Raw genomic sequence first — 115343 nt, 5'->3', positions numbered from 1 at the left:
GAGAGTCTTCTCGAGCTCGATCACCGTCGCTTCGAGGCCTGGGATCTCGGCGGCGAAGGCCGAGTCATCCGCAGCAAGCTCCCGGGCGGCGTCGAGATCGTCCTGCGCCGACTGGAGCTTCGCGTACGTCGCCATGACCGGGGCCAACTCGGCGAAGCGCTTACCTGCCTTGCGCGCGGCTGCCGGATCGTTGTGCAGTGCCGGATCGGAGAGTTGCTGCTCGAGGCCCGCGTGCTCGGCCAGGATGTCGTCGATCGCCGACGGCTGCGTCGTCCCTGCCATGGGTTGACTCCACATCTGTTTCGCGTATTGCGCACCTATCGATGTTTCGGGGCCTCCCGAATCACTGCAAGTGCGCGAAACGTGACTGGAAGGGGTACAAAAAAGCCGACGCCCGGCCTGCGAATCGCAGGACGGGCGTCGGCGGGACAGCTACTGGTCGGCAGCGGCCTTCGAGCCGGCACGCTTGCCGTAACGAGCCTCGAAGCGAGCCACGCGGCCGCCGGTGTCGAGGATCTTCTGCTTGCCGGTGTAGAACGGGTGGCACTGCGAGCAAACCTCGACGTTGATACGTCCGCTGGTCGCGGTGCTGTGAGTCTCGAACGTGTTGCCACAACCGCACACGACGGTGGTTGCAACGTACTCGGGATGGATTCCTGCCTTCATGGTGTCCCTTTCGATGGCCGCCGGGTCGCCCTCGCCGTTCGAGGCCGTGAACCGGAACCGGACATGATTGTCACGCGACCGCCCATTCTGCCAGAGGCGGACGCATCTTCATAAACGCGCCCCCGGGCCGAATGATTCCCCGCAGATGCGTGTCGTCCCCGCTGCGCGAGGCGCAGCGGGGACGAAGCAAACGACAGAGCGCCCGTAGATCAGTCGTCCAAGGCGCCGGGTGCAGTCTTCGAGACCTGCATCAGGAACTCGATGTTGCTCTTGCTCTTCCTGAGCCGGTCCACGAGCAGGTCGATCGCCTGATGCGTGTCCAGACCGGACAGCACGCGACGCAGCTTGTGCACGACAGCGAACTCGTCCGGGCTCATGAGGAGCTCGTCCTTACGGGTACTCGACAGGTTGACGTCGACAGCCGGGAACACCCGCCGTTCGGCGATCTTGCGGTCGAGCTTGAGCTCGGCGTTGCCGGTGCCCTTGAACTCCTCGAAGATCACCGTGTCGCCGGTGGAACCGGTCTCCACGAGCGCGGAGGCGATGATCGTCAGCGAGCCACCGTTCTCGATGTTGCGCGCCGCGCCGAGGAAACGCTTGGGCGGGTACAGCGCCGTCGAGTCGACGCCACCGGACAGGATGCGTCCGGACGCCGGCGACGAGTTGTTGTAGGCGCGGCCGAGTCGGGTGATCGAGTCGAGCAGCACGACGACGTCACGACCCGCTTCCACGAGACGCTTCGCACGCTCGATGGCCAACTCGGCGACCGACGTGTGATCGGCCGGCGGACGGTCGAACGTCGAGGCGATGACCTCGCCGTTCACCGAACGCGTCATGTCGGTGACCTCTTCGGGACGCTCGTCGACCAGGACGACCATGAGGTAGCACTCGGGGTTGTTCACCGTGATCGCGTTCGCGATGTCCTGCAGGACCGTGGTCTTACCGGCCTTCGGCGGCGACACGATGAGGGCACGCTGACCCTTGCCGATCGGCATGACCAGGTCGATGACGCGGGTGGTCAGGATGTTCGGCGTGGTTTCGAGACGCAGGCGCTGGTTCGGGTACAGCGGCGTGAGCTTGTTGAACTCAGGACGCTTGCGCGCGGCCTCGACGTCGCCGCCGTTGACGGTGTCGAGACGCACCAGCGGGTTGAACTTCTGGCGCTGGCTGCTCTGCTGCTCTCCTTCGCGCGGAACCCGGACTGCGCCGGTGATCGCGTCACCGCGGCGCAGGCCGTTCTTGCGAACGAGATTCATCGAGACGTAGACGTCGTTCGAGCCGGCCAGGTAGCCGGAAGTGCGCACGAACGCGTAGTTGTCGAGGACGTCGAGAATGCCGGCGACCGGCTGCAGGACGTCGTCCTCCCGGAGCTCGGGTTCGCGGCCCTCACGGACCTCGCCGCCCTCGCCACGGTCGCGTCCGCGACGGCGCTCGCGGAAACGACGGCCACGACGTCCGCGGCCATCCTCGTCATCAGCGTCCCGGCGCTCGCCACGGCCTTCGCCGCGGGGTCCGTTGCCGCCCTGCGAACGATCGCCGCCCTGGGCCCGATCTCCGCGCTCTCCGCGCTCGCCACGATCGCCGCCCTGGGAACGATCGCCACGTTCGCCACGATCTCCGCCCTGCGACCGATCACCACGCTCACGACGTCCGCCGCGCTCGCCACGTTCCTCGGCAGGCTGGTCCTTGCCCTGCTCACGCGACTCGTCCGGCTTCCCGGAACCCTCGCTCTGCTTGGCAGGCTTGGTCTCCGCGGGAGCCGTCTTGGTCTCGGCGGGAGCCGTCTTGATCTCTGCGGGAGCCGCCTCGGTCGAGGGGGCTGCTCCGGCATCGATCGCCTCGGGAGAACCGGCACGACGCGAGGAACCCCGACGCTGTCGGCTACGACGGCTGCCCTGCTCGGCCTCGCCTGTCTCACCTGCTGAGGAAGCCTCGGCGGCTGCCGGGGCCTCGGACTCGGGCCGGGCTGCGGCACGCTCCTTGCGCGGAGCGGGCGCCTCGGCCGGAGAAGACGCAGCGGCATTGGCCGCGCCGCCACCCTGGCGCTCCTTGATCGCGGCGATCAGGTCGCCCTTACGCATGCCGGAGGTGCCCTTGATTCCGAGTTCACCCGCGAGCGAACGAAGCTCGGCGAGCACCATGCCGGACAGTCCTGCGCTGCGTCGGGCGTCGGCGCGGTTGGTGGACGCAGCGACCGCGCCTCCGCGCGACTCGCCGTCCGAAGTCTGTGGAGAATTGCCCGCCCGGGTACCCGCGGCCTCTGCCGAGGAATCTTGAACAGGCGTGGCAATCAGGTCCGTATCGGTCACGGAGGTCCTTTCCTTCCCTCGCTCGCGTCGCGCAAAGCCGAGGGTTCGTCCCGCAATTCAGTTGACTGACTGAACTCGGATGTGCCGTATCCGCTGGATGGAATTCCGGCCTTGTCCCCCATCACATCACCCGAGAAGGCGGGTGCTGTCGATCGATCAGCGCCGAGGAAATCGCGTGAGGATCATGCCAGGTATACCCCGAAGAAATGGAGTGAGTGCCCTGGTAAAGCACCGGCGTCTGAAGCGCACGATGTACGGACACGCCCAGGATAGCGGCGAATGCCTCACTCGGCAAGAACCGAGCAGTAACTATCCTGGGCGAGTTCCGTCAGTTGACCTGAACGCCGTCCGCGACCTCGAGTTCGAGCACGCGCAGGCCGCTGTCCTCGGCCTCACGGCGCAGCGCATCCGGGAACGCCCGGTCGGACAGCGCGAGCACCGTCGGTCCGGCGCCCGACACCGTCGCGGCGATGCCCGCGTCGCGTAGCTTGCCGATCCATGTGGTGGTGAGCGGGAGGGCCGGGGCACGCTGCGCCTGGTGCAGCTTGTCCTCGGTTGCCGTCATCAGCAGGTCGGGCCGCTGTGTGAGCGCGACGACGGCGAGCGCGCCGCGGCTCACGTTGAACGCCGCGTCCCGGTGCGGAACCGTCTCGGGAAGCAGGCCACGAGTGAGCGCCGTCGAGGAACGCTCCGACGGCACGAGCGCTACGACGCGGACGTCGGGGTGCACCGGCAGTCGGACGGCGTTGTACCGGTGCTGCGCCGTGTCGTCCGCGCCGGGCTCGCTCCATGACACGACTGCGCCACCGAGCACGCTCGCGGCGGCATTGTCGGGATGTCCCTCGAACTCCGACGACAGCTGGACCAGCTGCGCATCGGTCAGTGCCAGCTCCGGCGCGGCCTTGAGAGCCAGCCCGTTGGCCGCGGCCAGACCACCCACGGCAGCGGACGCGGACGAACCGAGACCACGGGAATGAGGAATGGCGTTACGGCACACCACATCCAGTCCGTCGGCCCACAGGCCCGCAGCCTCGAGGCCCCGTTCGATAGCGCGGACCACCAGGTGCGAGGGACCCCACGGGACGTCGTCGGCGCCCTCCCCCTCGACCCGGATCGTCAGACCCGAATCGGTGGTGGTGACGGTGATCTCGTCGTACAGGCCGAGAGCCAGACCCAGCGTGTCGAAGCCCGGGCCGAGGTTGGCGCTCGACGCGGGGACGCGCGCGGTCACGGTGAGCCCGGCCGGAAGGGTCTGTGTCATCGTCTGGTCCACTGCCGTGTCCGGAGCCGCGGTCACTATGCCAGCTCGAGCGCCGCGGCCACGGCGACCGGGTCGACCGGGATCGGCTGGACGACGGGCATGCCGGCGAGGGCGGTGTCCGGGTCCTTGAGGCCGTTACCGGTCACGGTGCACACGACGGTCAGGCCCGAGTCCAGCCAGCCTTCCTTGCGGGCGGCGAGCAGGCCCGCGACGCTGGCGGCCGATGCGGGCTCGACGAAGACACCCTCGGTCTTGGCGATCAGACGGTAGGCCTCGAGGATCTCCTCGTCGGTGGCGGCGCGGAACGCACCGTTCGACTCTTCCTTGGCGGCGACGGCCCCGTCCCACGACGCGGGTGCGCCGATGCGGATCGCGGTCGCGATGGTCTCGGGATCCTTGACCGGGGCGCCGTGCACCAGCGGCGCGGCACCGGCGGCCTGGACGCCGAGCATGCGCGGGCGCACCGAGGTGATGCCGTCGGCGAAGTACTCGGAGTAGCCGCGCCAGTATGCGGTGATGTTGCCGGCATTGCCGACGGGCAGCGCGTGCACGTCGGGGGCCTTGCCCAGGGCGTCGCAGATCTCGAAGGCCGCGGTCTTCTGGCCCTCGATCCGGACCGGGTTGACCGAGTTGACCAGACCGATGGTCGGGAACTCGGCGGTGGTCTTCCGCGCCAACTCCAGGCAATCGTCGAAGTTGCCCTGCACCTGGATGATTCGCGCACCGTGCATGACGGCCTGGGCGAGCTTGCCCATCGCGATCTTGCCCTGCGGCACCAGCACCGCGCAGCCCATACCTGCCTTGGCGGCGTACGCCGCGGCGGAGGCGGAGGTGTTGCCGGTGGAGGCACACAGCACGGCCTGCTGACCGCGGGCGAGGGCGTCGGTGACGGCCATCGTCATGCCGCGGTCCTTGAAGGAACCGGTGGGGTTGAGACCCTCGACCTTGAGGTACACGTCGCAGCCGGTGAGCTCCGACAGGTGTGCGGCGGGCAGCAGCGGCGTGCCACCCTCCCGCAGCGTGACGGTCTTCCAGTTCGGTCCGATCGCGAGCCGGTCGCGGTAGGCCTCGATCAGTCCCGGCCACGGGGTGTGGACGGGGGACGTCTTGGTCACGGCCTTGGCGTTGGCGCCGGTCATTCGGAGGTACCTTCCAGTCGGAGCACGCTGGTCACAGCGGTTACAGATTCGAGTTCGGCAAGGGCGGCAACCGTTTCCGCCAGCGCCGCGTCGTTGGCGAGATGGGTGACGACTACCAGACGGGCGCCGTCGCCGGCGCCTTCCTGCCGAACGGTGGAGATGCTGACGCCGCGGTTGGCGAACTCGGCGGAGACCGCCGACAGCACGCCGGCACGATCGGCCACCTGCATGTTCACGTAGTAGCGGGTCGGGATGTCACCCATCGGCGCGATCGGCAGCTTCGCGTACTTGGACTCGCGCGGCCCACGGCCACCGTGGACCTTGTTGCGGGCCGCCATGACGAGGTCGCCCATGACGGCCGACGCGGTGGGGGCACCGCCCGCACCCTGTCCGTAGAACATCAGGCGGCCGGCGTTCGCCGACTCGACGACGACAGCGTTGTACGCACCGTTGACCCCGGCGAGCGGGTGCTCACGCGGGACCAGGGCCGGGTACACGCGGGCGGAGACACGCTCGCCGCCGTCCGCATCGACGATCCGCTCGCAGATCGACAGCAGCTTGATCGTGCAGTCCAGCGACTTGGCGGCGTCGAGGTCGTCGGACGTGATCTTCGAGATGCCCTCGCGGTATACATCGCCCGCGGTGACCCGCGTGTGGAACGCGATCGACGCGAGGATCGCGGCCTTCGAGGCAGCGTCGAAGCCCTCGACGTCGGCCGTCGGATCCGCCTCGGCGTAGCCCAGGCGGCCGGCCTCGGCGAGCGTCTCGCCGTAGTCGGCGCCGGTCTCGTCCATCGCCGAGAGGATGAAGTTGGTGGTGCCGTTGACGATGCCGAGGACACGGTCCACGCGATCACCGGCGAGCGACTGCGTCAACGGGCGGATCACCGGGATCGCACCGGCCACCGAAGCCTCGAAGTACAGGTCCACGCTCTGACGCTCTGCGGCCTCGGCGAGCTCGCCCGTGTACTCCGCGAGCAGCGCCTTGTTGGCGGTCACCACGGACTTGCCCGCGTTGAGCGCCGCGAGCACGAGCTTGCGCGGCAACTCGATGCCACCGATGACCTCGACGACGACATCGACGTCGTCTCGGGTCACCAGCGACTCGGCGTCCGTCGTGAGCAGTTCCGGCGGCAGGCCGCGGTCACCGTCGATGCGGCGGACCGCGACACCGCGCAGCTCCAGCCGCGCGCCGACTCGGGCCTCCAGGTCGGTCGAGTGCTCACGGATGATGCGAGCCACCTCGCTGCCCACGGTCCCGAGGCCGAGAACAGCCACCCCGATGGCGCGCTGCGCCGATTCGCTGGTCACTCCGAAACCTCCAAGCTGAGCAGATCTTCCACAGTTTCCCTACGCAAGATTAGGCGTGAGGCGCCGTCTCGCACTGCCACCACCGCAGGACGGGTGAGCAGGTTGTACCGGCTGGACATCGAATAGCAGTATGCGCCCGTCGCGGCGACGGCGAGCAAATCTCCTGGACCTAGATCATCCGGCATCCAGGCATCGCGGATGACGATGTCGCCACTCTCACAGTGCTTACCCACCACACGCGAGACGACCGGCGCGCCGGCGCTGTCCCGCGAGACGAGGCGGGCGTCGTATTCGGCCTGGTAGAGCGACGTACGAATGTTGTCACTCATGCCGCCGTCGACGCTGATGTACCGCCGCGTCGCGCCACCGTCGAGGGTGACGTCCTTGATCGTGCCCACCTCGTACAGCGTCACGGTCCCGGGGCCGGCGATGGCGCGGCCGGGCTCGACCATGAGGGTCGGCACCGGCAGATTCGCCGCTGCGGACTCGGTGGCCACGATGTGCGCCAGCTTGGCCGCGAGCTCGTCGACCGGCGGCGGATTGTCGCTGGACAGGTACGAGATCCCGAGACCGCCGCCGAGGTCGACGATCGACACCTGCGACGTCTTCTCGGCGCCGAAGCGGTCGACGATCTGCCGCATGAGCCCGATGACGCGGTGCGCGGCCAGCTCGAAGCCGTCGACCTCGAAGATCTGCGAACCGATGTGGCTGTGCAAACCCACGAGGCGGAGGTTGCCGGTCGCGAAGACACGCTCGACGGCCTCCATGGCCTTACCGCCGGACAGGGAGAAGCCGAACTTCTGGTCCTCGTGGGCGGTCGCGATGAACTCGTGCGTGTGGGCCTCGACACCGACGGTGATGCGGATCAGGACGTCCTGCACGACGCCGAGTCGCGCGGCGACCTCGTCGAGCCGGTCGATCTCGACCATCGAGTCGAGCACGATGTGGCCGACGCCGGCGGCGACTGCGGTGTCGAGTTCGGCGACAGACTTGTTGTTGCCGTGCATCGTGATGCGTTCGGCCGGGAAGTCCGCGTGCAGCGCGACGGCCAGTTCACCCCCCGACGCGACGTCCATCGACAGGCCCTCGTCGCGCACCCAGCGCGCGATCTCGGCGGACAGGAACGCCTTCGACGCGTAGTGCACCCGATCGGCACCGCCGAAGGCGCGCGCCATCTCGCGGCAGCGGGACCGGAAGTCGTCCTCGTCCACCACGAACAGCGGCGTGCCGTACTTCTCGGCCAGTTCGGTCACCGGGACACCGGCGATACGGACGACACCGTCGGCGCCGCGCTCCGCGCTGCGTGGCCACACCTTTTCGGGCAGCGTCGTCATCTCCGACGGCGCTGCGGGGCGCGGCGGCAGTCCGGGGGCGTGCTGGATCTCGGCGTGCCGGGGGCCGGCGGGGTGCGCGTTCACATCCGCTCCGGAGCGCTGACGCCGAGCAGCGCGAGGCCGTTGGCGAGGACCTGACGCGACGCGGCGCACAGTGCCAGACGCGCAGCGTGCAGCTCGCCAGCCTCCTCGTCGCCCTGAGGAAGGACGCGGCAGGCGTCGTAGAACCGGTGGTAGGTGCCGGCCAGCTCCTCGAGGTAGCGGGCGATGCGGTGCGGCTCGCGCAGGTCGGCCGCCTTCGCGACCACGCCCGGGTAGTCACCGATGGTCCGGATGAGATCGCCCTCGCGGTCGTGCGTGAGCAGGCCGAGGTTCGGGTTCTCCGCACTGAGCCCCAGGTCGGCGGCGTTGCGGGCGATCGAGCAGAGGCGCGCGTGGGCGTACTGCACGTAGTAGACGGGATTCTCGTTGGTGGTGCTGGCCCACAGCTCGAGATCGATGTCGATGCTCTGGTCCACCGACGAGCGCACCAGCGAGTAGCGGGCGGCGTCGACGCCGATCGACTCGACCAGATCGTCGAGCGTGATGACCGTGCCGGCACGCTTGCTCATCTTCACGGCGACGCCGCCGCGAACGAGGTTCACCATCTGGCCGATCATGACCTCGACGGTGTCGGGGTCGTCGCCGAACGCGGCCGCGGCGGCCTTGAGGCGGCCGATGTAGCCGTGGTGGTCGGCACCGAGCATGTAGATGCACAGGTCGAAGCCGCGGGCCCGCTTGTCCTGGAAGTAGGCGATGTCGCCGGCGATGTACGCGGCGTTGCCGTCCGACTTGATGACGACGCGATCCTTGTCGTCACCGAAGTCGGTGCTCTTGAGCCACCAGGCGCCGTCCTCGTGGTACAGGTTGCCGGAGCCCTTGAGGGTCTCGACGGCCTTCTCCACCGCACCGGACTCGAACAGCGAGTTCTCGTGGAAGTAGACGTCGAAATCGACGCCGAATTCGTGCAGCGTGCGCTTGATGTGCTCGAACATCAACTCGACGCCGATGGACCGGAAAGTCTCGTGCTGCTCGGTCTCGGGCAGGTCGAGAACGTCGGGGGCCTGCGTCTGGACCTCGGTGGCGATGTCGCCGATGTACGCACCGGCGTACCCGTCCTCGGGAGCGGGCTCACCCTTTGCCGCCGCGATCAGCGAGCGCGTGAAGCGGTCGATCTGGGCGCCGTGGTCGTTGAAGTAGTACTCACGGGTGACGTCGGCACCCTGCGTCGCCAGGATCCGGCCGAGTGCATCGCCGACGGCGGCCCAGCGAGTGCCACCGAGATGGATGGGTCCGGTGGGATTCGCGGAGACGAACTCCAGGTTGATGCGCTTGCCGGCGAGGGCGTCGCCGGCGCCGAACGTGCCGCCGGCTTCCAGAGCCTTCGCGACGATCGCGCCCTGCGCGTCGGCGGCGAGGCGAATGTTGAGGAAGCCGGGCCCGGCAACCTCGGCGGACTCGATTCCGGCGGACGCGGTCAGCGCCGCGGCGAGCCAGGTGGCGAGATCACGCGGATTCGTGCCGACCTTCTTGGCGAGCTGCATCGCCACATTCGTGGCATAGTCGCCGTGCTCGGGGTTGCGGGGACGCTCGACCGTCAGTGTCGCGGGCAGTACGGAAACGTCGAGTCCGTGCTCGGCGAGCACCTTCGCGGCGGTCCCTCGGAGCAGTTCGGCAAGGTCGGCTGGAGTCACAGGAGTTCATCTTATTGCCTGGATCAGCGCGCCGTTTACCCAGTATCACCCTCTCTCCAAGGATTCCCTCAGGGTCGGAACGTACAGTGGGGAAGCCTGAGGGGGACCGGGGAGGCTCCCGACCCTTCGGGGACGCCCTGTGTCCCATCACCGAAAGAGCACACATCGATGCCCAGCGGTTCGGAAAATCGCGGTCCCGGCAGTAACAAGACGGGGGCCAAGTCAGCCAAGGCGATCAAGGCAGCCAAGAAGAAGCAGGGCGGTGTGCCCGCTTCCACGCGCGGAGGCGGCGCGTCGCGTCAGATTCCCTGGCTGACCATCGGCGCAGTCGTCGTAGTCGTCGGGCTGATCGGCATTCTTGCCGTCAACATCGTCCCGAAGTACCAGGATCAGCAGGCGGTGGCGAAGTTCACCCCGTCGGAGTCGAATCAGGATCCGTCGACGGCGATCGACGGTGTCGTGAAGGTCGATTACCCGGCGGGCGTGCACGTCGAGTCGACCCAGCGGGTCGCGTACGACCAGACCCCGCCGTTCGGCGGTCCGCACGACTCCGTGTGGGCAACGTGCACCGGCACCGTGTACGCCGATCCGATCCGCACCGAGAACGCAGTGCACTCGCTCGAGCACGGCGCCGTCTGGATCGCGTACAACCCCGACAAGCTCGACGACGCCCAGCGCCAGCAGCTCGAGGAGCGCGCGAGCTCGCGCGACGGCTACATGCTGATGTCGCCGTACCCGGGCCTGGACTCGCCGATCTCGGTGCAGTCGTGGGGCCACCAGCTCAAGGTCGACAACGCCGACGACGAGCGCATCGACCAGTTCATCAAGGCGCTGCGCCTCAACCGCTACGCCTACCCCGAGGTCGGCGCCAGCTGCTCGACGATTCCCGGCTCCTTCGACCCGGCCAACCCGCCGGCGTTCGACGCGAGCGCCCCGGGCCCCGACGCGGTTCCGATGGACGGCGGTGGCATCACGCCGGACGCCAACGAGGTCGGCGGCGCGGCCGGCGTGCCGTCGGGTCTCCCGATGCCGACCGAGCTGCAGCAGGCTCCCGCGCCCGCTGCCGGCGGGAACGGCTGATCGACGCGATGACCGATATCGAGACGCCGTCCGAGATCACCACCGAACCGGGCAAGCGCAGTCAGCGGACTGCTCTCGCGGTCCTCGGACTGATCGGGGTCCTCGCGATCGGTTTCGCGCTGGGATTCTTCGCGCGCTTGCCGATCGACGAGAATGGCGCGCCGATTCCCGCCGCAGACTCGGTTGACGTCGGGTTCTCGCAGGACATGACCATTCACCACAATCAGGCGATCGACATGGCGACCATCGCGCTGACGAAGTCGACCGACCAGAAGGTCAAGAGTCTGGCCTTCGACATCCTGACCAGCCAGCAGAACCAGGTCGGTCAGATGCAGGGTTGGCTGGCGCTGTGGGATCGGGCGCCGCTGCCGACCGACGGCTACATGACGTGGATGACCGAAAGCGACGGGCACGGTGGACATTCGGGCCACGGCACCGCCGCGGCCGGCGCCCCCGAAGGCCACGACAGCAGCAAGATGCCCGGCATGGCCAGCCCCGAGGAGATGGCCGCGCTCGGCCAGGCCTCGGGCCCGGCGCTGGACGTGATGTTCCTGCAGTTGATGCTGCGGCACCATCAGGGCGGTCTCCCGATGATGGAGTACGCCGAGCAGTACGCGGACGTTCCGGCGGTCCGGAATCTCGCGAAGAAGATGGTCTCGACCCAGCAGGGTGAGGCGACGCTCATCACGAGCATGCTGACGGAGCGGAACGCGGCTCCGCTGCCGATGAACTAGAGATCGGCCACCGACCGTCACCGGGCGGCGCTCCCCCAGCGGGTGCGCCGCCCGGACTCGTTCCGCGCCGCCGCACCAGGGCCGGAGCCGCGAGAAAAACGGCGGTCTAGCAGCCGATGTGGACGATCGGCGACAATGCGCTACGCTAACATCGCCCACTGGCACACCGGATTTCCGGTGCGCCCCCGTAGCTCAGGGGATAGAGCGTTCGCCTCCGGAGCGAAAGGCCGCAGGTTCGAATCCTGCCGGGGGCACAGAGAAGGCCCCACTCTTTCGAGAGTGGGGCCTTCAGCCGTTTCCTGGGATTGTTCGCCGCGTCAGCGTGCGCCCGACCGCAGTTCCAGACCCCACGCGCCCACGCCGCACACGACGATCACTGCGACTGCAGCGAGCGCGGCAGGCACAGACACCGACGCCGACCGCTCGAAGACCGACGCGGGCGCATAATCCGCATAACGTCCGGTCATCGTCCAGGCCGTTGCGACCACGCCCGGAATCCCGACTGTGAACGGCAGTGACAGTCCGACCGTCGCTGCCGGCGCCGAGGCGGGAAGGCAGGACCCGACCGCGTATCCCGCGGCGACGGGAAGCAGAAACATGTAGGCGATCGCGGGGACGTCCGACGACGATTCTGGGTCCACCAGCAAGACCGCGGCAGTGATCGCGAGGAGCCCGAAGCCGACCGCCGGGACCGGCCATCGGAGGCCCACCACCAGCCCGACCATGATCAACGCGGCGGGAATTGCGAGGGCCCACCATTCGGTGCTCATCCACGGCGTTCCCCCGACCGCTGCGGCGAGAACGGCGGCACCGGCGAACACCACCTGCCCGTCGCGCCCCGGCAGCTGCCACGCGACCCAAGCGACGAGCGCCACCGTCACACCGACGTACGGATACCACCACTCGGGCCGCGCTTCCGACTCGATCAGGATCCAGTTGGCCGCGAAAGCCGCGACGGGCAGTGCGACGGCGACTGCGAGCCATCGGGTGTCGACCCGCCCCGTCCACGACGTTCCACGGTCGAGGAGAACGGCCAGGACGACCAGAACCGCCGCAACGACGACTAGCCACAGGCCCACCACACCCGACTGCTCCACGGGCGCCCGTGACGTCAGCGGGGTGTAGGCGGTCCAACCGAAGTCCGCGGCCCTGAAGCCACGCACTTCGGCATAGGCGGCCGACAGCAGGAAGGCGCTCACGGCGCCCGCCGCGAGCCCTGCCTGAGAGTTTCGGTCGCGAGCGGCAAGAGGTGAGATCGCCGCCAGGACCAGGCCTGCGCCAACGGCATTCGAGTACAGGAGAACCGCTGGGTCCTCGGGGTACAACCAGACATCCGGCAACATGAGCAGCAGCAGTCCCGCCAGGGCTGTGGCCGCCACCAGCGTCACCGACCGCCGTCGTGTCAGCGCCACGGTGACCAGAACGGCAATGACACCAGCACACGCGACGCCAGCCCCGTTCGCTACGAGAACCGCGGGCAGCGCGCTCTCGCCACCGATGAAGTCGTCGGGCACCGGCGACCACAGCACGCGACCGGCCAGCGCGCCGCACACCAACGCCGCGAGCGCGGGCACGATCCGAGCGAGACGACTCATTCCACTCCCTATCCGGTTTGCAACTCGGCGACCACGTCGGCCATCCGACGATCCTGATCGGGGTTCTCGGGTAGCGCCAGCGTGACACCCTGTGCGACGCCGTCCAGACGTCCGCGGATCGCGGCGGCCAGAGTGTCGTAGCGCGCGGTCGGGACGATCGCGGAGAGGACGTCGTCGGTCACGATGTCGCGCAACCGGTCCCAGTCCGCACGGCGTACCAGGTCGGCGAGTTGTGCCTGGAGGCCGGGAAACCCGTGACGCTCGAGCGCACCGCGGTAGGCGGGCGTCGAGTACAGGAACGCGAACAGTTTGCGGCGTCGTTCGCGTTCGTCGGCGACGTCCGCGTCGGTTGACCCGGTGATGACCTGCAACCCGGCGACGACGTCGAACCCGTCGAGTGAGCGCCCCACCGCCGCTGCGCCCTCGGCGACGGCGGGGAGGCATTCTTCGGCGAGGTACTGCGGATCGGAGTTGGTGGGGTGGGTCACGAGGCCGTCTGCGCACTCCCCCACGACCCGGCACATGCGCTGCCCGACGCCACCGAGATAGATCGGCGGGACCGCGGTGTCGTCGTCCGGGCCCGGGTTGAAGTACGGCTGCATCCGGGTGAAGCGGTACCGATCCCCCTCGTACGCAACGAGTTCCCCGGTCCGGAACGTCTCGAACGAGGCCCGCACGACGCCGACGTACTCGCGCATCGCCGCGGCGGGCGCGGTCCACGGCATCGCGTACCGCTCCTCGATGTTCTGCTTGATCTGGCTGCCGAGGCCCAGGTGGAATCGCCCGCCGGACATCTTCGACAGGTCCCAGGCGGTGTAGGCGGTCAGCAGTGGACTGCGCACGAAGGCGAGCGCGATGGAGGTGCGGACCACGATCCGTTCGGTCGCCTGCAGCGCCAGCAGTGCGAGGAGGAACGGGTCGTGCACCGTTTCCGAGACGTGCAAGCCGTCGTAGCCGGTCGCTTCGGCGCGCCGCGCGAAGACGGCCACATCCGACAGGTTCATCGCGGGATCGGTTCCGGTGTAGACCTTCATCCGTCCGTTGTACCCGGCGAATTGCCGGAATCCGGGGCGGCACGGTGCGGGCGCGCGGCGGAAAGTGTGATTGCGGTTACCATCCCTTCTCGTGGTCGACAGCATGGTGGGGGCGGAACATGCATCCGCAAAGAAGGCGTCACGAGAACCCGAACCTGCACGGCAGGGGTGGTGGGACGTTCGGCGCGCACGGCTGATTGCCATCCTCGCCGGCATCATCGGCGTGCTGTCGGCCGTGGCGATCCCGCTGCTGCCGGTCAACCAGGACCAGTCGACGCTCTCGTGGCCTCAGAACGGGTCGACGCGCAGCGTCGAGGCGCCCCTGGTCTCGTACGCGCCCTTCACCTTCGACGCGCGGATCCCGTGTGCGACGGCCGCCGGTCTCGACTCCGGCGGCGTGCTGGTCTCGACGATCCCCGCCGGCGCGCCGGGAACCGAACAGTACGGCCTCATCGCCAAGACTGTCGCCGGGTCGGAGTCCGCGCCCGCCCGCCTCGACGTGATCCTGCGCGACAGGTCGCTGATCTCGACTCCGCTCTCGGAACTGCGGGGCAAGGATTGCGCGATCGTGGTCTCGTCCACGTCGGTAAGGACGACGGCGTCGATCACCGGTCCCGGCGGGGAGTTGACGACGAAGACCGTCGACAGCGATGTCCGCCCGCAGATGGTCGGCGTGTTCAGCGATCTCGAGGGTGCCGCGCCGGCAGGCCTGGAAGTGACCGCTCCGCTCGACACTCGGTTCTCGACGACGCCGACGCTGGTCAAGATCTTCGCGATGGTCGTGACCGTGCTGGCCACGCTGCTGGCACTGGTCGCGCTGCACCGACTCGACCTCACGGACGGCCGTCGGGCACGCCGATTCCTGCCCGCCCGGTGGTGGCGCTTCGGGGTCGTGGACGTCGCCGTCATCGGAACGCTGGTGCTGTGGCACTTCATCGGGGCGACCACCGCCGACGACGGCTACCAGTACACGATGGCCCGCTCGGCGCAGTCGTCCGGCTACATGTCCAACTACTTCCGCTACTTCGGCGTGCCGGAGACCCCGTTCGGCACCCCGTACTACTACGTCTTCGGCTGGCTGGACGACATCTGGAACGCCAGCGTGTGGGTGCGCCTGCCTGCGCTGGTCGCCGGCATCGTGACGTGGCTGGTGCTCAGCCGGGAGGTGGTGCCCCGACTGGGTGCGGCGGCGCGGTCGAACAGGATCGTGTTGTGGACCGGCGCCCTGGCCTTCCTCGCGGTGTGGTTGCCGTACAACAACGGCCTGCGTCCGGAACCGATGGTCGCGGCCGGCGTGCTGCTCACCTGGTGCTCGGTGGAACGGGCGATCGCGACCCGGCGACTGCTGCCGGTGGCGGTTGCGATCCTCGTCGCCGCGGCGACACTCTCGGTCGGGCCGTCCGGCGTCATCTGTTTCGCTGCACTGCTCGCGGGGCTGCGCCCGCTGCTGCGGATCGTCATCGCTCGCGCCAAGACCGTCGGCTTTGCGGCACTGCTGCTGCCGATCCTGGCGTCCGGCACCGTCATCCTCGTCGCGATCTTCGCCGACCAGACACTCGCGGTCGTCCCGGCCATGCAGGACGCGCACGTCGCCGGCGGGCCGAGCGAGAAGTGGTTCAGCGAGAACCTGCGCTACCAGTGGCTGCTCAACGACACCGCCGACGGTTCCCTCTCGCGACGGTTCGGCATCTTCGTGATGTTCCTGGGACTCGCGGTCGGCATCCTCGCGATCCTCCGCAAGGGAGGACGCATCCCCGGCACCTCGGCCGGTCCGTCGCGCCGCATCATCGGAGTCACGCTCGGCGCCGTCGCCCTGATGATGTTCACGCCCACCAAGTGGACGCATCATCTCGGAATCTTCGCCGGACTGGCGGGTGCCCTCGCCGTGCTCACGGCCGTCGCCGTCGGCACGGCCGTGCTGCGCTCGCCCCGAAACCGCGCACTGTTCGCAGCGGGAGTCCTGTTCCTCCTGGCGATGACCTTCATCGGAACGAACAACTACTGGTACGTCTCGGCGTGGGGTGTGCCGTGGTTCGACAAGCCGCCGTCGCTCGCAGGCACCGGCGCCGCGACCGTCCTGTTCGGAGGGGCGATCCTGATGGTCGGGGTCGCGACGTGGTGTCACCTCCGCGAGTCCCCTGTCCCCGCACCGGGTTCCCGCACCAGGCGGTTGTGGGCGCTGCCGCCGCTGACGATCGCCGCCGCCGCGATGGTGTTGTTCGAGGTGCTCTCACTCGCGAAGGGCGCGGTGAGCCAGTACCCCGCGTACTCGGTCGGCAGATCGAACTTCGATGCGCTGCGTGGCCAGAACTGCGGGCTCGCGAACGACGTGCTGCTCGAGTCCGATCCGAACGCGTCGATGCTGCGACCGCTCTCGGGCGACGTGGCGACCACGCTCGCGGGCACCGAGTCCACCGGCTTCCGACCGGGCGGCGTCGCCTCGGATCTCAGCGCCGATGCGGAGACCGCGGCGTCGGGCACCGCGAACCTGGTCAACCCCGACACGACGACCACCACGACCGACACCGCGGCCGGAACGGGCGGCGGTGAGGGCTCGGTGGGCATCAACGGCAGCACCGTCGCGCTGCCGTACGGGCTCGACCCCGCCACCACGCCCGTGCTCGGTAGCTACCGCACCGGCGAGCAGACCGCCGCGACGCTGGTCAGCGGCTGGTACGGTCTGCCGGCCGTCGGCGACGACGGCACCCGCGGCGACATCGTCTCGATTGCCGTCGCCGGGCGGATCCGCTCGACGGACTCCGACGGCATTGTCACGTACGGCCAGGACCTGGAACTCGAGTACGGTGTCCGCCGGCCCGACGGTTCGGTGGACGTCCTGGGCCGGGCTCTGCCCTTCGACATCGGGCCCGAGCCGTCGTGGCGCAACGTGCGGGTCCCGCTGAATCAGTTGCCCGGGGAAGCCGACGCGGTCCGTCTCGTCGCCGCCGACGAGGACCGCGATCCCGATCAATGGCTCGCGGTCACTCCGCCGCGCGTTCCGCAGACGCGAACCCTCCAGGCGGTCGTCGGCTCCGACACCCCGGTGCTCGCGGACTGGGCCGTGGGACTCCAGTTCCCGTGCCAGCAGCCCTTCTCGCACCTGAACGGTGTCGCCGAGGTTCCCGGCTACCGAATCCTTCCCGACCGCCCCGGCGCGGTCTCGACGAACCGGTGGCAGGACCACTACGGCGGCGGCCCGCTGGGCTGGACCGATCAGCTGTTGTCGGCCGAGACGATCCCGTCGTATCTGAATCACGACTGGCGCCGCGACTGGGGCCAGATCGAACGGTTCACTCCGCGCGACGAGTCCGCGGTACCCGCCGAGGTCACGACGGTGTCGGAGCGGCGCTCGGGGCTGTGGAATCCGGGTCCGATGGCGCTGCGCTTCTGACAGTCATCGCCTTCGCTTCGACGCCTTGACTTCGGTCGCCGAGCGGGAATACTTAAGTACGTGCTTAAGTATTCCGCGCCGCTCGACGGGGTGTTCCACGCTCTGTCGGATCCGAGTCGACGCGGGATGGTCGAGCGGCTGAGCCGCAGCCCGGCGACGGTCAGCGAACTCGCGGCCCCGCTCGACATGTCGCTGCCCGCCGTCGTGCAGCATCTCCAGGTACTCGAGGCCAGTGGCCTGGTGCGGTCGGAGAAGATCGGCCGCACCCGGACCTGCCATCTCGCGCCGGATGCCCTGGACGGGGCCGGGCAGTGGATTGCCGGGCGACGCACGAGTACCGAGCGTCGCCTCGACCGGCTCGGCGAGTACCTCGCCGAGCCTGACGCTGCACCGAGAATCGAGGAGTCTCCGTGACCACCCGATCTGTCACCCATTCCACATTCGTCATCGAACGCGTCTACGACGCCCGCCCCGCCCGCGTGTTCCACGCGTTCGCCGATCCCGACGCGAAAGCGCGCTGGTTCACCCACCCCGACGAGTGGGTGTCGAACGCCGCCACGATGGATTTCCGAGTGGGTGGGCGAGAAACCGTCAGCGGCGGCGCGAAAGGCGGCCCCGTACACGCGTTTTCCGCGACGTACCAGGACATCGTCCCGAACGAACGGATCGTCTACACGTACGACATGCACATGGACGACGTCCGGACGTCGGTGTCACTGGCGACGATCGAGTTCTTCTCGTCCGGCAACGGCACCCGCCTGGTCATGACGGAGCAGGGCGTGTTCCTCGACGGCCACGACAACGCCCGGTCCCGCGAGGAGGGCACCAATCTGCTGCTCGACGCGCTCGGCGCCTCACTCGCGCGCGAGGCGCCGAGCGCATGACTCTACGGCCGGGGTTCGATGATCGCGGTGATCGCCTCGATCTCCGCGCTGGGGATAGCGAAGTGCTCGGTGATCGCGACGGTCAAGGTATCGCGGCCGGCGGTCATGTCGAGTAGGAATCGGGCGACAACATCGGCACCCCACTCGCGGAACTCGAGATCCCGGATGCCGCTGATCGGCCGGTACTGCCCACCGGTCTCGAGCATCGAGCGGATCTCGTCTCCGGAGTCGCCTGTGCGCTGGCCGTTCTCGTAGCGGTGACAGTGCCGGGCGAGGCGCACCTTGCTCGCGTCGTGTGTGACGAGCGAGTCGAGGTACTCGCGCGCCATCGCCACACGTGGGCTGTCGGTGGGCCCGCCGGTCTCCTCGGCGATGCCCGCGAGCAGTGGCACGGCGAGATCGCGTCGGCAGATCAGCAGGTCCGGCAGATAGGGGTGCGCCTCGTTGTACTGCAGCGGCGTCCCGTCGATGCGGGAGCAGTGCAGTCCGGCCGCGAGTGCGACGCCGACCGGGGCGGCCGAATCCCACTCCCACTGCCCGCCGGCATGCACGTACGCGTCGGCGTCGCCGCGCAGGACCGCCATGGCCTTCGCCCCCGCCGAGCCCATGGGTGCGACATCGGCGCCCACCCGGCGCGCAAGCGCACCGACGAACTCCGGAGGCCGGCTGTCGCTCACCAGAATTCGGGGACGGTCGCGGCCCGACGGCGTCGCCCGCGCAACTCCGCTGACGTAGACCTCACCGCGCGCGGGTTGCGCGACCGCGGCGGCGGTGATGCCCGCTCCGCGATCCCACAGTGCGACGTGTACTGCCCAGTCGGATCGTCCGGCCAGGCCGTACTCGCGGGAGCCGTCGAGCGGGTCGATGATCCACACGCGCGGGTTCTCCAGTCGCGCAGCGTCGTCCGCAGACTCCTCGGACAGCACGGCGTCGTCGGGACGTTCGGCCGCGAGTGCCTCCAGCAGGAGGGCGTTGGCGGCCTTGTCGCCGCGTCGGCCCAGTTCCTTGGCGGCCGCGGTGTCGAGCGGAGTCTCCCCCAGTTCGCGGGCGCGCAGGTCCAGTAGGAGATCTCCCGCGCGGGCGGCGAGTTCGGCGGCGAGTTCGGCGTCGGTGCTCACAGGTTCAGATACTCCATGATCGCGGCAGCCTGCGCGACCGGGTCCCCATCCTCGGGCCGCAGAACCATCTCGGCGTGCTCGGGCGCCTCGTACGGATCGTCGACGCCGGTGAATCCGGTGATTTCGCCTGCGCGTGCCTTCGCGTACATGCCCTTGGGGTCGCGCGCCTCGCACTCTTCGATCGGGGTGTCGACGAACACCTCGACGAACGGCAGGCCGGCCTCCTCGTGCAGCCGGCGCACCCGATCGCGATCCTCGCGGTACGGGCTGATGAGCGACGCGACCGCGACCATGCCGCCGTCGGCCAGCAACTGCGCGACGGCGCCGACGCGTCGGACGTTCTCGGCGCGGTCCTGCGCACTGAACCCGAGGTCGACGTTGAGGCCGTGCCGCAGGTTGTCGCCGTCGAGACGATACGCGGGCACCCCGGCGGCGACGAGTCGACGTTCGAGTTCCACTGCGACGGTGGACTTGCCGGATGCGGACAGTCCCGTCAGCCACACCGTCGTCCCGCGGGTGGCCCGCTCGTCGCGGGACACCGCCGCCGAGTGCCACACCACCTTCGATTCCTTGAGGGTGGGTCCGGTGATCATGCCGGCGGCGACGGTGTTGCCGGTCGTCTCGTCGACGAGGATGAAGCTGCCGGTCACCCGGTTGCGCCGGTACGGATCGAACAGCAGCGGCTGCTGGGTGCGGAGCTGGATGCGGCCGATCTCGTTGAGCGTCAGCGACTGTGCGGTCTCGTCGCGGTGCAGGGTGTTGACGTCGAGTCGGTAATCGAGTCGGACCACCTGCGCCTTGGTGGCACGGGTGGTGTGCAGCACGGTGTATCGAGCGTCGGGCCTCAGCGACGACTGCTCGGTGAGCCAGCAGACCATCGCGTCGAGTTCCTGGCCGACGAGCGGCCGGTTATTGGGCCGACACAGTGTGTCGCCGCGGCTCACGTCGAGGTCGTCGGCGAGTTGCACACACACCGCAGACGGCGCGAACGCCTCCTTGACGGGCTCGCCGCCGGGCCCCCAGATCGCGGCGATGGTCGACGTGAAGCCCGAGGGCAACGCGACCACCTCGTCGCCGGGCTTGAACACGCCGCTGGCCACGGTGCCCGCGTAGCCGCGGAAGTCGTGCAGTTCGGCGTCGGTCTGCCGCTGCGGCCGGATGACGTACTGCACCGGCAGCCGGGCGTCGATGAGGTTGCGGTCGGACGCGATGTGCACGTCCTCGAGGTGGTGCAGCAGTGACGAACCCTCGTACCACGGCATGTTCTCGGTGCGGGTGACGATGTTGTCGCCCTTGAGGGCCGACACCGGGATGAACGTGAGGTCGTGGACGTCGAGTTTGGTCGCGAACTGACCGAACTCGTCCTTGATCTCCTCGAACCGCTCCTGCGACCAGTCGACGAGATCCATCTTGTTGACGCACAGGACCAGGTGTGGGATCCCGAGGAGCGTCGACAGGAACGCGTGCCGACGCGTCTGCTCGAGCACGCCCTTGCGGGCGTCGACGAGGATCAGCGCGAGATCGGCGGTCGAGGCGCCGGTGACCATGTTGCGGGTGTACTGCTCGTGGCCGGGGGTATCGGCGATGATGAACTTGCGCTGCGGCGTCGCGAAGTAGCGGTGCGCGACGTCGATCGTGATGCCCTGTTCGCGCTCGGCGCGGAGCCCGTCGGTGAGCAGCGCCAGGTCGGTGTACTCGGTACCGCGCTCACGGCTGCTGCGTTCGACGGCCTCGAGTTGGTCCTCGAAGATCGACTTCGAGTCGTACAGGAGCCGTCCGATGAGCGTCGACTTGCCGTCATCCACGCTGCCCGCCGTCGCGACCCGGAGGAGTTGCTGGGTGTGGGCCATCAGAAGTACCCCTCCTTCTTACGATCTTCCATGCCGGCCTCGGAGATCCGGTCGTCCGCGCGGGTGGCGCCGCGCTCGGTGATGCGACTGGCGGCAACCTCGGTCACCACTTCTGCGGCGGTGGACGCCGACGACTCGACGCAGCCGGTGCACGTCGCGTCGCCGACGGTGCGGAACCTCACGAGTTCGTCACGCGTCTCCTCCCCTTGCAGCAGGGTCAGGAACCGCGTGTGCGCCAACAGCATTCCGTCGCGCTCGACGACCGGACGGCGGTGCGCGTAATAGATCGACGGCAGCTCGATCTCCTCCTCGAGGATGTACTGCCAGATGTCGAGCTCGGTCCAGTTCGACAGCGGGAACACCCGGATGTGCTCGCCGCGGCGATGCCGGCCGTTGTAGAGGCTCCACAGTTCGGGGCGCTGCGACTTGGGGTCCCACTGACCGAACTCGTCGCGGAAGCTGAAGACGCGCTCCTTGGCGCGGGCCTTCTCCTCGTCGCGGCGCGCTCCGCCGAACACGGCGTCGAACCGGTTCTCCCGGATGCCGCGCAGCAGCGAGTGCGTCTGCAGGCGGTTCCGGCTGGCGCGCGGCCCGGTCTCGTCGATGACTCGCCCGGCCGCGATGTCGTCCTCGACGCTCGCCACAACGAGCCTCAAGCCCAGGCGTCCCACAGTGCGGTCGCGGAACTCGATCACCTCGTCGAAGTTGTGGCCGGTGTCGACGTGCATCACCGGCAGAGGCAGCGGCGCAGGCCAGAACGCCTTCGCCGCGACGTGCAGCATCACCACCGAGTCCTTGCCGCCGGAAAACAGCAGGACGGGGCGCTCGAAGGTCGCGGCGACCTCACGGAAGATGTGAACCGCCTCGGCCTCGAGCGCCTGCAAGTGGGACAGCTCGTAGGTGGACGGGGATGCCAGTGGTGTCACGCACGACTCCTCGGGTCGGTACACATTTGTACCGGGTCGGTTCGAAATTCGACTCTGAGCCGAGAATAGAACCGGTTCCACCCGCGGTCAATGGCGGACCGGTCGCCGCCCGCCGACTTCCGCGGTCACCGCGTCTGCGGCCCCGACGAGCGCCGCTCCTCGCTTGGCGATCTCTGCGCCGTTGATCGACCCGCCCACGTCCAGGGTGAGCACCAACGACTGGTGGCCGTCGGCGTCGTAGACCGGCGCGGCGATCAGGCTCACCGGATAGTCGACGTCCGACTCGGTCTCACCACCGAGGTAGACGCGCTCGCCGAGGCTCGACACCATCTCCCCGATCAGTTCACGGAGTTCCGCGGGCAGATCGCGCCCGGCGACACCCGCCATCAGCGAGAAGAGCTTGCGGCCGACCGGAGTCAGTCGCTCGACGAGATACCCGACATGCCGGCAGTCGTCGACGACGCGCTGGAGAAGGTCACGGTCCAGGACGACCGGCAGCGCAGGTTCGCGGTGCAGCCACGCCTCGAGATCGTCGTCGCCACCCCAGATGACGTACATGAGCCCGACGGGCGGCGCGAACGGATACGCCTGACCCGCCCGCGCGGCCGTGCGGCCCAACGTCATTCCTGACGGAGTCACGGTCTCGAGGATCATGACCTGGTCGCCCACCACCGCGGACGCGGTGCACACGGCACCGAACTCGTCAGCGAGGTTCTCGAGTTGAACCCGCGCGATCGGCCCGACGGCGAAGCCTCTCTGCGCGGCACGCCCGGCGGCAATGAGCGCAGGACCGAGGCCGTACGTCTTCGACAGCGGATCGCGCGTGAGGTATCCCCCCGACACCAGTTCCGAGAGGATTCCCAGGCACGTGGGCTTGCTGATCGACAGGGCCCGAGCCAGTTCGGACAGCCCGAAGCGCTGCTCCTCGCGGGCGACGAGGAAGTCCAGAATCTGGACGACCCGTTCGGTCGGCGGCGAACGGCGTCCGCGGGACTCGCCGGACTCGGCAATGCCTGAAGTCATTGACCACTCCTTGAAACACGTTCTATCGTCTGACCCATCGCATGTTCTACCACCCAGGTACATATTTGTACCAACGGATCGAAGGAGCAAGGTGTGCTGACGGATCCACTCGCCGAGGCGATCGCCGAGGCCGAGAAGCTCGTCGAGAGCGCCCCCCACATCCGGTCGGAGCAGGACCTCCTCGAGGGCATGCAGTACCTCGCCGGCGGCATCCTCGCGACCGTGCACGCGGCCTGGGCCACCGAGAAGACCCATCCGGGCTTCATCCAGGGCACCGGCCCGTTCACCAAGATGGGGCTCGACAACCCCGACACCCTGTACTTCGGCGCGCGGATCAACGACGACGTCGAATACATCGTCACCGGTACTCGCGGCACCACCGCCGATCTGAGCTTCCAGGTACTCAGCGGCAACTACACCAACGCCAACGTGCCGGGCAGCGAGATCGCGTTCGACGACCGCGAACTGCACATCGAGGACGACGGCACGTTCGTCGCAACGTTCGGGCCGGGCCCCGCGGACGGGCGCCGCAACCACTTCACGCTCGCACCTGGTTCGTCGCAACTGGTGGTCCGCGAGGTCTACAGCGACTGGAGCCAGCAGCGCGGCACCATCCGGATCGAACGCGCCGACCGGATCGGCGTCCCCGTACCGCCGTTGACGAAGGAAGAGACCGAGAAGCGCTTCGCGCGCGCCGGCAAGGCGCTCGTGAGCCGCGTCAAGACATGGCTGCAGTTCCCGCAGTGGTTCTACGACAACCTGCCGGTGAACACGATGACCGCCCCGCGGCTCACGCCCGGAGGCCTGGCCACGCAGTACTCGTCGGTGGGCCACTACGAGCTCGCCGACGACGAGGCGATGATCATCACCGTCCCGAAGTCCGATGCGCCGTACCAGGGATTCCAGCTGGGCAGCCTCTGGTACATCTCGTTCGAGTACATCAGCCACCAGACGTCGCTGAACAACACTCAGGCACAGGTCGACCCGGACGGCATGATCCGGATGGTCCTCAGCGAGCGGAACCCGGGCGTCGCCAACTGGCTCGAGGCCCTCGGTCACCCGCGCGGCTACCTGCAGTTCCGGTGGCAGCGAACGTCTCGCGAGTTCACGGCCGAGGACGGCCCCACCGTCGAGGTGGTCAAGTTCGACCAAATCGCCGCGAAACTCCCGTTCCACGAGCACAACAAGATCACGCCGGAGGATTTCGCTGCCCGCATCGCGGCGCGCCAGTCCGCCGTCGCCGACCGAATGCTGGGGTAGGACATGACAAATCTTCTGCAGGACAAGGTGATCGTCATCTCGGGGGTAGGGCCCGCGCTGGGTCGCACCCTCGCGTTGCGGTGCGCGGAAGCCGGCGCCGACCTGGTACTGGCCGCTCGCACCCAGTCCCGACTCGACGAGGTCGCGAAAGAGGTCACAGACCTCGGCCGGCGGGCGGTCACCGTCTCGACCGACATCACCGACGATGCGTCGGCCGCGAAGCTCCTCGCCGTCACCACGGACGCCTACGGCAAGGTGGACGGTCTGATCAACAACGCCTTCACGGTGCCGTCGATGAAGCCGTTCGGGCGCACAGACTTCCAGCACATCCGGGACGCGATCGAGCTGACCGTCCTCGGCGCGCTGCGCCTGACCCAACTGTTCACGCCGGCCCTGGCCGAGAGCAAGGGTGCGGTCGTCAACGTCAATTCGATGGTGCTGCGGCACTCGCAGGAGCGGTACGGCAGCTACAAGCTGGCGAAGTCGGCCCTGCTTGCGATGTCGCAGTCCCTTGCGACCGAACTCGGGCCGCAGGGCATTCGCGTCAACTCCGTTGCCCCCGGCTACATCTGGGGCGACACGCTGAAGAAGTACTTCGAGCACCAGGCCGAGAAGTTCGGTATCACGGTCGACCAGATCTATGAGCACACCGCCGCGAACAGTGATCTCAAGAGACTTCCGACCACCGACGAGGTGGCAAACGCGGTGATCTTCCTGGCTTCGCCCATGGCGAGCGCGATCACCGGCCAGTGCCTCGACGTCAACTGCGGCGAGTTCCACCACTAGCGCTGGGCCCTGAAGGAGCACCATGACTGAACGCACGACCGTCGGGACGGTCGAGGATCTGCACGCGTCCGCAACCCGGATGACCGGCCTCGATGATTTCGGCACCGATGACTACACCGAGGCCCTCGGCGTCCTCCTCGATTCGTATGCGCGGGACGAGGACCTGACGCCGTTCGGCAGCAAGATCTCCCGGGTCTTCCTGCGCGGCGCGCTGGTGGCCCGACTCCTCAGCGAGGCCGCGTGGAAGCAGTTCCCTGAGCACGCCGACGTGCCGATCGAGCGCCCGATCTTCGTCACCGGCCTGCCCCGGACCGGCACCACCGCACTGCACCGTCTGCTCACGGTCGACCCGGGACACCAGGGGTTGGAGATGTGGCTGACGGAGATGCCGCAGCCGCGACCCCCGCGGGACACGTGGGAATCCAACCCGGTGTACCAGGCGATCGAGCAACAGTTCGGCCAGCACCACATCGACCACCCCGAGTTCATGGGCGTGCACTTCATGTCGGCCGGCGAGGTCGAGGAGTGCTGGCAGCTGCTGCGGCAGACGTTCAAGTCGGTGTCGTACGAGTGCCTGGCGAATCTGCCCACGTACTCGACATGGCTCGAGGGCCAGGACTGGACCAACGCGTACGCCCGGCACAAGAAGAATCTGCAACTCATCGGCCTGCCCGATCAGGACCGGCGCTGGGTCCTGAAGAACCCGAGTCACCTGTTCGCGCTCGACGAACTGATGGCCGCCTACCCCGACGCTCTGGTGATCCAGACGCATCGCCCGCCGCGCACCATCGTGCCGTCGGTGTGCAGTCTTGCCGAGCAGGCCACCGAGGGCTGGTCGAACAAGTTCCGTGGCGAGGTCATCGGCCGTAGCCAGCTGGACCTGTGGGCGCGGGGCCTCGAGGACTTCACCGCGGCACGTGCGAAGTACGACTCCGCCCAGTTCATCGACGTCGACTACGGGGACTTCGTGGGCGATCCGCTCGGCACGGTCGAGAAGATCTACTCACACTTCTCGATCCCGCTGACCGAGTCGGCGCACCGGGCGATGGAGGACATGCACGCGGAGAGTCGGTCGGGTAGTCGCAAGCCCGCCCACAAGTACACCCTCGAGGAGTATGGGCTCACCGCCGACGAGGTCGACGCACGTTTCGGCGACTACGCGGGCGGCTGAACCGAGAAAGAGTCTCACCTAGCGAGACCCTACTGTGACCGCCGCCACATTCAGGGTTAACTTTCTTTCATGGAGACTGCAACGGCGCAGGCTCCTGTCAGAGAGGCTCGATCCGAATGTTCCTGCACGCAAGACGATTCGACACCGACCGAGACCGACTCCCGGAGGGCGTGCACGGCTCGCCGGGAACGGCCACCTCCGTCGATCTCGCGGCCGCGGGCTACACCGAGCAGGAGTTCTTCCTGAGCGGCACGGCCACCGCGTACCGCGAGGACGGGGCGTGGGAGTCGGACGGCCGCTGGCCGGTGGCCGAGGCCGGGCAGGCGCCATATCGGACGCGTCTTCTGGTTCGAGCACCACAGGATCGCAGCAAGTTCAACGGCACCGTGGTGGTCGAGTGGCTCAACGTCAGCGGGAACGTCGACGTGGACGTCGACTTCGGCTACATGCACTCCGAACTGCTGCAGGGGTACGCCTGGGTGGGGGTCTCCGCGCAGGCAGCCGGTGTCAACAGCACGGGGGGCAGCCCGCTGGGCCCCAACGTCGTCGGGCTCAAGGCGTGGGATCCGCAGCGGTACGGTCCCCTGCACCACCCCGGCGACGCGTACTCGTACGACATCTTCTCGCAGGCGGGTGCCGCGCTCCGCGCACCGCGTGGCGCGGACCCGCTCGCGGGCCTCGTCGTGGAGCGCCTGCTCGCAGTGGGTCAGTCCCAGTCCGCGATGCGTATGCTGACATACGCCAACGCGATCCACCCGCTGGCCCGCGTGTTCGACGGACTGTTCATCCACAGCCGGGCCGGATTCGGTGCACCGATCGGCAGCGGCACGGGACTGCCGAAGCTCGACGGACCGGACGGGCCGAGGGTGGTCTCGCCGGCGCGCGTCCGCACCGACCTCGCCACTCCCACGTTCCAGGTGGTCACCGAGACCGAACTCTTCGAACTCGGTGGCGGCCCCGGCCCGGGATCGTTCGTCGCCGCTCGCCAGCCCGACACCGACCGGATCCGGACGTGGGAGATCGCCGGGACCGCACACTCCGACGCACACGCCCTACGCATCCTCTACCCGCAGTACACGGCCCAGTTCGGCAGCATCCGAGATCTGAGCGCCGCCATCCCCGTCGTCAACGACGGACCGCAGGCGCAGGTCGTGTCCGCGGCGCTCCGCTCGCTCAACACGTGGGTGACCGACGGCGCCGCTCCCCCGTCTGCCGAGCCCATCGAGACCACCGACACCGTCATCGTCCGCGACGAGTTCGGCAATGCCCGGGGCGGGGTGCGCACACCGCACGTCGACGTCCCCACCGCATCCCTGACGGGCGAGACGGTCCACGTTCCGAACAACGGAGCAACGGTGGCCCTCGACGCGGACACTCTGGCATCGCTGTATGCCCATCAGGACGCGTACGTGACACGCTTCGCCGCGGCCACCGACCGTGCCGTCACCGCGGGGTTCCTGCGGTTCGAGGACGGACGGGCGCTCGTGGCCGCCGCACGCGGCACCCGGCTCGGGGGCTGAAGCGCTAGCGGAGGTGGGCACCGAGCAGCGCATCGACCTGCTCGGGCGCCTCCTCCGGAATCCAGTGACTGACACCGGAGAGGGTCTCGAATGTGTAGGGGCCCGTGACGAATCGCTCGGTGAGCCCGGCGGCGACCGCACCCACGGCAATGTCGCGGTCGCTCCACACGTAGAGAGTGGGCACTTGCACCCGTGCGGAGGTGGACTTCGGCGTCGTGAACGCGATTGCGCGATACCAGTTCACGGCCCCACGAATCCGGCTCCGATCTTGCATTGCGGCGATGTCGCGGTCGGCCTGAGCCATCGTCATTCCGCTGGTGAGCAGCGCGCGACGGGCGAATCCGGTTGCCGTGAAGGCGCGCTCGGGCAGCACCGGCAGCTGGAAAACCAGCATGTACCACGACTTCCACAGCTGACTGCTCGTCAGCACCGCGCGGGCGAACGCCCCCGGATGCGGCACCGACAGCGCCGTCAGCGTCCGGACCAGGTCGGGCCTGCGGGCGGCGAGGGTCCAGGCGACGGCCGCTCCCCAGTCATGCCCCACGACGTGCACCGAACGCAGAGCGTGCTGATCGATCAGCGCGACGATGTCGGCCGCGAGTTCCGAGAGTCGATACGCACGCCGCGACCGTGGGCGGGCGCCCGGAGAGTAGCCGCGCTGATCGACGGCGAGTGTGCGCAATCCCCTCGCGTGCAGCAAAGGCGTGAGGCGATCCCACGACCGCGAGTCCTGCGGGAACCCGTGCAGCAGCACAACCGGATCGCCGTCGACGGGCCCCGAATCCCGGACGTCGAAGGTCAGCCCCGCCCGAGTGAACGCCGAAATCCGTTCCGCCATACCCGTCCCCCTCACCCCTGAATGTGTTCTCGCCACGCTATGTAGGGCCCCGCGCTGCGTCAACGGCCCGCGATTGGACTAACGTCCAACCCCTTCGCCGTAAAGTGCACAAACCGACCACGCTCCTGCTACTTTTACCGCCAGTGGCGTCGGGCCACATCCACAGCACACCCAGAGGACTAAAAATGGGCTCCTTCTCCACGATCAGCGCCGTCATCGACATCGTCAAGACGGTCCTCCCCCTCATCCAGCAGCTCGGCGCGATGAGCTGATTCGTCGCACCGAGGGCGGGCCGGATTCCCAGGGATCCGGCCCGTTTCGCATTTTCCCGGCCTGCCCGTGCGCACCGGCCTTCCGCCATCCGGGAAGCGACTCGCGTCACAATGCGCCCCTCCGGCATCGTCTGACCATGACTGTCGACGAAGACGAGCCACAGCCCCGACCGGCGAACAGCGCAGTGCCCGCGGCCACCTCCACCGGTGAGGGGAAGGCGCGCCTCGGCACCATCGCCGCGCTCGGCACCATGACGGCGCTGGGCCCCTTCACGATCGACATGTATCTGCCGGCGCTGCCCGACCTTGCGTCGGCCCTCGACTCGACACCGTCCGGCGCTCAGCTCACCATCACCGGGACGCTCATCGGACTTGCCCTGGGTCAGTTGATCGTGGGGCCGCTGTCCGACGTCCTGGGCCGCAAACGTCCGCTGGTCGCCGGCATCGCACTGCATGTCGTCAGTTCGCTCGCGGCGGTGTTCGCGACCAGCATCGTGATGCTCGGAGCGATCCGGGTGTTCCAGGGCATCGGCGCGGCCGCGGCCGCCGTCGTGACGATGGCGATGGTCCGGGACCTGTTCTCCGACAGCGATGTCGCGGTCGTCATGTCCCGATTGATGCTGGTGCTCGGCGTGGCCCCGGTGATCGCGCCCAGCATCGGTGGGGTTCTCCTGGTCGCGCTGGACTGGCGCGGAATCTTCGTGGTGCTGGCCGGGATCGGGGTCGCGACCGGACTCGTCGCGGCATTCGCCCTGCCGGAGACGCTGCCCCCGGAGCGGCGTCGGCCGGGTGGGCTCGGCCCGGTCGTGCGCACCTACGGCATGCTCGTGCGGGACCGCTCGTTCGTGGCGTTGACACTCGTGGCGAGCGTCGTCATGGCGGCACTCTTCGCCTACGTGTCGGGCGCACCGTTCGTCTATCAGGACCAGTTCGGCCTCGACCAGCAGCACTTCGCGCTCGTCTTCAGCGCCGGCGCCTTCACCATGATCGGCGCGTCGCAGTACAACGTGCGTCTACTGCGGCGATGGACCCCGCAGCAGATCGTCATCCGAGCCCTCGCGGCGGCGGTGGCGTTCGGCGTGGTGGTGATCGCGGTGGCGCAGTTCCAGATCGGCGGAATCGTGGGCTTCGTCGGTGCTCTGTGGATCATGCTCGGCGCGGTGTGTTTCGTGCTGCCGAACGCTCCGGCGCTGGCATTGGCACGGCACCGCGAGGCCGCGGGAAGCGCTGCGGCGCTTCTCGGTTCCACTCAGTACGCGGTCGGAGCGCTCACCGCACCGATCGTCGGGCTGCTCGGAAACACCAGTGTGGCCGTCGCCGCCAGCATGACCGCCTGCCTCGCGATCGCGCTGGGACTGATGCTCACCGTGGCGCGTGTGAAGTCCTGATCCCGTCACGCCGCATGCTGAGCAGCGCACTACAGCCGACCGCAGCCGATGCGAAGAGGGCGGCACCGATCCCGAAGCCGACACTGCCGAACCCGGTGGCACCGAGCACTGCTGTGCCGATGGCGGTTCCGATGTACATCGCGGAGTTGTTCCACGACACGGCGGCCGACCGGCGTTCGGCCAGCTCCGATGTCAGATAGACCTGCCCGGTACTGAAGAAGGCGGACCCGGCGGCGAACGCGATCATGAACCCCGCGATGCTCGCCCACCCGGTCGGGGCGAAGACTGCCAACACCAGCGACGCGGTGAGCAGCAGTCCCCAGCCGACGCAGAGGACCGGTTCGCGGCGGCCTGCCGCCCGCCACCGATCCACGACCGGGCCCGCCGTCAGCGATCCGATGAAGGATCCGACGCCGACGAGCGCACCGACCAGGCCGAGGGTCTCGGTGCTGTAGCCGAACCGGGTGGCGAACAGCGCACCCGCATACGCGTAGGTGCCGAGGCGAGCGGCCTGTGCGCAGAGGTTGCCGAGCATGATCAGACGGAACGTCCGGTTGCGCCAGAGTAGGAACGACGCGCCCAGCGCCGCCATACGGCGATCCGGGCGCACCACATGACGTTCCGGTTCCCGCAGGCGGACGGCGATCGCCACACCGGTCGCCGCCATCACGACGGAGATACCGGCGAACGCCCACCGCCAGTCGAAGCTCGCGGCGACGAGGGTGCCGAGCGGGACCCCGATGATCTGGCCGCCCGCATAGGCCGCGGCGCCGCGGGAGATCGCGCGGCCACGCTCGGCCGGAGCGGCGGTCTCCGCGAGGTACGCCCAGATCGCGGGGCCCATCAGTGCACCGCCGAGGCCGCCGATCATGCGGGCCGCCACGAGAAGTGGCAGGTTCGGAGCCAGCGCGCACAGCACCTCGCCCACCGTCATGACGGCCAGCCCGGTGAGGATCACTCGCCGGCGCGGCAGGTGTTCGGCGAGCGCACCGAGCAGCGGGCTCGCCGCGGCATACGTCAGTCCGTACGCGGTCACCACCAGCGCGGTGGCCGCGATGCCGGTTCCGAAGCCCTCCGCAATGGTGGGCAGCAGCGGCGAGATCAGGAACAACTCGCCGCCCATGAGGAAGAACACGGCCTGCAGCAGCGCATGCTGACGCCAGGGCGTGTGCACGGCCCCGTCGCGTCTCGACTCCGACCACTGGGAATTCGCGAGGCTGGGCACGGTCACAAACCTTAGCCCGCGTCACGAAGCTACTTCCGAATTGTCCATTCGGCCTCGGCCCCACGAGCACTGTCGCAATACTCGACACCGAGGCGGACTCTCCCATGCCTCTCCTGCCGTTCACAGGGATCGCTCCACTCCCGACTACCCACACATGAGATGAGCAGGCGCGAAATCGCCTGACCCCCCGAGGAAGAAGATGAATACAAGCATGTCGAAGCGAACCCCACTTCTGAAATGGCCAATCGCCGGCTGCGCCGCCGCCGTCCTTCTGTTCGGCGCCGTCGCGTGCGGTGGTCAGTCCGATGACAGTGGCGACAGCACACCCGAGTCCAGTACGTCCTCGAGCCAGGTCGCTCCCAGCACCGCGTCGTCGACAACAATGTCGCCGCGCGCGACGACGGTCCCCGCTGCGGCTACAGTCCCCGCCACCGCGGCCGTCCAGATCCCGACCACGACGCCGGCTCCACCGCCGCCGGTTCAGCAGGCCCCGGCGCCCGCTCCCGCCCCGGCCCCGGCTCCGGCTCCGGCTCCGGCTCCGAGCAATGTCAGCTTCAAGAACTGCAGCGAGGCCAAGGCTGCGGGTGCCGCTCCGATCTACAAGGGTGAGCCCGGCTACTCGACCAGTCTGGACCGCGACAAGGACGGCATCGCCTGCGACAAGTAGTCCGTCGACTCAGGTGTCCAGGAACCGGTCGAGGTGGGGGACGGCCTTCTGCGCGGTCTTCGCGTTCAGGCCGTCCCCGATCGCCTGCAACTTCCAGACACCGTCCTGGCGGTAGACCTTCGCCATGACCGCAGCGGTGAAGGGCATTCCACCCTGCAACGTGAACCGGGCCAGTTCGGTGCCCTGCGGCGCGTCGACCAAGCGGCAGAACGCGTTTGCGACCTGCTCGAACGTCTGCCCGCGAAACGAGGTGACGAGGAAGAGCATGCTGGTCACCCGGGGGGCGACGCGGGTGAGGTCGACGGTGATCACCTCGTCGTCGCCGTCGCCGTCTCCAGTGAGATTGTCCCCGGAGTGCACTACCGAGGCGTCATCGGACTTCAACTGGCCGAAGTAGACAACGTCGGCAACCTTGGTGCCGGCGAACATCACGGCCGAGGCGTCCAGGTCGATGTTGGCGGTACGCGACCCGAAGCGTCCTCGGCTACTGACCGGATCCCAACCCAGTCCCATCCGGATCTGGGTCAGCGCCACGCCACCGTCCTTACGGAGCGTGACCTTCTGCCCCTTGCTGAGATTCACCCGCTTCTTCTTGGTGAGGCTGATCTCGGGAGCCTGCGGCGGTGCGGGCGCCGGCGGTGCGGGCGGCACGGCGGGCGCGGCGGCGGCGCGGGTCGATTCCGGTGCGGGAGTAGGTGCATCGTCGACGGACACACCGTGATCGGTGACCAGCGCGGCGAACCCGCCGGCGTAACCCTGGCCGACAGCGCGCACCTTCCACGAGCCCTGGCGCCGGTACAGCTCCAGCGCGATGACGATCGATTCCGTGTCCAGCCCGTCGATGCGGTACTCGTAGAGCACGTTCCCGGCGGTATCGGAAAGGCAGGCACTCGGCGGCGCAGAGCGACCGAAGCTGCTCGTCGCGTCGTCGAGGGTGATGACCGCACGCACCTGCTCCACATCTGCAGGAATAGCGGACAGTGACACCGCAAGTTCCGCGGTCCGCCCCGGCGCACCTGGCTGCAGACGCACGCCGGGCCCGGTGGGCTGGTTGAAGAACACGAAATCCTCGTCGGAACGAACCTTGCCGTCCGCGGTGACCAACAGTGCGGACAGGTCGGCGGCCGCGGCGAGGGCGATCGAGACGACGACATCGTTCACGGCCAGGGCGGCGTTCTGTCCCTTGGTGAGCTCTTGGGGCACGGCGATCATCCTCTACTGGTGGACGGTTGGGATCTCGGTCAGATACGTGCAGTGGCACCGGTCGACGGGTTCGACCCGCCCGACACGGCCGGTACCACCGTGTCGTTGTCGGCATGCCGGAGGAACCAGCGCAGGATCTCCTCCCCCGCCGCGATTCCCCGCCCGGCGGTGACGGTCAGGCGGGGATGCTGCCAGTCGAGCGCGTCGAGTTCGCCGTGGCGCGGTCGGATCGCGGCGTCGGCGGCCGCGAGCATGTCGGCGTCGAGAGCACCGTCGCCGGCCGCGAGCGTCATCGAGCGCTCCGCGATCGAGCCGTCCGCGATGAGCCGCCTGCGGACCTCGGCGACTGCAGAACTCTTCGACACCGCGTCGGGCATGGTGTAGATCTTGCGCCCCTGTCGCGAGACGTTCCAGCCACGCGCGGCACACCATGCACCCCACTCGGCCTGGAAGTCGCCCGGCAACGTGGCGGGGTCGACCACCAGATAGCAGAAGAGCTCGTCCGCGACCCGGAAGTTGCGCACCCAGTCGTCGCTGATCCGAGACCGCAGTTCGGTGGTGATCTCTTCGAGCCCCGCCCCCGCGCGATGCGTGTCGTCATCGATAGCGCTGCGCCACATCGCGTCCGGGATCCCGTCGACGAGAATGTTGCCGCCGTTACTGGTGATCGCGTAGCGCCAGGGTCCGCCGGGCAGGGTGATGCGCCGGAACTGCTCGATCGTCCGGGTCGTGGTCGGTACCAGGGCCGCCGTCCGCGCCACCGCCTGCAGGAGCGCCGCCCCCGCCTCCGTGACGAACGACAGCGGTGCGCCGTCGTAGATCTCGACGCACCGCAGTTCCGACCGGGCCGCGGCCGCATCCAGGTCCATCGCGGCCCGCGAATAGATCATGGTGCGATCGAGGTCGGTGGCGACGAGAAAGGTCATGTCATGTCCTTGATCAAGCCCATGCAGGAGTAGGCAAGGTCGGGCACCACCTCGACCGGCACCCCACGGACACCCGCGAGCAGTCGGATGTGCGCGTGCTCCGGGGCGTCGAGATCGCGCACCAGGACCTTCCAGGGGACCCTGCGCAGGAGCACTCGGGTGGTCTCCCCCACACCGGGTTTGACGAAGTTGACCGTGGAGACGTCGTACCGGGCGCGGATCGCCTCGACCGAGACCCATCCGGCCCAGGTGGGTGTGCGATCGGAGGATCGGATCGCGGCGAGATCGTCCGCGACGGACTCCTTCACGTCGATGAAGCACGCACCGATCACGTCGAGCAGCTCGTTGGAGACGTCGGCGGCGGCGAGTTCGCGATAGAACTTGGCGCCGTGAAACTCACCGGGACCGATCAGTGCATCGTTGAGAACGGTGCGTGACACGAGCCCGGAGACCGTCGAATTGAGGCACGCCGACGCGATGAGGAAGTCGTCGCGGGTGCCGTAAGTACGCGCGCAGGCGCCCGGATCGGCCAGCACCGCGAGGTCGGGATCGAACACCGCCCCGCCCGCCGCGGCGTAGGCCGCCAGTGCAGCCTCGAGCTCCCGCGTGATCGCGCCCTTGCCGGTCCAGCCGTCGACGAACACGACGGATGCCGGATCATGATGGGCCGCAATATAGTCCAGCGCCGCGGTGTCGATTCCCCGATCCCGGACGATCGACACCGCGTAGTGCGGCAGGTCGAGCCCGTGCAGGTACATCGCCCACCGACGCATGAGGATCCCGATCGGGGTCCCGGCGCGCGCGAGAGAGACCAGCGTGATGTCGTGGCCGCGCTCGGCGAGGACGAGCTCGGTGACCACGCCCACCGCCCGGGCCAGTCGCTCGGCACTCTCGACCAGGACTTTGTCGAACAACTCCCGGTACTGCGCGTCGGGCTGGTACTCGACGGGCAGCGATTCCGCGTAGTGGGCACTGCCCGACTGGATGCGCCGCTCGCGCTCGGCGACGTCCGCCTCGAGATCCACCCCGGACAGATCCTTGAGCAGCCAGCGAACGTCGGCCGCAGGGTAGGACCCGAAGCCTGGGCCGGTCAGCGGCGCGGTCACGCCGGATCCTGTCGCGTGCGGGCGAGCAGCTGCGGGTCCGACGCCGGGACCACCGCGAGCAGGACGTCATTGCCGGCGGCGGTGAGCACGTCGAGGAGCCCACCCGAGCAGCGCAGCCGGTCGGTGTCGGCGGGGGAATCGGCGACGACGATCAACAGCGGACGCGCCGTCGGATCATCCGGCCAGTGGGCGTTGTACAGATACCGGGCCGCCGTGTCGTCCCGTTCGGGCGCGACGAAGGCGTATCCGCGACGCAGGGGGTAGCCGGGCTCGTCGAGCACGTATGCCGGTGAGCGCGTGGTGGTCTGGAACCGGACCGCCCGGCCGCGCTGCGCGAGCGCCGCGGCCAGTCGCAGCGGCAGGTACATCATCTCTTCGTGACCGATCACCACGGCCGGGCGGTCGCGGCCGATGCGGGATGCCACCGCGGTCGCGGCCGCGGCGATCGCCGCATCGAAGCCGGCGGCATCGGAGTACAGGAATCCGTGGCGTCCGCCGTCCGGCACGGCTGCCGGCCACGGCACCTCGATGCGCTCGACCGTGCCACGGTCGCCGGCGATCGGATTGAGAACCGGGTCCGGCAGCGCGACGACCCGCTCGGTCAGCCCCTCCGGCAGGACCGTGCGCCCACTGGCGAGGCTGACGAAGTCGATGCTGACCCCGAGCTCGGCTGCGGCCGCCTCCGTCTGGTCACGATGTTGCCCCGTCCGCATGTCGACCAGCGACGCGACGATGTAGCGGCCGCGAGGATGCTGTGTGTGCAGCGCCCGAATGGCGTCGATGGCCGTGGCTCCGGTGGAGATCTCGTCGTCGACGAGCACCATCGGACCGTCGTCGGCCAGCAGGGTCGGCGACGTGGGTTGCAGGAGATGACTCGTCGCGTGGGAGTGCCCCTCCTCGAACCCCGCGAAGGTCTCGGCTCCAGGCACATCGCGCCGGGTCGAATGCAGATAGCACCGGGCCCGCATCCGCGTCGCGACGCAGTGCCCCAGGCCGGTCGCGGTCTCGGCGAATCCCAGGACCGTGACGCCCACCTCGGATTCGGGACCGGCGGGGACTCCCAGCGCAGCGAGGACCAGGTCACCGAGTCGGTCACCGGCCGCGATGACGGCGTCCGGCACCGTGGGCAGGTGCTTGCCGAGGACCGTCGACACCAGCAGGTGCGCACGTCGCGGGTTGCGGCGCAGGCCCGGTTCGACGAGCTGCGGGACGGTGTAACCGGCATCGGAGTCGCGGTGGTCGAGTGCCAGCCCGAACTCGCGTGTCGCCCACGGCTGGGCCGGCGCGGCCGTCACCGGGTCACCAGTGCGGTCAACAGGTCGACGAAAGTCACGCCCTTCTTGGTGACCCCGAAGACCCTGGCTCGACACATCGTCGCGTGGGCCCAATTGCGGTGTGGACGAACCTCGTTCATCTTGTTCCTGTATCCCGACGCCTGCACACCGCCGACGGCCTCGCCGCCGAGGATGTCGAGTGCGTCGTGGTATTCCTCGTGGGTCACTGCGGAGAGCGCATGGACCGCCGCCACGTGGGACGGATGGATGACGGTCTTGCCCTGGATGCCGTTGGCCCTGTCCAGCGCGATCTCGCGCAGCAGTCCGTCGAGGTCGCGGCTGACGAGCTGCTGCCGGAACAGCACCGCGTCGTGCTCGGCGAACGGCGTGGCCCGGAGCATCGGCCGGAACATTCGCTCGTGGTCGGCGAAGTACTCCCACACCGGACCGGTGATGACGAATCCGCTCCCGTCCGCGCGGCCCAGGTAGTTCACGACGTCCGCGATCACGTCGACGACCACCCGCACGTCGTAGATGGTGAGATCCCGGTCCCGCCGGATCCCGAACGTACTGCACATGTCGGTCGCACCCAGCCGGACCGCGAGGACGCGATCACGATGGTGCGCAAGCAGTTCACCGACGGCGTGCAACTCGACGTCGCGGCTCTGCCGGTGCACCAGCTCCGGCGACTCGAGGACCGGCATCACGTACAGGTGTTTCCCGAGCCGATCGGACGCCTCCGCGACCTCGTCCAGGTAGGCGCCGCTCGCGCTGGTGAACTTCGGGACCACGAAGCCGGTCAACGCGACGACACCGGTCGTGAGCGCATCCGTGATCGCCCGGATCCCGCCGGGCGTCCGAACCCGCACGAAGAGCAACATGTTCGCCGCCGCGGTCCCGGCGAGCTCGTCCAGCGTCGCAACCACATTGGCCATGCCCGCCTCGACCTCGTCGTCCGCGACGGCATCCTCGAGGTCGAGCACCATCGAGCACACGCCCTCACCGCCGCGGCGCAGGATCGTCGCAGTGAGGTCGTCGCGCGTGGCCGGCACGTACAACGTCGCGCCGAGCGCGACGGCCAACACGTCCCGGTCCGCGCTGTCGTCGAATGCCTCGCTCGGATGCAGGAACAGCGCATCGGCGGTGGCGGGGTCGAGATGATGGAAATGCCTCATCGCGCACGACTCGGTGGTGGTACCCCATGTCATGGTGTGGCGCTCTGCCCTCTCATGCGTTGCACAATTCCAGCGACGAAACTCGACACGGCGTCGAGGTCGGTGATGAATGCCCAATAGTCCGGATGAGTTCCGGTCAGACGGTCGACGGCTCGTTCGATCCGATCTACCTGAGCGTCCAGTGCGGAACCCCACTCCGCGGCCAGCCCCGAATTGACCGCGAGCAACTGGGCGTCTCGAAGCCGAAAGCGTACGGCATCGACCTTCGAGCGCGGGTCGGCGCGTATCTCCCGCAGGAGCCGAAGCCGATCGGTGACCGCGTCGACGAGGCCCTCCGCGTCCGCCAGCATTGCGCGCACTCGCGCGGTCAGTTCCAACGCGAGGTCGGGGTCGCCCGCAGCGAGCGCCGCCCCGGCCTCCGCGAACAGCGCCGCGGACCGATCGATCAGGCGCACACTCTCGCGGTCGTTGCCGACCAGGTCGTCCGAACTCGCAGCGTTGAACTCACGCAGGATCGACGAGTACGCCGGGCCGAGGTCACCGGCCCGATGACGCACCGCGGCGATCCGTGTCGTGACCGACGACAGCGCATTTCGCGCCTGACGCTCCCGATCCGGTGCGGCCGCCAACGCGGATCCCAGCTCGGCCGCCGCGTCGTGGAGTCGCGCGGCCGCATCGCGGACCGCACGGATGTCGCCCTGGGCGTCGGCGCCGGCCAGCAGCAGCGAGGCCTCGTCGACGGCGGCGAGACCGGCCCGGATCGACGAGTAACCGGCGAACGGGCCGGCCGCGCTCCGCCGCGCCGCGTCGGCGGCGGCCCGCGACTCCCGTGCTATCCGCGGAATCGCGTCGAGCAACGACGCAGCATGCTCGAGGTGCGCACGGTGGGTGCCGTAGAACTCGTCCACCAGGTGGGCCGCATCGATCAGCGCTCGGGTGGTCGCGTCGAGGTCGGACACCGTGGCCCGTCCGGCGTCGGCGGCGTCGCACAGTTCCAGGTAGCGACTGCCGACCTCGTAGCAGCTGTCGCGCACAGCCTGCCACTGCCGGTGGACACCTTTGTCCGGATAGAGCCGATTCGATGCCGCAACCGACGACTCGGCGATACGCTGACGGCCGTCCAGGTCGAGGAACGCGGCGGTCATGGCTTCGCGGGCACGGCGCATCGCCTCGTCCTCGTCGCGGGACTCTCCGAAGAGCCGTCCCGACCATCTACCGGCCACCGCTGCATCGTACTGGTTTGTCCCGATTCGCGGCCCGGCCACCGGTGGTGTAACGCGATGTCAGACCCACCGATAAGGTGTTGCTGCACGATCGCTGTAACTCGACATATCGGGCACGTGGCCGAAGGTTAGTGCCTGGTTCCACACCACCGAAAGGACTCCTCGATGGGTGTCAGCTTGACCAAGGGCGGAAACGTCTCCCTCACGAAAGAGGCGCCGAACCTCACGGCGGTTGCGGTCGGCCTCGGCTGGGACGTGCGCAGCACCACCGGCACGGACTTCGATCTCGATGCCAGCGCGATCGCCGCGGGCGCCGACAAGAAGGTGATCTCCGACCAGCACTTCGTCTTCTTCAACAACCTGCGCTCGCCCGACGGCTCGATCGAGCACGCCGGCGACAACACCACGGGTGAGGGCGACGGCGACGACGAGGTCATCAACGTCGATCTCGCGGCCGTTCCGGCGACCATCGAGAGCATCTTCTTCCCGGTCTCGATCTACGACGCCGATACCCGCGCGCAGTCGTTCGGCCAGGTCCGCAACGCGTACATCCGCGTTGTCGACCGCGCCAACGGCAACGAGCTGGCCCGCTACGACCTGTCCGAGGATGCCTCGACCGAGACCGCGATGGTCTTCGGCGAGCTGTACCGCCACGGCGCCGAGTGGAAGTTCCGCGCGGTCGGCCAGGGCTACGCCTCCGGCCTGTCCGGCATCGCCCGCGACTACGGCGTCAACGTCTAGTCGTTCCGGCACGTTCCACCGCTCCACCTGTGCGTGCGGCCGCGTGATCTCGACGTAGATTTCGCGGCCGCGCGTGCCGGGAACCCCGGAACGCCGACGCAGCGGCGGGCCGGTCACATTGCACAGCAACAGTTTCCGCGGAGCATCCTCGCTCCGTGTCCGAACACCCCGCTGCCACAAGAGGAAACAGACCATGAGCGTCACGCTCGCCAAGGGGGGCAACGTCTCCCTCTCGAAGCAGACCGACAACCTGACGACCGTCGCTGTCGGCCTCGGTTGGGATGAACGAGCCTCCACCGGAGTCGCATACGACCTCGACGCGTCGGCCCTGCTGACCGGTGCGACCGGCAAGGTTCTCTCCGACCGGCATTTCGTCTTCTACAACAACCTGCGATCACCGGACGGGTCGGTCGAGCACACCGGAGACAACCTCACGGGTGACGGCGACGGCGACGACGAGGTCATCAACGTCGACCTGATCGCCCTGCCCGCCGAGGTGACCAGCATCTTCTTCCCCGTGTCGATCCACGACGCGGATTCGCGTGGCCAGTCGTTCGGCCAGGTGCGCAACGCCTACATTCGCGTCGTCGATCTGAACACCGGTATCGAGCTCGCCCGCTACGACCTGTCCGAGGACGCATCCACCGAGACCGCGATGGTCTTCGGCGAGGTCTACCGCCGCGGCGCCGAATGGAAGTTCCGCGCCATCGGGCAGGGCTACGCGTCCGGCCTGGCCGGGATCGCCCGCGACTACGGCGTCAATCTCGGCTGACCGAGTCACCTAACTCTGACGCCGGCCGCCACGGTCGGCACCCCTACAGAACGGCCGCACATGGTTCTTCGCATATTCGGCATCTCCATCGTCGTCACTGTGCTCTCTCTCATCGTGGCTGGGATCTACGGCGGCCCCGAGGCCGTCTTCCTGGTCGCGATCCTGTCCATCCTCGAGATCTCGCTGTCCTTCGACAACGCCGTCATCAACGCCACCGTCCTGCAGAGGATGAGTGAGTTCTGGCAGAAGATCTTCCTCACCATCGGCATCGTGATCGCGGTGTTCGGCATGCGGTTGGTCTTCCCGCTGGTGATCGTCTGGGCCGCTTCCGGTCTGGGCCCGGTCGAGGCGATGCGCTTGGCGCTCAACCCGCCCGCCGACGACGCTGCGTACTTCCCGGACGGCAGCGCGAGTTACGAGACGATCCTCACCGACGCGCATCCGCAGATCGCCGCTTTCGGCGGCATGTTCCTGCTGATGCTGTTCCTGAACTTCATCTTCGAATCCCGCGAGATCACCTGGCTCAGCTGGCTCGAGCGCCCGCTGGCCAAGATCGGGAAGCTCGATCAGCTCGAGGTCGTCGTCGCCGGCGGCCTGCTGCTGGCCACCTCGTTCCTGTTCGCGGACGACGAGAACCGTGGCACGGTCATGGTGGCCGGTGTGGCCGGCCTGATCCTCTACATCGTCGTCAACGGACTGGGCGAGCTGTTCAACCTGCCGGAGGAAGGCGAAGAGGCCGAGCAATCCCGTGGCGGTCCGACGAAGCTGGCGAAGGCCACCGGCAAGGCCGGCTTCTTCCTGTTCCTCTATCTCGAGGTCCTCGACGCATCCTTCTCGTTCGACGGTGTGATCGGCGCATTCGCGATCACCTCGGATCCGATCATCATCGCCCTCGGCCTCGGCTTCGTCGGCGCAATGTTCGTCCGCTCGATCACGGTGTTCCTCGTCCGCAAGGGCACCCTCTCGGAGTACGTCTACCTCGAGCACGGCGCGCACTGGGCCATCGGCGCCCTGTCGGTGATCCTGCTCGTGTCGATCGGCGTGCACGTCAACGAGCTCATCACCGGCCTCGTCGGAATCGTCCTCATCGGGGCCGCATTCATCTCCAGTGTCATCCGTAACCGCAAGGCCGGCAACGGCGGCGACGGGGACCACGTCCCCGAGCGCACGCCCGCCGCAGTCGGCTGACCCGACTCGAACCGAAGGAGCCCACGATGGCCATCGATTACACCCGCCGCCCCAACACTCCCCCGGCCGGCGCCGCGCCGCAGGGCGGTGTGAACCTCAGCAAGATCAGCCTCACCAAGAGTGCACCGAGCGTCAGCCTCACGAAGGCCGGCGAACGCCAGGGCACGATGCGCGTGAACCTGAACTGGTCGCAGACGCAGCCGGAGAAGAAGGGCTTCTTCGCGAAACTGTCCGGAGGCGGCCGGGTCGATCTCGACCTCGCGTGCCTGTTCGAGCTGACCGACGGATCGAAGGGCGTCATCCAGGCGCTGGGCAACAGCTTCGGCTCACTGAACACGGCGCCGTTCATCCAGCTCGACGGTGACGACCGCAGCGGTTCGGTCTCCGGTGGCGAGAACATGCACATCAATCTCGACCGGCCGGAGATGATCCGGCGGGTACTGATCTTCGCCATGATCTACGAGGGCGCCCCGAACTGGGCCGCAGTCGACGGCGTCGTCACGTTGTACCCGACGGTGGGACCACAGATCGAGGTCCGCCTCGACTCGGCCGACAACAACGCCCGCATCTGCGCGATCGCGATGCTCGAGAACAACGGCAGCGGCATCACCGTGAACCGTCTGGTCAACTACATCAACGGCAGCCAGTCCGACCTGGACGCCGCCTACGGATGGGGCATGCAGTGGCAGGCCGGCCGTAAGTAGGTTCGCTCCGACAACGCAGAAGCGGCAGCGCACGTGAGCACGTCACGTGCGCTGCCGCTTCTGTCCGTCCCCTAACGTCTTCCTTACCGCGCCCAACTCGGGCACTGCTGACGGCGACCCCCGCACACAACAACGCCCCCGGCGTTCGTGAGTCAACCGAACGCCGAGGGCACGAGATCAGAAGATCAGAGGTCGAACTCGGACGGGTCGATGCCGACCGCGAAGCAAGCTTCCTTGACGGCAGCCTTCTCGTGCTGGTCGAAGTTGCCGTCGGCGCCACCGATGATGATGCCGATCTGGATGACCGCGCGGGCCTGCTCCGGCTTGGACTTCAGCTTGCCGATGGTGGCGGTGGCCTCGACCTTGCCGAAGTCGAAGTCGCCGGCCAACTTGTCGCAGTACCAGTCGAACTTCTCGCGCAGTTCGGACGAGTCGAACACCTGGAGCGACTGGTTGTTCATGATGAGGGCTGCCGTCTTCTGACGCTCGGCCGGATCGATGCTGCCGTCGGCGGCCGCGATCAGCGCGCACATCGCCATGGAACCGTTCGCGAATTCCTTGTTCTTGAACTGTGCGGTCTTCGTCTGGAGCTGTCCGCTCATTTCCTGAGTCTTGGCCTTGAGCTGATCCCAAAATCCCATGAGATTCCTCCTCGTTCACGCTCTGTATCCGCAGGACACGGTCCGTGCCAGCCTAGCGGAATCGGACAGACCGGATACCGCCGCCATCTCCCCGCGGGGCACGTCCGGGCGTATTTCGGGGAGGGGACCACGATCGATTCGTAGGCCCCGCATGGGATGATCGGGGCATGCCGTCATCGTCACCGCTGCCCTTGGATCCGATCGAGGAAGCGCACCGCCAGTGGACCGAGCACGGTTGGGGCGCAGTGGCCGACGGGATGGCGGCCGTGACGTCGGTGGTGCGGGCGCAGCAGATCATGATGGCGCGGGTCGACGAGGCCCTCAAGCCTTTCGGGCTCACGTTCTCGCGCTACGAATTGTTGACGCTACTGACCTTCACCCGCAGTGGTGCACTGCCGATGGCGAAGGCCAGTGCGCGCCTCCAGGTTCACCCGACCAGTGTGACCAACGCCGTCGACCGTCTCGAGGCCGCAGGCTTGGTAAGACGCGTGCCGCACCCCACCGACCGTCGCGCGACGCTCGTCGAGATCACCGACGCGGGACGGGACATCTCGCGTCGCGCGACGGAGTCCCTGAACGAGAAGGTGTTCGCCGAGCCCGGATTGGCACCGGACAAGCTCGACTCGCTCATCCGCATCCTCACCGAACTGCGCCATCAGTCAGGCGATTTCGACACCGGCGACCAGCCGGGCAAGTGGCACTGACGCAGATCGTCGAATAGCCGGCCGCCGCACTATCGCAGGAGATCTCGTGCGACCTTCTCGATCCTGACGACACTGTCGAACTGGTCCTCGCCGATGCCTTCTCGTAGCCTGTCCTCGATGTCGGCGGCGAGTTCGTCCGCCTCGTCGATCGTCTTCGCGCCGAGCGCGGTCAGCCGGACCTCGACAAGCTTCTGATGCAAGGGTGACGCCCGGCGGCTGACGAGACCCTTGCTCTCGAGCGTCGACAACATGGTGGCGATCGACTGCGGCGTCCCCAACCCGGTTCGCGCGAGCTGCGCCGCGGAGCTGGGCTCGAGGTGCTTGACGGCCAGCAGTGTCGAATACTGCGGGACCGTGATGTCGAGCGGGCGCAGCGCAGTCGCCTTGGCTTCGATGATCAGCTGTGAAATTCGCCGAATGCGCGTGCCGATCCGATCGTCGAGCACCTGGGACAGGCGATCGATGTCTGCATCCTCCGTCAACGACTCAACTCCTCCGTCTACGCATCCTCTGGGTTGTCAGAGTATTGCGAACCCTCACCCGGCGGACCAAGTGTTCCGAGACCTGACAGGCCGCGCTCTTGCCAGTTGCCGTCTACCCGCATGCATTCACATGAAAGCACTCATACACATAACAGAATGTTGCTACCTTCCCGAGAGCCGGTACCGCACCGGACTGTCACGAGAGGAGCATCCACATGCGCGGACAGACGGCCGACCCTACGGACGTGGACGTCACCTACGAAGGGAGCCGGCGAGAGATCGCCACCGACACAGGGATACTGCGCTATCACGAAGCCGGCGACGGACCGCCGTTGCTCCTGCTGCACGGCTCCGGAATCGGCGTGAGCGGGTGGCGCAACTACCGCGACAACCTCGATACCTTCGCCCGGCACTTCCATTGCTACGTGCTGGAGTTCCCCGGCTTCGGCATCAGCGATCCGGTCGACGGCAATCCGGTGATCACCGCCGCCTCCTCGGTGACGAGATTCATGGACGCACTCGACATCGAATCCGCTGCGATCATCGGTAATTCGATGGGCGGCGTCGTCGGCGCGAACGTCGCGATGGAGCATCCGGAACGCGTCGGAAAGCTCGTCACGATCGGTGGCGTCGGTCCGAACATCTTCAGCCAGAGTCCGAGTGAAGGCTCACGGCTGCTCCGCGACTTCGCCGACGATCCCAGCCGGGAAAAGCTGATTCGATGGCTCGAGTGCATGGTGTACGACCCCGCAGTCGTCACCGAGGAGAGGATCGACGAAAGTTGGGCAATTGCGAATGCCCCGCAATCACATCGGACCCTCGCCGCGGTGCACGGATCGGCAGCACTCGCTGCACGACAACTGATGCTGACCGACTCGTCGCGCCCGCCGTACTGGTCGATGATGCACAAGATTCAGTGCCCGACCCTGTTCACGTGGGGGCTCGACGACCGGCAGTGCCCGCCGGACATGCCACTCGTCCCGCTACGGCTGGTCCCGCATGCCGAGCTTCACATCTTCCCCAACTGCGGACACTGGGTCATGGTGGAGGCCAAGGAAGCGTTCGAGCGCGTCACCCTCGAATTCCTGCTCCGCTGAAGTGCTCCTAGTGATGACCGAAGCTCGGGTCACGCTTCTCGGTGAACGCGGCCATGCCTTCCTTCTGGTCCTGCGTCGCGAAGGCCGAGTGGAACACGCGCCGCTCGAAGCGGACGCCCTCGGACAGCGTCGACTCGAACGCGCGGTTGACGGACTCCTTGACCATCATCGCGATGGGCAGCGACATGTCGGCGATCTTCGACGCCGTCGCGATCGCCTCGTCGAGCAGGTCGATGGCGGGGACGACGCGCGCGACCAGACCCGCCCGCTCGGCTTCCTCGGCGTCCATCGTGCGGCCGGTGAGGCACAGGTCCATCGCCTTGGCCTTCCCGATCGCGCGGGTGAGACGCTGCGAGCCGCCGATGCCGGGCAGCACACCGAGCTTGATCTCGGGCTGACCGAACTTGGCGGAGTCGGCGGCGATCAGGACGTCGCACATCATCGCGAGTTCGCAACCGCCGCCGAGCGCGTATCCGGCGACCGCCGCGACGATCGGCTTGCGCGCTGCCGCGATCCGGTCCCAAGCCGAGAACCAGTCGTCGATGTACATGTCGATGAAGGATTTGCTCTGCATCTCCTTGATGTCGGCTCCGGCGGCGAACGCCCGCTCCGAACCGGTGATGAGGATCGAGCCGATGCCCCGGTCCTTCTCGAAGTCGTCGACGGCGGCGACCATCTCCGACATCAACTGCGCATTGAGGGCGTTGAGCGCCTCCGGCCGGTTCAGCGTGATCATGCCCACGCGTCCGGTGCGTCCGACCTGAATCGTCTGGTAGTCCGTCATCGAGTCTCTCCGTTCGATCTGTCCCTGATGTCCCTGATGATCGCCGAGAAGTCCTCGCCGCCGTGCCCGGTCTCGTGGAAGCGCCGGTACAGTTCGGCGGCGCGCATGCCGAGTTCGGCGTCGACGCCGTTGGCACGCAACGCACTCGCTGCGAGGCCGAGGTCCTTGTCCATGAGCGCGGCGGCGAACCCCGGCTCGTAGTCGTTGTTCGCCGGACTGGTCGGCACCGGACCCGGCACCGGGCAGTTGGTGGTGAGCGCCCAGCACTGGCCCGACGCGTTGGAGGCGACGTCGAACAGCGCCTGGTTGCTCAGCCCCAGCTTCTCCCCCAGCACGAACGCCTCGCCGACCGCGATCATCGAGACACCGAGGATCATGTTGTTGCAGATCTTCGCGGCCTGTCCGACGCCCGGGCCACCGCAGTGGACGACCTTGCGCCCCATCACCTCGAGCAGCGGGCGCACCGCCTCGAAGTCCTCGTCGGCGCCGCCCACCATGAACGCGAGAGTGCCGGCGGCCGCGCCCATCACGCCCCCGGACACCGGCGCGTCGATGCCGCGATGTCCGGCCTGCTCGGCCAGTTCGTGGGCGGTGCGCGCGTCGGCGACGTCGATGGTCGAGCAGTCGACGAACAGCGTGCCGTGACGCGCCGCCCCCAGCAGCCCACCCTCGTAGAGGTCGTGCACGTGCTTGCCACTGGGCAGCATCGTGATCACGACGTCGGCCTCGGTGGCCGCCTCCGTCGCGGATCCCACGACGGTGACACCGTCCCGGCCGGCCTGTTCGAGTGCGGCGGGCGCGAGATCGAATCCACGCACCGGATATCCGGCCTTCACGAGGTTCGCCGCCATCGGCCCACCCATGTGACCCAGGCCGACGAAGCCGACGGTGATGTCACTCTTGCTCATCGCAGTTCCTCCCCACTCACGAGCGCTGCGGCCAGACCGAGTTCGGTCTCCCCCAGCGGCTCGAAGAATCGATCCACGTGTTCGTCGGTGACCGCCTCGAGTGCCGACGGTGACCATGCGGGGTTACGGTCCTTCTCTACCACCTGCGCGCGGATGCCCTCCACGAGATCGTGGGATTGCAGGCAGGCCAACGACACCCGGTACTCCTGGTCGAGCACCGCTTCGAGGCTGTCGAGGTCGCGTGCCTGCCGCAGCGCCCGCAACGTCACCTTCGCGGCGGTCGGGGACTTCGCGAGGATCTGTTCAGCGGCTGCGGCGGCCTCAGGGACGCCGCTCGATCGCAGGTTTTCGACGATCTCCTCGACCGTGTCGGCCGCGTAGGCGGTGTCGATCCAACTCTGCTGCGCCGCCAGTTCCGATTCCGGAGCCGGCTGCGCGAAGCGAGCGGCCGCGTCGTCCACCGAACCGTCGGCGAGTGCCTGCTCGAACTCGCGGAGCCGGTCCGACGGCACGAAGTGGTCGGCGAAGCCGCAGTGGACGGCGTCGCCCGCCGACAGTCGAGCGGTCGTCAGCGCGATGTGGGTACCCAGTTCGCCGGGTGCCCGCGACAGCAGATGGGTGCCGCCGACATCCGGGACGAATCCGATTCCCACCTCGGGCATTCCGATCATCGAGCGTTCGGTGACGACCCGGACGTTGCCGTGCGCCGAGACACCGACACCGCCGCCCATGACGATGCCGTCCATGATCGCGACGTACGGCTTCGGGTAACGCGCAATCGCGGCGTTGAGGACGTACTCGTCTCGCCAGAAATCTTTCGATCCGCTGCCGCCCTCACGGGCGTCGTGGTAGATCGACACGATGTCGCCGCCCGCGCACAGCCCGCGCTCACCGGCGCCGGTGAGAAGCACGGCCTTGACGGACGCGTCGTCGGCCCACTCCAGCAGCGCCGACGCCATCGCCCGCACCATCGAGTGGTTCAGCGCATTGATCGCCCTCGGCCGGTTGAGGGTGAGGCGGCCGACGCCACCGACACGTTCGACGAGAACTTCTGCTTCGCTCACGCCGCACCCGCCGATCCCACGACCGACCGGGCCACGACGACCCGCATGATCTCGTTGGTCCCCTCCAGGATCTGGTGCACCCGCAGGTCTCGCACGATCTTCTCCAATCCGTATTCCGCCAGGTAGCCGTACCCGCCGTGCATCTGCAGTGCCTCGTTCGCGACCGTGAACCCGGTATCGGTCGCGAAGCGCTTGGCCATCGCGCACAGTTCCACCTTGTCCGCGGCGTCCGCATCGAGCGCATCTGCGGCCCGCCACAGCAGGGTGCGCGCCGCCTCGAGTTCGATCCTCATGTCCGCCAATCGGAACTGCAGCGCCTGCGATTCGACGAGCGCCGCACCGAACGCCTTCCGTTCCGTCAGGTACCCGACGGCCTTGGCGAGCGCGGCCTGCGCTCCACCCACCGAACACGCGGCGATGTTGAGCCGTCCACCGTTGAGTCCCTTCATCGCGATGCGGAAGCCCTCGCCTTCGCCGCCGAGCAGGTTCGCAGCCGGCACCCGCACCTCGTCGAGGATCACCTGCCGCGTGGGCTGGGCGTTCCAGCCCATCTTCTTCTCGTTGGCGCCGAACGACAGCCCTGGCGAATCCTTCGGCACAATGAACGCCGAGATACCCCGGGCCCCGTTATCGCCGGTGCGGGCCATCACGACGTAGATGTCGGACGTTCCGGCACCGGAGATGAACTGCTTGACGCCGGTGAGCAGGTAGTCGTCGCCGTCGCGAACAGCCTTGGTGGACAGAGCCGCCGCATCGGAGCCGGCTCCGGGCTCGGTGAGGCAGTAGCTACCGAGCTGCTCCATCGACGCGAGGCCGGGCACCCAGCGCCGACGCTGCTCGTCGTCGCCGAACTCGTCGATCATCCACGTGACCATGTTGTGGATCGAGATGTACGCGGCGATCGACGGGCAGCCCGTCGCGAGTTGCTCGAAGATGCGGACGCCGTCGAGCCGGGTGAGACCCGATCCGCCCACGTCCTCGCGGATGTAGATGCCGCCCATGCCGAGCGCCCCGGCCTTGCGGAGCACGTCCACCGGGAAATGCTTGGTCTGGTCCCACTCGATCGCGTCGGGTGCCAGGTATTCCGCGGCGAAGTCGCGCGCGGTCTCGCTGATCGCTCGCTCGTCGTCGGAAAGTCTGAACATTGTTGCCTTCGTTTCTAGTTCGTCGTCGGTATGACGCTGTCGCTGCCGTCGTCAAAGAGATTTCGCGATGATCCCCTTCAGGACCTCGTTGGCACCCGCGTAGATCTCCTGCACCCGCGCGTCCTCGTACATGCGGGCAACGAGGTACTCACGCATGTACCCGTAGCCGCCGTAGAGCTGCACACAGCGGTCGACGACCTCGCACTGTTTGTCGGTGAGCCAGTACTTCGCCATGGCCGCCTCGGCCGCGTCGAGGTCGCCGCGCAGGTGCTCCTGGATGCAGTGGTCGAGGAACACCTCGCACGTGCGCGCGATGGTCTGGCACTCGGCGAGTTCGAAAGCCGTGTTCTGGAACTCGAACAGGCTGTGGCCGAACGCCTGCCGAGACTTGACGTAGGCGACGGTCTCCTCGACGGCCCGATTCATCGCACCCGACGCCTGGGCGGCGATGATCAGCCGCTCCTGGACGAGTTGGGCGATGAGCTGACCGAATCCCTGCCCCTCCGCCCCCAACACGTTCGACACGGGAACCCGCACATCGACGAACGACAACTCGGAGGTGTCCGCGGCATGCTGCCCCACCTTGTCGAGCACCCGTCCCACCGTGAATCCGGGGCAATCCCGCAGGTCGACGATCAACAACGAGATTCCCCTGGCGCCGGCCTTGGGATCGGTCTTGACCGCGAGGACGATCATGTCGGCGGAGGAGCCGTTGGTGATGAACGTCTTGGCACCGTTGACGACGTAGTGGTCGCCGTCCCGGACGGCGGACGTCCGGATGGCCTTGAGGTCGGAACCTGCGCCCGGCTCGGTCATCCCGATGGCGCCGAGGATCTCCCCGGACGCCATGCCGGGCAGCCAGGTCCGCTTCTGTTCCTCGGTGCCGTACTCGTTGACGTAGTGCGCGACGATTCCGCTGTGCACGGAGATCCCGAACGCGAGGTCGCCCGCATACCCCTGTGCCTCGAACACCGCGAGATCGTGTGCGAACGTGCCTCCGCCGCCGCCGTACTCCTCGGGAATCGAGCAGCAGAGCAGTCCGAGCTTGCCCGCCGTGTGCCACACGTCGCGATCGATGCGGCGCTGCGCCTCCCACTTGTCGTTGTGGGCGACGACCTCGCGTTCGAAGAACCCGGCCGCGAGTTCGGAGAGCGCCCGGACCTCGGAGTCGTGCCAGCCCGGCACGTACTTCTTCACCGCGTCAGTCCATCGTCGGGATGACGAAGTGGTCGGCGTGCTCCTTGAAGCCCGACGGCCAGCGCTGCGTCACCGTCTTGGTCTTGGTGTAGAAGCGGATCGAGTCCGGCCCGTGCTGGTTGAGGTCGCCGAATCCGGAATGCTTCCAGCCGCCGAACGTGTGGTACGCGATCGGCACCGGGATCGGGACGTTGACGCCGACCATGCCCACCTCGACGCGAGAGCAGAAGTCGCGCGCGGTGTCGCCGTCCCTGGTGAAGATCGCGACGCCGTTGCCGTACTCGTGCTCCGACGGCAGGCGCAGCGCGTCCTCGTAGTCGTGCGCGCGGACCACCTGCAGGACGGGACCGAAGATCTCCTCCTTGTAGATCCGCATGTCCGGGGTGACGCGATCGAACAGCGTTGCGCCGGCGAAGAATCCGTCCTCGTACCCCTCGAGCGTGAAACCCCGGCCGTCGACGATCAGTTCGGCGCCCTCGTCGACACCGATCCGGACGTAGTCGTTCACCCGCGCGAGAGCGTCGGCGCCGACGAGCGGACCGAAGTCGGCGGTCTCGTCGTCCGAGCGACCGATCTTCAGCTTCTCGACCCGTTCGGTGAGCTTCGCGACGAGCGCGTCGGCGGTCTCCTCGCCGACGGGCACCGCGACCGAGATGGCCATGCACCGCTCACCCGCGGAGCCGTAGCCGGCGCCGACGAGCGCGTCGGCGACCTGGTCGAGATCGGCGTCGGGCATGACGATGGCGTGATTCTTGGCGCCGCCGAAGCACTGCGCACGCTTTCCGTGCGCAGCCGCGGTCTCGTAGATGTACTGCGCGATCGGGGTGGAGCCGACGAACCCGACGGCCTTGACCCGCGGATCGGTGAGCAGTACGTCGACGGCACCCTTGTCGCCGTTGACGACGTTGAACACTCCCGGTGGCAGACCCGCTTCGAGGAACAGTTCGGCGAGACGCAACGGCACCGACGGGTCCCGCTCGGACGGCTTGAGGATGAAGGCGTTGCCGCACGCCAGGGCGGGCGCGGCCTTCCACAGCGGGATCATCGCCGGGAAATTGAACGGGGTGATGCCGGCGACGACGCCGAGCGGCTGACGCATCGAGTAGACGTCGATACCACTGCCCGCCGACTCCGTGTACTCGCCCTTGAGCAGGTGCGGGATGCCGGTCGCGAACTCGACGACCTCGAGGCCGCGCTGGATGTCACCCTTCGCGTCGGCGATCGTCTTGCCGTGCTCGGACGACAGCAGTCGGGCAAGCGGATCCATCTCGTCCTGGATCAGTTGCAGGAAGCGCATCAGCACCCGCGCCCGACGCTGCGGATTCCACGACGCCCACTCACGTTGCGCGTCCACCGCATTCGCGATGACAGCCTCGGTCTCGGCCTGGTCGGCGAGCGGAACACGGGCCTGCACCTGCCCGGTGTTGGGGTCGAAGACGTCGGCGAATCTGCCGGACCCTCCGGGGATTCGCTTGCCTCCGATGAAGTGAGAGAGCTCTCGAACGCTCATTGCCCGAACCCGTCCTTTGCTGGTCGCCGCGGAGCCACGAAGGAGACGCACGTCACTCCGTTATTTCTCGCTCATCCTATAGTTGGAAGTCCACGCAAGTCCAGGGTTTGATCCCGACATTTACCCGAAGCGCAGGTAGAGGCCGGAATCATCGGACAGAATGACGATCCGTACGCCTGGTTTCAGCGATCGCTTCCCGGACGGAGATCGGCAGATGGACTCCCTGAGCGAACCGATTCTCGACAGCCTCGACCATCCGTTCTCGCGACGGAGCTTCCTCGGTGGCGCCGGCGCCCTGCTCGTCGCGGGCATGGCCGGGGCAACTACCCACACGACGGCGTCGGCGCAGTCTGCGCCGGCCGCCGAACCCGGCAGTCTCCCGCACCGGCCCAACATCGTCGTCGTGATCACCGATCAGGAACGCCCCCCGATGTTCTGGCCCGCGGGCTGGGCCGAGGCGAACCTGCCGAATCGGAAACGATTGGCCGACACCGGAGTGTCGTTCGACAACGCATTCTGCAACGCAGCCATGTGCTCCCCCAGTCGCAGCACGTTCTTCACCGGTGTCTATCCCGCCCAGCACGGGGTCACCGCAACCTTGACCGAGGGCGGGACGGTCTCCCCCACGGAACCGACGCTGCCGCTGGACCTCCAGAACATGGCCAAGCTGCTCGACTCCGCCGGCTACAACGTCCACTACCGCGGTAAGTGGCACATGAGCAAAGGCGCCGCCGGCGGTGACCCGTCCAGCGCCGATGTGGCGGCGTACGGATTCCAGGGCTGGATTCCTCCCGAGGGCGGCCAAGACACCAACCCCGACCACTTCGGCGGCGGCTGCGCCGATCTCGACAGCCGGTACGCGGGCGAGGCCGTCGACTTCCTGCGCGGTCTCGATCCCGCCGACGACCGTCCGTTCGCACTGGTCGTCTCGTTCGTCAACCCGCACGACGTGCTCGCGTACCCGCAGACGTGGGACGCGATCAACGGAACCTGCGACAACTACGGATCCGATGCGCCCGGCATCTTCGAGCAGGGCATCGAGCTGCCGCCGACATACGACGAGTCCCTTGCCCTGAACTTCAAGCCCACGGCGCAGGTGCAGTCGCAGGTGCTGCTCGCCGCCGGACTCGGGCCGCTGCCCGGGCAGGAGGCGGCGCGCAACTACGTGAACTTCTACGCGTACATGCACAAGGTGGTCGACGAGCACATCGGCGCGGTCCTCGACGCTCTCGAATCCCGTCCGGGAATGCGGGATTCGACGGTCGTGATCCGGATGTCCGACCACGGCGAGATGGGCATGTCGCACGGTGGCCTGCGCCAGAAGGTGTTCAACGCGTACGAGGAGACCCTGCGGGTGCCGATGGTGATCAGCAACCCCGTGCTCTTCCCCGGCCCGGTTCGTACCGGCGCCCTCGCCACGCTGATCGATGTGATGCCGACGCTCGCGTCTCTCGCCGACGTCCCCGACCGGGCCGCGTGGGACTTCAAGGGCGTCGACCTGATGCCGGTCGTCAACGACGCGTCCGCCAACCCGTCCGCGCCCACGGCCGCCGTGCAGGACGTCGTCCACTTCACGTACGACGACCAGAACTGCGCCACCCCCGACGGGCAGAGCATCGTCACCCAGCCCAACCACATGCGCACCATCCGCGAACAGCGGTGGAAATACTCGGCCTACTTCGATCCGGCCGGTGTCACTCCACCGCAGTTCGAGATGTACGACCTACAGGCCGATCCGCTCGAAATGCACAACCGCGCAAACCCGTTGAACCTCAGCCAGTTCGACCCGGCCCAGGCCGTGCGGATGCACGCCAAGCTGTTCGACGTGATGGAGCGGTGTGGGACGACGCCGGCTCGCGGGCTGACTCCGATTCCGGTGGGGAGTTCGTAGCGCGCCGAGGGTGCGCGACATCGCGGCGGTGGCTGCGGTGCCGCGGGAGCGTGCGGTCGCGGTGAACGACGACGCGCCGGCCGCACAGTCCAGGATCGTGGACGTCAGATCGTCGGCTTCCGTGCGCGACATGGCAGCTCCTGGGTCAGTGCGGATCGCACGTATCCTGCCCGAGCCTGCCGGAGGCGAGAAACTCCTTTACGAGCCCGCCGCAACTCGACGCAATGGTCGACCCGTGGACTCCGTCCTCGATGGTGAGGAGTCGACCGCCCATCGCGGCGTGGGCGTCGAGCGCCCACACGTACGGGGTGACGTTCTCGTCGCGGTGACCGACGATCAACAGCTCGGTGCCGGTGTCCGCTACCGCCGTCGGCTCGGCGGGCAGCGACCATCCGCTGCACAGACTGACGCCAGGAACGTCGGAGCTGGCCGGGAACTCGATGCGCCGCTGCGGGTTCCGCCCCACTTCGGCGTTGAGGTCGCGATGCTCCGCGAGCTGGACAGCGCTGTCCCCGACTGGCTCGAGACTGTTGCAGATGTATCCGGTGCCGCCCGTCGCGTCGAACGAGCGATCCAGGAAGTTGACGGTGTCGGGGTCGAGCGGGGCGTCGTTGTCGTCGGGCGCCGGGACGTCGCCGGGCGGCACGTCGGGCTGGTCGGGGGTGATTCCGTCGTCACCCTCGGTACCGCCGACGTCGAGAGGTTCGGGCACCAGCTCCGGCAGGACGTCCGGGTCGGCCGTCGCGAGCGCCCGCAGCGCGTCGACCGCAGAGGTCCCGGTGTAGTCCATGCTGTCGAGGACGACGCGGTGCAGATGCTCCGGGAACCGGGACTGCAGTTCGGCGCCGAGGACCGTGCCCCACGAGACGCCGAGGTAGTCGATGGTGTCGAGTCCGAGGGCCTGGCGGACCGTGTCGAGGTCGCGGGCCGCGGTCGCCGTCGTCAGGCTCCCGACGAAGGACGGATCGGCGTCGACACAGTCGCGGTTCGCTGCGGCGATGTCGTCGGCGTACTCGGTGAGGGTGCCGTCGTCGCGGACGTCCGGCTCTGTGGGTTCGGCGCAGTCCATGCTCGTCGAGTAGCCCGTCCCGCGCAGGTCGATCCCGACGACGGTGCCGCCGAGACCGAGTTCCGCTGCCACGCTTGCGGCCATGCTGCGCCCCTCGACCCCCGGCCCGCCCGGGTTGACGAACAGTGTCGGCACCGCCGGGTCCGTCCCCACGACGCGGCTCAGTGCGAGTTCGACGGTCTCGCCGTCGGGATCGTCGTAGTCCAGCGGAACGTCCAGCGACGCGCACTGCAGGCGGCCGATCGTGCTCTCGTCGACGCCGAGATCGGCGACGTACGCCGCCAGGTCCGTGCACGGCTCCCACACGACGGCGCGGGCGTCGCGGTCGACCGAGCCGTGGCACGCGGACAACGCGGCGACACCCAGCGCCGCAGCGCCGAGCAGCCCCATCGCCCGTCGAACCGTCACGCGATCCCTCTCGTCCCGACATCGCAGGTTCCCAGGGTAGGTGCACTCCGGAACGGTGCTGGTCGCTGCCTCAGCGGCGCACAGGCAGGAACTCGGCCGTCTCGGCGTCCGCGGGGAAGAACGTCTCGATGGCAAGTTCGGACACCGCAACGTCGAGCGGGGTGCCGAACACCGTCGTGGTGCTGAGGAATGCCAGTTCACGATCTCCGACACGTACCCGAAGCGGCACGACGAGCGACGGACCCGGGTCCGACGGGTCGACACCGCCCGGATACTCGGTGAGCTCGGCGCGGAGGAGTCGGAGCACGTCGTCGCCGGTCGCGTCGATCTGCCGGTCGAGTCGATGGAGCACGTGTGCCCGCCACTGGGCGAGGTTGGCGATTCGCGGGGCCATGCCGTCAGGGTGCAGGCTCAGCCGCAGCACGTTGACGGGCGGTTCGAGTAGTCGATCGGCGGCGCCCGCCGTCAGGAGCGCCACGGTGTCGTTGGCGTCCACGAGGTTCCAGTGCCGATCGACGACCAGCGCCGGCATCGGCGCATGCGCGGCGAGGATCGCCCGGATCGCGTCGGAGACGACGGCCATCGGCACGTCGCCGAGAGTGTGTTCCGGGAATGCCGGGGCGAAACCGCCCGCGTGCAACAGCGTGTTCCGATCACGAAGCGGTATGTCGAGGTGCTCTCCGAGTCGCAGCAGCATCGCCCGGGTCGGCTTCGCCCGGCCCGTCTCGAGAAAGCTCACGTGTCGGGTCGAGACCTCGGCCCGATTGGCCAGGTCGAGTTGTGTCATCCGGCGATGCCCGCGCCACCACCGGATCTGGTCCCCTACCGGTTGCTGTGCTCGCGTCATGTCGTCGACCCTAGGCGGTTCGGGGAACGCCTCCCATTACCTCTGAGGTAATCGACCGACGGCGGTCCCCGGCGCAGGATTCTTCGCAGAGGCCGCACCCGGCGGCCGGCCACCAAAGGGGTTCACCATGAACGACTTCGACGCGGTCATCCAGCGCTACCTCGACACCTGGAACGAGACCGACACCGACAAGCGCGCCGCCCTCGTCGAGGAGCTGTGGGCCGCGGACGGCCGTTACGTCGACCCGATCGGCAGCGCCGAGGGCCACGCCGCTCTCACCGCACTCATCGGGGCGGTCCAACAGCAGTTCGACGGCATGCGATTCGAGCTGGCCGGCGACATCGACGCCCACCACGACCAGGCTCGCTTCACGTGGGCGCTCGGCCCCGCCGGCGACGACCCCCTCGTCATCGGATTCGACGTCCTCGAGCGTGATCCCGACGGCAAGGTGCGCACGGTCCTGGGGTTCCTCGACAAGGTCCCCACCGCCTGACCACGACTACCCCTCAAGGAGAGATCATGTCCGCCTTCGCAATCGGCCACCTACGCTCCGTCGACTTCGGTCCCGACATCGTCGAGTATCTCGAACGGATCGATGCCACCCTCGCGCCGTTCGCCGGCCGCTTCGTCGTCCACGGATCGGAGAAGACCGTTCTCGAGGGCGACTGGGTCGGCGACGTCGTCGTCATCGAGTTCCCGGACCGGGAACGAGCGCTGGAGTGGTACCGATCGGACGCCTACCAGCAGATCGTGGGGCTTCGAACCGAGAACTCGGACAGCACCGTGATCGTCGTCGACGAGGTCGTGCACCCGCACGGCGCCACGGAGGTGATCGCGTCGGCGTCGTAGCCGTCAGACGCGGGCGGCGGCCGACTGCGCGAGCATCGCCAGGTTGGCCGCCATCCCGTCAACTCCTCCGCCGGAACCCGCTCCCGAGGGCTCGATAGCACTCGTCGAGATCGCGCAGGGCCGCGGCGACCTCCGACTCGTCGTCGACGCCGGCCCGCAGCACCTTGCGCAGCAGAGCCGCGTCCAGATCCTCCGGGGCCGCGCAGAACTCGATCTCCGGCAGGTGCGCGTACCGCACATCGTCGCCGAAGTGGTCGTCGCCCGCCGCGCGGCCGGACTCCTCCTCGTTCTCGCCGCCGACGGCCCGCATCAGCCGATCGAGTTCGAGTCCACGTACGGTCAGCATCGTCAGCGGTTCGCGGTCCACCTTCTCCGCGAGCAGGTACGCGACCGCGGCGACATGCTTACACGGCCACCCGGGATCGGGACACGTGCAGTCGAAGTCGAGTTCGCGTCCCCCGTCGGGCAGCAGCATCGGCGCCAGTTCCTGCGGCACCGCGCCGGAGGCGAGGGCGGCGAGGGTGCCCGGTGTCGCGCGGATCGTCTCGACCAGTTCGGCGGTGTGCTCCTCGTCGAGTGTGCGCAACGTGAGCACGGCGGTGAACGGCGAGAGCTGGCTGCCCTGCACCTCTCCGGTGACCCGCCCGGCCGCGATGTCGAGGGCGACGACCTGACCGCCGCGGGCGTAGGTGCGGCCGCGGCTGAGACGGCCGGTGTCACCGACCTTTTCGAGCGCCTCGATCAGCGCCCTCCCCCACCAGCCGCGCGCGAACGCGCCACGCTTGGAAGCTGATTCGACCCCGCCAACCACAGGTCGGCGCTTGCCGAAACTACTGAAGTCCGGGCGACCGCGCTGCGGGCTCATTCGCCCACCGCCTCGTCGCCGAGGATCAACAGCTCGTGCAGTTGGTCGGCACTCATCTCGGTGATCCACTTCTCGCCGGTCCCGATCGCGAGATCCGCCAGTTCCTGCTTGTTCGAGATCATCGCGTCGATGCGCTCCTCGAGCGTGCCGACGCACACCAGTTTGCGGACCTGGACGTCGCGGCGTTGGCCGATTCGGAAGGCGCGATCGGTGGCCTGGTTCTCGACCGCCGGGTTCCACCACCGATCCAGATGCACCACATGATTGGCGGCGGTCAGGTTCAGGCCGGTACCGCCGGCCTTGAGGGAGAGCAGCATGATCGGTGGCCCCTCGACACTCTGGAAGCGCTCCACCATCCGGTCGCGGCGCGCCTTGGGAACGCCGCCGTGCAGGAACGGTACGTCGGTGCCGAACCGCTCCTCGAGGTAGGGCACCACGAGGTCGCCGAACTCCCGGAACTGTGTGAACAGCAGCGCCCGTTCGCCGTCGGCCGTCACCGAGTCGAGGATGTCCTCGACCAGGCCGAGCTTGCCGGACCGGTGCCGACCGCGGCGCAGCACCCCGGATCCGTCGCCGAGGAAATGCGCGGGATGGTTGCACACCTGCTTGAGCCGGGTGAGCGCCGAGAGCACCGCACCCTTGCGCTGCATGCCCTCGGTGTCCTTGATCTTCTTCAGCATGTCGTCCACGACAGCCCGGTACAACGACGCCTGCTCGACGGTCAGGTTCGCCCGCACCGTCATCTCCTGCTTCTCCGGCAGATCGGAGATCACGACGGGATCGGTCTTGACGCGACGCAGGATGAACGGCGACGTCACCGCCCGCAGGCGGGTGACGGCGGCCTCGTCCTGCTCCCGCTCGATCGGTACCGCGAACCGGGCGCGGAAAGCCTGTGGGCTGCCCAGCATTCCGCGGTTGACGAAGTCCAGGATCGATCGCAGCTCGTCGAGCCGGTTCTCGACCGGGGTGCCGGTGAGGGCGATGCGGTGGTCCGCCGGGATCGCCCGGGCGGCGCGCGCCTGCGCGGTCGCGGAGTTCTTGATGTGCTGCGCCTCGTCGAGCACCACCCGCCGCCACGACTGCTCACCCAGCGCCGGGGCGTCCCGGGCGAGCAGCGAATAGGTGGTGATGAACAGGTCGCACGAGCGGACCGCAGCGGCCAGGTCCTCGCCGCGGCTTCGGTCGGCGCCGTGGTGGACGTGCACGCGCAGATCGGGCACGAACCGGGCGGCCTCGCGCTGCCAGTTGCCGACCACCGACATCGGGCACACCAGGAGCGTCGGCTTCTCGGAGCGCTCGTGCGCGAGCAACGCCAGTAGCTGCACCGTCTTGCCCAGGCCCATGTCGTCGGCCAGCACGGCGCCCAGCCCGGTCTCGCTCATGAACGCCAGCCAGTCCAGTCCCCGCTGCTGGTAGTGCCGCAGGTCCGCGTGCAGCCCGGGCGGTTTCGGCACCGCGGCGGGCTCGAGGGTGCCGTCGAGGAGCGTGCCGACCCAACCGGTGGCGTACACCTCGTCGACCGGAACGGGTGGGCGCTCCGCCTCGGCCAGCTGTCCGAGCAGGCCGCCGAGCGTCCCGTCGTCTCCGGAATTTCGTTGTGTCACATAGCGGGCGGCCTGCGCCAGGACGGTGGCGTCCGCCTGCACCCACTGCCCGCGCAGCCGGACCAGATCGCTCTGGGTGTCCGCGAGTCGCATCAGCTCGTCAGGGGTGAGGACGATGTCGCCGAGCGCGAGTTCCCAGTCGTATCCCACGATCTCGTTCATGCCGACGGCGCGGTCCTCGGCCGCGGCGGGCACCGGGGGCGACGACACCCGCACCCGCAGCGACGGCGATGCCGCAGCCCACGCCCTCGGCAGCAGCAGCGGAATGCCCGCATGCTCCAACGCCCGCGCCCCGTGCAGCACCAGGTCGGTCACGACGGCGGTCGGCAGCAGCAGATCGAGGCTGTCCGGGTCCGCGGGCAGGTCACGCAGGCGTGGATAGGCGCCGACCGCGAGGGCCAGCCTGCGGACAGCGATCTCGACGAGGCGAGACTCGGTGCGGTGCAGTCGGATCGGCGACGGCGCCTCCCCCTCGGCCCGCAGGCACACCTGCAGGCGCCACAGGGCGTCGGCACCCAGTTCGGGTTCCTCACCCTCGGCGTCGGCCTCGGGTTCGGGTTCGGGTTCGGGTTCGGGTTCGAGTAGGCGCAACACCAGTTCGGGCTCGTCGGCGGTGAGGCTCTCACGCCACGTGTCGAGCGCGGTGGCCATCTTGTGGTTGCCGTCGCCGAACGGTTCGCCGCGCAGCAGTGCCCGCAGCAACGGGTGCTCCGCGTCCCGATCGCCGAGCAGGTCGCGCACCACGGCATCGGTCAGCTCGCCGACGAAGTCGTCGAGGATCTCGCGGGGCGTGCCCTCGTACCGCTGCACCGGCGGCATCGCGGACGCCAGCTCTGCCAGCCACGCGCGCTGACGCTCGCCACCGAGCAGTCGCCAGCGCGGCCACCAGTGGCCCTCGGTCCGATACAGCTCGGGCACGACGCGCCCCGCGCGGGCCCACTGTTCGACGCCACGGGCCACGTGCGCGAGGTAACGCAGATCGCCGGAGATGTCGGCCGCCTCGTCGGGGACGGCGAGCAGCACGTCGGCCGCCTCGGCCGGCGCGAGCGCGAGAACCGGGACCCGCTCGGTGCGAACACCGACCGCAGCCGGCAAGTGCACGGTGTGATGCCGTCGGAAACGTCGGCGCAGGACGCGGGCCAGCGGCTCGGGGAGATCGAGCAGCTCTGACTCCGGGCCCCGCCACAGCATGAGGCCCGCCCCCGGCGACCAGAGCCCGTGCAGCATGCGATCCATCCAACCAGCCCGCACCGACATCCCTGGATTCCGCCCACAACCGCGCCCATACTGGGCGCAGAGGGAGGCCTCCGTCCATGACGATCATGCTGCAAGTCTTCGAACAGGTGTACTCGCCCTCGACGCCCTGGCAGCAGCGCAAGGTCGCGTTCGTCGACGCCGATCACATCGTCGCCATGCGGCTCGACGGCCAGTCCGGCGTCTGGCTCGATGTCACGAAACAGGGCGAATCGCACCGACTGGCGACCACCCGCTCCCCGGAACTGGCGATCGGTTTCCTGCTGAGCGTGTTCGGCACCATCGCCGAGTGCCGCCAGAACGGTGGGTCGTGGCTCATCGGGCACGACGGCGTCGACGCCGGATCCATCCACGCTGCGAAGTTCCCACATTCGTGACCGCCCCCTGTCGGTGCCGTCCGGCACACTGACCGGCACAGGCAGCCGTCCGGGGAGGGGCAGCGGTGATTTGTGGTCGGGTTCGGGTGGGCACCGCCACCATCGCTCTGGTCTGGCTTTCGGCCGGGTGCGGCACCGCGCCCGGCGTCCACGAGCCCGCTCCGGGCAGCCCGCCCCGCGCGGCCGTCGAAAACCTGCTCGCCCGCGCGCAGGTGGTGCCGACCCGCGCCGACGTCCCCGGCTACGAGCGCGGCTGCAGGGGTGGGCAGGCGTGCGTGTTCGGTCCGTCGTGGTCCGACGACCATTCGGGCCCGGGCGGCCACGACGGCTGCGACACCCGCAACAACGTGCTGGCCACGGACCTCACCCGCGTCGCGTTCCGCGACGGCACCCGCGACTGTGTGGTGGTGTCGGGCACGCTGGCCGATCCCTACTCGGGCCGCCCAGTCGAGTTCAGCAAGCAGAATGCGAACGCGGTGCAGATCGACCACGTCTATCCGCTTGCCGCGGCGTGGGACATGGGTGCTTCCGCATGGCCGATCGAGCGGCGCCGAGACTTCGCGAACGACACGACATACAACCTGCTTGCTGTCAGCGGTCCGGAAAACCAGGCGAAACGGGACAGCACACCGTCGGGCTGGCTGCCGTCGGACCCAGCGTTCCGCTGCTTCTACGTCGGCAAATACCTCGGCGTCGCGGTCCGCTACGGGCTGCCGATCACCACGGCCGACCGGGACGCGATCGCCGGTGTCGCGCAGACATGCCGATGACGAGTCGCCGACGCGCGGCCGAGAAGGCGGTTAGCGTGGACGGGTGAGCCGCGAGATCACCGACGCCGTCAGCAAGGACACCCGACTGTGCATGTCGCTCTCGGGCCGACCCAGCAACATCGGCACCCGCTTCCACAACTACCTGTACGACGAACTCGGCCTCGACTTCGTCTACAAGGCGTTCACCACCACCGACTTGCCCGCCGCGATCGCTGGGATCCGCGCGCTCGGCATCCGCGGGTGCGGGGTGTCGATGCCATTCAAGGAGGCGTGCATCGAGCACGTCGACGTGGTGCACCCGTCGGCGTCGGCCATCGACTCGGTGAACACGATCGTCAACGAGGACGGCGAACTCCACGCCTACAACACCGACTACCAGGCGGTCGCGGATCTGCTGCACCGCGCTGCCCTCAACCCGGAGATGACGGTGGCGGTCGCCGGCAGCGGCGGCATGGCCAAGGCGGTCGTGGCGGCGCTGCGCGACAGCGGGTTCCGTACCGTCACGGTCATCGCCCGCAACGACGAATCCGGCCGTGCCCTGGCCCAGACCTACGGTTTCGAGTGGCAGCCCGATCTCGGCGCGGCGCACCCGCAGTTGCTCGTCAACGCCACCCCGATCGGGATGGCCGGCGCCCCCGAATCGAACGCCTTGCCGTTCCCCGAGGCTGCGGTTCGTGCCGCCGAGGCCGTCTTCGACGTGGTCGCGATGCCCCCCGACACCCCGCTGATCCGCCTCGCCACCGAGCACGGCAAGACGGTCGTCACCGGCGCCGAGGTGATCGCGCTGCAGGCCGCCGAGCAGTTCACGCTCTACACCGGAGTCCGCCCCACGGACGAGCAGATCCGGCGGGCGTCGGAGTTCTCGAGGGCTCCCTCGAAAGCCTAGGAACCGCCGATGGCCGACCTCCCGCCGCACGATCCGGACGAGTCGCAGAGCACGCGCCTCGCCAGGAACTTCAGCGAGTTGCTGCAGGAACTTCGCGTGCAGCAGGCGGGCGTGCAGATCCTCTTCGCGTTCCTCCTGGCGATCGTGTTCACCGAGGCATACGAGGAGCAGTCCACCTACGTGCGCACGCTTCACCTGGTGACGGTGCTGTGCGCGGCGGTGTCGTCGGCACTGCTCATCGCCCCGGCCGTCTGGCACCGCATCCTGTTCCGGCATCGCCGACGCGAGGACATCCTGCGGCAGGCCAACCGCTGTGCGCTCGGGGGCTCGGTCTTCCTCGCTGCGACGATGGTCGGCACCGTCCTGATCGTCGCGGAGGTCGCTGTCGGCGGCTGGGTCGCCAAGCTCATCGGCGCCTGTACGGCCCTGATCTTCGGAACTCTGTGGTTCGTCGTGCCGGCGCTGCTGCGTCGCGACGACCAGCTGCGCTGACCGATTCCCAGGCACTATCGTCGGTTTCATGGCAGCTCCAGACGAGCCCGAACCCCGCGCCGAGGCCTACCCCGCGCTGTGGCCGGTGCCGACACGGTGGGCGGACAACGACCACTACGGGCACGTCGATCATGCCGCCTACTACTCGTACTTCGACACCGCGGTCAACGGATGGCTCATGGCCAGCACCGGACTCGACATTCGCGAACTGCCCGCGATCGGGATCGTCGCGGAGACGTCGTGCCGGTTCGTGCGCGAACTGTCGTTTCCCGACCAGCTGCACGTGGGCCTGTCCGTCGAAAGCCTCGACCTCACCAGCATCGTGTACGCATTGGCGATCTTCCGGGAGGACCCCGACGGATTCCTGGAACTGGCCGCCACCGGCCGGTTCGTCCACGTGTACATCGAGCCCGACAGCCGCAGCCCCGTCCCGATTCCCCCCGAGATACGCAGCGCTGCAAGACTACTCGCCGTCTCGGATGACTAGGGCGTGTCAGGTCAACCCGACCTCGTCCGCGGTCGCTACCGCTCGCCGCACCACGGCGTCGATGAGTTCTGCTGTCGGGCCGCCTCGTTCGGCCCTGTTGCGCGGATCGTCGAGGGTGCGCCGCAGCACTCCCTCGGCGATGATCGCGAGTTTCCACAGCGCGAGTACGTGCCAGAAGCCGAGCGCCGAAGTGTCCCGCTTGGTCTCGCGCACGTAGGCGTCTACCAGTTCGTCGCGCGTCGGGAAACCGTCGAGGGTCGATGCCATGAACGGCCCCGGGACGCCGTCGCTGCGCTGCGGCCAGTATGCGAGCAGACCGCCGAGATCGGCGAGGGGGTCGCCGAGTGTGCACAACTCCCAGTCGAGCACCGCGACCACCCGACCGTCGTCGGGTGAGGTGATGACGTTGCTGAGATGGAAGTCGCCGTGCACCAGCGTCGTCTCGGTCTGCGCGGGAATGTTGCGGGCAAGGCGTGCCGCGAGGTCCTCGATGTCGGGCAGGTCGTGGGTCTTGGACTGCTCCCACTGCGCCGACCAGCGCTTGAGCTGACGTTCCGCGTACGACGAACGGCTGGCGAGATCCAAAAGACCCGCCAGTTCGAGGTCGACGCGATGGATACTCGCCAGCGCCTTCGGCAGCGACAGTCCGATCGCGCGGCGGCGCTCCGGAGAAAGCTGTTCGGCGACCGCCTCGTCGTCGATCACGATGCCGTCCACGAAACTCATCAGGACCAACGGCGCATCCGTGATCGCCGGATCCGTTGTCAGAGCGATCATTTTCGGAACGGGCACCCCGGTCCCCTGTAGGGCCGCCAGGACCCGGTACTCACGCTCCACGTCGTGCGCGGACGCGAGCAACCGGCCGAGCGGGGGCCGCCGGAGCACCCAACGCCCACCGCCCGAATCACGCACTGCGAAGGTGAGATTCGATTGACCGCCGCCGATTCTCTCGAACGACAGCGGCGCGAGCGCACCGACGCCGAGTCCCGCGATCCAGGTCGCAACGGCGTCCTCATTCAGGCCGACAACACCCATTTCGCATCACTCCCCTGCCGTCTCGTGCGTTTCGTTCGGACGGTTGAAAACGACCAATACGCAACTTCGCACCCGGCGCCCCCCGGCGCCCGTCCGCCGATGCTAGCCGCCCTGGCGGCACTACGCGGGTATTACGGAGTGCTCACTGGTGCGCCGCACGCGCGAGCAACGGCGCGGTGCGTGGCCCCACCAACTCGCGCATGACGAGCGCCATGTTGGTGCGTTCGACGCCCGGAATCTTGAGGATCTGTCCGGCAAGTCGATACAGGTCGTCGGCGTCGGTCGCGACGACCTTGACCGACAGGTCGGTCACCCCCGTCATGCCGTACACCTCGACCACCTCGGGGATGTCGGCGAGCGCATCCACCACCGCGTCGAGCTGATGCTGATCCACCCTGGTGGACACGAACGCTGCGAGCGGATAGCCCAGCGCCCGCGGGTCCACGAGCCGGTCGAAGCCGCCGAGGGCACCGGACCCCTCCCATCGGGACAGCCTCGCCTGCACGGTGTTCCGCGACAGTCCGAGGCGCTGCGCGAGTTCCACACCGGTCGCCCGCAGATTGCGTGCCAGTTCGAGCAGCAGGCGGGCATCGGTGGCGTCCAGAGTGCTCATATTTCGCAGTGTGCCCGCCCGCCGGCCCCCGCGGGTGTGCATTGTGCTGAATCGTTGCAACCGCGCTTGCGCAGAACGCGAGACGGTGGATGCTGTGAGGTAGAGCACTCACATCCGGGCATTCGCTCACGAGGCGGACCCGGATCGATGCGACGAGGTGACCGACGATGGCCGACAAGATCGCCCTCCCGGTGCAGCTGGTCCAACCCGACGGCCGGCGCGTGCACCGTCCCGACTATGCCGCGCTCGTGTCCGACGTGGACCCCGCACGACTGCGCGCGCTGTACGAGGACATGGTGGTCGCGCGCCGGATCGACACCGAGGCCACGGCCCTGCAACGCCAGGGCCAGCTCGGGATCTGGGCCCCGCTACTGGGCCAGGAGGCCGCGCAGGTGGGCTCCGTCCACGCGCTGAACCCCGACGACTACATCTTCACCAGCTACCGCGAGCACGCGGTCGCGTACTGCCGCGGCGTCGAGCCGGCGGTGATGACCCGGATGTGGCGCGGATGCGCCTTCTCGGGCTGGGATCCGTCAACGGTCAACATGACCAATCCGGCGATCGTGGTCGGCTCGCAGGGACTGCACGCCACGGGGTACGCGCTGGGGGCACATCTGGAGGGCGCGGAGATCGCGACCGTCGTGTACTTCGGCGACGGCGCCACCAGCCAGGGCGATCTCGCGGAGGCGCTGGGCTTCGCCACCAGCCTCACCGCGCCGGTCGTGTTCTTCTGCCAGAACAACCAGTGGGCCATCAGCGAGCCCGTCCGCCTGCAGAGTCCCACCCCGATCGCGGCGCGGGCCGCGGGATACGGCATGCCGGCGGTCCAGGTCGACGGCAACGACGTGCTCGCCGTGCTGGCGGTCACGCGCGAGGCCGCCCGTCGTGCCCGCGACGGCGGCGGGCCCTCGTTCGTCGAGGCCATCACGTACCGGATGGGTCCGCACACCACGTCCGACGATCCGACCCGGTACCGGACGGCCGCCGAGTCGGAGGTGTGGCGGGCCCGCGACCCGATCGACCGAATGCGGCGGCTCCTCGAACGCGAGGGCCTGTTCGACGACGCTTTCGACGCTCGAGTGCAGGCCCGGGCCGACGACGTCGCGGCCGAGCTCCGGGCAGGAGCGCTGGAGGCGCCCGATCCGGGGCCGGACGAGTTGTTCGACCACGTGTACGCCACCGACCATCCGCTGATCGACGAGGAGCGCGCCGAGTACCGGGCCTACCTCGACGCCCTGACCGCCGGCGAGGAGGCAGTGTCATGACCACCGTGAACGCCCCGACCACCCTGTCGCTCGGTGCCGCCCTCAACGCCGGCCTGCGCCGCGCCCTCGAGGACGACCCCAAGGTGATCCTGATGGGCGAGGACATCGGCAAGCTCGGCGGCGTCTTCCGGATCACCGACACGCTGCAGAAGGACTTCGGGCCGGCCCGCGTCATGGACACCCCGCTCGCCGAATCCGGGATCGTGGGAACGGCTTTCGGGCTCGCACTGCGCGGGTACCGGCCGGTGTGCGAGATCCAGTTCGACGGCTTCGTCTATCCCGCGTTCGACCAGATCGTCTCGCAGGTCGCGAAGATCCACTTTCGAACGCGCGGACATGTGAAGGCACCGTTGACGATTCGTCTCCCGTACGGCGGCGGGATCGGCGCGGTCGAGCATCACTCGGAGTCCCCGGAGGCGTACTTCGCGCACACCGCGGGCCTGCGGGTGGTCAGCCCGAGCACCCCGGCGGACGCGTTCACGATGATCCGGCAGGCGATCGCGCTCGACGACCCCGTCGTGTTCCTCGAGCCCAAGCGGCGGTACTGGGATCGCGGCCCCGTCGACCTCGATGCCCCGCCGGATCTGCCGCTGCACCGAGCCCGGATCGCCAGGCCGGGCACCGATGTCACCGTCGTCGTGTACGGGTCGATGGTCCCCACCGCGCTGCAGGCCGCGGAGATCGCCGACGGCGAGGGCATGTCGCTCGAGGTGATCGACCTGCGCTCGCTCTCCCCCATCGACTTCGACACCGTTGAGGACTCGGTGCGGCGGACGGGACGCCTCGTCGTCGCGCACGAGGCGCCCGTGTTCGCAGGCCTCGGCGCGGAGATCGCGGCGCGCGTCTCCGAGCGGTGCTTCTACCAACTCGAGGCACCGGTCCGCCGGGTCGGCGGTTTCGACATTCCCTATCCTCCGGCGAAGCTCGAGAGGCATCACGTGCCCGACGCCGACCGTCTGCTCGGCGCCGTCGACGAGGTGCTCGCATGAGCCGCCTCGACGAGTTCCGCCTGCCCGACCTCGGCGAGGGGCTCACCGAGGCGGAACTGGTGTCGTGGGCGGTCGCCGTCGGGGACACCGTCGAACTCAACGCGGTCATCGCCGAGGTCGAGACCGCCAAGGCCCTCGTCGAGCTGCCGTCCCCGTTCGCCGGGGTGGTGCGCGAGGTGCTGGTGCAACCCGGGGAGACGGTTCCGGTCGGCACGCCGATCATCCGCGTCGAGACCGCCGGTGACGATGCCCCCGCTCGCGACCCCGTTCTGGTCGGCTACGGCCCCGCCGCGCCCGCGGCCAGCAGGCGCCGACGGCCGCCGTCGAACGGATCACGTGCGCCGCGCGTTCGTCCGGGCGCCGTCCACGCTCGCCGCGGCGCGGACGACGCCCGCGAGACCCGCACCCCGATCCGCGGGGTGCGCCGACAGACGGCGGCGGCCATGGTCGCGAGCGCCACCACCGCGCCGCACGTCACCGAGTTCCTCACCGTCGACGTCACCGAGTCGATGGAGTTGCTGCGGCGCCTGCGCACGTCCGCCGCGTTCGACGGCCTGCACCTGACGCCGCTCACGCTGGTTGCGAAGACTCTTCTCTCGTCGTTGCGCGCGCACCCGACGCTCAACTCGTCGTGGGACGAGGACGCGCAGCAGATCGTCACCAAGCACTATGTGAACCTCGGGATCGCGACCGCCACCGAGCGCGGACTGCTGGTCCCCAACGTCAAGGACGCCGACCGGTTGCCGATGCCGGACCTGTGCCGCGCGATCGGCGCGCTCGGCGACACCGCCCGGGCCGGCCGCGCGACGCCCGAGGACCTCACCGGCGGGACGATCACCATCACCAATGTCGGGGTGTACGGGATCGACACCGGCACGCCGATCCTGAACCCGGGCGAGGCCGCGATCCTCGCGCTCGGTGCGATCGCCCGGCGGCCGTGGGTGGACGGCGACGAGATCGTGGCGCGGGACGTGACGACGCTGAGCGTCACCGTCGACCACCGCCTCGTCGACGGCGAGCAGGCATCGAAGTTCCTCGCGGACCTCGGTGCGATGCTCACCGACCCCGTCCCGGCTCTGCTCGCGCTGATCTGACCGGACCGGCAGGGTTCGGTACAAAGGGGTACGTGCGTACTCCAACCGAGCGGCCGTCGAACCTGCAGGCCTCCCGCGCCGCGATCTTCGGTGTCTTCGGGATCAACGGGTTCCTGCTCGCGATGTGGGTGGTCCAGATCCCGGCCATCAAGACTCGGACCGACATCGCGCATTCGACACTCGGTTCGTTGCTCCTGCTGTTGGCGGTCGGGGCGATCGCGGGCATGCAACTGTCGGGGCCGCTGTCCGACCGGTTCGGCAGCCGAGTCATGGTCGCGCTCAGTGGCACGCTCCTGTCCGTCGCGGCGATCGGCCCGGGTCTGGCATCGACCGCGTGGCAACTGGGCCTGGCCCTGATGATCTTCGGGTTCGGCAACGGCGCGCTCGACGTGGCGATGAACTCCCAGGCGGTCCTCGTCGAGCGGCAGTACCACCGCCCGATCATGTCGGCGTTCCACGGCATGTTCTCGATCGGCGGTGTCGCCGGGTCACTCGTGGGCGCGGTGACGATCAAGGCGGGCTGGTCGCCGGCCACCACGCTGGCTGCGGCGTCTGTGCTGGGCGTCGTGGTCATCGCAGTGTGCACGCCCCGATTGCTGCCGCCCTCGGCGCATCCCCGTCCGGAACACCGTGCGCGACGGCCGCGGGGACGGTACTCACCGCGGGTGCTCGCGCTGGGCGCGGTGGCCTTTGCGCTCATGCTCGCCGAGGGCGTCGCCAACGACTGGACCACGCTGCAGGTCAAGGAACACCTGGACGTCTCGGAGTCCGTCGCCGCACTCGCGTTCGGGGCGTTCTCGCTGACGATGACCGTGGGCCGGTTCACCGCGGACAGGGTCAGCTCGGCACTGGGCCCGGTCGCGGTGGTCCGCTACGGGACGCTGATCGCGGCGGCCGGGATGACGCTGGTCGTCGTGTCGCCGTGGCTGGCGACGACGCTGCTCGGCTGGGCACTGTTCGGGCTCGGGCTGTCGGGGTGTGTCCCGCAGATCTTCACCTCCGCGGGCAACCTCGACTCCGGATCGGCCGGCGCCAACATGTCCCGGGTGGTGGGAATGGGCTACATCGGGTTCCTCGCGGGACCCGCGACCATCGGCTGGCTCACGCACCTGGTGCCGCTGACGGTCGCGATGGTGGTGCCGCTCGCGTGCGTCCTGGTCGCGTCCCGCTTCGCCGGCATCGTCGGACGTCCGTCGACGCACCCGGTGACCGTCGGCTGAGACGGCGAAAGGGTCCCTCCACACGCTGTGTGCGCGTGAAGGGACCCTTCAGCTGACTGACTGCAGGCCTACAGGGCCTTGAGCTCCTCGGTGACCTCGGAGACCATCTTCTTGGCATCGCCGAACAGCATGGACGTGCCGTCCGCGGTGAAGAGCGGGTTGTCGATGCCGGCGTAGCCCGACGACATCGAGCGCTTGAGCACGATGACCGACTTGGACTGGTCGACGTTGAGGATCGGCATGCCGTAGATCGGCGAACTCGAATCGTTGCGCGCGGCCGGGTTGGTGACGTCGTTGGCGCCGATGACGACGGTGACATCGGTGCGCGAGAACTCACCGTTGATGTCGTCCATCTCCTTCATCGCGTCGTACGCGACGTCGGCCTCGGCGAGCAGGACGTTCATGTGACCGGGCATGCGGCCGGCGACCGGATGGATCGCGTACTTGACCTCGACGCCACGCTCCTCGAGCAGGGCCGCCATCTCCTTGACCGCGTGCTGGGCCTGCGCAACGGCGAGACCGTAGCCGGGGACGACGATGACCTGGTTGGCGTACGCCATCTGGATCGCCGCATCCGACGCGGACGTCGCCTTGACGGTGCCGCCCGCTGCGGTCATGCCGGCGCCGCCGGCCTCACCGCCGCCGAAGGAACCGAAGATGATCGCGGGGATCGACCGGTTCATGGCCTTGGCCATGAGGTTGGTCAGGATGGAGCCCGACGCACCGACGATCATGCCGGCGACGATCATCGCCTGGTTGTTGAGCGCGAGACCCGCGGCCGCGGCCGACAGACCGGTGAGCGCGTTGAGCAGCGAGATGACGACGGGCATGTCGGCGCCGCCGATCGGCAGCACCACGAACAGACCCATGACACCGGCGGCGACCAGCAGGCCGACGATCCAGAGCGCCGACGTCGGATCGTTGGCCGGGTCGGCCTGGATGCCGATGTAGATCGCGATGCCGATCGAGACGACCGCGAGGATCATGTTCGCCAGCTGGAAGGCCTTCGCCGAGGCGACGACCTTCTTCTCGAAGTTCTTGTTGAACAGTTCCTGCAGCTTCGCGAACGCCACCAGCGAGCCCCAGAACGAGACCGAGCCGATGATCGCGGCGAACAGCGAGCCGACGATGAACGGCACCGAAGGCACCGTCTCGACGGTGGTGAAGCCGTCGGAGTTGAGGAACTCGGCCCACGCGATGAGCGCGACCGTGCCGCCACCGACACCGTTGAACAGCGCGACCAGCTGCGGCATCGCCGTCATCTTGGTGCGCAGTGCCGGCGGAACGCCGAGCACGATACCGACGAGCAGACCGCCGATGATGAGGAGCCAGTTGTCGGTGTCGCGGATGTCGATCAGAACCGCGACGACCGCGACGAGCATGCCGACTGCGGCGATGTAGTTGCCGCGCACCGCGGTCTTCGGGCCGGTCAGGCCCGAGAGACCGTAGATGAACATCGCGAACGCGACGATGTAGAGGATCGTGACGAGGTAGCTCATCAGACGTCAGCCCCGTTCTTCTCGGCCGCCTTGGGAGCGTCCTTCTTCGGCTTGAACATCGCGAGCATGCGGTCGGTGACGACGAAGCCGCCGACGACGTTCAGCGTGCCGAACACGAGCGCGACGAACAAGATGATCTTGATCGACCACGGGGCGTCCGACGGCAGGTGGCCGAGGACGACCAGCGCGCCGAGCACCACGATGCCGTGGATGGCGTTGGTGCCCGACATCAGCGGCGTGTGCAGCGTGTTCGGCACCTTCGAGATGACCGCGAAGCCCACGAACCCGGCCAGGACCAGGATCGCGATGTTCGCCAACAGTTCGGTGTACATCAGGAGTTCTCCTTCGATCCGGTCACGCACGCACCGGCGAGGATCTCGTCCGAGAAGTCGGGCGCCAGCGCGCCGCTCTCGTCGAGCATCAGCTCGATCAGGGCCGCAACGTTCTTCGAGTACAGCTCCGAGGCGTGCTCGGGCATCGTCGCCGGGAGGTTCAGCGGGCTGCAGATCGTCACACCGTGCTTGACGGCCGTCTGGCCTGGCTCGGTGAGCTCGCAGTTGCCGCCGGTCTCGCCGGCCAGGTCGATGATCACGCTGCCGGGCTTCATGCCCTCGACGGCCGCGGCGGTCACCAGACGCGGCGCCGGACGACCCGGCACCAGCGCGGTGGTGATGACGACGTCGAAGCCCTTGATGGCGTTCTCGAGCGCCTGCTGCTGCTGCGCACGCTCGGCGTCGGTCAGCTCGCGGGCGTAGCCACCCTCACCGGCGGCGTCGATGCCGAGGTCGAGCCACTGCGCACCCACCGAGCGGACCTGATCGGCCACCTCGGGGCGCACGTCGTAGCCCGTGGTGCGGCCACCGAGACGCTTCGCCGTGGCCAGCGCCTGCAGACCCGCGACACCCACGCCGAGGACGAGGACCGTCGCCGGCTTCACGGTGCCGGCCGCGGTGGTCAGCATCGGGAAGAAGCGGGTGGACTCCGACGCGGCGACCAGCACGGCCTTGTAGCCGGCCACGTTCGCCTGCGACGACAGCGCATCCATCACCTGGGCACGCGAGATACGCGGGATCGCCTCCACGGCGAACGCGCTCACACCGGCCGCGGTCAGCGCACCGATCTGGTTGTCGGCGTTGCGAGGTGCCAGGAAGCCGATCAGCGTCTGCCCCGTACGGAGCTTGCCGATCTCGCCGTCGGACGGCGGCGCGACCTTGACGACGACGTCGCAAGCCCACGCGTCACCGATGGTGGCGCCCGCCTCCTTGTACAGCTCGTCCGGAATCAGCGCGCCCAAACCTGCCCCGGGTTCGACGACGACGTCGACTCCCTTGGCGGCCAGTGACGCCACAACCTTGGGCACCAGTGCGACCCGTCGTTCGCCGTCGCTCGTCTCCCGAACGACGCCGACCGATGGGCGCACCTGTGCCGCGCTCTTCGATGTATCCAATGTTTCGACTTCCTGCGGTAGATGGTGTGCCGGCCGCGACGGGCGGCAACTATCGAGCGATCGACGGACGATGACCCGAACGATGCAAGTGGTCCACGATGGTAAGCAGAACTACCGTGAGCAAGGGAACACGCGCAAGTCGCCGAACTTGTCTGAATCGAGTCCGAACAGAGGTATACCACTGCAAGAGCCGCTTTTTGTGATATAGCTCACCAATTCACATCGATGTAACTTTTGGTTCGGATCAGCCCAAGAAACGGAGGATTCAGATGCCCTCGAGAGCTGTCGATATCGAACGTGTGTACGACCACCCGGGTGCGGAAGCGGGCTTTCGGGTCTTCGTGGACAAACTGTGGCCGCGCGGATTGCGCAAGGATTCGTTCCATTACGACGACTGGGCGAAAGACCTCGCGCCGTCATCGGACCTGCGGCACTGGTACAGCCACGACGTAGCAGAGTTCGGCGAGTTTCGCTCCCGCTATCTCGCAGAGCTGGAATCCACTGACGGACGCAGCGCGGTCGAGCGCGTCCTGGACCTCGCCGGGGACCGTCCACTGGTCCTGCTCACCGCCACCAAGGACGTCGAACACAGTCACGCGGCGGTGCTCCGACAGTTCCTCGAGGAGACCGCGTGACGGTCACACCGGCAGGTAGCGAGCACGCAGGGAGTGCTTGATCAGCTTGCCCGTCGGCGTGCGCGGTAGCTCGTCCACGAAGTCGATCGACCGCGGCGCCTTGTAGTGCGCCACCCGTTCCCGGAGATAATCGAGTAGTTCGCGTTCCACGTCGGCGTTTCCCGTCACACCGTCCGCCAGTTGGACGACGGCCTTGACCTGCTCCCCCATCTCGTCGTCGGGCACCCCGATGACCGCGACGTCGTACACCTTCGGATGCAGCGTCAGGACGTTCTCGGATTCCTGCGGATAGATGTTGACGCCGCCGGAGATGATCGTGAATGCAGCCCGATCGGTGAGATAGAGGAAGCGCTCATCGTCGATGTATCCGATGTCGCCGCTCGTCGTCCACGTCGGATGGTCGGGGTGCTGCGCGGCCGCGGTCTTGGCCGGGTCGTTGTGGTACTGGAACGGCAGTTCGTCGCGCTCCCAGAAAACGGTGCCGATCTCCCCCACCGGCAGTTCACGGCCCGCGTCGTCGCAGATGTGGACGATCCCGAGCACCCCGTCCCTGCCGACGGACCCCGGATGCGCGAGCGCCTGCGCGCTGTCGATGAACGTCGCGCCGGAACCCTCGGTGGACGCGTAGTACTCGCGGATCACCGGCCCCCACCAGTCGATCATCCCGCGCTTGACCTCGACGGGGCACGGCGCCGCGGCGTGGATCGCGACGCGCATGCTCGACACGTCGTAGCGATCACGAACGTCTCTGGGCAGCTTGAGCATTCGCACGAACATGGTGGGCACCCATTGACTGTGGGTGACTCCGTATCGCTGGATCAGCTCGAGTGCCTCTTGCGCATCGAACCGGTCCATCACGATGACCGTCCCGCCGACCGAGTTGATCGTGCCGCAGAATCGCAGCGGCGCAGCGTGATACAGCGGCGCCGGGCACAGGTAGACGGTGTCGGCGTCGAATCCGTACATCGGGGCGAACACCGCCGTGTACGGGTCCACCGTTTCGTGCACCTGCCCGTCCGGCAGCTTCGGCTTGATCCCCTTGGGCCGGCCCGTGGTGCCCGACGAGTACAGCATGTCCTGCCCGCGCGGCTGGGACTCGAGCGGTTCGGCCGACTGCTGCGCCAGCACCGTCTCGTAGTCGTCGTAGCCGTCGAGGCGTCCGCCGAACACGAGTCGGTGGCGAACCTTGGGCAGTTCGTCCCGAGCGGTCGGCATCGTCTGCGCCGCATCGGCCGACACCACGAGCACCGACGCCTCGCAGTCGTCGACCACATACGCGGCCTCGGCCGGCGTGAGATGCCAGTTCACGGCCGTGATGTAAAGGCCCGATCGCAGCGCCGCCCAGTACACCTCGAGAACCCGCAGATCGTTCCCGGCGACGACGGCCACGTGATCCCCGGGCCGCAGGCCCGCCGACTGCAGATACCGGGCAGGCGCAGCGAACGCTCGTCGAGCTGGCGATACGTGAGCTGTTCACCGGTCGCCGGCCTGATGACCGCAGGCTTGTCGGGCGTGGATGCGACGAAGTTTCCCGGAAACACGGCGGCTCCTCATGTGAACGCAGATTCGCACGATCGATTTGCGTCGATGGTCCACCTTTCGCACTCTCCGCGGGGCCGTTTCGACCGAATCGCGCGAACACCGGTTTATCGCTGAAAGTCGCGGCGATCGGCAATAGAGTGACAGGGTGACCACGGACGCGAGCGCCGCACCGATCACGTCGGTCGACTTCCACTTCGACCCGATGTGCCCGTTCGCGTTCCACGCGTCGCGGTGGATCCGGCACGTGCGTGCCGAGACGTCGATCGACATCGCGTGGCGCTTCTTCAGCCTCGAGGAGATCAACCGCCGCGACGACCAGAAGCACCCGTGGGAGCGCGAGTGGTCGTACGGGTGGTCGCTCATGCGGATCGGCGCACTGTTGCGCCGCGAGAGCATGGATCTGCTGGACCGCTGGTACTTCGCGACCGGACACCTGTTGCACGTCGACGGCGGCAAACCGCACGACCCCGCGGTGGCCCGCGCGCTGCTCGAGCGACTCGGGCTCGATCCGGGGCTGCTCGAGGCCGCGCTGGCCGACCCCACGACGCACGCCGACGTCCGCGCCGATCATGACCGGGTGATCGCAGCGGGCGGCTTCGGGGTGCCGACCCTGTTCGTCCAGGGCACGGCGTTCTTCGGACCCGTCCTGGTCGACGCGCCCGAGGGCGAGGCGGCCGTCCGCCTGTGGAATACCCTGACCGAACTGCTCGAGTTCCCGCGCGTCTACGAGATCCAGCGCATCAAGGGACCGTCCGAGGTCGCCGACATCGGACGCGCGCTCGAACCGTATGTGCGCGGGCGGGATTGGCAGAGCATCGATCGCGGCGAGGTCGTCGACCTCTCGTCACTGAAATCGGAGTCTGACACATGAGCGAGTTTCCGCAGGGCATTCTGGTCGACGCACTGTCCGAGCAGTGGGCCGTGGTCGACGACGTGCTGTCCACCGTCGACGGCGATGCCTGGATCACGCCCACCGCGCTGCCGGGCTGGACCGTTCGCGACATCGTCTCGCACATCATCGGGACCGAGTCGATGCTGTCGGGACTCGAGCCGCCGCCGACCGCGATCGACGTTCACGGGTTCCCGCACGTGCGCAACGAGATCGGCGCCCTCAACGAGCGCTGGGTCGAGGGTCTGCGGGCGCACACCGGGGCACAGATACTGGCGATGTTCCGCGAGGTCACCTCCAGCCGCCTCGAGGTGCTCGGCGACATGACGCAGGCCGACTTCGATGCCACCGCACTCACGCCGGCCGGCCCGGCCACCTACGGCCGGTTCATGCGCATCCGGCTGTTCGACTGCTGGATACACGAACACGACATCCGCGACGCGCTCGACGTTCCCGCCGGCGACGAGGGCGGAGCCCGTGGCGAACTCGCGTTCGCCGAGATCTCGGGAGCGATCGCCTTCATCGTCGGGAAGCTCGGCCGGGCGCCGGAGGGGGCCCGGGTGACGTTCGAGCTGTCCGGCCCGCTGGCCCGCACGATTCACGTCGAGGTCGACGGACGGGCCGCCGTGGTGTCGGCGCTGTCCGGTCCGGCGACGTCGACCATCGCGATGGATTCGCGACTGTTCACCAGGCTCGCCACCGGACGGACCAAGGCGGCCGACCACGCGTCGGAGATCGATCTCGGCGGAGACGGCGACGTGGGCAAACGGATCGTCGACAATCTCGCGTTCACGATCTGACGTCTGGTGCGACTGTTCTTGGCGTCGTACCGGTTCGGCGCGCACGTCGAACGCTACGTCGATCTCGTCGGGGGTCCGGGGCCCGTCGCGGTCATCGCCAATGCCGCCGACGCGTGGCCACCGCGGGCACGTGAATCTGCTGTCGTGAGCGATGTCGCACCGCTCCGCAGGCTCGGGTTCGCGGCGGAGGAGATCGATCTACGCGACTTCGTCGGACGGGCGGACGCACTCGCCGTCGAACTGTCCCGGTTCCGGTCGGTGTGGGTCCGCGGCGGCAACACGTTCGTGCTGCGAACGCAGTTGGCACGCAGCGGGGGCGACCGGATCCTCACAGATCTGTTGCGGGGCGGGGCGCTCGCCTACGCCGGCTACAGCGCGGGCGCGTGTGTCATGGCCGCGTCACTGACCGGGATCGAGAGCGCCGACGACCCCGCGGAGGTCGTGGCCACGTGCGGCGAACCGGCCCGGTGGGACGGTCTAGGCCTGGTCGACTTCGCGATCGTGCCGCACTACCCGCCGCCGGATGCACAAAACCCCGGCGACGAGGCGTCTCGGATGATCGAGACGTGCCGGGTGGCCGGGGTTCCGTATCGGACGTTGACGGACGATCAGGCGATCGTGGTGGACGCCGATGCGACGGCGGTGCTGTAGCCGCCCACGGCGACCAGCTCCCGACGCTCAGCGGGCGTCTGGACGCGATCGAGCGCGCTCCATGTCGTCTCGCAGCGCTTGACGGTCATCTCGTCCGCCTCGGAGAGCAGGGTGTCGAGGAGCGACTTGGGATCGTGACGCCATCCGGCATCGACCCGCGCGACCTGAGCGTTGGTGAACAGCCCGGACCCGGCGACGGCACCGACCCAGTCGCGCACATCGCCACGGTGGATGCGTTCCAACGAATCGAGGTCGACACCACCGTCCATGAATTCGTACGCGAACATGGCCGCGATGTAGTCCTGAATGCAGTTCGACGAAGCGCTCACGATGCTGCGCCCCTTTCTCCCCGACGGCCCGATCTCGCTCGGTCGGACATCACGATCCGGGCGACGAGAATGTTGATGGTTTGTCGTCGCGTAACGCTTCGATTGCACTCCGCGATTGCGATCGACGCTAACGTGACGAATGACTGGGGCGTTACTGTTTGATCATCACGATTGGATAACGAAACCTGCTGTTCACCTGCCGGTTCATTCGTACGAAACTTGGGACAGAGAATTCGGATGCAGCGTGTCCGTAGGACCCCGAAAAGGCGCTTTGCCCTGGTACTCTCCGCGCACGCAGAAACGCACCGCCGGCGACCGGAGTGGTCGTCGACGGTGCGGTAAAAATGTGTCCGCTAACGCGCCGAGTGCGGCGCCCCGATCCCCGGATCGATCTTGACGGGACCGCTGGCGGTCGGCTCGATGGGGAAATCGAAGATCGCGGTCGGCAGGTACACCGTGGCGCACGAGTTCGGAATGTCCACGACGCCCGAGAACCGACCCTCGATCGGCGCGGCGCCCAGCAGCAGGTACGCCTGCTCCGGGCTGTAGCCGAACTTGGTGAGGTAGTCGATCGCGTGCAGGCACGCCCGCTGATACGCCAGCTGCGAGTCCAGGTACCGCTGCTCGCCGTCGAGGGTCACCGATGTTCCGGAGAACGCGAGCCACTCGGAGTACTGCGGGTCGGTGTTGCCCGGCATGAAGATCGCGTTCTCGGACACCCCGTACGTCTCCATGCCGCCCTTGATGAGGTCGACGCGCAGATCGATGAAGCCGCCCATCTCGATCGCGCCGCAGAAGGTGATCTCGCCGTCGCCCTGCGAGAAGTGCAGGTCGCCCACCGACAGGTTCGCGCCGTCGACGAACACCGGGTAGAAGATCCGACTGCCCTTGGTGAGGTTCTTGATGTCCTGGTTGCCGCCGTTCTCGCGGGGCGGGGCGGTGCGGGCGGCCTCGGCGGCCACGCGGTCGAAGTCGGTGCCGGACAGGGTGCCGAGGATCGCGTCCCGCGGTTCCGGCGGTAGCGCCAGCGGTGGCACGCGGTCGGGATCCGTCGCGATCAACGCGGCCTCACGGGTGTTCCACTTACCGAGTAGCGCGTGCGACGGTGCGGTGCCCATCAGGCCCGGGTGCACGATGCCGGTGAACTTCACGTGCGGCACGTGCCGCGACGTCGCGGTCTGGCCGGCGAAGTCCCACACCGCCTTGTAGGCGTCGGGGAACTGCTCGGTGAGGAAGCCGCCGCCGTTGTCGGTCGGGAAGATGCCGGTGTAGCCCCAGCCTTGGCCGGCGAGCGGGCCCGAGTCCTCCTGCGGGATCGCACCGATGTCGAGGATGTCGACGATCAGCAGGTCACCGGGCTTGGCACCCTCGATCGCGAACGGGCCGGAGAGCGTGTGCACGGTGGTCAGCGGCGCATTCAGAATGTCGTCGGCCGAGTCGTCGTTGTGGATTGCGCCGTCGAACCATTCGCGGCAGTGCACCCGGAACGAGTCACCCGGTTTGACGGTGACTGCCGCCGGGATGTCGGGGTGCCACCGATTGTGGCCGATCTTCTCCTGGTCGGTGAACTTCTTGTTCGAATCCAGCGGAAACAGCAACTCGGGCATCGAGCCTCCTAACGCGGGCGGACGGTTTACTCAGGGGCGGGGCAACTTTCGGTGGAGCGGGTTGGTGGTGACCTTCTGGGGTGTACGCCGTCCGCCGGGGGCGGGACCGGACACGACGGCGGGCTCGCTCGCGGACCGGGTGGTCGCGTCGAGCAGTCGCATCGCCGTCGAACGGCCGCTGCCGAGTCGGGTCGCGGTGATCTGCCGACGCCCGTCGCACTCGCACTGCGGACAGCCGGAGGTGTCGGGGACGTCCGCCATCGGGAAGTGTCGGTCGAACGGACCGCACTCGGCACATCGGAACTGATAGAGAGGAATGACTGCGTCCTTTCGCCGGGGCAAGGATCGAAGTGCCCCGAACGTTAACGGACACCCGGCACATGCGCGCGGGATCCGACTTGTCCACGGTGTCCGAACCCGGAAGCGCCGAATTCGGGGACGCTGCCTCGCGAACGGGTCCACACTTGAAGCGACGTCGAAATCGAATCGAGCACGCACCTGCCGAGGAGCGCGTATGGCCGATGGGCAACCGTTCGTCCCACCGAGCGCGGTGGATGTGGATCTGTCCGCGGTCGCCTGGGGCCAGAGCCGCACCATGTCGGATTTCGAGACCGGCATGTGGCGCATGGAGGAGGTGCGCCCGGAACTGCGGACCCCCATCGTCGCGGTCGACATCCTCGACAAGGCCCCGGACTGGGACCGGTTGGTCCGCGCGCACGAATGGGCGTCGCACATCGTGCCCCGGATCCGGATGCGCGCGGTGGAACCCGCTTTCGGCCTGGGCAATCCGGTGTGGTCGGTCGATCCGGAGTTCGACCTCGACTACCACCTACGACGGATGCGCCTGCCGGGGAAGAAGGCGGATCTCGATCACGCGCTCCGGGTCTGCCGACATCTCGCGACCGAGCCGTTCGACAAGGCCCGCCCGCCGTGGGTCGCGATGCTCATCGAGGGCCTCGACGACGGCCGGGCGGTGTACGTCGTCAAGACGCACCACAGCATCACCGACGGCATGGGCGGCATCCAGATGATGGCGCTGCTGCACAGTCGCCGCGCCGAACCGACACCCGACAAGCCGGACCGGGAGCCCGCGCCGCCGGAGCACCTGTCCGACATCAGTGCGCTGCGCCGTGAGGTCATCGGCGGTATCCGGAACACTCCGCGGCGGCTCTCGGACCTGGTGGCCGGGTCGGTGCGTGCCGCGGTCACGGCCGTGACCCGCCCGTTCGACGCGGCCGGCGAGGTGCTCGACTACGCCGGCTCGCTGCGCCGGGTGATCCAGCCACCTCCCGTGACAGGCTCGCCGCTGTTACGCGAGCGCGGGCTCGGACGGTGGTTCGGGGTGCTCGAGGTGGGGCTGCACGAACTGCGGATCGCGGGGCACGCGGCCGGCGGGTCGGTCAACGACGCGTACATTGCGGCGCTGCTCGGCGGCTTCCGCCGCTATCACGAGGCGATGGGCGCGGAGGTCGGCAAGGTCCCGATGGGCATGCCGATCAGCATGCGGGCGGCGGCGGATCCGTCGGGCGGGAACCGGATCGCGGCGGTGCGGTTCGCCGGTCCGGCCACCGAGGCCGACCCGGCGAAGCGGATCCGGAAGGTGCGCGCGATCGTGCTGGCGCTGCGCGAGGAACCGGCCCTCGACATCGTCGAGGCCGCGTCGCCGCTGCTGGTGCGACTGCCGACACGACTGCTGGCCGAGTGGTACCTGTCGCAGTCGTCGGGGCTGGATCTGCAGGCGTCCAACGTCGCGGGCGTGCCGGTCCCGGTGTATCTGGCGGGTGCGCGGATCGAGCGGATGTTCCCGTTCGGGCCGGCACCGGGGTGCGCGGTGATGGCGACGATGGTCTCGCACGTGGGCACGTGCTGCATCGGCGTCAATATCGACACCGCGGCGGTCACCGAACCCGCCCTGTTCATGCGGTGCCTGCAGGAGGGGCTCGACGAGGTGGTGGCGCTGGGTCGCGAACCCGAGGACGCCGCGGAGGGAGCGACGCGATGACCGAACCGGACCTGCATCCACGGATCTACCTCACCGAGGAGATGACCGACACCGAGGACCGCGTGCTGCGGACGTGGCTCGCGCGACGTGAGGCGGAGACCGGAGATCGGACATTCACGGTCGCCATCACCGAGCAGGCGTTGTCGGCGCTGGTTCGACGCGACGACGACCCGGTGCTGACGCCACTGCGCGTGGTGTGGCTGCCCGACACCACCAACGGCCATCGCGGGCAGCGGCTTCGTGAGGTGCTGTCGACGCGGGACCCGTTGCACCTGGCAGCCAATGCGCAACGTCGGGTGCTGCGCACCGACCCCACGCGCTGCCGCGTCATCGAGGGTGATCCGGCAGAGCTCAGCGAGATGCGCGACCGTCTGGCCGAGCGAGGCGGGGGCTCGCTGCCCGACTTCATCCGGCGGCAGGCCGCCCTCACCCTCGAGCGCGCCGAACGGCACCTGCTGGGCACGCAGTACAAGGTGTCGCGGTTCGTCGTCGAGGAGATCACCGACACCAGCCGCTTCACCGCGGGCGTGAAGAAGCTTGCGGCGCAACTGAATCTCACCGTCGTCGACGTCGAACGGCGGGCCCGCGGCGACCTCGATGAGATGGTGGCCGCCCAGAGCCGACGCGCCATCGCGCTGTGGGATCAACTGGGCCGCTACTTCTCCCGCGCCTACCGCCTCGACGTCGACACCACCCGGTTCGAGGAACTGCGCGAACTCAACCGCGAGCATTCGCTGGTGTTCCTGCCGAGTCACCGCTCGTACCTGGATCCGCTGGTGCTGCGGCCTGCGCTGCTCGCCAACGATCTGCCGCTCAACCACGTGATGGGCGGGCTCAACGTCAGCTTCTGGCCCATCGGCCCCATCAGCAAGCGCAGCGGCACCGTGTTCATCCGCCGTAAGTTCGACGGCGACGAGATCTACAAGTGGACGCTGCGCGAGTACATGCGGTTCCTGATGAACAAGCGGTTCAACCTCGAGTGGTACATCGAGGGCGGGCGCTCCCGGACCGGCAAGCTGCGTCCGCCCCGGTACGGCCTGCTGACGTACCTCGCGAAGGCGTTCCAGTCGTCCGAGGCGTCGGACGTCTACCTCGTGCCCGTCTCGCTGGTCTACGACCAGTTGTACGAGGTGAACGCGATGGCCGCGGAGGCGCACGGCGCGGAGAAGCGGAAGGAGAGCTTCCGCTGGATGGTCGGCTACGTGCGCGCGCAGGGGCAGCGCCGCGGCGTCGCGCACGTCACCGTGGGACGTCCACTGTCGCTGCGCGATTCGCTGGCGCAGGAGGACGACTTCCGGTTGGCGATCCAGAAGACCGGCATCGAGGTGAGCCACCGGATCAACGAGGTCACCCCGATCACCGCGTCGTCACTGGTGATGCTGGCGTTCCTCGGGATCGAGGACCGCGCGCTCACCGTCCCCGAGCTGGGCTTCATCCTCGGGCCGCTCGTCGACTACATCGTCGCCCGCAAGCTGCCGACGGCCGGCGACGTCGACCTCACCAACCCGCAGGTGATCCGCCGGGCGCTGTTCACCCACCTGGATTCGGGGGTGCTCAAGCGGTACGACGAGGGCGACGAACGCGTGTACTACCTCGGCAAGGACCAGGGGCTGGTCGCGGCGTTCTACCGCAACAACACCATTCACTTCCTGCTGGTGCGGGCCATCGCGGAGATGGTGCTCGAGGCCGCGGTCGATGAACGCTTCGCCGACCCACTGGCCGACGGCTGGGCGGAAGCACTGCGGATCCGGGACCTGCTCAAATTCGAGTTCTTCTTCAGCGACAAGGACACCTTCCGCGAGGAGCTGCGGTCGGAGCTGAGCCTCATCGATCCGGCCTGGCAGAAGGATCTCACCAGCCCCGAGGACGTCCAGTGCATCCTCGACGAGGTCCGCCCCTACCTGGCGCACCGGGTGCTACAGCCGTTCCTCGAGGCGTACGAGGTGGTGGCCGATCACCTGCTGGACGCGCCCATCGCGAAGGACTTCGACGAGAAGGCGTTTGTTTCGGAGTGCCTCGCGCTGGCCCAGCAGCGTCGGCTCCGCCAGCAGATCGCGAGCAGCGAGTCGATCTCGTCGGAGCTGTTCGCGACCGCGCTGCAGCTGGCCCGCAACCGCAGGCTGATCGAGAATGACGACCCGTCCGTGCTGGAGGGGCGCCGCGATTTCGCCGAGGAGATCCGCACGCTCGTGCGGCGGGTGCGGGAGATCCGGGCGCGCGCCCACGCCAAGCTCGATCAGGTGAAGGGCACCGATGCGGTGGCGGAGGTCGCCGACGGAACTGCCGGAACGGGGTCGGAATCGTGAACCGGCTCGAGGACCTCTACTCCGCGATCGCCGCGGCCCCGCAGGGCCCGACGACGCTGGCCGCGTTCGACCTCGACGGCACTCTCATCACCGGCTACACCGCCAGCGCCGTCTACCGGGACCGGCTGCGCCGCTTCGACATCAATGTCGCCGAGCTGCTCCGCACCACTGGCGCCGCGATCGACACCCAGTTCCGGGGCGCCGACGTCGGGCGGCTCATGGAGATCGCCGTAACCGGGCTCGCCGGGCGGCGCGAGGACGAGCTGCGCGAGTGGAGTCAGCGGCTGTTCCGGCAGGAGATCGCCGCGATGATCTATCCCGATGTCCGACGACTGCTCGACGCCCACCGCCGCGCCGGGCACCGGATCGTGATGGCGACGTCGGCCACGACGTATCAGGCGCAGGACGTCGCCTACGACCTGGGGATCGACGAGATCCTGTGCAGCCGCCCCGAGGTGGTCGACGGGATGCTCACCGGCAAGCTCACCGGCCCGGCACTGTGGGGCCCGGAGAAGGCGAAGGCGGTGCGGGAGTTCGCGGAACAGGCCGGGACCCCGCTGTCGGAGGCATTCGCGTATTCCAATGGCGTCGAGGATGTTCCGATGCTCGATTCGGTGGGCCGTTCGGTGGCGTTGAATCCGGATCGGAAGTTGGCGGGCATCGCACGGACCGAGGGTTGGCTCTCGGTGCGGTTGCCGAAGCCGGAGCGGGGTGCGACACCCGTCGCCACGGCGCGGACCGGGATGGCGTTGAGCGCGCTGATGGCGACGACGGCGCTGGGCGCGACGGCGGGAGTGCTGTCGGGGAACCGGCGGACGGCAGCCAATCTGGTGGGGACGTACGGGCCCGATCTGGCGTTGAAGATCTGCGGCGTCGACGTGCACATCACGGGTGAGGACAACGCGTGGAGTGCCCGGCCGGCGGTGTTCATGTTCAACCATCAGAGTTCGCTGGACATGCTGTTGGTCGGCAAGGTGATTCAGCGCGATGCGACGGGGGTGGCGAAGAAGGAGGCGTCGCACGATCCGCGGTTCGCGGCCGTGGGGATGCTGCTGGATGTCGCGTATGTGGACCGGACGGACAGCGCGCAGGCGCGGGAGGCGTTGAAGCCGGCGGTCGACAAGCTGCGCGGTGGGACGTCGATCGCGATTGCCCCGGAGGGCACCCGCTCCCCCACGCCCCGGCTTGGCCGGTTCAAGAAGGGCGGCTTCCATCTGGCGATGCAGGCGGGGGTGCCGATCGTGCCGATCGTCATCCACAATGCAGGGGATCTGATGTGGCGCAATTCTTTTGTCGCGCATCCCGGCGTGGTCTACGTCGATGTGTTGGAGCCGATCAGCACCGACGGGTGGCAGGTCGAGGACCTCGACAAGCACGTCGCCGAAGTTCGGGACCGGTTCGACGACGTGCTCCGGGCGGGGCCGGTGAAGGCGTGAGTTCTTTCCGCTTTCAGGTGCCGATCACGGGTGGCGCGGCCAGCGGAAGGTTGCCGATGAGTTCGCTACCGTTGTCGACATTCACGAGGTAGCCGGGCGTCTTGTGCTCGTTGTCGTCGTCGCCCCCGCGCCCTCGCGCTCCGGCGCCTGGCATCATGCCGCCCGTGGCTGCTCCTCCTCGGCCGGTGCTGCCGGCGGCTGTTGATCCCGGCGTTGCTCCGCCTGTGGTCGCGCTAGGTGTGGAGCCTGCGCCACCACCGGAACCCATTCCGCCGGAACCATATCCGCCGCTGAAGATGCCGCCGGCGCCGTAGCCGCCGAGTCCTGCGCTACCGCCCGTTCCAGATCCTGAGCTGCTTCCGGCATTCGATCCGATTCCGCTGGAGTAGCTTCCGGCGCCAGTGCCGGGCAGGCCGAAGCCGGACTGTCCCAGTCCGGAGCCGTCGAGTCCCGTGGCCGCTGCGGGTGCGGTCCAGGTGGAGGCGGGAGTTGTCGTTGCGTCGGTGGGGGCAGCGAACTGGTTGTCCGTGGCGGGCTGACTGCCCGGCGTGATGGGGTTGAAGGTATCGGGAGCCGGGCTGGCGCCCGGTGTTCCGCCGGGGAGCGGGGTACTGGGCGTCGGGATCGCCGGCGATCCCGAGTTCGGACCGCCGGTGTACGGCATGGGTAAGCCTGGTGCGCCGGTGCCGGGTGTGCCGCCGCTGGACGGTGTTGCGTCTGGGGCGCTGTTGATGACGCGGGGAGGTTCGGGGAGCCTCGGCACCCTTGTGTCCGCCTGCTGCATGACCGGCGTATAGACGGTCCGCATGATCTGGATGGCTTCTTGATGGGACTCGTCCTGGCCGTGGATCAGCCGCTTGAGCGCGCCCGACGTGGGCATCGCGGTGTCGAACACCACCTCGAGGAGGGAACGTTTGGACACCGGCGGGACCGTGGCTTTCACCTGGTCGACACCGGTTGCCGCTTCGGTGATCTTGGTGCCGATGAGATTCCCGGCTTCGGCGAGTTTCCCCGATTCGGTGGCATATCTGCCGGTTGCGGCGACGGCGGAGTCCTTCGCGAGGCCTTCCCATTTGCCGTCGGTTTCGCGGGTGATGAAGTCGCGGAAGTCGTTGAGGGCCTGTTCGAGTGACTGGCCGATCTTGGTCCAGCCTTCGGCGCTGGCGCGCAGGGATCCACCGTTCATTCCGTCGACGGCAGCTTTGATGTCCTCGTGGGACATTGCTTCGAATGCTTCGGGTGAGCCGAGCGCCGGGTCGTCGAATCGGCCGCTGAACCGGCCGTAGAGGCCGGCCTGCTGCAGGTAGATCTCGTCCCGCTCGGCATTGCCGGCGGCCTGTTCGTCGCGCACGCGGCTGCGTTCGTTGAGGTCGTAGCCTGTGACCAGGTCCAGCACCTTGTTCGCCGGATGCTTGCCGAACTCGACAATGTCCTTGCTGATGCCTTCGACCCAGCCCCCGAAATCCGGCAGTCCCATCCTCGTCCCCCTCGTCGTTTGCCTCGGCCGGTGACGCCGCCCGGGGCGGATCCGGGGCCACGCCATCCCCTCAGTGGCGCGGCCCCGGAAGTGTTAGTTGATCTGCGATTCGACAGCGGTCGCGGCGGAGGTATTCGACTCCTCCGCTGCGGCGTAGCGGCTTTCAATGGCGAGGAAGACGTCTCGCATCCGGTCAATGACCACGATATGGTCGACGAGCGCCCGATCGAGCGGATAGTCGCCGCCCGAGGCCTTGCGCCCAAACTTCTCCGCAAGTGCGATCCCAGATGGAAGGGTCCCCAAACCCTCAACTTTGTTAAGGCGCAGTGCTTTTCCCTGCAGCGCCTCCAGTTGCTCGATCAGATCCGAACACCGCTGGGCACATCGGGCCGCGGCCCCGGCTTCGAGCATCAAATCCCCTGACGCCGCAGCGTCAGCGAGTTGGTTCCACGTACCCGCATCCGCATCGAAATCCGGCATTGAAAACGTGTCCCCTCTCTGAGTCAGGCGGGCAAATAGGCGGCAAGAGCACGGGTAGCACGCACAGAAATCGAACACGGATCTTCGGTCACGGGATCGATTCCCAGATAGGACACGGAGATCAGTGCCGCACCCTCGCGTGTACTGATCGCCACATCGCAACTGCGGCGCTGCTCGTCGCTCTTCTCACGGTATGAAAACGCAGTCCGGCCATTCAACTCGACCGGGATGAACTCGGCATTCTTCTCATTCTTGCGGACATCGTCGAGGGTGTAAGTGGTTGCGAACACCGACAACGCCGGACCAGCGCCCATCCACCCGCAGATGTTCCAGCCAGGCTGCTTGACTCCCATGATGTCGCGATCTTCTGTCATTGGATCAAAGCCAAGCTTCGCGATCTCGTCATCTGGAATGTCATCGCACGGACTGAACACCGGCTCCCCGGCTACCGTCCCCTCAGCTTCCGCGTCCCCCGAGACCGCGCCCGACCCACACCCCGCCAGCAGCAGACCAGCACCGATCAGCCCGATCACAGCAGTTACCCGCATCCGGACCTCCTCCCCTCGTTCCAGACCGCTTCACATTAGACAGACGCAGGTTCGGTCTCTTCGGTTCCCTCGATCTCGAGAATCGTCACCGGCTCGACGCTCTCGATCACACGAGCGCCGACAGCGGACCCTCCGGCAGGTGGATCCACCCCTCGCGACCAGCAACTTCGGCGTCGACTCCGTGTGGCAACCCCGTCTGTCCTTCCGCGACTGCGCGCGCGATCACCGCAGCCACCACCGCGTCGAAGGCGTCATCCGACGCTTCACACTGTCCACGGAAGTCGGCGAGATCCAGGTACGGCGTCGCATCATCGAAACTCGCCACCAACTGCATCAGCTTCTCGCGATTGGTTGCTCCCTTGTATCCGCGGAAGGGCAGACCCCATTGCTGCAGCGCGGCCGCCGGATAGACCTCGGCAACGGTGCCCGCGACGCGATCCGTGTCGACGCCCTCGACCGCGAGCCGCGCCAGCAGACCGGCACACCGCAACGCCACGTGCGCGATCAGATCAGCCGACACGCTGAGCGGGACGATGCCCGTCACCTCGTGCACCACCCGGTCGGTCCGCCGTCGGACCAGCGGCAGCCGCCCGGCACGACTACTCAGCTCGAGCTCGCGGCGTGGTTCCCGATTGTGATGCGCGACTACGAAGTCGACGAACGCATCCGGCCACCCGAAGGGTGCGTCGATCCCGGATCGGTCGGCACCCAGGACCGCTTCCACCACGTCGTCGTCCGCCGCCCCGAGCCGCAATCCGACGACCCGAGCCGATCCCTCACCCCAATCGATCATCGCAACAGCGGTTTTCGCAGGTTCGGCCGCAAGGTCGATGCCGACAGTCCTCATGCCGCGAGGCTATCGACCCTCAGCGCATCACCGGCAACACCGGGCCGCCCGACCGTCCCGACGCCGCCTCGACGAACGCCAGCGGATCGGGCACCGCAGCGAGTACGTCCCGCGAACGCTCGAGAGCCATCGACTCCGGCTCGTCACCGCCGACGGCGTCGATCACGTCGAGCCAGTGGACCGTCGCTTCCATGATCGCCATGTCCAGGAAGGCGCCGAGCGACACCGACTCCAGAATGGGGTGCGCGATGACGGTGTCGCGGCTCAGACCGGCAAGGCGCTCGAACGCGTCGGGCAGCTCCGACTCGAAGCGCGCGACGATGGATTCGCGCTCGACATCGGCGGCCATCTGCCGGACCATCTCGGCGAGCTGTGCGTGCATCGGGGCGGTCGCGGCGGGGTCGGCGTTGAAGACGCGAAGCATCTCCGCAGCGCTGGTGACCTTCGCATCGCCGTCTGCGGCGGGCGCGGCCAGCATCGCGATCAGGACGTCCGGGGTCACGTGCACGTAGACGTCGCGGACGGCCCAACCCGGCAGCCGCGTCTCGGTCGTCCACTGCTCGTCGGACAACTCCGCGGCCCGCTTCGCCCACATCCGCCACAGTCGGATCAACAGATCCCGGTCCTGCTCGAACTCCGCCACCACAACCCCCTCGTCGACGTACGGTCCCTCCGACGCTATCGCCCGGTCGCTCCTTTCCGCCGCATTTCGGGCGCCCGCGGGCATGATGGAGACATGACGGTGGACCCGACTGTTCTCGCCCAACTCATCGGCGCGCTGCCCGACGGCGCCGTGCTGACCGACCCGGACATGACCGCCGGCTACCGCCAGGACTGGGCCGCCGACCCCAACGCCGGCACGCCGGTCGCGGTGGTCCGCGCGACCTGCACCGAGGACGTGCAGGCGGTGATGCGGTGGGCGTCGGAGCAACGCATCGCGGTGGTGCCGCGTGGCGCGGGCTCCGGACTGTCGGGCGGGTCAAGCGCCGTCGACGGCGGGATCGTGCTGAGCACCGAGCGGATGCGGGAGATCACCGTCGACCCCGTCACCAGGGTCGCCGTCACCCAGCCCGGGCTGCTCAACGCCGAGGTGAAGACCGCCGCCGCCGAGCACGGGCTCTGGTATCCGCCGGACCCGTCGTCGTACGAGATCTGCTCGATCGGCGGCAACGCCGCCACCAACGCCGGCGGGTTGTGCTGCGTCAAGTACGGGGTGACCACCGACTACGTGCTCGGCATGCAGGTGGTCCTCGCCGACGGCACCGCCGTCCGACTCGGCGGCCCGCTACTCAAGGACGTCGCCGGGCTGTCGCTGACCAAGCTGTTCGTCGGCAGCGAGGGCACGCTCGGCATCATCACCGAGCTGACGCTGCGGCTGATCCCGGCGCAGCCGCCGGCGTCGACAGTGGTCGCGTCGTTCGAGTCCGTCGAGTCGGCCGCCGACGCCGTCCTTGCGATCACCCGGGACATGCGCCCGGCGATGCTCGAATTCATGGACCACGCCTCCATCAACGCGGTCGAGGACGCCGTCCGCATGGGCCTGGACCGCAACGCCCGCGCGCTGCTACTCGCCCAATCCGACGCCCCCGGCGCCGCCGGCGCCCAGGAAGTAGCGACCATCGTCGCGGCGTGCGAAAAGAACGGCGCCACCGAAGTGTTCGCGACCGACGACCCCGCCGAAGGCGACGCCTTCACCGCCGCAAGGCGATCCGTCTTCCCCGCCGTGCAGGCAATGGGCAGCCTCCTCCTCGAGGACGTCGGCGTGCCGATGCAGCAGCTGCCCGCACTCATCACCGGCGTCGAGGCGATCGCCGAGGACTGCGACGTCCTCATCTGCACCGTCGCCCACGCCGGCGACGGCAACACTCACCCGCTGATCGTCTTCGACCCCACCGATCCCGACATGACCGATCGCGCCCGCACCGCCTTCGCCCGCGTCATGGATCTCGCAATCGCTTTGGGCGGCACGATCTCCGGTGAACACGGTGTCGGGCGGCTCAAGCGGGATTGGCTGCCGAATCAACTGGGCGAGGACGTCATGGAGTTGAATCGGCGGGTCAAGAACGCGCTCGATCCGTTGGGGATCCTGAATCCGGGTGCTGTGTTGTCGTGATCGGACGTCACGCAAAGTCGCGAGCATCGAAACGCCTCGCGCAGTATCAATCCCGAGCTCAACGCGCATCGCAGGATTGATCGCGTAGACACTCACGAAGTGAAGCAACACCACATCGTCCATCGAGAAGCTGCGGCAGTCGAACTCGATCATCGGAACGGGGCAGTTTGTCGATTCGCCAGTTCGGCGTATTGCAGCGGCTGGTCCAGTGTGCATTCGCGAATCCGACCACTAGGATCATCCGGTGCCCATTATGGGCGAGCGCTTGACCCTGGCCACCGATTCCCACGGCAGGTAGGACTCGAAGCTTCAGCCCGGGTGCCGAATTCCCTCGGACGCGGGCAGCACGGCGCCCGGTCGAATCAATCGCGACACCACCAGGGCGCCGAAGGATGCGAAAAGGGCTCCCAGCCCACCGAAGATCCCGGTGGCCCGGGAAGTTGAGAGAGATCTCGAGCGCCGGACCTTCGGTGAGAACCGTGCGGCAGACCGCCATCGCCACCAGCACAGCCCACGGCGTCTGGACTGCCGGGTCTCTGAGCCTACCCCCTGCCCGATTCGACATGCATACGGCGCACCGCACCGCCGGACCCAAACCTTGGTCGTCGCCCGAGCTATGCGCTCTTCGTCGGCACGCGTGCTGCTCCCCCGACCTCACGGTGGAGTAGTCAGCTAACCTTCGATGTCTTCGTCCGAAGGTAGTCATGACGGATGTGATCATCCTGCCCCACGAATCCGCGAAATCCGAGGAGCCTGTATGCGAGTCCGGTCGAGCGTTGCTCCTTCACGATCTCGAAGTCACTGCCAAGGATGCTGATTCGGCGATCGATTTCTGGGTCGTCCAACTTGACTGCCGACCTGTTCACTATCTGTCGAGCAGTCAGAAAATCAGTGGCATCGCGCAGTACGCGGTAAATCGGATCGGAATCGCGTTCGGGGTCTACTGCACGCACATGTCCGCGGTGGGCGAGCGCATCGACAATCTGCTTGCCGATTGCGTGCGCAACTGGTGGCGGGAACGCATTTCCGATCTGCCGATAAACCGACGTCTTTCGTCCCGTGAACTCCCACCAAAATTCATCGTCGTCCCATCCCTGGAGTCGCGCGACCATTTCGCACGTCAGCTTTGGCCCAACGTCGAACGTATCCTCCCGAGCCGGAGGCGCGTCTGCGATTCCGAGCCCATTCACCCCCAGTGCCGCCCACGCACGCTTGGCGCGGGTTGGCCCTAGATCGGCGCCCCCATGCTTCTTTGATCCGCCGACGATTGTCGGTGCGATGGAGTTCGCCTGCCGCGCCCAGGCTTTTGCCCCCCGCCACTTGTTCCTAGACATAAGCGGCAGCAGTGTTTCGCCGACAGTGGGGACGTTGCCGAGGGGAGTAGGCCAGTGGAAGTACGCAAAGTCCTCGGATTTCAGTGCAACAAGGACGAATCGTGGGCGAAGTTGAGGGACACCAAAATCGGAGGCATGGAGGAGTCGCCATTCTGCCGAGTACCCAAACTCACGGAGGCGGTCGAGGACATGTTGCCGGTATCCGGCAAAGCGGGGCATGCTGAGGCCGCGGACATTCTCAAGCAGTAGCGCACGTGGCTGGAGAACACTGACCTGCTCGACCGCCCACGCGAATAGGTCACGTTCGTCATTTGCGCCCAGCTGTTTGCCTGCGATGCTGAATGGTGGACAAGGGACTCCGCCGGCAAGAAGATCGATCGATTGGCGCCCATGGCTTGGAGCGTAATCTGCGGGATTCCAGACTTCCGGGTTCGCGACGTCGCCGATGGCCACCTTCCACTCGGGGCGGTTGTGACTGAGCGTCGCAGCAGCGTTGTGGTCTAGCTCGACTGCGAGTTCGTGCTCGAATCCGGCACGCTCAAGGCCGAGCGCCTGACCACCGGCACCAGCACAGATTTCGATGACGCGGAGGTCGAGAGTCACCGCTACTTCCTTTCCAATATCACGCAGACAGTCCTCGAAGGTCTGGCAACCTGTCGATGCGGACGAGCAGCATCAGCATCTTCCCGTAGACCCACCCGCCCCAGACCAACCGCCGGGTAGCGCAGCGAAGTGGTTGGCGAACTACTCAGGGGTATCGAACATGCGTGCACGGTACCGCCGGCCCCCGACAAAGCCCTGCCTCTGAGATCAAACGCCAGGTACGAGCACGATCCAGGCATCGCCGCCCGACGGCAACTACTCGGCGCCTGGCGCGCTATCCTACCTGTATGCGGAGTGCGTGCCCGCAAGCAAGTCCGACGTGGGGGTACGCAGATCGTCAAGTTGGCGGCGAGGGTCGCGCTCACATTGCGGGCTAGGCAACACAGGTCACGAGGATGCCGCCCTTGGCCCTGGTCACCCCGATGTCCGCAGTGGCGGAATCTCGACTCCCAAATCAGCAAAGCGCGCCCGCGGAACGGCGACCCAGTCCTCTGGACCAATCTCATGGCCGAAAGCGAGCGCGGCCTCGCGCTCATCAACCCACTTGCCGACGAGCACTATGAGGCCGTGGTCACGTCGCAGGGTTGCCTTAGCCTCTCGCACACGCTTCATCGGATCATGGAGCCCTGCGCCAACAGTCACCAGAGACGACCTTGGGATGACGACCTCGGGCAGGTAGATGAAGAGCGCCGTCGCCCGCTTGCGGAGACCGTCGCTGCCGAACACGGTCTCGATCTGTTCAAAGCTAAGAAGCCTGAGCGGCTGGGGTGGTAGGTCGCTCCACACCACAAGTGGCAGCGCATATGCGCGAAACGCGTCGACCAAAGGCGACCGTTTGAGGTCCTGGTTACCTTTCCCGCCACTCAACCACACGCGATGAGTCCGCATCAGCCAGGCTGCAAACCGATTAGCCTTCGGGTCGATGCGGATCAGTAGCGTGACTTGACACTGTCCTTCGCGCGGAATCATCCATGGCGCCGTCGAATTCCGGACTGATCCCTTGATCTCGACGGCTACGCCGACGATCTCGGTGTCGAGTGGGGGCACCTTTTTCAAGCCGAGACGCTCAATGAGGTGATACTGGAGCTTGGTGCCGACAGACGAGCGTTCATCGGAGTCCACCTTTGGGTCGAGCAGATCGAACCGCCATGTGCGCGCCCCATCGAGGACGTACCTCACAGCGTCATCCGCTGCCGCCCGGAGCCGATCCGCTAACGGCAACGCCGTCAGCCACTCAAACACCGCTTGCAGCTCAGGATCGTGATCGGGATGAAGAACTGAGTGTGATGACGACTTGAATCCATTCCGCTCGTCCGGCTGGCACGAAGACCCGGGGGGCACTACAGGTGTTCTTGGCGGCACGCTCCGAAGCTAGCGCACATAACCCGAGGAACTGGTACGCGCCTAGGTGACGTCCGCGGGAAGGCAGACAGTAACGTTCGCGACCGACATGGGACGTATGGTGGGCGGTATGTCTATCTACGAGAAACGCCGGACATGGCACGGCCATCTCCGGCCTCTCCAACGTGGATGATCGACGAGTTACTACGCAGGGTCATCGCCCACAAGACGACGGGTAACGCATTCCCATTACCGACGCGTGCGCGATCGGTGTAGCCATCCGCGCCGCGGCTGTGCCTGGCTGTTGTGGGTGAGCACAGCCGCGACGGGAAGGAAGACGCCGCCTGATGACGGTTGCTACAGATCCGACGCGCGTGAAATCTGCAGCGCGCGAAGCCGGTCAGCGACTCCCTCTCGTTGTTCGGGCGGCACACTGAGGCAGGCAATCCAGGCGCGGTCGAGCTCGGTAGCACCGCGGCGGCCCCGTTCCAGCCACCGAAGTAGGCGACGGAATTCGCCTGGCCCGAGCCCACTGGCAGCGGCAACCGCCGCGTTCACGTCGATAGCTGCGCCGCCGCGACCGGACCGGCATCGCTTGCACTCAGTGACGAGAGCTTCCGTCTTGTGCCCATCGGTGCCGGTCACTGTGCGCCGGGAGACAGAGAGTACGGCTGTCATGATTGCGTCGTCGGGATACAGCTCGCCCCCGGCGATGCCACACAGTGTGCACATGTAGCCGTCCCGCGCCAGAACGACCTGGCGATCTTTGCTTGACATCGCCTTCTGCGGCGCGGCGGCTCGCCGCGCTTTCGGGTCCCAGACGGCGACACCCGCCTTGACGAACCGCTGGTCCTCGGTCAGCAGCGACGCGTCCTCGGTACTTGAGTAGACGACCCATCCGTAGTCCCGTAGGTCGCGGACGCGGCGGTCGATCTGGGAGACGCCGGGGAAGGCGTCTCGGAGCTGGTTTTTGGTGAAGGTGTTTCCTTCGCCGACCACCTGAAGGAGCCACAGTGCCCCGCGGACCATGGTTCCCACCGAGCACGCTGGGTCATCCCACACTGGCTGTTCCACGGATGGATCCTCCAATTCTCTTCGCTAGGCTCACCGTACCGATATCGACGAAATGTCGGACTCGTTTGCAATGATGCTGCCGTACTGGTTTCAGCGTCATGTATTCAGCCCAAGGAGTACGTCTATGTCCGGTTTCGGCATTCCTCCCAAGGGGGAGGAGATCAAGGCCGTCATAAGTCAGCGACTTAAGCAGGCGATGACCGAGGATGGCGCGAAGGTCACGATCGACTGGCGGGGCGAGACGCGCCACCTCTATGTGATCTCGATGCCGGTCGACATGCTCTACTTCAATCCGGACACCCACCGGATCCGCGCCCAACGAGCTCTCGACCCGGTACGAAACAGGGCAATCGATGAAGAACCCTGGGGGCAGGCAGCCCAAAGCTACCTCCACGACCTACTCAGGCAGCGGCCTGCCAACCCAGACCAGACCGACCCCGATTACACCGCTCTGATGGACGAGCTCGATGACGTCGGCCAGCGCGAGCCCGGGATCGTGAGCCCGCACGGGATCCTCGTCGATGGCAACACCCGGGCGGCAGCGCTGATCGATCTGGGCGAGCCAAACATCCGGGTCGGCGTCCTCCCCGACGACACGTCGCGTCAGGACATTAACAATGTCGAGCTCTCGCTGCAGCTGCGCAAGGACCGGCGGCGCGACTACTCGTATATCAACCGCCTGATTGCGATTGACGAAGAACTCGGCCGCGGACGCTCCGAGGCCGACGTTGCCAAGGATTTCAACATCAAGCCCGCGACCCTGCAGCGTGACCGTTGGGTCTACAACGCGATCCTCGATTCCATCGACCGCAGCAAAACTGACGACGGTGCGTCCCTGCGTCTGATCGACTTCGAGCAGCACCAGGAGAAGTTGCGTGAGCTCCACCGCGACTACACCAAGCTGTCCACAACGGACCCTGACGCCGCGAAGCGCCTGATGCAGTCGCGGCTGGCAATGGTACTTCTCGACTACCCGAAGACCTCGTTGCGTCTCGCCGAGGCGGACTTCCACACGCGGTATATCGAGAGCCGCCTCCCTGAAGACCTCAAGCCCAAGGTGGCCGCTTTGGCGCCAATTTCGGTGCCAGGCATTCCAGGGGCCACCTTGCCGAGTCCGAGTAGCGACTCCGCGGCCACCGAGGCTTTGACGAACCAGCTGTTGCGGGCAAAGGCCGTGTGTCGCGACGGCAGCATTGCGTCCCCCGCAGAGGTCGCAGAGGCGTCGTCGGTGATGAAGCAGGCGCGCGAGACGTTCGATATCGCGGTCAAGCTTGCCGGACAGAACGCGGAGCTGGTGAAGCGCCAGACGGCCGTACCCGAGCGCCTGACCGACGCGGCGGACTACGTCACACAGTGTGCGAATGAGTTCGCCGAGGCGAAGGCCAAACGTGCCCTCGACGATGAGGCGTTCGATGATGCTCTCATCGTGCTCCGCGAAAGCCTCGAAAGACTCGGACGGCAGGCAGGACGCACCTACCCGACGCCGGGGGAAGGTGTCGCCTGGCTCCTCGACGCCGTCCGGTCCAGGTGATGGCAGCCGACAGCCCCAGCCTCACCATCGGTCTCGCAGCCGAGGTGACGCGCGCGCGTCTCATCGCGCGACCGGGCCTGGAGGACGATCTTCGCCGACTCGCGGTCAGTTTCCAGACGAGCACCCAGCGGTCGCCAGGCAGTGTCGAGGTCGAGCTCGACGACCTCCTGACCAACCTCGAGATACTCAATGGCTGGCCGCACAAGGCGGATGGCGAGGTTACCTGGGACGCGCAGCTACAGGCGCTCGTAGTCGACTCGCTCCAGGATGCCCAGACAGTTTCCGACCAGCTGCGAACCCCAGATGTGCCGACTGCGGTCAGTCCCGAGTCAGTGCCCGCCCTTCTAGGCCCGGAATGGGTAGGAGACCTTACCTGGTTCCAGCGGAGGGACGTTGCCAAGCTACTGTCGCTGCGCCACGGAGCGAATTTCTCCGTACCTGGCGCCGGCAAGACGAGAGTCGGTCTGGCCGTGTTTCAGGCGCTGCGCCGCCAGGAAGGGATTGAGCGGCTGCTCATCGTCGGGCCAAAGTCGAGCTACGATGCGTGGCAACACGAGAACGTCCAATGCCTGAACCCGCCGATGTCAATGGAGATCGCTGACGGAATCCCGGCGAGTACTACACATGCCATCATCGTCAACTACGAACGCCTGCCCAATATGGTGAGTTACTTTGGGCGCTGGCTCGCGGAGCGGCCGTCGATGATCATTCTCGACGAGGCTCATCGGATGAAGCTCGGGGCAGACGGGGCGTACGGTGCTGCGTGTCTCGCTCTCGGGCCCCGCAGTAGGCGGCGCCTCATCCTGACAGGCACGCCTGCCCCGAATGGCGTCCGGGATCTGGAGAACCTCTTCGGATTCGTGTGGCCGGGGACTGGTCGCCAAAGCGTTCTCCGGGCGGTTGACGGCGGTGACCTCGCTGATGCCAGCCGCGCGCTTCGGCCGCTCTTCACCCGGACAACCAAGGGGGAGCTCGACCTGCCGCCAGTGGAGACGACACTTCGAACTATCCCACTCCCACCTCTTCACGCCGAGATCTACGAGGCGCTTGTCGGTCAGTTCTCTGCCCGCGCAGCTGGATTCGAGGGGGACTTCCAGGCGCTGGGCCGCATCCTGATCTATATGCTGATGGCTGCAACCAGCCCTGCGCTCCTCGCAGTCGGGACCACCCGCTATGAGCCGCTCGCATACCAGGTCCCGCCGCTTCCTGTGCCGGAGCGCTCGTCGCTCTACCAGCTGATGCAGGACCTTCCCGCCTACGAGATGTCCGCGAAGTACCAGGAGGTTCTCGCCATGGTCTCCGAGAACGCTACTCAGGGGCGTAAGACGCTTGTATGGTCGACCTTCATCCGCAGCCTCAGCACCATGCAGCGGGTGCTTTCCCAGTTTGGTCCCGCGGTGGTACACGGCGGCACCCCGGACCGCGACGAGCAGATCCGGCGGTTCAGGACCGACCCGAATTGCATGGTTCTGCTTTCCAACCCCGCCACGCTTGGCGAAGGGATTAGCCTCCACCACGAGTGCCATGACGCCGTGTACGTGGATCGGGACTTCGCCGCAGGCCGCTTCCTGCAGAGTCTCGACCGTATTCACCGCCTTGGCCTCAGTCGAGACACCAGAACCCGTATCACCGTTCTGGCCTCGCAGGGAACCATCGATGAGGTAGTTGCGGCGCGCCTTGCCGACAAGCTGACGTTCATGGGCGGGATCCTCGATGACCCGGCAGTGAAGCAGCTAGCCGATTTGGACGAGGAGCCGACAATCGGCGGGGGTCTGGACCGCGGCGACCTTCAGGCGCTGATGGGGCACCTGCGTGCGTCTTCCTCCTGATCCGGTCCTGCTTGCTGCGAAACGCTGGCTGGAGATTCTCCCCACGAGCGGGGGAGTTCCGCGTGCCCATGCGCTGCTGACGACCCACGCGCACTACAGCGACTTGACGCCCACCCAGTACACGACCGCGCTCACATGGGTGCGCGACCTCGACCTACTTGTGAACGTGGGTTCACCGATCCCTGCGGCTAACCAGGTGCTGAGCGCGATCTTTGAAAAGGCCGCCCCGCCCTGGGTAAAGGATGCCGACGAACTCGTGCAGTCGCCCGACGAGCTGCCCACGGACATTATTTCGGCCGGAGCCGCACTAGGCCTCGACGCGAGCGCGGTGTACGAGCAGCTTGTCTCTAGCTGGGGCAAGGTTGATACCGCGGCTCGAGAGCGGGTGGGCGCCGCAGGCGAGGCGGCTCTCCTCGTTCTGCTTAGTCAGACATTGGACGGCCGTGTCGATCAAGTCTCCTCACGGTCCGACGGATTTGGATACGACATCGACGTTTCTCTGGGAGAGATCTCCGCACATCTGGAGGTGAAGAGCACCACCCGGCTCGGGCGCTTCACCGCGTACCTCTCGCGGAACGAGTATCAAGTGATGCTGCGCGATCACCATTGGGTGCTTGTCACCGTGCGCCTGACGGCTGATTTTGAGATCGCCGGTATCGGCTCCGTTCCGAACGCGTGGATCGCCGCAAACGTGCCGCGCGACACCAGCCCCTATGGGAGCTGGGCCTCATGCAAGCTCGAAGTCCCTGCCGAAGTCATCGCCAACGGGATACCTCAGCTCGGAATGGACGGCGCGGGTCGGCTCCCCTCCTGATGGAGGTAGACGGCTGCTTGAGCCACCGATTCAGCCCTCAGTGTCTTGCCCTGTGTCAATTTGGGAGAGCCCTGGCCTGCCGGCGGCGCGCAGGGCGCTGAGTACCTTTTCGACGGATTCATCCAAATGATCACGGACATCAAGATCCCAGATACGAACGGTGCGCCAGCCGAGTTCAGCGAGTATTGCATCCGCGACTCGGTCGCGCTCAATGTTGCGGGCGATCTTCAGCCGCCAGTAGTTCGACGCTGCCTTCTCCGGATCCCAGTGGTCAGGGTGGCCGTGCCAGAAAACGCCATCGACGAAGACTGCGACCTTCCACCGGATGAAGGCGACATCAGGTCGGCCAGGTACGTCCTTTCGGTGCAAGCGATACCCGGTAGCTCCTGCGCGCTGCAGGCCCGACCGTAATTCCAGCTCCGGTTTCGTATCCTTCGATCTAATCGCGGCCATGTTCCGCGAGCGACCCGCCTTACTAAGATGGTCAGCCATGCCCCCATCTTGAACCAATGCTTTGCCTCGCTGAAGCGAAGCTCTATAGGGGTAGTGGACACAGAGAGAGCGGGATCACCGATTCCGCTGGAAGCGGTGTCATCATGTCCAGCACCCGTAGGTCGGTCACCATCAAGTACAGGGTCAAGGCTGTGATGACGCCCAGCAAAAGTGCTCGCTTGCGCTCATCGAAAGTTGAACCGCCCCAGGTTCTGCATGCCTCTTATACGGGCTTCGGCTCGGTCGTGAGAGCCACGTAGCAGGCGTGCTCGTGGCCGATTGCGTGTGGCCATCCCGAGGCTCAGATGGAGCCGGCGGGCATTGGACCAGTCCGCCCATCCCGTGGTGGCCAACTCGACGTCGGAGATCGTCTTGTACGAGCCCGATGGAACACCTGAGTGCAGATGCATCATGGTCCTGAACAGGCCATGACCGTCTCCATCAAGGCGTTGTCGTACGCACCCTTACACTACGGATTGAATGCCAAATCCCCTGGGAATACGCATGGTTCAGTTGATTTGCAGGCCACAGACCAGAGCTAACTATCGTTTGGCGCAAACGGGCGCTAAGCTGGCACACCCCGTCAGGGTTCTCTCGCGGACGTCGATACATCTTTGGGTCGGCGGTCCTCCTGCGTATCCCCGGCGCCGCCCACGCTACCGTTGAGACCCACGAGACACCGACTTTGCAGCGCCCGAACCGTAGATCCGGCCGGCGCCGGACAGGGGAATCATGACCGAGCACGACACCACCGAACAGCCGCTCCAGATCGACGGCGCCCTCGCGATCGCCACGGAGGAGCACGCTCAGCTGCAGGCCCTGGCTGTGCAGACGCTCACCGAGCTGCTCGGCAGCGCGCCGGAGACCGACGAGGACGGCGACATCGCGATCCCGGTCCACGGCTTCGGCGTCTACGTCACCGTCGCGGAGGACGGCCCGCAGCTGCACGTGTGGTCCTCGATCGTCACCGACATCGCTGATCGCACGAAGGCCGTCGAGCAGCTCGTCGAGCTGTCCGCCGAGTGGCCGCGTATGCGCTTCACCCTCGAGGACGAGCACCTGCTGGTCTCGACCATCGTCGATGCCGACCCGTTCGCGCCGCAGCACCTGATCAACCTGGTCGACGAGATCCACGAGCTCACCCACGACCTCGACGACGACTTTGCCGCCAAGTTCGGTGGCGTCCTCGACTGCGACGCCGACGACGACTCCTACGCCGGCGGATGCGGCGGCTGCGGTGACGACTGCGCCTGCGGCGACGGCCACGACGCCGGCGAGCTGGGCGAAACCATCCCGGTCGGACAGCCGAACAACTGATCAACCGCCGACGCGCGGGCGAGTAGCTTCCGGGCTACTTGCCCGCGCGTTGTGCGTCGGGCTGCAGCGACATCCACGCCGAGATGAGCGCATCCATGTCCGTACGCGCCGGGGGCAACGCCGCGTGCTCAGGCTCCGGCGCCGGTCCCGTCCTCAAGAACGGCCGCACCAGATCGAGCGGCAGCGGGAAGACCACGGTCGAATTGTTCTCCCCACCCATCTCCCCCAGCGTCTGCAGGTAGCGCAGCTGCAGCGTGGTCGGGTTGCGGCTGATGACGTCCGCGGCGGCGGCGAGCTTCGTGGACGCCTGGTACTCGGCCTCCGCATTGATGATCTTGGCGCGGCGCTCGCGTTCGGCCTCCGCCTGCCGCGCGATGGCCCGCTGCATGTCCCGCGGAATCTCGACGTCCTTGATCTCGACGGTGGTGACCTTCACACCCCACGGCTCGGTCTGCTGATCGATCACCTTCTGCAGGTCCTCGTTGAGCCGCTCGCGCTCGGCCAGCAGCGAGTCCAGTTCGGCCTTGCCGAGGATCGACCGCAGCGTCGTCTGCGCGATCTGCGACGTCGCGGCGAAGTAGTCCTCCACGCCGACGATCGCGCGATTCGCATCGACGACCCGGAAGTACGCGACAGCGGTGACCTTCACCGGCACGTTGTCCCGGGTGATCACCTCCTGCATCGGCACGTTCAGCGTGACCGTCCGCAGGCTCACCCGCACCATCCGGTCGACGGCCGGGATCAGCAGCACCAGGCCCGGCCCGCGCAGGTCGACCAGCCGGCCGAGCCGGAACAGCACCCCGCGTTCGTACTCGCGCAGCACCCGAACCGCGGCCGACGCCACAATCACGGCGAGCAGCGCGACGACGATGACGACAAGAGCAATGGTGATCAACATGGCAACTCCCACGGTTCACGGCGACGCACGCTCAGCGTGAGCCCACGCACGTGCTCGACGACGACAGGCTCCCCCGCTCGCGGGGCCTCGGTGTAGCCGAACTCCATTCGGGCGCGCCACAATCCGCCGTCGGCCTCGACCTGGCCGTGGTCGCCGTCCCAGCTCCGGACGGTGCCCTCGGATCCGATCATCGATTCCGCCCCGGCTCGCACGGGTGCGCGGCGGGCGCTGAGCACTTTCCGACCGGTCACCGCGGCTGCGCCGATTCCGACGACGGCGACGCCCGCGGCCGCGGGGACGGCGATCTCCATGCCGAGCCCACCGGACGTGAACAGCAACCACACCCCGGTCGCGGAGAGCAGGGTGCCCGCGACGCCGAGGGCACCGTAGGTCGGGACGTGTGCCTCGATCACGATCAGCAGCACGCCCACTACCAGCGCCAACACACCCAATGCAGCCATCAGCATTCACCTGCGAGGGCCCGGTCGCCTCGCGTAGCCACTCGCGATCGAGCCCTCACCGTCAAAGGTATGCCCGCATTGGCCGGGTTGCCACCGTGTCGCGCCCCGCCGCTGTCGGTACCTGGTGCAATCATCGCCACATGCATCTGCTCGACGAGGGGTTCGCGCCGCCGGAGGCCTGCGTGCAGTGGTGTCGTGCACGCGCCAACCCCCTGCACGTGCTGGACGACAGCGCCCACGTGAACCTCGACTGGTGGAACCACCAGCTCCGCGAGCGCAAGCACGAGATCAGACTTCGGGGAAGGGATCTCGACGGCCGCGTCGTGGAGCGCGGCACCGCCGTGGTGCAGCGCAACGACCTGCAACTTGGCGGCGACCTGGTCGAAGCGGAGCACGACGCACTCGGACTGCTGTTCCTCTGCGCGGCCTGGCGCAGCGCACACCCCAGCCGCCGTGCGACCCGACGCCTGCCCGACGTATTCAACCCGTACGCGCCGAAGACGCCACTGGCGAAGATCGAGCACGTTCTCGGTCGCTGCGCGAAGGAGAAGCGGCTACCCGAACCTCGCGGCGACAACTGGTCCGGCTGGCCCGACATGCCAGGCATCGGAGTGTCGCTCATGGCGCTGTATCTGTGGGCGGTGGGTGTGCACCGAGAGGGTGCGCGGGCGCAGCTGATCGACCAGCACGGCGTCTCGACGCTGATCCACGAGGGCTGGCTCGAGGAGCCGTCGGTCAGCGGCTTCACCCTCCGCCGGTACGACCGCTACCTGCAGTTGCTCAACGCGTGGGCCATGCAGGTGGGCACGACCCCGGAACTGATCGAGATGTGGCTGGTGCAGCGCTGGAACGCCCGGGTGCAAGAGGCCCGCAGCGGGGCCCGCTCCGAGCCGACACTGTTCTGAACCACCCGCCGGCGTTCTCGGGGACACTGGCCTCATGCCGACCAATCCCGTCACGATCACCGTCACCGGCCACGCCGAACGCTCCATCGCACCCAATCGCTGTGTGGTGCAAATGAACATCGAGTTCGACGCCGCCACCCGGGCAGAGGCAGCAGACGCCACAACCGCATCGGCCGCGGCACTCACCGACCTGATCCGCTCGCTCGACAAGGACCCGTCGCGGCCGCTGCGGCGGTGGTCGCTCGACCAGGTGCAGCACTCGCGCTACCGGCCGTACCACCCGCAGGGCAAGAAGCTGCCGTGGAACTACCGCTCGACGGCCACTGCAGCAGTGACGTTCCGCGATCTCGACGCCGTCGCCTCGTTCGTCGACCGGGCATCGGCGATCGAGGGAGTCAACGTCGCCCACCTGGAGTGGAAGCTCACCCGGACGGCCCACGCGAAAGCGCTGTCGCGCGTGCGGGATCTCGCCGTCCGAGACGCCCTCGCCAAGGCCAAGGGCTACACCCGGAGCCTGGGCTGCAAACGGATCGAGGCCGTGGCGCTGGCCGACCCGGGCATGCTGAATGCGGGACAGCGACCGGACTTCGGTACGCCGGTCATGCGGGCGATGGCGGCGTCGGCACCTATCCAGGACACCGAACGATCAGCGATCGAACTCAACCCCGAGAAGGTCCGCATCACCGCCCACGTCGAAGCGCGGTTCGAGGCGCCTTGAGCAGTCGCCGGCGCCCCAGCGTCGCTGAGGCTGCTACCAGTCCGTGCCCAAAATCGGTGGCGGATCATCGAAGTACTCGTCGTCACTGTCCGCAGGAGCTTCGGCGATCGAGGCTGCGTACTCGTCTTCAATCCGCCGCTGTCCCTGCGCCGCGAGCGCTTCCTTCTCCTTGGCACTCAACTGTGACAACTCGGTGACAGCCCCTGTGACGAGAGGATTGACGACGCTCGAGAAGGTGGCCGAATCGACGACGTCGCGCAAGCTCGTCCGTCCGGAGAGGACATCGGCCACCATCTTTTTGAAGGACGGGTCGGGTGCGGCGTCCGCCAGTGTCTGTAGCGACTTTCTCAGTTGCAGCGCCATCGCCGGATCATTCTCGTGCGCGGGAAGCAACGGACGATCTTCGGCCACTGTCACACCCCACCTTGACCGTACGCGGCACCAGGCAGGGCCGGGAGCTTGGTTGCTCCGACTGCGCCCATGTAGCCGGTGACCAGGCCCGTCGCGGCCTGCGCGCCCATGAAGGCCTTGTTGAGTACGTCGACGATCTTCTGGATCGTCTGGAAGACCTTCCAGCCGGTGGCGAGTGCGACCGCCCAGGCGCTCGCGGTGATGATCGCACCGACTCCGGTCGCTGCGGCGAAGGTCGACGCACCGGCCACGGCCAACTCGATCAGGAACTGGATCATCAGATCCGTCGCGGTCCCCAACAGCCCCTTGACGGACTGCGAGAACTCGTACATGCCGAGTGCCACAGTCTCCAGTTCCGCGCCCATCGAATTGATCGTGTACTGCTGAGACTCGACGGCGCGAACCAACTCGTCGAAGTAGCCGGCCGCAGAATCTGCGGCGTCACCCTCCCATGACTGCACAGCGGTGCTCGTCGCCGACAACAGCGCCTCGCACATCATCGCGTTGAAGTCACCGAGGGAGTTCACCGCACGACCGGCCTCCTGCACTGCCGCCCAGTCGCCGGCCACCCAATCCGCGATCGTGTCGACCGGGTTCTTCTCCACCCCAATGATTCCGAGTGCCCCCATGACGGGCGCGGTCAGCCAATAGCTCGGGCTCAGATAGGAGCCGCTGAGGGCATTCTCGAGCGGATCCGGCACCGGATCTTCGGCAACCGGGTTCTGTAGCGCGCTTCGTGGATCATCAGTCATCGGGCCCCCTTCCGAAAGTCGATCAGTGGCGGTCAGTACACGCGGTCCAATGCCGTGGCGTTCGTCGAATCGGTGGCCCGGTATTGATCGGCGGTACGCGTGATCTCCTCACCTGACGCTGCGACCAGGCGCCCGATCGCGGCGGCGTTGTCCACGAAGAGCGTTCGGGCAGCGGAGACCGTGGGGGCAACCGACAGGAAGATGCGGCCGTCGGCCATTCCGATCGACAAGTGCTCTTCGAGGTAGGCCGTGGCCTCCGATACTTGCCCGGCGAGGTCCCCCAACTTGGCAGCGAACGTATCCAGCGCATTCGGATCGACAAACACTGCATCCCCCCAATCTCCGGCCGGAGCCCCTCCCCGGGCGCCGACACCATTGGCAACGTACCAGTGGGGCCGGGAAGACTTGCACTGGGCCACGATCGGCGGCTATGCATACCGATCGTGGCTCCCTCAACGATGGACCAGGTCGCTTTCCCTCTGTGTGAGGGGTCCGAGGACGAACTCGGCCGATGGAAGGATCATGCTCAGGCGCGGACGGTGATGCGCTTCGTCGCGGTACCGATGCCTGAACTCTGTGTGGCACATGGTGAGCCGGGTACGTGGTCGAAACGTTTCCGGTGCTATTCACGGCCCACGAGCGACTTCGATCGCAAGTCACGTCGATCGCAGTTTCTGCGCGATTTCATGTTCAGCTGGGACCGGGTCGTCCGACAGGTAGATCGCCTGGCGACGGCCTACTCGACCACCGTCACGACATATGGCTGCGCCGCATGCCGCGGCTGGCTCCACCGACGGCGCGCCCGGTCCGCGGCGCTGCTCGTGGTCGCGCTGCTCCTGCTCATCGCCGTGCCGAGGGTGCTGGCCGAATCCTCGCAAGACGGCCTCGTAGCGCTCTCGCTCCTCGCGGGGCTCGGCATGCTGGTCGTCACCGTAGCCTCCGCGCGATGGCTTCTCGAGTTCGCCCGCGCGACCACCAGTGAGGACGGCAACCGGCTGATCATCGACAGCCCACACCCGAAGTACGCGCGCGCCGCGGTGGCAATGGGCGCCGAACGAATTCCGCTTCTCAAACGTACCGAGGAGCACTAGTGGTCCGTCGTTGAATTGGTAACGCGTTCTGCAGACTGCTTACTTGGTTGCAGCAGCCTTGTCGATCATGCCGAGCAACGTGCGGAGTTGGAGCGGATGGTGGGGCTGGCGTTCTCGATGCTCTGAGCAGAGACTGGTCCGTGTCGGGGTGATCGCGAAGGAGCGTGGGCGTAAGCCGAGCCTGCCGCCGGGCACGGTCGAGAAGGTTCTGCGGCTGACACGCGAGGAGTTGCCGGCTGACGGGTCGACACACTGGTTCAAGGGTTTGACCGACAAGCGTCTGCGCCGGGGTGTGTTCACCTCCGTCGTCGCCCGAAGTTTATTGTCCGAACTGCGCAAGATCCGGATACTCCCGGTCGTCCGGGACGCTAGCGACGTCGTAGCCGAAGCGATTGCGCACGACCGGCCCCACCGCTTCAAGCGCTACACGGGCAGCAACGAGCAGAAGTCCGATCACACCCCACCCGATCAGGAATGAAGCCGACACAGGGAGCGGGATCGCTGCGGCCGTACCATCCGCCGGCATATGAACGTGGTTGGCGAACCACCAGCCGATCACGGAGACGGTGCACACCGTCCACCAGACCAGGGCGGCGGAAGCAGTGCTCGACAGAGTCCTTGTAGCCGCCCGGATGCGCCTCCGATCATCATCAGAGACCCGCATGGGGTCGGTGCTCGCACGGCGAAGAGCGCGAATCGTCTGCCTGAAGGCCAGCACACCGGCGCCGGTGACTACCAGCATTCCCAGCACAAACAGCGCCCCGCCGACGACGGTTGCGCCGTCGACGACGCGTTCGGTGTTGTCGCTGTAGGTGATCCGGTCGGCGTACAGACCAGGTTGGCGTAAGTACACGCCTAAGAAAACGACGCCGCCGCCACCACCGACGAGGAGTCTGCCCACCCAAGCCGACCAGTCGAGTGGCCGCCACGATCGACGTTGCGCACGCCGCTGCGCACGAGTCGTGACCCACACGGACGGTCCCCGGTCCCCTAGGACTCCCTTGGGGAGCGACGAACCCACTCCGGCCTGCCAGCGGCGGTTGAGTACCGAGAACATCCATCCAGCGGCTGCGCAGCACGCCGTCACTACCGCGAACACACCCGCCCACACCGCCCACACCGTGAACTCGGCGCGGTGCATTTCATCCCCGAGCCGTCCACGATGCTCGGCCGCGAGAATCACGCACACCAGGACAGCGAACAACATGAACGACCCGAGAACGAGTGCGCTCGCCGATGCCGGAGCATAAGGCGCCGGACTCGCGTGTCCCCGCACAATCAACGTGTCACGCAGCTGGCGGGACTTCGAACCAAGACCGGCGTAAAACGCCCCGAGCGCCAACCTGGCCACAGCTGCGACGCAACCGTAAAGCAGACCGACCACGAGAATTCCGACTGCTGCTGCGCCGACGATCCCCCTCCCCGCCCGGTCCATCACCGGATGCAGCGCTTCCGGTACCACGGCAGAGGCAACGAGCATCGCGAACGTGATGAAGCCAAGCGCGATACCGCACCCCGCGAGCGCATCACCGGTGATTGCCTTTGCCGCGTCGGCCAATACGAGGCGCCGCGTCGGCAGCGCCTCCTCGTGTGAGTGCTTACCAGGCCGTGACCGCCCACCACGATTGCGCGCAGCGCCCCGACTCTGTTCGTTCATCACCGTTCTTCCGCTCCCCACACTGTCACCGCCGCACTACCCCACTCATGCTCACGAACACATCCTCCACTTCCGTCGTCGGGAGTAGTGAACCCGAACCCCTTCTCCGCGTTGAACGGGACTGCTGCGCGATCAGGTGACAGGGTGGGTCGGCAGCCTGAGTGGGTCGGCAGACTGAGTGGCTGGTGTGGTCATGATGGCCTCGTACTCGACTGGGGTCAACCGATCGAGGCGGGGCCGACACCGTCGGCGGCGATAGGACCGTTCGGTCCATGTGACGATTACGATCCGCAGCTCGCGAGAGCCCATGACCGCCGGTTCAGGACGTTCTTCTGCAGCAGCGCGAAGAACGATTCCATGGCGGTATTGTCGCCGGCCGCGCCGACCTAGCCCCTCGAGCCGACCAGTCCGTGACGGTCCAACTCGCGCAAGGACTCTCAGGATCGAAATTGCGACCCCGTCGCTGTGCACGATGCAACCCGCCACTTCACCGCACCTGGCGACGTCACTGCCAGTGCGTTCACCGCGAGCGAGGCCCTCATCCGTGTGTCGATCGAGTAGCCAACTATCCGGTTGGAGCAGATGTCCTTGATCACGCACATGTACAGCTTGCCCTCCGCGGTGGGATGCTCCGTAATGTCGCTCAGCGGGGCTTCTCACCGTTCTTCCCGCGTTTCTTGCCGAACACCGACCACCAGGCGTTGTCGCGGCAGATCCGCAATACGGTGCTCTCGCGCATGCGTTCACCAGAGCTGCTGGCCTCTTCGATAAGGAATCGGTAACCGAACTCGGGATCGTCGCGGTGAGCATCGAACAACGCGTTGGCGGCCCGGTCGGCCTCGGCGGGTAATGCCTTCTCCCGACTGGTTCGCCTGCGACAGATCGGCCGCGGCTCTGCGCAATACCTCGTCACCCGCCCACAGCAACCGACGCGCCTGTAGCACCTGCCGATGCGGCAGAGACGCCGGCATCCGCTCCAACTCCGCACGTTGCTCGGCATCGATCTACAACGCTGCTGCCACGTACGCACTGTACTGAACGCGTTACCAATTCAACGACGGACCAGGGCCTCACCCCCGCCGCAGCCCACTCGCCCGCAGGACTCGTCGCCCCACAGCCGCCCGCACCGCCTCCTCGGTCCCGACGATTCGCACGTGCGTCCGCGCGCGGGTGATCGCGGTGTAGAGCAGCTCTCGCGTGAGCAGCGACGACTCCTCGCCCGGCAGGATCACCGACACCACGTCGTACTGGCTGCCCTGGCTGCGGTGAATCGTCATGGCGTACACCGTCTGCACCGACGCCAGGTGACTCAGGTGCACCAGATACGGCTCCTCGCCGCGCGCGAACGCAGCAACCAGATCACCATCCGAGCCGTCAGAACCGTCGGCCACCACAACCCCGGTATCGCCGTTGTAGATCCGCATCTCGTGGTCGTTCGCGGTCACCATCAGCGGCTGCCCGGCGTACCAGCGCTCCGGGTCGAGCCTGCTGCCGGTCGCCTCCCCGATCCACGTCATCGCGTTGCGCGCCCACCACGACGCCCCGAACGGGCCCTCCCGGTGCGCACACAGCAGCCGATGCTTCTCCGACGCCCGCACCGCGCCCGCCGCGTCACCGGCCAGCGCGGCCGCCGTCACCTCCGCCGACGTCGACACCACATCGGCGCGCAGCCCGGCCAGGTCCTCGGGGTCGACGAACGACACGTCCGCCGCCCCGCTGCGCAGAATCTCGAGCGCCCTCTCTTCAAGACCGTCCCGCACCGCAACCGCCAACTGCGCGATCGCGCCACCGAACCGGCGTCCACGACTGAGCCGAATCACCCCGCCCCGCAACCGGTCCCGCTCCGAACCACTCAGTGCCGCTTCGGCCGGGTCGTCGGACGCCGACAGATCCGGCCCCACCACCCGCGCCAGCGCCGGGTTCTCCACGCCGGTCACCGGCCTGGCGACCAGGTCGGCGAGCACCGCGCCGGCGTCCACCGACGTCAACTGGTCCGGGTCGCCGACGAGCACTAGCCGCGCCTCCGGCCGCACCGCCTCGAGCAGCCGGCACATCATCGTCAGCGACACCATCGACGTCTCGTCGACCACGATCACGTCGTAGGGCAGATGGTTGGTCTCGTTGAACCGGAACCGACTGGTCCCCCGCTGCCAGCCGAGCATCCGGTGCAGCGTCATCGCCGGCAACTCCGACCGCAGACCGACAAGCCCCGCCTGCTCACGCACCGACTCCTGCAGCCGCGCCGCCGCCTTGCCGGTGGGCGCCGCCAACCCGATCCGCAGCCCCGGCTGTTGCCGCTCCAGCAGCGCCAGCACCCGCGCCACCGTGTGCGTCTTGCCGGTGCCCGGCCCGCCCGCGATCACCGACGTCCAGTGCGTGGCCGCGACGGCCGCCGCTATCCGCTGCCGGTCCGGGGCGTCCGACGGCCGCGACGGATCGGCGAAGTCCCGGAACAACTCGTCCAGCCCGGCCCGCAGCAGGTCCTCGTCTACCTTCGGGTGCCCGTGCGCGCGCTCGTCCAGGATCCGGCGCACCGCCTGTTCCTGCCGGTAGTACCGGTCCAGGTACAGCAGCCCGTCCACCAGTCGCAGTGGCCGCAGCGGTCCCGCATCCCCGCCGACCACCAGCGGGCTCGACGCCAGCCCCTCGGCGACCACGTCGTCGTCCGGCCACGGCAGCGCCGCCGGATCGACCTCGAACGCCTCGTCGACCGTCACCTCACGAATCCGGCTCAGGTCCAGGCACACCGAGCCCGACCGCACGGCCCGCACCGCGAGCGCCGTCGCCAGGTGCACCGGCTCGCGGGTCTCCCCGCCGAGCGTCGCGAGCCGCAGCGCCACGTGCACGTCGGCGGCCTCGAGCACCCCGGCCTCGTTGAACTGGCGCAGCACACCCTTGCCCCGCTGCGCGACCCGTGCCTCGATCATGCGGTCTCCTCGACACTCGCCGCGAGCAGATCCGACAGCTCCACCACCAGCGCGGCGGGCGGATCCCAGTCGAACACGCCCGCCCCGTCCGGGGTGTCGGGTCCGACCATGCCGCGCACGAACAGGTACTGCACCCCGCCCAGATGCGTCGCGGGGTCGTAGCCGGGCAGCCGCCAGCGCAGATACCGGTGCAGCGCAACGGCATACAGCAGCGCCTGCAGTGGGTAGTGCGAGCGCATCATCTCCCCCGCCATCGACTCGCGGGTGAAGTCGGCGGTGGTCACCTCGCCCGGTGCGATGCGGTTGGTCTTGTAGTCGACGATCACGAACCGGGGACCCTCGAGCCGCAGCACCGCGTCGATGCTGCCGGTGAGGTAACCGCGCAGTGGCGTCGGCTCCAGGGTGGCGAGCCGGTCCGCGTACGGCGCGAGGACGTCGTCGGCCGGCAGATGGGTGCGCAACAGGTCCACGATCCGGTCCAGCGTCACGGTGAGCGCGGCCGGATCGTCGCCGCCCGCGAGCGGCAGCTCGAAGTCCAACTCCGGCAGCCGGTCGCGCGGGGTGATCTCGGCGAGGGTGCCGCCCCCGGCGAGCGGGGTTCGCAGCACCGGCAGCAGCGCGTCCGCCAGCGCCACCGGGTCGACCTGCGACATCCGTGCGGCGACGGCCTCGCGGCAGTGCCGGACCAGTTCGGCCTCGAGGTCGTCGGCGGCGGTGTCGACGTGTTCGAGGATCTCGTGCACCAGGGTGCCGAACACCGCGCCGTAGGGCATGCCGTTCATGGTCGACGGGATGCCCTCGACGGGCGCGGACGCGATGAGCGCGGGCTCCTCCGGCTCGTCCTCGATCTCGGGTTCCTCGGCCTCGCTGGTGACGCCCGGATGTTCGTGGGCGGACGCGGTGAGCGCCGTGTACGACGTGCGCCGCCACCCGGCGTCGAGCACCCGACTGAAGACGGCGGCCGCGAGTTCGCCGGTCTCCTCCTGCGGCGGCGTCCACGACGGCTGCGGGATCGGGTCGGCGCCGACGGCCTGCACCTCCACGGTGACCGGCGCGGACGCGGCCCAGCGGGTGAGCTCCTGCGCGACACCGGGATCCTCGGGCACGGCCACCTTCTGCGGGACGTCCGACTCCCCCGGCTCGCGGCCGAACAGCATGCGGTGCAGCGGCGCCTCGTTGGTGGAGTACGCCGGCGCCCACCACAGCACCAGCTGGCACTGGGCGCGGGTGAGCGCGACGTACAGCAGCCGCAGGTCCTCGCCCGCGGCCTCGGCGTCGCGCCGACGTCGCCGGTCGCCGTAGCCGGGGCTGCCCTCGCCGCCGATGTCGAGGATGCGGCGGCCGTCCTCGTCGTGCAGCAGCAGCCGGTTGGGGTCGGCGTAGCGGCCGGTGCTCCACCCGAACGGCACGTACACGATCGGGTACTCGAGCCCCTTGCTGGCGTGCACGGTCGCGATCTGCACCGCGGCGGCGTCGCTGTCGAGGCGTCGGCTGCGGTCGCCGCCACCGGATTTCGGGTCCTTGATGCGGTCGGTGAGCCAGCCGGTGAGCGCGGTGAGGCCGAGGGACTCGTCGACGGCGACCGCGCCGAGCAACTGCCCGATGTGCCGCAGGTCGGTGAGCGTGCGCTCGCCCGACGCGATGGTGAGCAGCCGCGCCTCGAGCCCGGACTCGGCGGCGAGCCGCTCGAACAGCGCGGCGAACCCGGACTGCGCGAACACCGTCGCCAGCTCCCGCAACTGCCCGCCCACGCGGGCGACCACCTCGTCGCTGCGAGCGTCGACGTCGGCGGCGGTCCAGCCGATGAGCGGCGTGAGCGCGGCGAGCCGCACCCGGTCGGGACGGTGCGGCTGCTCGAGCGCTTGCAGCACCTGCAGCCAGTGCGTCGCTGAGGGCGTCTCGAAGACGCTGGTGCCACCGGCCAGCACGGACGGCACACCGACCCGGTCCAGGGCCTCACGCACCAGCGCGATCTGGGCATTGGTGCCGGCGAGGATCGCGACGTCACCGGGCTCGACGGCCCGCGTGACGCCGTTCAGTTCCAAAGTGGCGCCGCTGCCGAGTAGTTCGACGATGTCGGCGGCCACGTCCGCCGCGACCCGCGTGCGCAGCGCCCCGACGGCCGGATAGCCGGAGTTGTTGAGCCGTCCGGCACCCGCCCGGGACAGGTACCGCAGCCGCAGTGGCGCGGCCCCCTGCAGCCGCGACCCCTGTTTGGCCGCCGACACCGGATGCACGACGATGTCGCGGTGCCCGAGTGCGGCGCCGCCGTGCAGATGTCCCAGTGCGGCAACCAGATCGGCGTCGCTGCGCCAGTTGGTGGTGAGCTCCTGGTGGCTGTGCGCGGAGCCGACGGCGTCGAGGTAGCTGAGCACCTCGGCGCCGCGGAACGCATAGATGGCCTGCTTCGGGTCGCCGACCAGCACCAGCGTCGAATGCCCGTGGAACGCGGCACGCAGGATCCCCCACTGCTGCGGGTCGGTGTCCTGGAACTCGTCGACCAGCACCACGCGGTAGCGGTCGCGCACCCGTCGGCACGCCGCCTCCCCGTGTTCGGGATCGGTGAGCACCCCGTGTAGCAGCGCGGGCAGGTCGTCGAAGTCCCGGATGCCCGCGAGCCGCTTGCGGCGCTGGGTCTCCTTGCGGACCGCGGTGGCGAACGCGACGGCGTCCCCGGCGCGGGTGCCCTCGGCGTCCTCGGGCGCGAACACCGACTGCGGGTCGAAGATCGCGGCCCGGGCGGCGGCCCGGGCGTCCGAGGGGCGCAGCGTCCGCGAGTCGGCGCGGGCGAAGCGGTGCAGGAACAGGTCGGCGATCACCTCGGCGACCAGGTCCTCGGCCTCCTCGACCAGCACCGCGTCCGGGTCGCGCTCGCCCGCGATGCCGAGGCCGTCGAGCATGCGCTGGCAGAAGCTGTGGGTGGTGACGATGGTGCCGGCGTCGAAGTCCGACAGCGCCTGCATCAGCCGTCGACGACGATGGGCGATTTCGGCGTCGTCGGTGTCGGCGAGGTGCGCTACGAGCGGGTCGTCGCTGATCCGGGCGGCGGCGGGGTCCACCAAACCCGCTGCGGCGGAGGCGAACCGCTCGCGGGTGCGTTCCCGCAGTTCCTTGGTGGCCGCGCGGCTGAACGTGACCAGCAGCAGCCGCGAGAGGTCGATGCCCTCCTCGGCCACGAACCGGGCCGCCAGCCCCACGATCGCGTACGTCTTGCCGGTACCGGCGCTGGCCTCGAGCACGGTGGTGCCCTGCGGCAGCGGCGCGAACAGGTCGAAGGCGGTGTCGGTGATGCTCACGGTGTCCAGGCTCGCGGTGTCCGTCACGGTTCCCCCAGGGTCTCGGCCGCCAGCAGCGGCCCCCACAGCACGGCGGCCTCGGTGCCGAAGCAGCTCGGTTCGTACGCCCCCGGCGGCGCGGGCGTCTCGGTGAGCACGGCCAGCTCCGCGTCGGGCCCGTGCACGAACCGGACGTGGCGGTCCTTGCCGTCACCGAAGTCGCCGGTCCACGAGCGTTCCGCCGCCACCAGCGCCAGCTCGATCGATCGGCCCCGGAACCGTTGGTCCGCGTATGCCGCCGACGACGCTGCGGTCATCGGCAGCGGTGCCACCAGTCCGCGATCCCGCATCTCGACCAGCCGGGTGAGGATCTCCGCCGCGTTCTCCGGGGCCGCGAGCGTCGAGCGCATCACCGGGGTGCGCCCACTGCCGCGGCCGGTGGTGACGGCCGTCAGATTCCCGGACCGTCCCGTGGCGGTGACCGCGAGCAGCCGCACCCACGCGCCGATCCGATGCTTGGGCGCCAGCCGGGAGAACGTGGTGCGCGCGATGACCTCACCGTGCACCCCGTCCACGGTGCCGACCAGGCGCCGTCCCCCGAGATCGACGTCGATGTCCACGGGCTCGGACGGTCCGGCGTGCATCGGCGCCGACGCCCGGGCCAGCGAATCCACCGTCCACTCGATGTCCGACAGCGCGGCATCGCCGAGCCGGGCGGCCGGGAGGGTGCCGCGCCGCCACTCCGCCGCCCGGAACGCGCCCGGATCGGCGCCGGCGAGCCGGGCGCCGAGCATCCGTTCACCGATTCCCCAGCGCGCCAACGGGTCGAGCTCCAGATCGAGGGTATCGGCGACGTCCTCATCGAGATCAGGCACCCGGAACCCGAGTCGCTGCCGCAGAAAACCCTGGATCGGGTTCTCCAGGAACGAGAT

The 115343-nt window shown here is 67.8% G+C and carries 105 protein-coding genes, 1 tRNA gene and 1 pseudogene (2 of these 107 cut by a window edge); 46 read left to right on the top strand and 61 right to left on the bottom strand.

The window, feature by feature from the left end:
* From prfA to argS, 8 genes are all read right to left on the bottom strand, one after another.
* On the bottom strand, positions 1-282 hold the 5' end (the start) of the coding sequence (gene prfA, locus C8K36_RS22140) for a peptide chain release factor 1 (RefSeq protein ID WP_107987079.1). The gene continues 798 nt to the left of window position 1, outside the view; 282 of the gene's 1080 nt are visible here — the first part of the coding sequence; the start codon lies at positions 280-282; the stop codon falls past the left edge of the window.
* A gap of 150 nt (positions 283-432) precedes the next feature.
* Entirely contained in the window at positions 433-666 is a 234-nt protein-coding gene (gene rpmE / locus C8K36_RS22135) for a 50S ribosomal protein L31 (RefSeq protein ID WP_107987001.1), read from the bottom strand.
* A gap of 209 nt (positions 667-875) precedes the next feature.
* Positions 876-2975 carry a transcription termination factor Rho gene (gene rho, locus C8K36_RS22130; RefSeq protein ID WP_107986999.1) on the bottom strand — a complete coding sequence of 700 codons (2100 nt, stop codon included), beginning with the start codon at positions 2973-2975 and terminating at the stop codon, positions 876-878.
* 328 nt (positions 2976-3303) lie between these two features.
* Positions 3304-4236 (bottom strand): homoserine kinase, encoded by a 933-nt coding sequence (gene thrB, locus C8K36_RS22125; protein ID WP_107987077.1) that lies wholly within the window; start codon positions 4234-4236, stop codon positions 3304-3306.
* Positions 4237-4271: 35 nt separating this feature from the next.
* Complete coding sequence (thrC, locus tag C8K36_RS22120) at positions 4272-5375, bottom strand: threonine synthase (protein WP_107986997.1); 1104 nt, start codon at positions 5373-5375, stop codon at positions 4272-4274.
* Positions 5372-6685 (bottom strand): homoserine dehydrogenase, encoded by a 1314-nt coding sequence (locus tag C8K36_RS22115; protein ID WP_107986995.1) that lies wholly within the window; start codon positions 6683-6685, stop codon positions 5372-5374. The genes thrC and C8K36_RS22115 overlap by 4 nt, the downstream gene beginning before the upstream one ends.
* Entirely contained in the window at positions 6682-8103 is a 1422-nt protein-coding gene (gene lysA, locus C8K36_RS22110) for a diaminopimelate decarboxylase (RefSeq protein WP_107986993.1), read from the bottom strand. Before lysA ends, C8K36_RS22115 begins: the two co-directional genes overlap by 4 nt.
* Positions 8100-9752, bottom strand: a complete 1653-nt coding sequence (gene argS / locus C8K36_RS22105; RefSeq protein ID WP_107986991.1) for an arginine--tRNA ligase — start codon at positions 9750-9752, stop codon at positions 8100-8102. Before argS ends, lysA begins: the two co-directional genes overlap by 4 nt.
* A 168-nt stretch (positions 9753-9920) precedes the next feature.
* Here argS and C8K36_RS22100 point away from each other — a divergent pair, with 168 nt between their 5' ends.
* The 3 genes from C8K36_RS22100 (at position 9921) to C8K36_RS22090 (ending at position 11820) form a co-directional block, all read left to right on the top strand.
* Positions 9921-10832 carry a DUF3105 domain-containing protein gene (locus C8K36_RS22100; protein ID WP_107986989.1) on the top strand — a complete coding sequence of 304 codons (912 nt, stop codon included), beginning with the start codon at positions 9921-9923 and terminating at the stop codon, positions 10830-10832.
* Between the two features lie 8 nt (positions 10833-10840).
* Positions 10841-11566, top strand: coding sequence for a DUF305 domain-containing protein (locus tag C8K36_RS22095; protein WP_107986987.1), 726 nt, complete (start codon positions 10841-10843; stop codon positions 11564-11566).
* Positions 11567-11747: 181 nt separating this feature from the next.
* Positions 11748-11820 (top strand) — tRNA-Arg (locus C8K36_RS22090).
* A gap of 63 nt (positions 11821-11883) precedes the next feature.
* Here C8K36_RS22090 and C8K36_RS22085 read toward each other — a convergent pair.
* Positions 11884-13161, bottom strand: coding sequence for a hypothetical protein (locus C8K36_RS22085; protein WP_107986985.1), 1278 nt, complete (start codon positions 13159-13161; stop codon positions 11884-11886).
* A gap of 8 nt (positions 13162-13169) precedes the next feature.
* The gene (locus C8K36_RS22080; RefSeq protein ID WP_107986983.1) at positions 13170-14195 is read right to left on the bottom strand and encodes a TIGR03617 family F420-dependent LLM class oxidoreductase; all 1026 of its coding nucleotides are present in this window, start codon (positions 14193-14195) and stop codon (positions 13170-13172) included.
* A gap of 103 nt (positions 14196-14298) precedes the next feature.
* Here C8K36_RS22080 and C8K36_RS22075 point away from each other — a divergent pair, with 103 nt between their 5' ends.
* From C8K36_RS22075 to C8K36_RS22065, 3 genes are read left to right on the top strand one after another with little or no spacing between them, the layout of a single operon-like run.
* Positions 14299-17586 (top strand): arabinosyltransferase domain-containing protein, encoded by a 3288-nt coding sequence (locus C8K36_RS22075; protein ID WP_107986981.1) that lies wholly within the window; start codon positions 14299-14301, stop codon positions 17584-17586.
* 60 nt (positions 17587-17646) lie between these two features.
* Entirely contained in the window at positions 17647-18000 is a 354-nt protein-coding gene (locus tag C8K36_RS22070) for an ArsR/SmtB family transcription factor (RefSeq protein WP_107986979.1), read from the top strand.
* On the top strand, positions 17997-18470 hold the full coding sequence (locus tag C8K36_RS22065) for an SRPBCC family protein (protein WP_107986977.1): 474 nt from the start codon (positions 17997-17999) through the stop codon (positions 18468-18470). The genes C8K36_RS22070 and C8K36_RS22065 overlap by 4 nt, the downstream gene beginning before the upstream one ends.
* Positions 18471-18472: 2 nt before the next feature.
* Here C8K36_RS22065 and C8K36_RS22060 read toward each other — a convergent pair whose 3' ends face one another.
* The 4 genes from C8K36_RS22060 to C8K36_RS22045 all read right to left on the bottom strand — a co-directional run bounded on the left by C8K36_RS22060 (position 18473) and on the right by C8K36_RS22045 (position 23387).
* Positions 18473-19588, bottom strand: coding sequence for a 3'(2'),5'-bisphosphate nucleotidase CysQ (locus C8K36_RS22060; RefSeq protein ID WP_107986975.1), 1116 nt, complete (start codon positions 19586-19588; stop codon positions 18473-18475).
* Positions 19585-21438 carry an adenylyl-sulfate kinase gene (cysC, locus tag C8K36_RS22055; RefSeq protein WP_107986973.1) on the bottom strand — a complete coding sequence of 618 codons (1854 nt, stop codon included), beginning with the start codon at positions 21436-21438 and terminating at the stop codon, positions 19585-19587. Before cysC ends, C8K36_RS22060 begins: the two co-directional genes overlap by 4 nt.
* Positions 21438-22364, bottom strand: coding sequence for a sulfate adenylyltransferase subunit CysD (gene cysD / locus C8K36_RS22050; protein WP_107987075.1), 927 nt, complete (start codon positions 22362-22364; stop codon positions 21438-21440). Before cysD ends, cysC begins: the two co-directional genes overlap by 1 nt.
* Before the next feature lie 87 nt (positions 22365-22451).
* Complete coding sequence (locus C8K36_RS22045) at positions 22452-23387, bottom strand: IclR family transcriptional regulator (RefSeq protein WP_107986971.1); 936 nt, start codon at positions 23385-23387, stop codon at positions 22452-22454.
* Between the two features lie 93 nt (positions 23388-23480).
* Between C8K36_RS22045 and C8K36_RS22040 the strand changes: the two genes are divergently transcribed.
* From C8K36_RS22040 to C8K36_RS22025, 4 genes are all read left to right on the top strand, one after another.
* Positions 23481-24647 carry a hypothetical protein gene (locus C8K36_RS22040; RefSeq protein WP_107986969.1) on the top strand — a complete coding sequence of 389 codons (1167 nt, stop codon included), beginning with the start codon at positions 23481-23483 and terminating at the stop codon, positions 24645-24647.
* A gap of 3 nt (positions 24648-24650) precedes the next feature.
* Positions 24651-25433 carry an SDR family oxidoreductase gene (locus C8K36_RS22035; protein ID WP_107986967.1) on the top strand — a complete coding sequence of 261 codons (783 nt, stop codon included), beginning with the start codon at positions 24651-24653 and terminating at the stop codon, positions 25431-25433.
* A gap of 22 nt (positions 25434-25455) precedes the next feature.
* Positions 25456-26604, top strand: coding sequence for a sulfotransferase family protein (locus C8K36_RS22030; protein WP_107986965.1), 1149 nt, complete (start codon positions 25456-25458; stop codon positions 26602-26604).
* A 116-nt stretch (positions 26605-26720) separates the two neighbouring features.
* Positions 26721-28124, top strand: a complete 1404-nt coding sequence (locus tag C8K36_RS22025; RefSeq protein WP_107986963.1) for an alpha/beta hydrolase domain-containing protein — start codon at positions 26721-26723, stop codon at positions 28122-28124.
* Positions 28125-28128: 4 nt separating this feature from the next.
* Here the strand turns inward: C8K36_RS22025 and C8K36_RS22020 are convergent, their stop codons facing one another.
* A complete protein-coding gene (locus tag C8K36_RS22020) occupies positions 28129-28962 on the bottom strand; it encodes an alpha/beta fold hydrolase (protein ID WP_107986961.1) in 834 nt (277 codons plus the stop codon).
* Positions 28963-29105: 143 nt separating this feature from the next.
* Between C8K36_RS22020 and C8K36_RS25290 the strand changes: the two genes are divergently transcribed.
* The gene (locus C8K36_RS25290) at positions 29106-29234 is read left to right on the top strand and encodes a hypothetical protein (RefSeq protein ID WP_258195545.1); all 129 of its coding nucleotides are present in this window, start codon (positions 29106-29108) and stop codon (positions 29232-29234) included.
* A gap of 137 nt (positions 29235-29371) precedes the next feature.
* Positions 29372-30622 carry a multidrug effflux MFS transporter gene (locus C8K36_RS22015; RefSeq protein WP_107986959.1) on the top strand — a complete coding sequence of 417 codons (1251 nt, stop codon included), beginning with the start codon at positions 29372-29374 and terminating at the stop codon, positions 30620-30622.
* On the opposite strand, the gene C8K36_RS22010 is transcribed toward C8K36_RS22015, so the two are convergent.
* A complete protein-coding gene (locus tag C8K36_RS22010) occupies positions 30597-31847 on the bottom strand; it encodes an MFS transporter (protein WP_258195544.1) in 1251 nt (416 codons plus the stop codon). The two genes, C8K36_RS22015 and C8K36_RS22010, sit on opposite strands and share 26 nt — an antisense overlap.
* Positions 31848-32046: 199 nt before the next feature.
* On the opposite strand from C8K36_RS22010, the gene C8K36_RS22005 reads away from it, so the two are divergent.
* Positions 32047-32514, top strand: coding sequence for an excalibur calcium-binding domain-containing protein (locus C8K36_RS22005; RefSeq protein ID WP_107986957.1), 468 nt, complete (start codon positions 32047-32049; stop codon positions 32512-32514).
* A gap of 9 nt (positions 32515-32523) precedes the next feature.
* On the opposite strand, the gene C8K36_RS22000 is transcribed toward C8K36_RS22005, so the two are convergent.
* The 6 genes from C8K36_RS22000 to C8K36_RS21975 are packed head-to-tail and all read right to left on the bottom strand — an operon-like array spanning position 32524 to position 39421.
* A complete protein-coding gene (locus C8K36_RS22000; RefSeq protein ID WP_107987071.1) occupies positions 32524-33717 on the bottom strand; it encodes a TerD family protein in 1194 nt (397 codons plus the stop codon).
* Between the two features lie 38 nt (positions 33718-33755).
* Positions 33756-34643 (bottom strand): HAD family hydrolase, encoded by an 888-nt coding sequence (locus C8K36_RS21995; protein WP_107986955.1) that lies wholly within the window; start codon positions 34641-34643, stop codon positions 33756-33758.
* Complete coding sequence (locus C8K36_RS21990) at positions 34640-35749, bottom strand: cysteine protease StiP family protein (protein WP_107986953.1); 1110 nt, start codon at positions 35747-35749, stop codon at positions 34640-34642. Before C8K36_RS21990 ends, C8K36_RS21995 begins: the two co-directional genes overlap by 4 nt.
* Entirely contained in the window at positions 35746-37044 is a 1299-nt protein-coding gene (locus C8K36_RS21985) for a phosphoribosyltransferase domain-containing protein (protein ID WP_107986951.1), read from the bottom strand. Before C8K36_RS21985 ends, C8K36_RS21990 begins: the two co-directional genes overlap by 4 nt.
* Entirely contained in the window at positions 37041-38198 is a 1158-nt protein-coding gene (locus C8K36_RS21980) for an HpcH/HpaI aldolase/citrate lyase family protein (RefSeq protein WP_107986949.1), read from the bottom strand. Before C8K36_RS21980 ends, C8K36_RS21985 begins: the two co-directional genes overlap by 4 nt.
* 29 nt (positions 38199-38227) lie before the next feature.
* Positions 38228-39421 carry a hypothetical protein gene (locus C8K36_RS21975; protein ID WP_107987069.1) on the bottom strand — a complete coding sequence of 398 codons (1194 nt, stop codon included), beginning with the start codon at positions 39419-39421 and terminating at the stop codon, positions 38228-38230.
* Positions 39422-39586: 165 nt separating this feature from the next.
* Here C8K36_RS21975 and C8K36_RS21970 point away from each other — a divergent pair, with 165 nt between their 5' ends.
* The 4 genes from C8K36_RS21970 (at position 39587) to C8K36_RS21955 (ending at position 42826) form a co-directional block, all read left to right on the top strand.
* Entirely contained in the window at positions 39587-40162 is a 576-nt protein-coding gene (locus tag C8K36_RS21970; protein WP_107986947.1) for a TerD family protein, read from the top strand.
* A gap of 193 nt (positions 40163-40355) precedes the next feature.
* The gene (locus tag C8K36_RS21965; protein WP_107986945.1) at positions 40356-40934 is read left to right on the top strand and encodes a TerD family protein; all 579 of its coding nucleotides are present in this window, start codon (positions 40356-40358) and stop codon (positions 40932-40934) included.
* A 60-nt stretch (positions 40935-40994) separates the two neighbouring features.
* The gene (locus C8K36_RS21960) at positions 40995-42122 is read left to right on the top strand and encodes a DUF475 domain-containing protein (protein WP_107986943.1); all 1128 of its coding nucleotides are present in this window, start codon (positions 40995-40997) and stop codon (positions 42120-42122) included.
* A gap of 26 nt (positions 42123-42148) precedes the next feature.
* Positions 42149-42826 carry a TerD family protein gene (locus C8K36_RS21955; RefSeq protein WP_107986941.1) on the top strand — a complete coding sequence of 226 codons (678 nt, stop codon included), beginning with the start codon at positions 42149-42151 and terminating at the stop codon, positions 42824-42826.
* Positions 42827-43011: 185 nt separating this feature from the next.
* Here the strand turns inward: C8K36_RS21955 and C8K36_RS21950 are convergent, their stop codons facing one another.
* Entirely contained in the window at positions 43012-43467 is a 456-nt protein-coding gene (locus tag C8K36_RS21950; protein ID WP_107986939.1) for a tellurite resistance TerB family protein, read from the bottom strand.
* 167 nt (positions 43468-43634) lie between these two features.
* On the opposite strand from C8K36_RS21950, the gene C8K36_RS21945 reads away from it, so the two are divergent.
* On the top strand, positions 43635-44171 hold the full coding sequence (locus C8K36_RS21945; protein WP_107986937.1) for a MarR family winged helix-turn-helix transcriptional regulator: 537 nt from the start codon (positions 43635-43637) through the stop codon (positions 44169-44171).
* Positions 44172-44200: 29 nt separating this feature from the next.
* Here the strand turns inward: C8K36_RS21945 and C8K36_RS21940 are convergent, their stop codons facing one another.
* The gene (locus C8K36_RS21940; RefSeq protein ID WP_107986935.1) at positions 44201-44653 is read right to left on the bottom strand and encodes a MarR family winged helix-turn-helix transcriptional regulator; all 453 of its coding nucleotides are present in this window, start codon (positions 44651-44653) and stop codon (positions 44201-44203) included.
* A 245-nt stretch (positions 44654-44898) separates the two neighbouring features.
* On the opposite strand from C8K36_RS21940, the gene C8K36_RS21935 reads away from it, so the two are divergent.
* Positions 44899-45750: an alpha/beta fold hydrolase gene (locus C8K36_RS21935; protein ID WP_107987067.1), complete on the top strand. Its 852-nt coding sequence runs from the start codon at positions 44899-44901 to the stop codon at positions 45748-45750.
* A 7-nt stretch (positions 45751-45757) separates the two neighbouring features.
* Here the strand turns inward: C8K36_RS21935 and C8K36_RS21930 are convergent, their stop codons facing one another.
* From C8K36_RS21930 to C8K36_RS21905, 6 genes are read right to left on the bottom strand one after another with little or no spacing between them, the layout of a single operon-like run.
* On the bottom strand, positions 45758-46534 hold the full coding sequence (locus tag C8K36_RS21930; RefSeq protein ID WP_107986933.1) for an enoyl-CoA hydratase: 777 nt from the start codon (positions 46532-46534) through the stop codon (positions 45758-45760).
* Complete coding sequence (gene mmsB, locus C8K36_RS21925) at positions 46531-47442, bottom strand: 3-hydroxyisobutyrate dehydrogenase (RefSeq protein WP_107986931.1); 912 nt, start codon at positions 47440-47442, stop codon at positions 46531-46533. Before mmsB ends, C8K36_RS21930 begins: the two co-directional genes overlap by 4 nt.
* On the bottom strand, positions 47439-48506 hold the full coding sequence (locus C8K36_RS21920; RefSeq protein ID WP_107986929.1) for an enoyl-CoA hydratase/isomerase family protein: 1068 nt from the start codon (positions 48504-48506) through the stop codon (positions 47439-47441). The genes mmsB and C8K36_RS21920 overlap by 4 nt, the downstream gene beginning before the upstream one ends.
* A complete protein-coding gene (locus C8K36_RS21915) occupies positions 48503-49651 on the bottom strand; it encodes an acyl-CoA dehydrogenase family protein (protein ID WP_107986927.1) in 1149 nt (382 codons plus the stop codon). Before C8K36_RS21915 ends, C8K36_RS21920 begins: the two co-directional genes overlap by 4 nt.
* Positions 49652-49702: 51 nt before the next feature.
* The gene (locus C8K36_RS21910) at positions 49703-50848 is read right to left on the bottom strand and encodes an acyl-CoA dehydrogenase family protein (RefSeq protein ID WP_107986925.1); all 1146 of its coding nucleotides are present in this window, start codon (positions 50846-50848) and stop codon (positions 49703-49705) included.
* Between the two features lie 4 nt (positions 50849-50852).
* Positions 50853-52358 (bottom strand): CoA-acylating methylmalonate-semialdehyde dehydrogenase, encoded by a 1506-nt coding sequence (locus C8K36_RS21905; protein ID WP_107986923.1) that lies wholly within the window; start codon positions 52356-52358, stop codon positions 50853-50855.
* Positions 52359-52572: 214 nt separating this feature from the next.
* Between C8K36_RS21905 and C8K36_RS21900 the strand changes: the two genes are divergently transcribed.
* Positions 52573-54249 carry a sulfatase-like hydrolase/transferase gene (locus tag C8K36_RS21900; RefSeq protein WP_107987065.1) on the top strand — a complete coding sequence of 559 codons (1677 nt, stop codon included), beginning with the start codon at positions 52573-52575 and terminating at the stop codon, positions 54247-54249.
* A 145-nt stretch (positions 54250-54394) separates the two neighbouring features.
* Here C8K36_RS21900 and C8K36_RS21895 read toward each other — a convergent pair whose 3' ends face one another.
* Both C8K36_RS21895 and C8K36_RS21890 read right to left on the bottom strand, forming a co-directional pair.
* A complete protein-coding gene (locus C8K36_RS21895; RefSeq protein ID WP_146176525.1) occupies positions 54395-55726 on the bottom strand; it encodes an alpha/beta fold hydrolase in 1332 nt (443 codons plus the stop codon).
* A 70-nt stretch (positions 55727-55796) separates the two neighbouring features.
* Positions 55797-56573, bottom strand: coding sequence for a helix-turn-helix domain-containing protein (locus C8K36_RS21890; RefSeq protein ID WP_107986919.1), 777 nt, complete (start codon positions 56571-56573; stop codon positions 55797-55799).
* 127 nt (positions 56574-56700) lie between these two features.
* Between C8K36_RS21890 and C8K36_RS21885 the strand changes: the two genes are divergently transcribed.
* Entirely contained in the window at positions 56701-57066 is a 366-nt protein-coding gene (locus C8K36_RS21885) for a nuclear transport factor 2 family protein (RefSeq protein ID WP_107986917.1), read from the top strand.
* 26 nt (positions 57067-57092) lie between these two features.
* Positions 57093-57422, top strand: a complete 330-nt coding sequence (locus C8K36_RS21880; RefSeq protein ID WP_107986915.1) for a DUF1330 domain-containing protein — start codon at positions 57093-57095, stop codon at positions 57420-57422.
* A 58-nt stretch (positions 57423-57480) separates the two neighbouring features.
* On the opposite strand, the gene C8K36_RS21875 is transcribed toward C8K36_RS21880, so the two are convergent.
* A complete protein-coding gene (locus C8K36_RS21875; RefSeq protein WP_107986913.1) occupies positions 57481-58287 on the bottom strand; it encodes an SWIM zinc finger family protein in 807 nt (268 codons plus the stop codon).
* Entirely contained in the window at positions 58284-61118 is a 2835-nt protein-coding gene (locus C8K36_RS21870) for a DEAD/DEAH box helicase (protein ID WP_258195542.1), read from the bottom strand. Before C8K36_RS21870 ends, C8K36_RS21875 begins: the two co-directional genes overlap by 4 nt.
* Positions 61119-61204: 86 nt before the next feature.
* Here C8K36_RS21870 and C8K36_RS21865 point away from each other — a divergent pair, with 86 nt between their 5' ends.
* From C8K36_RS21865 to C8K36_RS21845, 5 genes are all read left to right on the top strand, one after another.
* Positions 61205-61522 (top strand): hypothetical protein, encoded by a 318-nt coding sequence (locus tag C8K36_RS21865; RefSeq protein WP_107986909.1) that lies wholly within the window; start codon positions 61205-61207, stop codon positions 61520-61522.
* 86 nt (positions 61523-61608) lie between these two features.
* Positions 61609-62292, top strand: a complete 684-nt coding sequence (locus tag C8K36_RS21860; protein ID WP_420910928.1) for an HNH endonuclease family protein — start codon at positions 61609-61611, stop codon at positions 62290-62292.
* Between the two features lie 43 nt (positions 62293-62335).
* Positions 62336-63178, top strand: coding sequence for a shikimate 5-dehydrogenase (locus tag C8K36_RS21855; protein WP_107986905.1), 843 nt, complete (start codon positions 62336-62338; stop codon positions 63176-63178).
* Between the two features lie 9 nt (positions 63179-63187).
* Positions 63188-63670, top strand: a complete 483-nt coding sequence (locus C8K36_RS21850; protein ID WP_107986903.1) for a DUF6328 family protein — start codon at positions 63188-63190, stop codon at positions 63668-63670.
* Between the two features lie 28 nt (positions 63671-63698).
* Positions 63699-64157: an acyl-CoA thioesterase gene (locus tag C8K36_RS21845; protein WP_107986901.1), complete on the top strand. Its 459-nt coding sequence runs from the start codon at positions 63699-63701 to the stop codon at positions 64155-64157.
* A 6-nt stretch (positions 64158-64163) separates the two neighbouring features.
* Here C8K36_RS21845 and C8K36_RS21840 read toward each other — a convergent pair whose 3' ends face one another.
* Together C8K36_RS21840 and C8K36_RS21835 are read right to left on the bottom strand one after the other, a co-directional pair.
* On the bottom strand, positions 64164-65192 hold the full coding sequence (locus tag C8K36_RS21840) for a phosphotransferase family protein (RefSeq protein WP_107986899.1): 1029 nt from the start codon (positions 65190-65192) through the stop codon (positions 64164-64166).
* A 142-nt stretch (positions 65193-65334) separates the two neighbouring features.
* Positions 65335-65805, bottom strand: coding sequence for an Lrp/AsnC family transcriptional regulator (locus tag C8K36_RS21835; RefSeq protein WP_107986897.1), 471 nt, complete (start codon positions 65803-65805; stop codon positions 65335-65337).
* 167 nt (positions 65806-65972) lie between these two features.
* On the opposite strand from C8K36_RS21835, the gene pdhA reads away from it, so the two are divergent.
* From pdhA to C8K36_RS21815, 4 genes are read left to right on the top strand one after another with little or no spacing between them, the layout of a single operon-like run.
* The gene (pdhA, locus tag C8K36_RS21830; RefSeq protein ID WP_107986895.1) at positions 65973-67070 is read left to right on the top strand and encodes a pyruvate dehydrogenase (acetyl-transferring) E1 component subunit alpha; all 1098 of its coding nucleotides are present in this window, start codon (positions 65973-65975) and stop codon (positions 67068-67070) included.
* Positions 67067-68059, top strand: a complete 993-nt coding sequence (locus tag C8K36_RS21825; protein ID WP_107986893.1) for an alpha-ketoacid dehydrogenase subunit beta — start codon at positions 67067-67069, stop codon at positions 68057-68059. Before pdhA ends, C8K36_RS21825 begins: the two co-directional genes overlap by 4 nt.
* On the top strand, positions 68056-69153 hold the full coding sequence (locus C8K36_RS21820; protein WP_107986891.1) for a dihydrolipoamide acetyltransferase family protein: 1098 nt from the start codon (positions 68056-68058) through the stop codon (positions 69151-69153). Before C8K36_RS21825 ends, C8K36_RS21820 begins: the two co-directional genes overlap by 4 nt.
* A gap of 32 nt (positions 69154-69185) precedes the next feature.
* On the top strand, positions 69186-70373 hold the full coding sequence (locus tag C8K36_RS21815; RefSeq protein WP_107986889.1) for an MFS transporter: 1188 nt from the start codon (positions 69186-69188) through the stop codon (positions 70371-70373).
* A gap of 68 nt (positions 70374-70441) precedes the next feature.
* On the opposite strand, the gene C8K36_RS21810 is transcribed toward C8K36_RS21815, so the two are convergent.
* From C8K36_RS21810 to C8K36_RS21800, 3 genes are read right to left on the bottom strand one after another with little or no spacing between them, the layout of a single operon-like run.
* Positions 70442-71872: an NAD(P)(+) transhydrogenase (Re/Si-specific) subunit beta gene (locus C8K36_RS21810; RefSeq protein ID WP_107986887.1), complete on the bottom strand. Its 1431-nt coding sequence runs from the start codon at positions 71870-71872 to the stop codon at positions 70442-70444.
* Entirely contained in the window at positions 71872-72204 is a 333-nt protein-coding gene (locus C8K36_RS21805; protein ID WP_107986885.1) for an NAD(P) transhydrogenase subunit alpha, read from the bottom strand. The genes C8K36_RS21810 and C8K36_RS21805 overlap by 1 nt, the downstream gene beginning before the upstream one ends.
* Positions 72204-73319 (bottom strand): Re/Si-specific NAD(P)(+) transhydrogenase subunit alpha, encoded by a 1116-nt coding sequence (locus C8K36_RS21800; RefSeq protein WP_107986883.1) that lies wholly within the window; start codon positions 73317-73319, stop codon positions 72204-72206. The genes C8K36_RS21805 and C8K36_RS21800 overlap by 1 nt, the downstream gene beginning before the upstream one ends.
* Before the next feature lie 269 nt (positions 73320-73588).
* Here C8K36_RS21800 and C8K36_RS21795 point away from each other — a divergent pair, with 269 nt between their 5' ends.
* Positions 73589-73954, top strand: a complete 366-nt coding sequence (locus C8K36_RS21795) for a DUF488 domain-containing protein (protein ID WP_107986881.1) — start codon at positions 73589-73591, stop codon at positions 73952-73954.
* 3 nt (positions 73955-73957) lie between these two features.
* Here C8K36_RS21795 and C8K36_RS21790 read toward each other — a convergent pair.
* Positions 73958-75495: pseudogene (locus tag C8K36_RS21790) on the bottom strand (AMP-binding protein).
* A 173-nt stretch (positions 75496-75668) separates the two neighbouring features.
* Between C8K36_RS21790 and C8K36_RS21785 the strand changes: the two are divergent.
* Genes C8K36_RS21785 through C8K36_RS21775 form a run of 3 tightly spaced genes read left to right on the top strand, consistent with a single transcriptional unit; the run spans position 75669 to position 77836 of the window.
* Positions 75669-76367 carry a DsbA family protein gene (locus tag C8K36_RS21785; RefSeq protein ID WP_181319681.1) on the top strand — a complete coding sequence of 233 codons (699 nt, stop codon included), beginning with the start codon at positions 75669-75671 and terminating at the stop codon, positions 76365-76367.
* Positions 76364-77185 carry a maleylpyruvate isomerase family mycothiol-dependent enzyme gene (locus C8K36_RS21780; RefSeq protein ID WP_107986877.1) on the top strand — a complete coding sequence of 274 codons (822 nt, stop codon included), beginning with the start codon at positions 76364-76366 and terminating at the stop codon, positions 77183-77185. The genes C8K36_RS21785 and C8K36_RS21780 overlap by 4 nt, the downstream gene beginning before the upstream one ends.
* Before the next feature lie 6 nt (positions 77186-77191).
* Entirely contained in the window at positions 77192-77836 is a 645-nt protein-coding gene (locus C8K36_RS21775; protein ID WP_107986875.1) for a Type 1 glutamine amidotransferase-like domain-containing protein, read from the top strand.
* On the opposite strand, the gene C8K36_RS21770 is transcribed toward C8K36_RS21775, so the two are convergent.
* From C8K36_RS21770 to C8K36_RS25285, 3 genes are all read right to left on the bottom strand, one after another.
* Positions 77794-78165, bottom strand: a complete 372-nt coding sequence (locus tag C8K36_RS21770) for a hypothetical protein (protein ID WP_420910927.1) — start codon at positions 78163-78165, stop codon at positions 77794-77796. The genes C8K36_RS21775 and C8K36_RS21770 overlap by 43 nt on opposite strands.
* Positions 78166-78518: 353 nt before the next feature.
* On the bottom strand, positions 78519-79772 hold the full coding sequence (gene fmdA, locus C8K36_RS21765) for a formamidase (protein ID WP_107986873.1): 1254 nt from the start codon (positions 79770-79772) through the stop codon (positions 78519-78521).
* A gap of 30 nt (positions 79773-79802) precedes the next feature.
* Entirely contained in the window at positions 79803-80114 is a 312-nt protein-coding gene (locus C8K36_RS25285) for an FmdB family zinc ribbon protein (RefSeq protein ID WP_420910926.1), read from the bottom strand.
* 172 nt (positions 80115-80286) lie between these two features.
* Between C8K36_RS25285 and C8K36_RS21755 the strand changes: the two genes are divergently transcribed.
* The 3 genes from C8K36_RS21755 to C8K36_RS21745 are packed head-to-tail and all read left to right on the top strand — an operon-like array spanning position 80287 to position 85516.
* Positions 80287-81774 carry a wax ester/triacylglycerol synthase domain-containing protein gene (locus C8K36_RS21755; RefSeq protein WP_107986871.1) on the top strand — a complete coding sequence of 496 codons (1488 nt, stop codon included), beginning with the start codon at positions 80287-80289 and terminating at the stop codon, positions 81772-81774.
* Positions 81771-84080, top strand: a complete 2310-nt coding sequence (locus tag C8K36_RS21750) for a glycerol-3-phosphate 1-O-acyltransferase (RefSeq protein WP_107986869.1) — start codon at positions 81771-81773, stop codon at positions 84078-84080. The genes C8K36_RS21755 and C8K36_RS21750 overlap by 4 nt, the downstream gene beginning before the upstream one ends.
* A complete protein-coding gene (locus tag C8K36_RS21745) occupies positions 84077-85516 on the top strand; it encodes an HAD-IB family hydrolase (protein ID WP_107986867.1) in 1440 nt (479 codons plus the stop codon). Before C8K36_RS21750 ends, C8K36_RS21745 begins: the two co-directional genes overlap by 4 nt.
* A gap of 13 nt (positions 85517-85529) precedes the next feature.
* On the opposite strand, the gene C8K36_RS21740 is transcribed toward C8K36_RS21745, so the two are convergent.
* The 5 genes from C8K36_RS21740 to C8K36_RS21720 form a co-directional block, all read right to left on the bottom strand.
* Complete coding sequence (locus tag C8K36_RS21740; protein WP_181319678.1) at positions 85530-86993, bottom strand: PPE domain-containing protein; 1464 nt, start codon at positions 86991-86993, stop codon at positions 85530-85532.
* A gap of 93 nt (positions 86994-87086) precedes the next feature.
* Positions 87087-87473 carry a hypothetical protein gene (locus C8K36_RS21735; protein ID WP_107986863.1) on the bottom strand — a complete coding sequence of 129 codons (387 nt, stop codon included), beginning with the start codon at positions 87471-87473 and terminating at the stop codon, positions 87087-87089.
* A gap of 23 nt (positions 87474-87496) precedes the next feature.
* Complete coding sequence (locus C8K36_RS21730) at positions 87497-88021, bottom strand: DUF3558 domain-containing protein (protein WP_107986861.1); 525 nt, start codon at positions 88019-88021, stop codon at positions 87497-87499.
* Between the two features lie 106 nt (positions 88022-88127).
* Positions 88128-88868 (bottom strand): DUF429 domain-containing protein, encoded by a 741-nt coding sequence (locus C8K36_RS21725; protein ID WP_107986859.1) that lies wholly within the window; start codon positions 88866-88868, stop codon positions 88128-88130.
* A gap of 19 nt (positions 88869-88887) precedes the next feature.
* Complete coding sequence (locus C8K36_RS21720; protein WP_258195541.1) at positions 88888-89511, bottom strand: maleylpyruvate isomerase family mycothiol-dependent enzyme; 624 nt, start codon at positions 89509-89511, stop codon at positions 88888-88890.
* A 93-nt stretch (positions 89512-89604) separates the two neighbouring features.
* On the opposite strand from C8K36_RS21720, the gene C8K36_RS21715 reads away from it, so the two are divergent.
* Positions 89605-90981: an FAD-linked oxidase C-terminal domain-containing protein gene (locus tag C8K36_RS21715; protein WP_107986855.1), complete on the top strand. Its 1377-nt coding sequence runs from the start codon at positions 89605-89607 to the stop codon at positions 90979-90981.
* Positions 90982-91649: 668 nt separating this feature from the next.
* Here C8K36_RS21715 and C8K36_RS21710 read toward each other — a convergent pair.
* From C8K36_RS21710 to C8K36_RS21700, 3 genes are all read right to left on the bottom strand, one after another.
* Complete coding sequence (locus tag C8K36_RS21710) at positions 91650-92918, bottom strand: DNA cytosine methyltransferase (protein WP_219910041.1); 1269 nt, start codon at positions 92916-92918, stop codon at positions 91650-91652.
* A 414-nt stretch (positions 92919-93332) separates the two neighbouring features.
* Entirely contained in the window at positions 93333-94160 is an 828-nt protein-coding gene (locus C8K36_RS21705; RefSeq protein WP_258195540.1) for a NaeI family type II restriction endonuclease, read from the bottom strand.
* A 456-nt stretch (positions 94161-94616) separates the two neighbouring features.
* The gene (locus tag C8K36_RS21700; RefSeq protein WP_219910040.1) at positions 94617-95333 is read right to left on the bottom strand and encodes a hypothetical protein; all 717 of its coding nucleotides are present in this window, start codon (positions 95331-95333) and stop codon (positions 94617-94619) included.
* Between the two features lie 124 nt (positions 95334-95457).
* Between C8K36_RS21700 and C8K36_RS21695 the strand changes: the two genes are divergently transcribed.
* The 3 genes from C8K36_RS21695 to C8K36_RS21685 are packed head-to-tail and all read left to right on the top strand — an operon-like array spanning position 95458 to position 99507.
* Positions 95458-96864 (top strand): ParB/RepB/Spo0J family partition protein, encoded by a 1407-nt coding sequence (locus C8K36_RS21695; RefSeq protein ID WP_107987057.1) that lies wholly within the window; start codon positions 95458-95460, stop codon positions 96862-96864.
* Complete coding sequence (locus C8K36_RS21690) at positions 96864-98693, top strand: DEAD/DEAH box helicase (RefSeq protein ID WP_107987055.1); 1830 nt, start codon at positions 96864-96866, stop codon at positions 98691-98693. The genes C8K36_RS21695 and C8K36_RS21690 overlap by 1 nt, the downstream gene beginning before the upstream one ends.
* Positions 98677-99507 (top strand): protein NO VEIN domain-containing protein, encoded by an 831-nt coding sequence (locus C8K36_RS21685; protein ID WP_107986849.1) that lies wholly within the window; start codon positions 98677-98679, stop codon positions 99505-99507. Before C8K36_RS21690 ends, C8K36_RS21685 begins: the two co-directional genes overlap by 17 nt.
* Before the next feature lie 30 nt (positions 99508-99537).
* Here the strand turns inward: C8K36_RS21685 and C8K36_RS21680 are convergent, their stop codons facing one another.
* The gene (locus C8K36_RS21680) at positions 99538-99999 is read right to left on the bottom strand and encodes a very short patch repair endonuclease (RefSeq protein WP_107986847.1); all 462 of its coding nucleotides are present in this window, start codon (positions 99997-99999) and stop codon (positions 99538-99540) included.
* A gap of 732 nt (positions 100000-100731) precedes the next feature.
* On the opposite strand from C8K36_RS21680, the gene C8K36_RS21675 reads away from it, so the two are divergent.
* Entirely contained in the window at positions 100732-101316 is a 585-nt protein-coding gene (locus C8K36_RS21675; protein ID WP_107986845.1) for a T3SS (YopN, CesT) and YbjN peptide-binding chaperone 1, read from the top strand.
* 34 nt (positions 101317-101350) lie between these two features.
* Here the strand turns inward: C8K36_RS21675 and C8K36_RS21670 are convergent, their stop codons facing one another.
* Together C8K36_RS21670 and C8K36_RS21665 are read right to left on the bottom strand one after the other, a co-directional pair.
* Positions 101351-102214, bottom strand: a complete 864-nt coding sequence (locus C8K36_RS21670) for a slipin family protein (RefSeq protein ID WP_420910925.1) — start codon at positions 102212-102214, stop codon at positions 101351-101353.
* Positions 102208-102675, bottom strand: coding sequence for an NfeD family protein (locus C8K36_RS21665; RefSeq protein ID WP_107987053.1), 468 nt, complete (start codon positions 102673-102675; stop codon positions 102208-102210). The genes C8K36_RS21670 and C8K36_RS21665 overlap by 7 nt, the downstream gene beginning before the upstream one ends.
* Positions 102676-102815: 140 nt before the next feature.
* On the opposite strand from C8K36_RS21665, the gene C8K36_RS21660 reads away from it, so the two are divergent.
* Both C8K36_RS21660 and C8K36_RS21655 read left to right on the top strand, forming a co-directional pair.
* Positions 102816-103580 (top strand): hypothetical protein, encoded by a 765-nt coding sequence (locus C8K36_RS21660; protein WP_107986843.1) that lies wholly within the window; start codon positions 102816-102818, stop codon positions 103578-103580.
* Positions 103581-103614: 34 nt separating this feature from the next.
* Positions 103615-104298, top strand: a complete 684-nt coding sequence (locus C8K36_RS21655) for an SIMPL domain-containing protein (RefSeq protein WP_107986841.1) — start codon at positions 103615-103617, stop codon at positions 104296-104298.
* A gap of 33 nt (positions 104299-104331) precedes the next feature.
* On the opposite strand, the gene C8K36_RS21650 is transcribed toward C8K36_RS21655, so the two are convergent.
* Genes C8K36_RS21650 through C8K36_RS21640 form a run of 3 tightly spaced genes read right to left on the bottom strand, consistent with a single transcriptional unit; the run spans position 104332 to position 105787 of the window.
* Positions 104332-104715 carry a hypothetical protein gene (locus C8K36_RS21650; RefSeq protein ID WP_146176524.1) on the bottom strand — a complete coding sequence of 128 codons (384 nt, stop codon included), beginning with the start codon at positions 104713-104715 and terminating at the stop codon, positions 104332-104334.
* Entirely contained in the window at positions 104712-105461 is a 750-nt protein-coding gene (locus tag C8K36_RS21645; protein ID WP_107986837.1) for a hypothetical protein, read from the bottom strand. The genes C8K36_RS21650 and C8K36_RS21645 overlap by 4 nt, the downstream gene beginning before the upstream one ends.
* Positions 105462-105493: 32 nt before the next feature.
* The gene (locus C8K36_RS21640) at positions 105494-105787 is read right to left on the bottom strand and encodes a type VII secretion target (protein ID WP_181319676.1); all 294 of its coding nucleotides are present in this window, start codon (positions 105785-105787) and stop codon (positions 105494-105496) included.
* A 360-nt stretch (positions 105788-106147) separates the two neighbouring features.
* Between C8K36_RS21640 and C8K36_RS24615 the strand changes: the two genes are divergently transcribed.
* Positions 106148-106552, top strand: a complete 405-nt coding sequence (locus C8K36_RS24615; protein ID WP_146176523.1) for a hypothetical protein — start codon at positions 106148-106150, stop codon at positions 106550-106552.
* A gap of 319 nt (positions 106553-106871) precedes the next feature.
* Here C8K36_RS24615 and C8K36_RS24610 read toward each other — a convergent pair whose 3' ends face one another.
* The 4 genes from C8K36_RS24610 to recC form a co-directional block, all read right to left on the bottom strand.
* The gene (locus C8K36_RS24610) at positions 106872-108110 is read right to left on the bottom strand and encodes a hypothetical protein (RefSeq protein ID WP_146176522.1); all 1239 of its coding nucleotides are present in this window, start codon (positions 108108-108110) and stop codon (positions 106872-106874) included.
* Positions 108111-109279: 1169 nt separating this feature from the next.
* The gene (recD, locus tag C8K36_RS21620; protein ID WP_107986831.1) at positions 109280-111136 is read right to left on the bottom strand and encodes an exodeoxyribonuclease V subunit alpha; all 1857 of its coding nucleotides are present in this window, start codon (positions 111134-111136) and stop codon (positions 109280-109282) included.
* Positions 111133-114459 carry a UvrD-helicase domain-containing protein gene (locus C8K36_RS21615; protein WP_258195539.1) on the bottom strand — a complete coding sequence of 1109 codons (3327 nt, stop codon included), beginning with the start codon at positions 114457-114459 and terminating at the stop codon, positions 111133-111135. Before C8K36_RS21615 ends, recD begins: the two co-directional genes overlap by 4 nt.
* Positions 114456-115343: the final stretch of an exodeoxyribonuclease V subunit gamma gene (recC, locus tag C8K36_RS21610; protein ID WP_107986827.1), read on the bottom strand. It continues 2382 nt past the right edge of the window; only the last 888 of its 3270 coding nucleotides appear in the window; its start codon lies beyond the right edge, outside the window — the gene reads right to left on this strand; its stop codon occupies positions 114456-114458. Before recC ends, C8K36_RS21615 begins: the two co-directional genes overlap by 4 nt.

It is taken from the genome of Rhodococcus sp. OK519 (genome assembly GCF_003051005.1).
In the GTDB taxonomy this organism is placed as follows: Bacteria; Actinomycetota; Actinomycetes; order Mycobacteriales; family Mycobacteriaceae; genus Prescottella.
The sequence above is the reverse complement of the archived record's forward strand: the minus strand, read 5'-3'. Positions and strand labels throughout refer to the sequence as shown.

Excerpts from the sequence above, each read along its gene's own strand:
- rpmE (WP_107987001.1), bottom strand. The coding sequence starts at position 666 with ATGAAGGCAGGAATCCATCCCGAGTACGTTGCAACCACCGTCGTGTGC.
- thrB (WP_107987077.1), bottom strand. The coding sequence starts at position 4,236 with ATGACACAGACCCTTCCGGCCGGGCTCACCGTGACCGCGCGCGTCCCC.
- thrC (WP_107986997.1), bottom strand. The coding sequence starts at position 5,375 with ATGACCGGCGCCAACGCCAAGGCCGTGACCAAGACGTCCCCCGTCCAC.
- C8K36_RS22100 (WP_107986989.1), top strand. The coding sequence starts at position 9,921 with ATGCCCAGCGGTTCGGAAAATCGCGGTCCCGGCAGTAACAAGACGGGG.
- C8K36_RS22095 (WP_107986987.1), top strand. The coding sequence starts at position 10,841 with ATGACCGATATCGAGACGCCGTCCGAGATCACCACCGAACCGGGCAAG.
- C8K36_RS22085 (WP_107986985.1), bottom strand. The coding sequence starts at position 13,161 with ATGAGTCGTCTCGCTCGGATCGTGCCCGCGCTCGCGGCGTTGGTGTGC.
- C8K36_RS22080 (WP_107986983.1), bottom strand. The coding sequence starts at position 14,195 with ATGAAGGTCTACACCGGAACCGATCCCGCGATGAACCTGTCGGATGTG.
- C8K36_RS22075 (WP_107986981.1), top strand. The coding sequence starts at position 14,299 with ATGGTGGGGGCGGAACATGCATCCGCAAAGAAGGCGTCACGAGAACCC.
- cysC (WP_107986973.1), bottom strand. The coding sequence starts at position 21,438 with ATGGCCCACACCCAGCAACTCCTCCGGGTCGCGACGGCGGGCAGCGTG.
- C8K36_RS22045 (WP_107986971.1), bottom strand. The coding sequence starts at position 23,387 with ATGACTTCAGGCATTGCCGAGTCCGGCGAGTCCCGCGGACGCCGTTCG.
- C8K36_RS22035 (WP_107986967.1), top strand. The coding sequence starts at position 24,651 with ATGACAAATCTTCTGCAGGACAAGGTGATCGTCATCTCGGGGGTAGGG.
- C8K36_RS22030 (WP_107986965.1), top strand. The coding sequence starts at position 25,456 with ATGACTGAACGCACGACCGTCGGGACGGTCGAGGATCTGCACGCGTCC.
- C8K36_RS22025 (WP_107986963.1), top strand. The coding sequence starts at position 26,721 with ATGTTCCTGCACGCAAGACGATTCGACACCGACCGAGACCGACTCCCG.
- C8K36_RS22020 (WP_107986961.1), bottom strand. The coding sequence starts at position 28,962 with ATGGCGGAACGGATTTCGGCGTTCACTCGGGCGGGGCTGACCTTCGAC.
- C8K36_RS22015 (WP_107986959.1), top strand. The coding sequence starts at position 29,372 with ATGACTGTCGACGAAGACGAGCCACAGCCCCGACCGGCGAACAGCGCA.
- C8K36_RS22005 (WP_107986957.1), top strand. The coding sequence starts at position 32,047 with ATGAATACAAGCATGTCGAAGCGAACCCCACTTCTGAAATGGCCAATC.
- C8K36_RS21995 (WP_107986955.1), bottom strand. The coding sequence starts at position 34,643 with ATGACCTTTCTCGTCGCCACCGACCTCGATCGCACCATGATCTATTCG.
- C8K36_RS21980 (WP_107986949.1), bottom strand. The coding sequence starts at position 38,198 with ATGAGGCATTTCCATCATCTCGACCCCGCCACCGCCGATGCGCTGTTC.
- C8K36_RS21970 (WP_107986947.1), top strand. The coding sequence starts at position 39,587 with ATGGGTGTCAGCTTGACCAAGGGCGGAAACGTCTCCCTCACGAAAGAG.
- C8K36_RS21965 (WP_107986945.1), top strand. The coding sequence starts at position 40,356 with ATGAGCGTCACGCTCGCCAAGGGGGGCAACGTCTCCCTCTCGAAGCAG.
- C8K36_RS21960 (WP_107986943.1), top strand. The coding sequence starts at position 40,995 with ATGGTTCTTCGCATATTCGGCATCTCCATCGTCGTCACTGTGCTCTCT.
- C8K36_RS21955 (WP_107986941.1), top strand. The coding sequence starts at position 42,149 with ATGGCCATCGATTACACCCGCCGCCCCAACACTCCCCCGGCCGGCGCC.
- C8K36_RS21950 (WP_107986939.1), bottom strand. The coding sequence starts at position 43,467 with ATGGGATTTTGGGATCAGCTCAAGGCCAAGACTCAGGAAATGAGCGGA.
- C8K36_RS21945 (WP_107986937.1), top strand. The coding sequence starts at position 43,635 with ATGCCGTCATCGTCACCGCTGCCCTTGGATCCGATCGAGGAAGCGCAC.
- C8K36_RS21930 (WP_107986933.1), bottom strand. The coding sequence starts at position 46,534 with ATGACGGACTACCAGACGATTCAGGTCGGACGCACCGGACGCGTGGGC.
- mmsB (WP_107986931.1), bottom strand. The coding sequence starts at position 47,442 with ATGAGCAAGAGTGACATCACCGTCGGCTTCGTCGGCCTGGGTCACATG.
- C8K36_RS21915 (WP_107986927.1), bottom strand. The coding sequence starts at position 49,651 with ATGTTCAGACTTTCCGACGACGAGCGAGCGATCAGCGAGACCGCGCGC.
- C8K36_RS21905 (WP_107986923.1), bottom strand. The coding sequence starts at position 52,358 with ATGAGCGTTCGAGAGCTCTCTCACTTCATCGGAGGCAAGCGAATCCCC.
- C8K36_RS21900 (WP_107987065.1), top strand. The coding sequence starts at position 52,573 with ATGGACTCCCTGAGCGAACCGATTCTCGACAGCCTCGACCATCCGTTC.
- C8K36_RS21890 (WP_107986919.1), bottom strand. The coding sequence starts at position 56,573 with ATGACGCGAGCACAGCAACCGGTAGGGGACCAGATCCGGTGGTGGCGC.
- C8K36_RS21885 (WP_107986917.1), top strand. The coding sequence starts at position 56,701 with ATGAACGACTTCGACGCGGTCATCCAGCGCTACCTCGACACCTGGAAC.
- C8K36_RS21880 (WP_107986915.1), top strand. The coding sequence starts at position 57,093 with ATGTCCGCCTTCGCAATCGGCCACCTACGCTCCGTCGACTTCGGTCCC.
- C8K36_RS21875 (WP_107986913.1), bottom strand. The coding sequence starts at position 58,287 with ATGAGCCCGCAGCGCGGTCGCCCGGACTTCAGTAGTTTCGGCAAGCGC.
- C8K36_RS21870 (WP_258195542.1), bottom strand. The coding sequence starts at position 61,118 with ATGCTGCACGGGCTCTGGTCGCCGGGGGCGGGCCTCATGCTGTGGCGG.
- C8K36_RS21865 (WP_107986909.1), top strand. The coding sequence starts at position 61,205 with ATGACGATCATGCTGCAAGTCTTCGAACAGGTGTACTCGCCCTCGACG.
- C8K36_RS21850 (WP_107986903.1), top strand. The coding sequence starts at position 63,188 with ATGGCCGACCTCCCGCCGCACGATCCGGACGAGTCGCAGAGCACGCGC.
- C8K36_RS21845 (WP_107986901.1), top strand. The coding sequence starts at position 63,699 with ATGGCAGCTCCAGACGAGCCCGAACCCCGCGCCGAGGCCTACCCCGCG.
- C8K36_RS21840 (WP_107986899.1), bottom strand. The coding sequence starts at position 65,192 with ATGGGTGTTGTCGGCCTGAATGAGGACGCCGTTGCGACCTGGATCGCG.
- C8K36_RS21835 (WP_107986897.1), bottom strand. The coding sequence starts at position 65,805 with ATGAGCACTCTGGACGCCACCGATGCCCGCCTGCTGCTCGAACTGGCA.
- pdhA (WP_107986895.1), top strand. The coding sequence starts at position 65,973 with ATGGCCGACAAGATCGCCCTCCCGGTGCAGCTGGTCCAACCCGACGGC.
- C8K36_RS21825 (WP_107986893.1), top strand. The coding sequence starts at position 67,067 with ATGACCACCGTGAACGCCCCGACCACCCTGTCGCTCGGTGCCGCCCTC.
- C8K36_RS21820 (WP_107986891.1), top strand. The coding sequence starts at position 68,056 with ATGAGCCGCCTCGACGAGTTCCGCCTGCCCGACCTCGGCGAGGGGCTC.
- C8K36_RS21810 (WP_107986887.1), bottom strand. The coding sequence starts at position 71,872 with ATGAGCTACCTCGTCACGATCCTCTACATCGTCGCGTTCGCGATGTTC.
- C8K36_RS21805 (WP_107986885.1), bottom strand. The coding sequence starts at position 72,204 with ATGTACACCGAACTGTTGGCGAACATCGCGATCCTGGTCCTGGCCGGG.
- C8K36_RS21795 (WP_107986881.1), top strand. The coding sequence starts at position 73,589 with ATGCCCTCGAGAGCTGTCGATATCGAACGTGTGTACGACCACCCGGGT.
- C8K36_RS21780 (WP_107986877.1), top strand. The coding sequence starts at position 76,364 with ATGAGCGAGTTTCCGCAGGGCATTCTGGTCGACGCACTGTCCGAGCAG.
- fmdA (WP_107986873.1), bottom strand. The coding sequence starts at position 79,772 with ATGCCCGAGTTGCTGTTTCCGCTGGATTCGAACAAGAAGTTCACCGAC.
- C8K36_RS21755 (WP_107986871.1), top strand. The coding sequence starts at position 80,287 with ATGGCCGATGGGCAACCGTTCGTCCCACCGAGCGCGGTGGATGTGGAT.
- C8K36_RS21750 (WP_107986869.1), top strand. The coding sequence starts at position 81,771 with ATGACCGAACCGGACCTGCATCCACGGATCTACCTCACCGAGGAGATG.
- C8K36_RS21740 (WP_181319678.1), bottom strand. The coding sequence starts at position 86,993 with ATGGGACTGCCGGATTTCGGGGGCTGGGTCGAAGGCATCAGCAAGGAC.
- C8K36_RS21735 (WP_107986863.1), bottom strand. The coding sequence starts at position 87,473 with ATGCCGGATTTCGATGCGGATGCGGGTACGTGGAACCAACTCGCTGAC.
- C8K36_RS21730 (WP_107986861.1), bottom strand. The coding sequence starts at position 88,021 with ATGCGGGTAACTGCTGTGATCGGGCTGATCGGTGCTGGTCTGCTGCTG.
- C8K36_RS21725 (WP_107986859.1), bottom strand. The coding sequence starts at position 88,868 with ATGAGGACTGTCGGCATCGACCTTGCGGCCGAACCTGCGAAAACCGCT.
- C8K36_RS21715 (WP_107986855.1), top strand. The coding sequence starts at position 89,605 with ATGACGGTGGACCCGACTGTTCTCGCCCAACTCATCGGCGCGCTGCCC.
- C8K36_RS21695 (WP_107987057.1), top strand. The coding sequence starts at position 95,458 with ATGTCCGGTTTCGGCATTCCTCCCAAGGGGGAGGAGATCAAGGCCGTC.
- C8K36_RS21690 (WP_107987055.1), top strand. The coding sequence starts at position 96,864 with ATGGCAGCCGACAGCCCCAGCCTCACCATCGGTCTCGCAGCCGAGGTG.
- C8K36_RS21680 (WP_107986847.1), bottom strand. The coding sequence starts at position 99,999 with ATGGCTGACCATCTTAGTAAGGCGGGTCGCTCGCGGAACATGGCCGCG.
- C8K36_RS21675 (WP_107986845.1), top strand. The coding sequence starts at position 100,732 with ATGACCGAGCACGACACCACCGAACAGCCGCTCCAGATCGACGGCGCC.
- C8K36_RS21670 (WP_420910925.1), bottom strand. The coding sequence starts at position 102,214 with ATGTTGATCACCATTGCTCTTGTCGTCATCGTCGTCGCGCTGCTCGCC.
- C8K36_RS21665 (WP_107987053.1), bottom strand. The coding sequence starts at position 102,675 with ATGGCTGCATTGGGTGTGTTGGCGCTGGTAGTGGGCGTGCTGCTGATC.
- C8K36_RS21660 (WP_107986843.1), top strand. The coding sequence starts at position 102,816 with ATGCATCTGCTCGACGAGGGGTTCGCGCCGCCGGAGGCCTGCGTGCAG.
- C8K36_RS21655 (WP_107986841.1), top strand. The coding sequence starts at position 103,615 with ATGCCGACCAATCCCGTCACGATCACCGTCACCGGCCACGCCGAACGC.
- C8K36_RS21645 (WP_107986837.1), bottom strand. The coding sequence starts at position 105,461 with ATGACTGATGATCCACGAAGCGCGCTACAGAACCCGGTTGCCGAAGAT.
- C8K36_RS24615 (WP_146176523.1), top strand. The coding sequence starts at position 106,148 with ATGTTCAGCTGGGACCGGGTCGTCCGACAGGTAGATCGCCTGGCGACG.
- recD (WP_107986831.1), bottom strand. The coding sequence starts at position 111,136 with ATGATCGAGGCACGGGTCGCGCAGCGGGGCAAGGGTGTGCTGCGCCAG.